Annotated in this window: 95 protein-coding genes, 1 tRNA gene and 2 pseudogenes (2 of these 98 cut by a window edge); 54 read left to right on the top strand and 44 right to left on the bottom strand. The window is 71.0% G+C overall.

Going from position 1 to position 115,343, the window contains the following annotated elements:
* Positions 1-1,174 carry the 3' portion of an MFS transporter gene (locus PV396_RS23455; protein ID WP_319207583.1) on the top strand. 47 nt of this gene lie to the left of the window's left edge, so the window shows 1,174 of its 1,221 coding nt (coding positions 48-1,221); its start codon lies beyond the left edge, outside the window; it ends in the stop codon at positions 1,172-1,174.
* Positions 1,175-1,402: 228 nt separating this feature from the next.
* Positions 1,403-1,927 (top strand): hypothetical protein, encoded by a 525-nt coding sequence (locus PV396_RS23460; RefSeq protein WP_319207584.1) that lies wholly within the window; start codon positions 1,403-1,405, stop codon positions 1,925-1,927.
* A 39-nt stretch (positions 1,928-1,966) separates the two neighbouring features.
* On the opposite strand, the gene PV396_RS23465 is transcribed toward PV396_RS23460, so the two are convergent.
* Positions 1,967-2,221: a hypothetical protein gene (locus tag PV396_RS23465; protein ID WP_319207586.1), complete on the bottom strand. Its 255-nt coding sequence runs from the start codon at positions 2,219-2,221 to the stop codon at positions 1,967-1,969.
* 225 nt (positions 2,222-2,446) lie between these two features.
* Between PV396_RS23465 and PV396_RS23470 the strand changes: the two are divergent.
* Positions 2,447-2,674: pseudogene (locus PV396_RS23470) on the top strand (sortase domain-bontaining protein); the annotation flags it as partial.
* Between the two features lie 201 nt (positions 2,675-2,875).
* Here PV396_RS23470 and PV396_RS23475 read toward each other — a convergent pair.
* The 3 genes from PV396_RS23475 to PV396_RS23485 all read right to left on the bottom strand — a co-directional run bounded on the left by PV396_RS23475 (position 2,876) and on the right by PV396_RS23485 (position 5,379).
* Complete coding sequence (locus tag PV396_RS23475) at positions 2,876-3,814, bottom strand: DMT family transporter (RefSeq protein ID WP_416071467.1); 939 nt, start codon at positions 3,812-3,814, stop codon at positions 2,876-2,878.
* Between the two features lie 101 nt (positions 3,815-3,915).
* Complete coding sequence (locus PV396_RS23480) at positions 3,916-4,647, bottom strand: winged helix-turn-helix domain-containing protein (RefSeq protein ID WP_319207588.1); 732 nt, start codon at positions 4,645-4,647, stop codon at positions 3,916-3,918.
* A gap of 72 nt (positions 4,648-4,719) precedes the next feature.
* Entirely contained in the window at positions 4,720-5,379 is a 660-nt protein-coding gene (locus PV396_RS23485; RefSeq protein ID WP_319207590.1) for a TetR/AcrR family transcriptional regulator, read from the bottom strand.
* 74 nt (positions 5,380-5,453) lie between these two features.
* On the opposite strand from PV396_RS23485, the gene PV396_RS23490 reads away from it, so the two are divergent.
* The 3 genes from PV396_RS23490 (at position 5,454) to PV396_RS23500 (ending at position 7,707) form a co-directional block, all read left to right on the top strand.
* Positions 5,454-6,605 carry an acyl-CoA dehydrogenase family protein gene (locus tag PV396_RS23490; RefSeq protein WP_319207592.1) on the top strand — a complete coding sequence of 384 codons (1,152 nt, stop codon included), beginning with the start codon at positions 5,454-5,456 and terminating at the stop codon, positions 6,603-6,605.
* Positions 6,606-6,665: 60 nt separating this feature from the next.
* Positions 6,666-6,953, top strand: a complete 288-nt coding sequence (locus tag PV396_RS23495) for a YiaA/YiaB family inner membrane protein (RefSeq protein ID WP_319207593.1) — start codon at positions 6,666-6,668, stop codon at positions 6,951-6,953.
* Between the two features lie 106 nt (positions 6,954-7,059).
* On the top strand, positions 7,060-7,707 hold the full coding sequence (locus PV396_RS23500; protein WP_319207595.1) for a TetR/AcrR family transcriptional regulator: 648 nt from the start codon (positions 7,060-7,062) through the stop codon (positions 7,705-7,707).
* On the opposite strand, the gene PV396_RS23505 is transcribed toward PV396_RS23500, so the two are convergent.
* Positions 7,698-8,159: a MaoC family dehydratase gene (locus tag PV396_RS23505; RefSeq protein WP_319207597.1), complete on the bottom strand. Its 462-nt coding sequence runs from the start codon at positions 8,157-8,159 to the stop codon at positions 7,698-7,700. The two genes, PV396_RS23500 and PV396_RS23505, sit on opposite strands and share 10 nt — an antisense overlap.
* 128 nt (positions 8,160-8,287) lie before the next feature.
* Between PV396_RS23505 and soxR the strand changes: the two genes are divergently transcribed.
* Positions 8,288-8,803 (top strand): redox-sensitive transcriptional activator SoxR, encoded by a 516-nt coding sequence (soxR, locus tag PV396_RS23510; protein ID WP_319207599.1) that lies wholly within the window; start codon positions 8,288-8,290, stop codon positions 8,801-8,803.
* Here the strand turns inward: soxR and PV396_RS23515 are convergent.
* Both PV396_RS23515 and PV396_RS23520 read right to left on the bottom strand, forming a co-directional pair.
* Entirely contained in the window at positions 8,757-9,824 is a 1,068-nt protein-coding gene (locus PV396_RS23515) for an RNA ligase (ATP) (protein WP_319207601.1), read from the bottom strand. The genes soxR and PV396_RS23515 overlap by 47 nt on opposite strands.
* Positions 9,825-10,172: 348 nt before the next feature.
* Complete coding sequence (locus PV396_RS23520) at positions 10,173-10,778, bottom strand: hypothetical protein (RefSeq protein ID WP_319207604.1); 606 nt, start codon at positions 10,776-10,778, stop codon at positions 10,173-10,175.
* A gap of 415 nt (positions 10,779-11,193) precedes the next feature.
* Here PV396_RS23520 and PV396_RS23525 point away from each other — a divergent pair, with 415 nt between their 5' ends.
* Positions 11,194-13,998: a penicillin acylase family protein gene (locus PV396_RS23525; RefSeq protein ID WP_319207606.1), complete on the top strand. Its 2,805-nt coding sequence runs from the start codon at positions 11,194-11,196 to the stop codon at positions 13,996-13,998.
* Between the two features lie 48 nt (positions 13,999-14,046).
* Here the strand turns inward: PV396_RS23525 and PV396_RS23530 are convergent, their stop codons facing one another.
* Positions 14,047-15,438, bottom strand: a complete 1,392-nt coding sequence (locus PV396_RS23530; protein WP_319207608.1) for a serine-threonine protein kinase — start codon at positions 15,436-15,438, stop codon at positions 14,047-14,049.
* Positions 15,439-15,518: 80 nt separating this feature from the next.
* Positions 15,519-16,757 carry a DUF1343 domain-containing protein gene (locus PV396_RS23535; RefSeq protein ID WP_319207609.1) on the bottom strand — a complete coding sequence of 413 codons (1,239 nt, stop codon included), beginning with the start codon at positions 16,755-16,757 and terminating at the stop codon, positions 15,519-15,521.
* A 198-nt stretch (positions 16,758-16,955) separates the two neighbouring features.
* Between PV396_RS23535 and PV396_RS23540 the strand changes: the two genes are divergently transcribed.
* Genes PV396_RS23540 through PV396_RS23550 form a run of 3 tightly spaced genes read left to right on the top strand, consistent with a single transcriptional unit; the run spans position 16,956 to position 20,058 of the window.
* Positions 16,956-17,720, top strand: a complete 765-nt coding sequence (locus PV396_RS23540; protein ID WP_319208407.1) for an SDR family oxidoreductase — start codon at positions 16,956-16,958, stop codon at positions 17,718-17,720.
* Entirely contained in the window at positions 17,717-19,414 is a 1,698-nt protein-coding gene (locus PV396_RS23545) for a class I adenylate-forming enzyme family protein (RefSeq protein ID WP_319207610.1), read from the top strand. Before PV396_RS23540 ends, PV396_RS23545 begins: the two co-directional genes overlap by 4 nt.
* A gap of 50 nt (positions 19,415-19,464) precedes the next feature.
* Positions 19,465-20,058, top strand: coding sequence for a TetR/AcrR family transcriptional regulator (locus PV396_RS23550; protein ID WP_319208409.1), 594 nt, complete (start codon positions 19,465-19,467; stop codon positions 20,056-20,058).
* A gap of 200 nt (positions 20,059-20,258) precedes the next feature.
* On the opposite strand, the gene PV396_RS23555 is transcribed toward PV396_RS23550, so the two are convergent.
* From PV396_RS23555 to PV396_RS23565, 3 genes are all read right to left on the bottom strand, one after another.
* The gene (locus tag PV396_RS23555; protein ID WP_319207612.1) at positions 20,259-21,509 is read right to left on the bottom strand and encodes an acyl-CoA dehydrogenase family protein; all 1,251 of its coding nucleotides are present in this window, start codon (positions 21,507-21,509) and stop codon (positions 20,259-20,261) included.
* Positions 21,510-21,515: 6 nt separating this feature from the next.
* Positions 21,516-22,559, bottom strand: a complete 1,044-nt coding sequence (locus PV396_RS23560) for a phosphotransferase family protein (protein ID WP_319208411.1) — start codon at positions 22,557-22,559, stop codon at positions 21,516-21,518.
* A 179-nt stretch (positions 22,560-22,738) separates the two neighbouring features.
* Positions 22,739-23,041 (bottom strand): hypothetical protein, encoded by a 303-nt coding sequence (locus PV396_RS23565; RefSeq protein WP_319207614.1) that lies wholly within the window; start codon positions 23,039-23,041, stop codon positions 22,739-22,741.
* A gap of 180 nt (positions 23,042-23,221) precedes the next feature.
* Here PV396_RS23565 and PV396_RS23570 point away from each other — a divergent pair, with 180 nt between their 5' ends.
* Entirely contained in the window at positions 23,222-24,163 is a 942-nt protein-coding gene (locus PV396_RS23570; RefSeq protein ID WP_319207616.1) for an NADP-dependent oxidoreductase, read from the top strand.
* A gap of 65 nt (positions 24,164-24,228) precedes the next feature.
* Here PV396_RS23570 and PV396_RS23575 read toward each other — a convergent pair whose 3' ends face one another.
* The 4 genes from PV396_RS23575 to PV396_RS23590 are packed head-to-tail and all read right to left on the bottom strand — an operon-like array spanning position 24,229 to position 26,415.
* Positions 24,229-24,552 carry a DUF202 domain-containing protein gene (locus PV396_RS23575; RefSeq protein ID WP_319207618.1) on the bottom strand — a complete coding sequence of 108 codons (324 nt, stop codon included), beginning with the start codon at positions 24,550-24,552 and terminating at the stop codon, positions 24,229-24,231.
* On the bottom strand, positions 24,549-24,941 hold the full coding sequence (locus PV396_RS23580) for a YidH family protein (RefSeq protein WP_319207619.1): 393 nt from the start codon (positions 24,939-24,941) through the stop codon (positions 24,549-24,551). The genes PV396_RS23575 and PV396_RS23580 overlap by 4 nt, the downstream gene beginning before the upstream one ends.
* Positions 24,942-24,952: 11 nt before the next feature.
* The gene (locus tag PV396_RS23585) at positions 24,953-25,477 is read right to left on the bottom strand and encodes an NUDIX hydrolase (protein ID WP_319207621.1); all 525 of its coding nucleotides are present in this window, start codon (positions 25,475-25,477) and stop codon (positions 24,953-24,955) included.
* Positions 25,478-25,521: 44 nt separating this feature from the next.
* The gene (locus tag PV396_RS23590) at positions 25,522-26,415 is read right to left on the bottom strand and encodes a DMT family transporter (protein ID WP_319207622.1); all 894 of its coding nucleotides are present in this window, start codon (positions 26,413-26,415) and stop codon (positions 25,522-25,524) included.
* A 412-nt stretch (positions 26,416-26,827) separates the two neighbouring features.
* On the opposite strand from PV396_RS23590, the gene PV396_RS23595 reads away from it, so the two are divergent.
* The 4 genes from PV396_RS23595 to PV396_RS23610 all read left to right on the top strand — a co-directional run bounded on the left by PV396_RS23595 (position 26,828) and on the right by PV396_RS23610 (position 31,729).
* Positions 26,828-27,778 (top strand): hypothetical protein, encoded by a 951-nt coding sequence (locus PV396_RS23595; protein ID WP_319207624.1) that lies wholly within the window; start codon positions 26,828-26,830, stop codon positions 27,776-27,778.
* A gap of 72 nt (positions 27,779-27,850) precedes the next feature.
* A complete protein-coding gene (locus PV396_RS23600) occupies positions 27,851-29,413 on the top strand; it encodes an APC family permease (RefSeq protein ID WP_319207626.1) in 1,563 nt (520 codons plus the stop codon).
* A 1,001-nt stretch (positions 29,414-30,414) separates the two neighbouring features.
* Positions 30,415-31,104: a molybdopterin-dependent oxidoreductase gene (locus PV396_RS23605; protein ID WP_319207628.1), complete on the top strand. Its 690-nt coding sequence runs from the start codon at positions 30,415-30,417 to the stop codon at positions 31,102-31,104.
* Entirely contained in the window at positions 31,088-31,729 is a 642-nt protein-coding gene (locus PV396_RS23610; protein WP_319207630.1) for a cytochrome b/b6 domain-containing protein, read from the top strand. Before PV396_RS23605 ends, PV396_RS23610 begins: the two co-directional genes overlap by 17 nt.
* A 583-nt stretch (positions 31,730-32,312) precedes the next feature.
* Here PV396_RS23610 and PV396_RS23615 read toward each other — a convergent pair.
* From PV396_RS23615 to PV396_RS23630, 4 genes are all read right to left on the bottom strand, one after another.
* A complete protein-coding gene (locus PV396_RS23615) occupies positions 32,313-33,350 on the bottom strand; it encodes an L-idonate 5-dehydrogenase (RefSeq protein ID WP_319207632.1) in 1,038 nt (345 codons plus the stop codon).
* A gap of 37 nt (positions 33,351-33,387) precedes the next feature.
* Positions 33,388-34,155 carry an SDR family oxidoreductase gene (locus PV396_RS23620; protein ID WP_319207634.1) on the bottom strand — a complete coding sequence of 256 codons (768 nt, stop codon included), beginning with the start codon at positions 34,153-34,155 and terminating at the stop codon, positions 33,388-33,390.
* Between the two features lie 10 nt (positions 34,156-34,165).
* Positions 34,166-35,563: a gluconate:H+ symporter gene (locus tag PV396_RS23625; RefSeq protein ID WP_319207636.1), complete on the bottom strand. Its 1,398-nt coding sequence runs from the start codon at positions 35,561-35,563 to the stop codon at positions 34,166-34,168.
* Between the two features lie 103 nt (positions 35,564-35,666).
* Entirely contained in the window at positions 35,667-36,209 is a 543-nt protein-coding gene (locus tag PV396_RS23630) for a gluconokinase (RefSeq protein ID WP_319207637.1), read from the bottom strand.
* Positions 36,210-36,305: 96 nt separating this feature from the next.
* On the opposite strand from PV396_RS23630, the gene PV396_RS23635 reads away from it, so the two are divergent.
* Positions 36,306-37,007, top strand: a complete 702-nt coding sequence (locus tag PV396_RS23635; protein WP_319207639.1) for a FadR/GntR family transcriptional regulator — start codon at positions 36,306-36,308, stop codon at positions 37,005-37,007.
* 23 nt (positions 37,008-37,030) lie between these two features.
* On the opposite strand, the gene PV396_RS23640 is transcribed toward PV396_RS23635, so the two are convergent.
* Positions 37,031-37,468, bottom strand: coding sequence for a YchJ family protein (locus PV396_RS23640; protein WP_319207641.1), 438 nt, complete (start codon positions 37,466-37,468; stop codon positions 37,031-37,033).
* A gap of 379 nt (positions 37,469-37,847) precedes the next feature.
* Between PV396_RS23640 and PV396_RS23645 the strand changes: the two genes are divergently transcribed.
* The 20 genes and pseudogenes from PV396_RS23645 (at position 37,848) to PV396_RS23740 (ending at position 68,106) form a co-directional block, all read left to right on the top strand.
* Positions 37,848-39,713, top strand: coding sequence for a phage tail sheath subtilisin-like domain-containing protein (locus PV396_RS23645; RefSeq protein WP_319207643.1), 1,866 nt, complete (start codon positions 37,848-37,850; stop codon positions 39,711-39,713).
* Positions 39,714-39,782: 69 nt separating this feature from the next.
* Entirely contained in the window at positions 39,783-40,307 is a 525-nt protein-coding gene (locus tag PV396_RS23650) for a phage tail protein (RefSeq protein ID WP_055614510.1), read from the top strand.
* 857 nt (positions 40,308-41,164) lie between these two features.
* Positions 41,165-41,617: pseudogene (locus PV396_RS23655) on the top strand (hypothetical protein); the annotation flags it as partial.
* Positions 41,610-42,377 (top strand): hypothetical protein, encoded by a 768-nt coding sequence (locus PV396_RS23660; protein ID WP_319207649.1) that lies wholly within the window; start codon positions 41,610-41,612, stop codon positions 42,375-42,377. The pseudogene PV396_RS23655 and the gene PV396_RS23660, both read left to right, overlap by 8 nt.
* 100 nt (positions 42,378-42,477) lie before the next feature.
* Positions 42,478-43,458, top strand: coding sequence for a DUF4255 domain-containing protein (locus PV396_RS23665; protein ID WP_319207652.1), 981 nt, complete (start codon positions 42,478-42,480; stop codon positions 43,456-43,458).
* 93 nt (positions 43,459-43,551) lie between these two features.
* Entirely contained in the window at positions 43,552-45,471 is a 1,920-nt protein-coding gene (locus PV396_RS23670) for an ATP-binding protein (protein WP_319208414.1), read from the top strand.
* On the top strand, positions 45,462-45,764 hold the full coding sequence (locus PV396_RS23675) for a hypothetical protein (protein WP_319207655.1): 303 nt from the start codon (positions 45,462-45,464) through the stop codon (positions 45,762-45,764). Before PV396_RS23670 ends, PV396_RS23675 begins: the two co-directional genes overlap by 10 nt.
* Positions 45,761-52,072 (top strand): eCIS core domain-containing protein, encoded by a 6,312-nt coding sequence (locus PV396_RS23680; protein WP_319207657.1) that lies wholly within the window; start codon positions 45,761-45,763, stop codon positions 52,070-52,072. The genes PV396_RS23675 and PV396_RS23680 overlap by 4 nt, the downstream gene beginning before the upstream one ends.
* Positions 52,073-52,074: 2 nt before the next feature.
* Positions 52,075-52,788 carry a hypothetical protein gene (locus tag PV396_RS23685; protein ID WP_319207659.1) on the top strand — a complete coding sequence of 238 codons (714 nt, stop codon included), beginning with the start codon at positions 52,075-52,077 and terminating at the stop codon, positions 52,786-52,788.
* 19 nt (positions 52,789-52,807) lie between these two features.
* The gene (locus tag PV396_RS23690; protein WP_319207661.1) at positions 52,808-53,527 is read left to right on the top strand and encodes a hypothetical protein; all 720 of its coding nucleotides are present in this window, start codon (positions 52,808-52,810) and stop codon (positions 53,525-53,527) included.
* A gap of 11 nt (positions 53,528-53,538) precedes the next feature.
* Positions 53,539-53,901, top strand: a complete 363-nt coding sequence (locus PV396_RS23695; protein ID WP_319207664.1) for a hypothetical protein — start codon at positions 53,539-53,541, stop codon at positions 53,899-53,901.
* The gene (locus PV396_RS23700) at positions 53,894-55,033 is read left to right on the top strand and encodes a hypothetical protein (RefSeq protein ID WP_319207666.1); all 1,140 of its coding nucleotides are present in this window, start codon (positions 53,894-53,896) and stop codon (positions 55,031-55,033) included. Before PV396_RS23695 ends, PV396_RS23700 begins: the two co-directional genes overlap by 8 nt.
* A 48-nt stretch (positions 55,034-55,081) precedes the next feature.
* The gene (locus PV396_RS23705) at positions 55,082-55,618 is read left to right on the top strand and encodes a phage baseplate assembly protein V (protein WP_319207669.1); all 537 of its coding nucleotides are present in this window, start codon (positions 55,082-55,084) and stop codon (positions 55,616-55,618) included.
* Positions 55,619-55,638: 20 nt separating this feature from the next.
* Positions 55,639-55,977: a hypothetical protein gene (locus PV396_RS23710; RefSeq protein ID WP_319207670.1), complete on the top strand. Its 339-nt coding sequence runs from the start codon at positions 55,639-55,641 to the stop codon at positions 55,975-55,977.
* On the top strand, positions 55,974-56,387 hold the full coding sequence (locus tag PV396_RS23715) for a GPW/gp25 family protein (protein WP_319207671.1): 414 nt from the start codon (positions 55,974-55,976) through the stop codon (positions 56,385-56,387). Before PV396_RS23710 ends, PV396_RS23715 begins: the two co-directional genes overlap by 4 nt.
* Positions 56,384-59,563 (top strand): putative baseplate assembly protein, encoded by a 3,180-nt coding sequence (locus PV396_RS23720; protein WP_319207672.1) that lies wholly within the window; start codon positions 56,384-56,386, stop codon positions 59,561-59,563. Before PV396_RS23715 ends, PV396_RS23720 begins: the two co-directional genes overlap by 4 nt.
* Positions 59,560-63,399 (top strand): putative baseplate assembly protein, encoded by a 3,840-nt coding sequence (locus PV396_RS23725; RefSeq protein ID WP_319207674.1) that lies wholly within the window; start codon positions 59,560-59,562, stop codon positions 63,397-63,399. Before PV396_RS23720 ends, PV396_RS23725 begins: the two co-directional genes overlap by 4 nt.
* Positions 63,399-65,576 (top strand): hypothetical protein, encoded by a 2,178-nt coding sequence (locus PV396_RS23730; RefSeq protein WP_319207677.1) that lies wholly within the window; start codon positions 63,399-63,401, stop codon positions 65,574-65,576. The genes PV396_RS23725 and PV396_RS23730 overlap by 1 nt, the downstream gene beginning before the upstream one ends.
* Before the next feature lie 83 nt (positions 65,577-65,659).
* Positions 65,660-67,225, top strand: coding sequence for a DUF6519 domain-containing protein (locus PV396_RS23735; protein ID WP_319207680.1), 1,566 nt, complete (start codon positions 65,660-65,662; stop codon positions 67,223-67,225).
* Complete coding sequence (locus PV396_RS23740) at positions 67,225-68,106, top strand: peptidoglycan-binding protein (RefSeq protein WP_319207682.1); 882 nt, start codon at positions 67,225-67,227, stop codon at positions 68,104-68,106. The genes PV396_RS23735 and PV396_RS23740 overlap by 1 nt, the downstream gene beginning before the upstream one ends.
* Before the next feature lie 107 nt (positions 68,107-68,213).
* Here PV396_RS23740 and PV396_RS23745 read toward each other — a convergent pair whose 3' ends face one another.
* The 4 genes from PV396_RS23745 to PV396_RS23760 form a co-directional block, all read right to left on the bottom strand.
* Positions 68,214-69,593: a M1 family metallopeptidase gene (locus tag PV396_RS23745; protein WP_319207684.1), complete on the bottom strand. Its 1,380-nt coding sequence runs from the start codon at positions 69,591-69,593 to the stop codon at positions 68,214-68,216.
* Positions 69,594-69,685: 92 nt separating this feature from the next.
* Positions 69,686-73,561, bottom strand: coding sequence for a Pls/PosA family non-ribosomal peptide synthetase (locus PV396_RS23750; protein WP_319207686.1), 3,876 nt, complete (start codon positions 73,559-73,561; stop codon positions 69,686-69,688).
* A 271-nt stretch (positions 73,562-73,832) separates the two neighbouring features.
* Positions 73,833-75,278: a ricin-type beta-trefoil lectin domain protein gene (locus PV396_RS23755; RefSeq protein WP_319207689.1), complete on the bottom strand. Its 1,446-nt coding sequence runs from the start codon at positions 75,276-75,278 to the stop codon at positions 73,833-73,835.
* A gap of 569 nt (positions 75,279-75,847) precedes the next feature.
* A tRNA-Leu gene (locus PV396_RS23760) sits at positions 75,848-75,932 on the bottom strand.
* 190 nt (positions 75,933-76,122) lie between these two features.
* On the opposite strand from PV396_RS23760, the gene PV396_RS23765 reads away from it, so the two are divergent.
* The 3 genes from PV396_RS23765 (at position 76,123) to PV396_RS23775 (ending at position 79,118) form a co-directional block, all read left to right on the top strand.
* The gene (locus tag PV396_RS23765) at positions 76,123-77,457 is read left to right on the top strand and encodes a M20/M25/M40 family metallo-hydrolase (protein WP_319207691.1); all 1,335 of its coding nucleotides are present in this window, start codon (positions 76,123-76,125) and stop codon (positions 77,455-77,457) included.
* Between the two features lie 221 nt (positions 77,458-77,678).
* Positions 77,679-77,912 carry a chaplin ChpH gene (chpH, locus tag PV396_RS23770; protein ID WP_319207693.1) on the top strand — a complete coding sequence of 78 codons (234 nt, stop codon included), beginning with the start codon at positions 77,679-77,681 and terminating at the stop codon, positions 77,910-77,912.
* Between the two features lie 135 nt (positions 77,913-78,047).
* Positions 78,048-79,118 carry a chaplin family protein gene (locus tag PV396_RS23775; RefSeq protein ID WP_319207695.1) on the top strand — a complete coding sequence of 357 codons (1,071 nt, stop codon included), beginning with the start codon at positions 78,048-78,050 and terminating at the stop codon, positions 79,116-79,118.
* A gap of 114 nt (positions 79,119-79,232) precedes the next feature.
* Here the strand turns inward: PV396_RS23775 and PV396_RS23780 are convergent, their stop codons facing one another.
* Entirely contained in the window at positions 79,233-79,421 is a 189-nt protein-coding gene (locus PV396_RS23780; RefSeq protein WP_014671721.1) for a DUF5703 family protein, read from the bottom strand.
* Positions 79,422-79,468: 47 nt separating this feature from the next.
* Between PV396_RS23780 and PV396_RS23785 the strand changes: the two genes are divergently transcribed.
* A complete protein-coding gene (locus PV396_RS23785) occupies positions 79,469-80,191 on the top strand; it encodes a hypothetical protein (RefSeq protein WP_319207698.1) in 723 nt (240 codons plus the stop codon).
* Positions 80,192-80,275: 84 nt separating this feature from the next.
* Here the strand turns inward: PV396_RS23785 and PV396_RS23790 are convergent, their stop codons facing one another.
* Together PV396_RS23790 and PV396_RS23795 are read right to left on the bottom strand one after the other, a co-directional pair.
* Complete coding sequence (locus PV396_RS23790) at positions 80,276-82,537, bottom strand: helix-hairpin-helix domain-containing protein (protein WP_319207700.1); 2,262 nt, start codon at positions 82,535-82,537, stop codon at positions 80,276-80,278.
* Complete coding sequence (locus PV396_RS23795) at positions 82,534-83,517, bottom strand: aldo/keto reductase (RefSeq protein ID WP_319207703.1); 984 nt, start codon at positions 83,515-83,517, stop codon at positions 82,534-82,536. The genes PV396_RS23790 and PV396_RS23795 overlap by 4 nt, the downstream gene beginning before the upstream one ends.
* Positions 83,518-83,672: 155 nt before the next feature.
* On the opposite strand from PV396_RS23795, the gene PV396_RS23800 reads away from it, so the two are divergent.
* On the top strand, positions 83,673-84,728 hold the full coding sequence (locus tag PV396_RS23800; protein ID WP_319207705.1) for an LLM class F420-dependent oxidoreductase: 1,056 nt from the start codon (positions 83,673-83,675) through the stop codon (positions 84,726-84,728).
* Between the two features lie 267 nt (positions 84,729-84,995).
* The gene (locus tag PV396_RS23805) at positions 84,996-85,784 is read left to right on the top strand and encodes a ferritin-like domain-containing protein (RefSeq protein WP_319207708.1); all 789 of its coding nucleotides are present in this window, start codon (positions 84,996-84,998) and stop codon (positions 85,782-85,784) included.
* Positions 85,785-85,807: 23 nt separating this feature from the next.
* Here PV396_RS23805 and corA read toward each other — a convergent pair whose 3' ends face one another.
* Positions 85,808-86,812: a magnesium/cobalt transporter CorA gene (corA, locus tag PV396_RS23810; protein WP_319208416.1), complete on the bottom strand. Its 1,005-nt coding sequence runs from the start codon at positions 86,810-86,812 to the stop codon at positions 85,808-85,810.
* 77 nt (positions 86,813-86,889) lie between these two features.
* Here corA and PV396_RS23815 point away from each other — a divergent pair, with 77 nt between their 5' ends.
* From PV396_RS23815 to PV396_RS23835, 5 genes are all read left to right on the top strand, one after another.
* The gene (locus PV396_RS23815; protein ID WP_319207710.1) at positions 86,890-87,576 is read left to right on the top strand and encodes a histidine phosphatase family protein; all 687 of its coding nucleotides are present in this window, start codon (positions 86,890-86,892) and stop codon (positions 87,574-87,576) included.
* A gap of 78 nt (positions 87,577-87,654) precedes the next feature.
* On the top strand, positions 87,655-88,245 hold the full coding sequence (locus PV396_RS23820; protein WP_319207711.1) for a DUF3090 domain-containing protein: 591 nt from the start codon (positions 87,655-87,657) through the stop codon (positions 88,243-88,245).
* The gene (locus PV396_RS23825) at positions 88,209-89,045 is read left to right on the top strand and encodes an SCO1664 family protein (RefSeq protein WP_319207714.1); all 837 of its coding nucleotides are present in this window, start codon (positions 88,209-88,211) and stop codon (positions 89,043-89,045) included. Before PV396_RS23820 ends, PV396_RS23825 begins: the two co-directional genes overlap by 37 nt.
* Before the next feature lie 149 nt (positions 89,046-89,194).
* A complete protein-coding gene (gene mshC / locus PV396_RS23830; RefSeq protein WP_319207715.1) occupies positions 89,195-90,424 on the top strand; it encodes a cysteine--1-D-myo-inosityl 2-amino-2-deoxy-alpha-D-glucopyranoside ligase in 1,230 nt (409 codons plus the stop codon).
* Between the two features lie 203 nt (positions 90,425-90,627).
* Positions 90,628-91,593: a superoxide dismutase gene (locus PV396_RS23835; protein WP_319207716.1), complete on the top strand. Its 966-nt coding sequence runs from the start codon at positions 90,628-90,630 to the stop codon at positions 91,591-91,593.
* Positions 91,594-91,664: 71 nt separating this feature from the next.
* Here the strand turns inward: PV396_RS23835 and PV396_RS23840 are convergent, their stop codons facing one another.
* From PV396_RS23840 to PV396_RS23875, 8 genes are all read right to left on the bottom strand, one after another.
* Positions 91,665-92,669 (bottom strand): PAC2 family protein, encoded by a 1,005-nt coding sequence (locus tag PV396_RS23840; RefSeq protein ID WP_319207717.1) that lies wholly within the window; start codon positions 92,667-92,669, stop codon positions 91,665-91,667.
* A 160-nt stretch (positions 92,670-92,829) separates the two neighbouring features.
* Positions 92,830-93,501, bottom strand: a complete 672-nt coding sequence (locus tag PV396_RS23845) for a FadR/GntR family transcriptional regulator (RefSeq protein ID WP_319207718.1) — start codon at positions 93,499-93,501, stop codon at positions 92,830-92,832.
* Positions 93,502-93,722: 221 nt separating this feature from the next.
* On the bottom strand, positions 93,723-95,024 hold the full coding sequence (locus PV396_RS23850) for an amidohydrolase (RefSeq protein ID WP_319207720.1): 1,302 nt from the start codon (positions 95,022-95,024) through the stop codon (positions 93,723-93,725).
* Positions 95,021-95,797: a nucleoside phosphorylase gene (locus PV396_RS23855; RefSeq protein ID WP_319207722.1), complete on the bottom strand. Its 777-nt coding sequence runs from the start codon at positions 95,795-95,797 to the stop codon at positions 95,021-95,023. The genes PV396_RS23850 and PV396_RS23855 overlap by 4 nt, the downstream gene beginning before the upstream one ends.
* The gene (locus PV396_RS23860) at positions 95,794-96,726 is read right to left on the bottom strand and encodes an ABC transporter permease (RefSeq protein ID WP_319207724.1); all 933 of its coding nucleotides are present in this window, start codon (positions 96,724-96,726) and stop codon (positions 95,794-95,796) included. The genes PV396_RS23855 and PV396_RS23860 overlap by 4 nt, the downstream gene beginning before the upstream one ends.
* On the bottom strand, positions 96,726-97,763 hold the full coding sequence (locus tag PV396_RS23865) for an ABC transporter permease (RefSeq protein WP_319207726.1): 1,038 nt from the start codon (positions 97,761-97,763) through the stop codon (positions 96,726-96,728). The genes PV396_RS23860 and PV396_RS23865 overlap by 1 nt, the downstream gene beginning before the upstream one ends.
* Before the next feature lies 1 nt (position 97,764).
* A complete protein-coding gene (locus tag PV396_RS23870) occupies positions 97,765-99,318 on the bottom strand; it encodes an ABC transporter ATP-binding protein (protein ID WP_319207729.1) in 1,554 nt (517 codons plus the stop codon).
* Positions 99,296-100,348: a BMP family ABC transporter substrate-binding protein gene (locus PV396_RS23875; protein ID WP_319207731.1), complete on the bottom strand. Its 1,053-nt coding sequence runs from the start codon at positions 100,346-100,348 to the stop codon at positions 99,296-99,298. The genes PV396_RS23870 and PV396_RS23875 overlap by 23 nt, the downstream gene beginning before the upstream one ends.
* A gap of 314 nt (positions 100,349-100,662) precedes the next feature.
* On the opposite strand from PV396_RS23875, the gene mtnA reads away from it, so the two are divergent.
* A complete protein-coding gene (gene mtnA / locus PV396_RS23880) occupies positions 100,663-101,703 on the top strand; it encodes an S-methyl-5-thioribose-1-phosphate isomerase (protein WP_319207733.1) in 1,041 nt (346 codons plus the stop codon).
* A 130-nt stretch (positions 101,704-101,833) separates the two neighbouring features.
* On the opposite strand, the gene mtnB is transcribed toward mtnA, so the two are convergent.
* From mtnB to PV396_RS23895, 3 genes are read right to left on the bottom strand one after another with little or no spacing between them, the layout of a single operon-like run.
* Positions 101,834-102,454 (bottom strand): methylthioribulose 1-phosphate dehydratase, encoded by a 621-nt coding sequence (mtnB, locus tag PV396_RS23885; protein WP_319207735.1) that lies wholly within the window; start codon positions 102,452-102,454, stop codon positions 101,834-101,836.
* Complete coding sequence (gene mtnC, locus PV396_RS23890) at positions 102,451-103,224, bottom strand: acireductone synthase (RefSeq protein ID WP_319207736.1); 774 nt, start codon at positions 103,222-103,224, stop codon at positions 102,451-102,453. The genes mtnB and mtnC overlap by 4 nt, the downstream gene beginning before the upstream one ends.
* Complete coding sequence (locus PV396_RS23895; protein ID WP_319207739.1) at positions 103,221-103,820, bottom strand: cupin; 600 nt, start codon at positions 103,818-103,820, stop codon at positions 103,221-103,223. Before PV396_RS23895 ends, mtnC begins: the two co-directional genes overlap by 4 nt.
* Positions 103,821-104,406: 586 nt before the next feature.
* Between PV396_RS23895 and PV396_RS23900 the strand changes: the two genes are divergently transcribed.
* The 4 genes from PV396_RS23900 (at position 104,407) to mtnK (ending at position 109,447) form a co-directional block, all read left to right on the top strand.
* On the top strand, positions 104,407-105,504 hold the full coding sequence (locus tag PV396_RS23900) for a substrate-binding domain-containing protein (protein ID WP_319207741.1): 1,098 nt from the start codon (positions 104,407-104,409) through the stop codon (positions 105,502-105,504).
* Positions 105,491-107,026 (top strand): sugar ABC transporter ATP-binding protein, encoded by a 1,536-nt coding sequence (locus PV396_RS23905; RefSeq protein WP_319207743.1) that lies wholly within the window; start codon positions 105,491-105,493, stop codon positions 107,024-107,026. The genes PV396_RS23900 and PV396_RS23905 overlap by 14 nt, the downstream gene beginning before the upstream one ends.
* A 199-nt stretch (positions 107,027-107,225) precedes the next feature.
* Positions 107,226-108,266, top strand: coding sequence for an ABC transporter permease (locus PV396_RS23910; RefSeq protein ID WP_319207745.1), 1,041 nt, complete (start codon positions 107,226-107,228; stop codon positions 108,264-108,266).
* A gap of 11 nt (positions 108,267-108,277) precedes the next feature.
* Entirely contained in the window at positions 108,278-109,447 is a 1,170-nt protein-coding gene (gene mtnK, locus PV396_RS23915) for an S-methyl-5-thioribose kinase (RefSeq protein WP_319207748.1), read from the top strand.
* A gap of 104 nt (positions 109,448-109,551) precedes the next feature.
* Here the strand turns inward: mtnK and PV396_RS23920 are convergent, their stop codons facing one another.
* From PV396_RS23920 to PV396_RS23935, 4 genes are all read right to left on the bottom strand, one after another.
* Positions 109,552-111,168 carry a glycerol-3-phosphate dehydrogenase/oxidase gene (locus PV396_RS23920; protein WP_319207750.1) on the bottom strand — a complete coding sequence of 539 codons (1,617 nt, stop codon included), beginning with the start codon at positions 111,166-111,168 and terminating at the stop codon, positions 109,552-109,554.
* Between the two features lie 7 nt (positions 111,169-111,175).
* The gene (gene glpK / locus PV396_RS23925; RefSeq protein WP_319207752.1) at positions 111,176-112,726 is read right to left on the bottom strand and encodes a glycerol kinase GlpK; all 1,551 of its coding nucleotides are present in this window, start codon (positions 112,724-112,726) and stop codon (positions 111,176-111,178) included.
* 90 nt (positions 112,727-112,816) lie between these two features.
* Positions 112,817-113,602, bottom strand: coding sequence for an MIP/aquaporin family protein (locus PV396_RS23930; RefSeq protein ID WP_319207754.1), 786 nt, complete (start codon positions 113,600-113,602; stop codon positions 112,817-112,819).
* Between the two features lie 317 nt (positions 113,603-113,919).
* Positions 113,920-114,684: an IclR family transcriptional regulator gene (locus PV396_RS23935; RefSeq protein WP_319207757.1), complete on the bottom strand. Its 765-nt coding sequence runs from the start codon at positions 114,682-114,684 to the stop codon at positions 113,920-113,922.
* 306 nt (positions 114,685-114,990) lie between these two features.
* Between PV396_RS23935 and metH the strand changes: the two genes are divergently transcribed.
* Positions 114,991-115,343: the beginning of a methionine synthase gene (metH, locus tag PV396_RS23940; protein ID WP_319207759.1), read on the top strand. The gene runs 3,166 nt beyond the window's last position; the window shows 353 of its 3,519 coding nt (coding positions 1-353); it begins with the start codon at positions 114,991-114,993; its stop codon lies off the right edge, out of view.

The raw sequence follows: 115,343 nt of genomic DNA on the forward strand, positions 1-115,343 counted from the left end.
CTTCAGCTTCACGCAGGGGGCGGTGTCGATGGCCCGGCCCGCCGTCTCCTACCGGGCCCTCGCGCTGGGCGCGGACGAGAGGGCGATCGGCGTCATCGCCGCCGCGTACGCACTGCTCCCGCTCTTCGCCGCCGTACCGCTGGGCCGCCGTACCGACCACGGCCGCTGTGCGCCCCTGCTGACCGTCGGCGCGATCCTCATCTCGGGCGGCTGCGCGCTGGGCGCCACCGCCGGCTCCCTGCCCGCCATGGCCGCGTGGAGCGGAGTGATGGGCCTCGGTCACCTCTGCTTCGTCATCGGCGGCCAGTCACTCGTCGCCCGCCGGTCCGCCCCGCACGAACAGGACCGCAACTTCGGCCACTTCACCATCGGCGTCTCCCTCGGCCAGTTCATCGGCCCGATGGCGGCCGGCGCGCTGATCGGCGGCCACGACATGGCCGGCACCAGCGCCCGCGCCCTGCTGGTCGCGGGCGCGGTCGCCGCGTTGTCGTTCACGTCGCTCTGGCGCGTCGAGGACCGTACGGCCGTCAAGTCCCGTACGGAACAAGGCGACCGCGTCCCCGTGCGCCGCATTCTGCGCACCCGGGGAGTCCCCGCGGGCATCTTCGTCAGCCTCGCCGTGCTGTCCGCGACGGACATCCTCACCGCCTACCTTCCGGTGGTCGGCGAACACCGGGGCATCGCACCGGCGGTGATCGGCGTACTCCTCGGACTGCGCGCGGCGGCCACCATCGCGTGCCGTCTCGTGCTGACGCCCTTGCTGCGGCTGCTCGGCCGCCGGCTGCTGCTCACCGTGACCTGTCTGCTGGCGGCGCTGCTCTGCGCGGGGATCGCGCTGCCGGTGCCGGTGTGGGGGCTGGCTCTCATGCTCGCGGCCCTGGGCTTCTGCCTGGGCGTCGGACAGCCGCTGTCGATGACGACGGTCGTCCAGGCCGCTCCGGCCGGCGCCCGCTCCACCGCCCTCGCGCTGCGCCTGACCGGCAACCGGCTCGGCCAGGTCGCCGCGCCCGCGACGGCGGGTCTGGTCGCCGGGGTCACGGGCGGGGCGGCACCTTTCGTGATGCTCGGCGCGCTGCTGTTGCTGTCGTCGGGCATCGCCGCGCGCTCGTCGGCTCCACCGGCGCCGACGGAGAAGCGGGAGAGGGCCAAGAGGGTGGTGTCCGACGGGGCGTAGGGCGTGCTTCCGCCGTTGTGGGCGCTTATGTGAAAGAGAGTCTGAAGAAGCTGGATTGGTATGAAAATCTTCTGACTCGGAGGAGCCGCGCATGACCACCTCGCTCCGTCCACGCCGATCCGGCGCTCGCGGCGCCGCACTCGCGGCCCTGACCCTCGCGGGCACCGCCCTGTCGCGACCCCCGCCGTCGCCGCCCCCGGCGACAACGGAGACGTCAAGATCCACAAGATGGGTACGCCCTTCACCGACCAGCGCAACGAGCCGAAGGTCGGCGACTTCTACCTCGCCGCGTTCAACTTCGACGACCTCCCGGACGGCCAGGACATCGAGTGGTCCATCGAGACCCAGCCCCTGGAGGCGAACGGCGCCACCCTCAACGACACCATCGACCTGGAGCCCGACGGCACCGGCCACACCATGCCCCTCTCGCTGCCGGACGGTCAGTACAAGCTGACGTGGAAGATCGTCGGCGGCAACGGCGCGGGCAAGCAGAAGGTGTTCCAGGTCGACTGCCCGCTCGGCAACCCGACCGCGACACCGACCCCGCCCGGCGGCCCGGGCGGCCCCGGCGGTGGCCCCGGCGGGCCTGGTGGAGGCCATGGCGGCCCGCACGGCGGGGTGCCCGCGGGCGGCGGCGGTGTGGCCCCGGCGGAGGCGTTCTCGCCGGTCGCCGGTGCGGCTGCCGTGGGCCTGATCGTGGTCGGCGGAGTCGTCTGTCTCCGCAGGCGCCGACGTGCCGATGGCGCGGCCTGACCCCGCCCGTCGGCGCCGGCCATGGCGCCGGACGCGCGCCTACCGCCTCACCCGCACGGTCGTCCTGACCGTCACCCTGGCGGTGGGCGGCGTCTGCTGGTCCCGGGCCGACGAGCCCGCCCCCGCACCCGTCACCGCCACGGACGGCACCCTGGTCGCGCCGTCCGCCGGGAACGGCGAGAGGGCCGGGGCGGGGACGGCGGCAGAGGAGCGGCGACCGGATCCGGCCGCGACGGCACCGGCGGGCGGGCCCGCGAAGGAGCTGTCAGGGGCCGCCGGGCCACCATCGTCCACCGGGCCGGCCCGGGCGCCCGGACCCGCTCAGGGGCGGCCGGAGCCAACCCCGCCAACCCCGCCCGCCGTGCCGAACCGGCCTGGCCGGACCCGCGAAGAGCCGGCCAGGGCCGGCCAGGCCGACCCCACCGACAGCCCGCCCGAAGGCGCCGGCCCCGCCACGCCCGCCCGCGCTCCCGCCCCACGACGTTCACCCTCCCGTACCTCGGCATCGAGGCGCCGGTCGTGGATCTGCGCCTCGACCGCCACAGGCAGCTCACCGCGCCCCCGGACGACAACTCCAACCTGGTCGGCTGGTACGCGGACGGTCCGTCGCCCGGGGAGAACGGCACGGTGATCGTCGTGGGGCATCGGGACACCCGTGCCGGTCCCGCCGTGTTCATCGGGCTCGACGCGGTCACGCCCGGGCGGCGGGTCGAACTCCGGCGCGTGGACGGGCGTACGGCCGTCTACACCGTCGACGCCGTGAAGACGTACGACAAGGCGAACTTCCCCAGCCGTGAGGTGTACGGCGCCCGCGCCCGCCCCGAGAGCTGCGGCTCATCACCTGCGGCGGCGGCTACGACCGACGGACCGGCTACACCGGCAACATCGTGGTGTACGCGCACCTCACCGCCACGCGATAAGCCGTCCGGCGTTCGAGGACAGGCGAGTTCAGCGCGCACCCGGGTCCGGGGGCACCGCCCCCACCGCCACCTTCGCCCGGGACCGCGACACCGCCACGCCCGCGAGACACAGCCCACCGCCCGCCAGGGTGAGCAGCCCCGGCACCTCGCCCAGCGCCAGCCAGGACATCAGCACCACCAGAGCCGGTACGGCGTACGTGGTCGCCCCCATGCGGCTGGCCGTCGTACGGGCCAGGGCGTAGGCCCAGGTCGTGAACGCCAGCGCGGTCGGGAAGACGCCCAGGTAGATCATGTTGAGGGTGGCGGAGAGCGGCGCGTCGGCCACCTCGCCGACCAGTTGCCCGGCGAACGGCAGACAGGTCAGGGCCCCGACCAGACAGCCGAACGTCGTGGCCTGGAGGGCGCTCGCCCGGGCCAGCGCCGGCTTCTGCGCGACAACGCCGGTGGCCCACGCCGCCGCCGCGAGCAGACACAGCGCCACCCCGAGCACCGAGGTGCCGGCCCCGCCCGACATCGAAAGGCCCACGGTCACCGCGCCCGCGAACGACACCGCCATGCCCGCGAGCAGCCGGGGCGGCATCGGGTCGCCGAGCAGCCGGGTGCCGAGCAGGGCTATGAGCAGGGGTCCCACGTTCACCACGAGGGCGGCCGTCCCCGCGTCCACCTGCTGTTCGCCCCAGTTCAGGACGACCATGTAGACGCCGAACCACAGCACTCCCGAGATCGCGATCCCGCGCCAGGCCGACCGGGGCGGCAGCCCCTCCCGCCGGACCAGGCAGATGGCCCCCAGGGTCACGAACCCGGCGAGCATCCGCCCGAGCGCCAGCGCGCCCGGCGAGTACGCGGCTCCCGCACTGCGGATCGACACGAACGCCGACGCCCACAGCACCACGGTCACACAGGCCGCGACGGCGGCGAGCACCTCCGCTCGGAAGACCGGACGGGAGGGCGAAAGGGAGGTCATCATGCTCCAGAGGCTAGGGAGGAAGGACGAAGAGGGCGCGCGATTTTCCGGGCGTGCGGTTGTATGCCTGTTCGGGCCTGCGGCTGTACGGTGCTCACCGCCGCTCAGCGCAACGCCGTTGCCTCGATTCCGAGAAGCTCGTTGAACGCGCGTTCCCCTTCTGGGGTCACCCTGACCGCCCGTTCCGAGCCGATGCGTTCGCACCAGCGCGCGTCCAGGGCGCGCCGGCACAGGGCCGCGCCCGCGGTGCCCGCGAGGTGGGGGCGGCGTTCGGTCCAGTCGAGGCAGGCTCGGGTCAGGGGTCGGCGACCGGCGCGGTCGAGGTCGATGCCCGCCGTGGCGAACCAGCGCAGCCCGGCGTCCGTGAGCGCGAAGCCCGTGTCCTGGCGCAGCAGCCCCCGCCCGGTCAGCGCGTCGGTGAGGGCGATGCCGAGCCGTCCGGCGAGATGGTCGTAGCAGGTCCGGCCGCGTGCCATCGCGGACCCGGCACCCGACTCGCGCAGCGTGCGCGGGCGTTGAGCCGCGGCCGGCCCGACCTGGGCGGCCAGGTCCTCGACGAGCTGGGCCACACCGGCGTCGGCCAGCCGCACGTAACGATGCCGGCCCTGACGCTCCTCGGTGAGCAGCCCGCCGGCCACGAGCTTGCCCAGGTGCTCGCTCGTCGTCGACGCGGCGACCCCGGCGTACCGTGCCAGCTCCCCGGCGGTCCACGCCCGCCCGTCCAGCAGCGCCAGCAGGAACCCGGCCCGGGTCTCGTCCGCCAGCAGCCCGGCCAGCGCCGCGAGACCGGACGCCAGGCCCGGTGCCCGCGCGCTCCTCGCATCCCTCGTGCTCATGGGCCCAGCATGCGGTACGCACATTTCGGCGCCCACCGAAGTGTGCGCGCGGCGGAAGGGCGGCCCGGCTCTCTACTGCGGTCGCCCGAGCTGCTCGTACTGCTGTGCCAGCCCGTCGAGCAGTGCCGTCAGGCCGGTCTCGAAGGCGCGCTCGTCGATCTTCTCCTGCTGATCGGAGAGGAGGTGGGCCTGGCCGAGATGGGGGTAGTCGGCCGGGTCGTACGCGCTCTCGTCGTCCACGAAGCCCCCGGCGAAGGAGCCGAGCGCGGAGCCCATGATGAAGTACCGCATCAGCGCGCCGATCGAGGTGGCCTGGGCGGGCGGCCAGCCGGCCTCGACCATCCCGCCGTAGACGGCGTCGGCGACCCGTAGGCCCGCTGGTCGACGGCCGGGACCGAGGGCCATCACCGGAACGATGTTCGGATGGTCGCGCAGCGCGGCCCGGTAGGAGACGGCCCAGTCGTGCAGCGCGGTACGCCAGTCGAGGGCGCCCTCGCCCCCGTCGCCACGCTCGAACATCGACAGGTCGACCAGCCCGCTCACCGAGTCGGCCACCGCCTCCAGGATCTGGTCCTTCGTGCGGAAGTGGTTGTAGAGGGACGGCCCACTGACGCCAAGTTCGGCGGCGAGCCGTCGGGTCGACAGGGCGGCCAGTCCTTCCGTGTCCACCAGCGCCCGTGCCGTCTCGACGATCAGGTCGGTGCTGAGGAGGGGCTTGCGCGGTCGGGCCATGGCGCACATAGTAGGGCTGCGGCTTTAAACTAGCAGTGCTAATTTAAATGCGATCCTATGAGGTGGGGCCCGTCATGAACCTGGAACTGAGCGAGGAACAGACCGCCGTCCAGCGGCTCGCCCGGGACTTCGTCGACCAGGAGATCACCCCGAACGTCGTCGCCTGGGACCGCGCCGAGAACGTCGACCGGTCGATCGTGAAGAAACTCGGCGAGGTCGGCTTCCTGGGGCTGACTGTCGACGAGGAGTACGGCGGCTCGGGCGGCGACCATCTTTCCTACTGCCTGGTGACCGAGGAACTCGGCCGCGGGGACTCCTCGGTGCGTGGAATCGTCTCCGTGTCCCTGGGGCTGGTGGCCAAGACCATCGCCCACTGGGGGAGTGAGGGGCAGAAGCGCCAGTGGCTGCCCGGGCTCACCTCCGGTACGTACGTCGGCTGCTTCGGGCTGACCGAGCCGGGCACCGGGTCCGACGCGGGCAACCTCACCACACGGGCGGTGCGTGAGGGCGAGGAGTACGTCGTCAACGGCACCAAGATGTTCATCACGAACGGCACCTGGGCCGACGTCGTCCTGCTCTTCGCCCGCTCCACCGACGCCCCGGGCCACAAGGGCGTCTCCGCCTTCCTCGTGCCGACCGACACCCCCGGACTGACCCGCCGCACTCTCCACGGCAAGCTCGGGCTGCGCGGTCAGGCCACCGCCGAACTGGTCTTCGAGGACGTCCGTGTGCCGGCCTCCGCGATGCTGGGCCCTGAGGGCAAGGGCTTCTCCGTGGCCATGTCGGCGCTCGCGAAGGGACGGATGTCGGTCGCCGCCGGGTGCGTCGGGATAGCCCAGGCCGCCCTCGACGCGGCCGTCCGGTACGCGGGGGAGCGTGAGCAGTTCGGCGGGCCGATCGCCCGGCATCAACTCGTGCAGGAGCTGATCAGTGACATCGCCGTGGACGTCGACGCGGCCCGGCTGCTGACCTGGCGGGTCGCCGACCTGATCGACCGGGGTCTGCCCTTCGCGACCGAGTCCTCCAAGGCCAAGCTCTTCGCCTCCGAGGCAGCCGTCCGCGCCGCGAACAACGCCCTCCAGGTGTTCGGCGGCTACGGCTACATCGACGAGTACCCGGCGGGCAAGCTCCTGCGCGACGCCCGCGTGATGACCCTCTACGAGGGCACGAGCCAGATCCAGAAACTGCTGATCGGCCGCGCGCTGACGGGCGTATCGGCCTTCTGAGTACGTTCCTGAGTATGTCGACGGATGTGGCGCGGGCCACGTCCGCCGATTCTTGTCCCCATGAGTGAGAGACCCGTCCAGCAGCAGAGCACGGCGGCCTTCTACGGTCAGGCCGTCGCGTCCTTCGGAATCGCCCTGGGGGCGACGGCCGTCGGTATCTTCCGGTTGCAGGCCGACGCCTGGGTGCGCGGCTTCCTCGGTATCGCCGTCCTGTATCTGGTGACCTCCGCCTTCACCCTGGCCAAGGTCATCCGGGACCGCCAGGAGGCGGGCCAGATCGTCAGCCGGGTCGACCAGGCCCGCCTGGACAAGCTGCTCGCCGAGCACGACCCCTTCGAGCACCGCTGATCACGAAGGCGCGGATCTCCCGGGCCCCTGACCGGGTGCGCTAAGCGCCCGCTCACCCGCGGCGGTAGAGTAAGGGCTCACTGTCGGCGAAAGGGGCGAACGGGCGATGAGTACGGCGGAGCAGACGGCCGGCGGCGAGGCGGCGCCCTGGGGTGAGGTGACCCCTGACGCGGCCCGGCGGCTGCTCATCGCCGCGGTGGAGGCCTTCGCGGAGCGCGGCTACCACGCGACGACGACCCGTGACATCGCGGGCCGCGCGGGCATGAGCCCGGCCGCGCTCTACATCCACTACAAGACCAAGGAAGAGCTGCTCCACCGGATCAGCAGGATCGGCCACGAGAAGGCCGTCGACATCCTGCGGACGGCGGCACAGACCGAGGGCACCGCTACCGAGCGGCTGGCCGAGGCCGTCAGCTCCTTCGTCCGCTGGCACGCCGGGGGCCGCACCACCGCCCGGGTCGTGCAGTACGAACTCGACTCCCTCGGCCCCGACGCCCGCGCCGAGATCCTCGCGCTGCGCCGCCAGTGCGACGCCGAGGTGCGCGGAATCATCGAGGACGGGGTGGAGGCGGGCGAGTTCGACGTGCCCGACGTGCCGGGTACGACGCTCGCCGTGCTGTCGCTGTGCGTCGACGTGGCCCGTTGGTTCAACGTCAACGGTTCGCGTACGCCGGACGAGGTCGGCGCGCTCTACGCCGACCTCGTGCTGCGCATGGTGGGGAAGGGCGGGCCGGTCTCACCGGCTCACAGGTAGTACCGCGACACCGACTCGGCGACACACACCGGCTTGTCGCCGCCGTCGCGCTCCACGGTGAAGCCGACGGTGACCTGGACGCCGCCGGGGACGTCGTCCACGCCGTTGATCGTGGCGGTGGCGCGCAGGCGGGAGCCCACCGGCACGGGCGCGGGGAAACGCACCTTGTTCGTCCCGTAGTTGACGCCCATCCTGACGCCCTCGACCGTGATCAGCTGCGGCCCGAACAGAGGCAGCAGCGAGAGGGTCAGATAGCCGTGCGCGATGGTGGTCCCGAAGGGGCCGGCCGCCGCCTTCTCCGGGTCGACGTGGATCCACTGGTGGTCGCCGGTGGCGTCCGCGAACAGGTCCACGCGCTTCTGGTCGATCTCCAGCCAGTCGGTGTACCCCAACTGCTCACCGACCGCCGCCTTCAGCTCGTCCGCGCCCCTGAAGATCCTCGGCTCTGCCATGTCCCGGCCTCCTCGCCACTGTGCCATCGCATTGTGTCGCACTATCTCTAAGCAACTGCTTAGCATGGTGGGCCGTGGACCCCCTGTCAACGGACTGCGGTCCGAGTGGGGTGGGTAGGGTTCGAGGGGTGCCCCAGATTCCCGAGAAGATCCATGAACTCACGGTCGGCCAGCTCGCCGCCCGCAGCGGCGCCGCCGTCTCCGCCCTGCACTTCTACGAGTCCAAGGGCCTCATCACCAGCCGCCGCACCTCGGGCAACCAGCGCCGCTACAGCCGTGACGCGCTGCGCCGGGTCGCCTTCGTCCGGGCCGCGCAGCGCGTCGGCATCCCGCTCGCCACGATCCGCGAGGCGCTCGCCGAGCTCCCCGAGGAACGCACCCCCACCCGGGAGGACTGGGCCCGTCTCTCCGAGCACTGGCGTTTCGAACTCGACGAGCGCATCAAGCAGTTGAACCGGCTCCGGGACCATCTCACCGACTGCATCGGCTGCGGCTGTCTGTCCCTGGAGGGCTGCGTCCTCTCCAACCCGGACGACGCCTTCGGCGAGAGCCGGGCGGGCTCCCGCCTCATGGTGGAGAGGAACGGCGCCGGTCCGGCTACTCGTACTCCGTCCCGCCCTTGCGCGTCAGATACGCCGGACTGACAGCCTTGGCGATCGCCCTGCCGCCGGTCACCGGGCTGTACCGCTCGACGGCCGGCCGGATCACCACACCCTCCCGCAGATGCAGCTCCCGCCCGGACACCGTCTCGCGCCCGCTCGCGATCTCCAGGACCCGCTCGACGTCGTACGGACCCTCGTAGAGCCTCGGTACGAGCGGCAGCCGGCCCTCCAGCAGCTCGGCCGCGTCCAGCCAGCGCACCTCCCCGTCGACCTCCACGGACACGTCGAACACGGCGTACCCCAGCGTCTCGCGCCGCCCGTCCGCGCCGTACGTCAGGTCCTGTACGCCCGCTCCGTACACCTCGCCGAAGATGCCGACCCGGCGCGCGCCGAGCCGCTCGGCGAGGCGGGCGGCGGTCTCGGCGACGCCGTGGGCGGTCACCGCACGCCAGTACAGATTGCGCGGGTCCTCCTTCAGGGCGAGGGACTTGGCGCCGAACCCCTTCGAGGAGACCTGGGTGCGTTTCCCGTCGGCGAGATAGGTGAGCAGGCAGGCCGAGCCGTGCAGCTTCTCGGTGAGGACGACCGGCTCGCCCGGCGTGAAGATGTCGGGGTAGCGCTGGATGTTCTCGATGTCGACCCAGCTCAGCAGGTCGGGCGCGGACTCGACTTCGCCGTTCATGGTGGGCGGGATCGGCGGCACCCACTTGACGACGCCCAGCCGCTCCGCGAAGTCGGTGCGTTCGGCGGCGGCCCGCGTCAGGTCGACGCCGTCGAGCGCGCGGGGGCGGCAGACGATGCCCTGCGAGAGCTCGCCGCGCAGCCGTACCGCCTTGACCCGGTCCGACTTGCTCCCCGCCAGCCGTCCGGTCAGGCCCAGCTCTTCGACCAGTTCGGCCGGCAGCACGGACTGCTCGGGGATGTACACGGCCGTGTCGCCGGTCCGGTACACGCCCTTGGCGACGACGGCGCGGTACAGGCCCACCTGGGCCAGTTCGAGTGCGTCGGCGTTGGGGTGCGGGTGGATGGTGAGGGTTTCGGCGGTGACGCGCAGCGTCGACATGGGTGGCTCCTCAGTGGGGTTTCATCGTCGCCAACTCTCCTTGGGGGAAAGGGGTGGAGCCATGGGTTTTGTCTGTGCTATGGGCTCCGCCGGGTGCGGGGTTTCGTCTGCGGGTTCGGTGGGGGCTGGTCGCGCAGTTCCCCGCGCCCCTAAAAGACGCGCAGTTCCCCGCGCCCCTGAAAGGCCGCGCGGTTCCTCGCGCCCCGAGAGGACCGCGCGGTTCCTCGCGCCCCGAGAGGACCGCGTGGTTTCTCGCGCCCCTAGAGGACCGCGTGGTTCCTCGCGCCCCTGGAAGATCGCGCGGTGTTCGATTGGGGGTGCGGCATCCCCGGCGCACCCCCGCCGTGTTCAGGCCGACGCCAGTAGCAGTCGTCCGCGCCTGGACTCCGCCAGGGCCTCGGGGGTCAGTACAGGGCGTGGCACCACGATGCCGCACTCCGTGCAGACCGGACCCGACGACGGCTCATGGGCCAGGTCGTACTTCCAGGTGAGGCGCTCCCCGTCGCACACCGGGCACACCGAGCCCGGGTCGCGCTCCAGGGCGGCGATCAGCCGTCGCAGCACCTCGGCCAGCGGTTCGTGGGGGTGGACCCCCGGGTCGTCGCACCAGGCCACCCCGAACCCACCCCAGGTCAGCCGATGCCAGTCGTCCACGCTTCCGGGCCGGCGCAGCCCGTCGAACTTCTCCTTCTTGCGGCGCTTCGCGAACTCCACCTCGTAGGCAAGCCAGACCGAGCGCGCTTCCTCGAGCTCCTCCAGTGCGGCCACGAGCCGCGCTGGATCGGGGGACCGGTCCTCCGGTCCGAACCCCGCCCGGGAGCACAGGTGGTCCCAGGTCGCCCGGTGCCCGTAAGGGGCGAACCGCTCAAGGCACTTACGGAGCGAATACCGCCGCAGTGCCAGATCGCACCGCGGGTCCCGCACCTGTCTCGCCAGACTCCGGAAACCGGCCATCGCCTTGCACCTCCGTCACATCTGCACCTGTACTTCGGTCACTTCGGCGTCGTCGAACGGACGTCGCCGAATAGACGTATCGACAAGCGATTCGGCTCCATCTGTTTTCCGATGACGGCCAAACGCCGCTCGCCGGGCCCCCTCGGGACCGACGTCAACGGCCTTAAGCCGTCCGCCGGACCACCCTTCACGGTTACCTCCCGCACCTGTCGGACCTCTGTGCAACACCTGTTGAGCACGGCGCCGGACCACGTTTGCTTCCAGCGCCTCGAAGTGCCCCCGCACTCCCCAACGCAATTCCTGTACCACGTTGTTCAAAAGTGACGCATGTTCATCTTCAATCGCGGGGATACCGGCGGTAACCTCTGGCCCACTCCGTTCGGAGTGGCCCACCCCCCGGTCCGGAGGAGCTGCCATGTCACGGCGCACCCCAGGCAACACCGTCGATAGAACCTTCGACAGACTGAGAACTCCCGGCGGACTCTTCGGGTTCCTGAAGACCGCAGCCGTATGCACGCTCATCGCAGGTCTTTTGTCGCCTCTTTCCCCCATGTCCCCGGCGACCGAGGCCCACGCCGCAGCGTCCAACGACTACTGCGGAGCCCAGTGTTCCGACATCCTGCCGCCCGGCCAGAACGGCAACGCGACCCTCGCGCAGATCCTGCTCAACCAGGCCTTCGGGTCCCAGCCGGACCACGCCGAGGACCAGCTCGCGCCCTATGCCAACCTGGCCACGGGCTACTCCGGACTCACCAACGCGACCATCAACAACTTCTTCAACGACGCCTCGTTCGGGGTCCCCGCCGACCAGGTCGCCTCCACCCTCGCGCCGGCCGGCCGCACCGACGTGACCATCGTCCGTGACAAGAAGACGGGTGTGCCGCACATCACAGGCACCACCCGCTACGGCACCGAGTTCGGCGCCGGGTACGCGGCGGCGCAGGACCGCCTCTGGCTGATGGACGTCTTCCGGCACGTCGGACGCGGCCAGCTCACCCCCTTCGCCGGCGGCGACCCCTCCAACCAGGGCCTCGAGCAGGAGTTCTGGCGCCACGCCCCCTACACCGAGGCCGACCTCCAGGCCCAGATAGACAACGCGGTCGCCACCAACGGCGCCCGCGGCCAGCAGGCCCTCGCCGACGTCAACGCCTACGTCGCCGGCATCAACGCCTACATCGACGCCTCCGACAGCGGCCGTTACTTCCCCGGCGAGTACGTCCTCACCGGCTGGAAGGACTCCGTCACCAACGCGGGCACCATCCAGAAGTTCAAGGCCACCGACCTGGTCGCGCTGGCCTCGGTGATCGGCGCGCTCTTCGGGTCCGGAGGCGGCGGCGAGGTCAACAACGCGATCTCACTGATGGCCGCCCAGTCCAAGTACGGCGTCACCGAGGGCACCAAGGTCTGGGAAGCCTTCCGCGAACGCAACGACCCCGAGGCCGTTCTCACCGTCCACAACGGCGAGAGCTTCCCGTACGCGACCCCGCCCGCCGACCCGCAGGGCGAGGCCCTGCCCGACGCGGGCACGGTCGCCGAGGAACCGATGGTGTACGACCGTACGGGCAGCGCCGCCACCGCGACCGCGACCAGCACCACCAGCACGGCGACGGCCACCGCCCTCACCTCCGCCAAGCGCGGTATGTCCAACGCCCTGGTGGTGAGCGGCGCCAAGACGGCCAGCGGCCACCCGATCGCCGTCTTCGGCCCGCAGACGGGCTACTTCGCCCCCCAGCTGCTCATGCTTCAGGAGATCCAGGGCCCGGGCATCAGCGCACGCGGCGCCTCCTTCGCGGGGCTGAGCATGTACGTCGAACTCGGCCGTGGCCAGGACTACGCCTGGAGCGCGACGACCTCCGGGCAGGACATCATCGACTCGTACGCGGTCGAGCTGTGCCAGGACGACGTCCACTACCTCTACCACGGCACCTGCACCGCGATGGAGAAGATCGAGCAGACCAACGCCTGGAAGCCGACCACGGCCGACGGCACGGCAGCCGGCTCCTACCGGATGCAGGTCTACCGCACCAAGTACGGCCCGGTGAGCCATCGGGCCACGGTCGGCGGCAAGAAGGTCGCCTATACCACCCTGCGTTCCTCCTACATGCACGAGGCCGACTCGATCATCGGCTTCCAGATGCTCAACGACCCGGACTACGTGAAGAGCCCGGCGACCTTCCAGTCCGCCGTGCAGCACATCAACTTCACCTTCAACTGGTTCTACGCCGACTCCACCCACACCGCGTACTACAACAGCGGTGACAACCCGGTGCGCGCGAGCGGAGTCGACGCCGAGTTCCCGGTCTGGGCGCAGTCCGCGTACGAATGGCGGAACTGGAACCCGACGACGAACACCGCCGACTACACGCCGGCCTCCGCCCACCCCAACTCGGTCGACCAGGACTACTACATCTCCTGGAACAACAAGCAGGCCAAGGACTACACCACCGCCTCCTGGGGCAACGGTTCCGTCCACCGCGGCAACCTCCTCGAGGACCGGGTCAAGAAGCTCGTCGCGGCGGGCGGAGTGACACGGGCGCAGCTGGTGAAGGCGATGGCCGACGCCGCGCTCGCCGATCTGCGGGCCGAGGACGTGCTGCCGAAGCTGCTGCGGGTCATCAACAGCTCGACGGTCACCGACACCACGGCCGCGGCGGCCGTCAGCAAGCTGTCCGCGTGGGTGACGGCGGGCGGCAAGCGCACGGAGACGTCGGCGGGTTCGAAGACGTACGCCAACGCCGACGCGATCCGCATCCTCGACGCCTGGTGGCCGCTGCTGGTGCAGGGCGAGTTCCAACCGGGCCTCGGCAACGACCTCTACACCGCCATCACCGCCAACCTCCCCGTCGACGAGGCACCCTCGGCCGCACACGGACCGACCGGGGCGCACGCGGGAAGTTCCTTCCAGTACGGCTGGTGGAGCTACGTCGACAAGGACATCCGGGCGATCCTCGGTGACCCGGTGCAGGGCGGGCTGACGCAGAAGTACTGCGGCGGCGGCACGCTCAGCGGCTGCCGGGACGTCCTGATCAGCACCCTGAAGACCGCGGCGGGCAAGACGGCCGCCCAGGTCTACCCCGGCGACACGCTGTGCGCGGCGGGCAACCAGTGGTGCGCCGACTCGATCGTCCAGCGCACCCTGGGAGGCATCAAGCACTACAACATCAGCTGGCAGAACCGGCCGACCTACCAGCAGGTCGTCGAGTTCACCTCACACCGGTGACAGCTGATGACTGACAGCCGGTAACGGCTGGGGTGTTGCGGCGGCGGGTCAGTGGATACGGCCCGCCGCCAGCACCAACCGGGCGAGTTCCGGGTGACATATGTCGCTGTGGGCTCCCGACGGGGGCCCACCGCGCTTCACCACGGCCGCCGCGTCCACGTTCACGCATCCGTCCGCCGGCAGCCTCGTCGGCTCGAGAGCGTCCGCGAGCGTCAACCTGACGGTACCCGGTACCGCCTGGACGCCGTCGTGGCCCATTGCGCCCCACTCCGGTCCCAGCGCCTCCGCCACATCGACGCCCGCGAAGGACCGGTCGGCGGCGAGCACCCCCTGACTGTCGTGCGCCATGCGCGAGGCCAGCGGATAGAACGTGCCGAGCGCCCCGTCGAACCTGGAGTAGCAGCACACCACGGGCCCGTCGACACGCTTCTGCCGGCCGTGCAGCGCCCCGCCCGTACGCGGTTCGTGCGGCAGCCGCTCCGCGAACGCGTAGTGCGAGAAGGCCCCTTGGAGCAGCGTCAGCGACTTCACCGTGCTCACCCCCGCAGGCAGCCCGCGCAGCGCGAAGGACACGAGCCGCGCGCCGAAACTGTGCCCCACGAGATGCACCCGCACCCCGGGCGCCGCCTCGGCGAGCTGCCCGATCAGTGGACCGAGCCCCCGCTCCCCGACGGTTCCTGCCCGCCGCTTCATCGCGTAGTACGTGGCCTGCCGCAACAGTTCCTTCCCGCCCTCCCAGGGATTGGGCAGCTTGGGCAGCTTGGGCAGCGCGAACTCCGCGACAGGGTTCGGGGGTTCGTTCCCGGTCAGGGCCAGGGCGAACTCCTCGCAGACCTCCGCCGTGCTCCTCGCGAACATCTCGGGGTCGCCGTCCGGCTCGCCGTCCGTGCGCAGGAGGTCCGCCGCGAAGCCTGTCTGCGGCGTCTCCGGCTCCACCTCGACCAGTAGCCGCACCAGCCCCCCGAACTCCTCCAAGGCCCTGTCACCCTCCGGCTGTTGCTCCAGCAGCCGGGCGATCTGCTCGACGACCGTGGCCCGCCCGGGGAAGGTCTCGAGCAGTGCCTGCCGGGTGTCCTTGTCGAGCCCGGACCCCTCGGTCGCCCCTGGCAGGGCGGCGGTGGCGGTGGTGATCGCGGTCGTCGACCGTGGGAAGTCGGGGATCGGCTCGTCCGTGAAGCGCATCGACGGCCACACCACACCGACATAGCCGATCCGCGCGGTCGCGGGCGCGAACGCCGGGACCTCCGAGAAGAACCTGCTGTAGAGCCCGGTCGCCGTCGACCGGTCGTTGTTCCAGCCGTGCGCGAAGACGATGAGATCACGGACCTGACGAGGCCCCACCTCCGTGAACAGCCGGTCGCGTCTGCGCGCGTCGGTGTCGCCGTCCGCGTCGAACGTCAGCTCCCAGTAGGGAGAAACACTCATTTCCTGTTCCGCCATGACATACCCCGTCCCCCGTGGTGTTGTCTGATGTGGGGCGTATCGTCCCGCTGCCGGGCGGAGTTGGCCATACGTCACGCTCACTTGTAGATGAGGTATTTCTTCCGTGTGCGCCTGAACTCCGCCAACTCCTCGTGCCAGGCCGCCACGACCTCGTCGGTGTCCGCGCCCGCGTCGATCATCGTGCGCACGAGAGTGGAGCCGGTCAGCTTGTCGATCCAGTTGTCGGAGCGCCAGGCGAAGCCGCTCCAGACCCGCTTGGCGGTCACCAGCAACCCGACTCCGGTACGCACCGGGTCGTAGGCCGCCCGGTCGTGCACATGGAGCTGTACGCCGCCGATGGTCTTCCCCTGGAACTTGGAGAAGGTCGGCGCGAAGTACGCCTCCCTGAAGTGCACACCGGGCAGCCCGAGCCGCTCCGCCGCGACGGCCCACCGCCGGTCGATGCCCTCGGCGCCGAGCAGCTCGAACGGCCGGGTCGTACCGCGCCCCTCCGACAGGTTCGTCCCCTCGAAGAGACACGTCCCCGAATACACCAGCGCGGTGTCGGGCGTCGGCATGTTCGGGCTCGGCGGCACCCAGGGCAGCCCCGACGCGTCGTAGAACTCCGACCGCCTCCACCCCGACATCAGTACGGCGTTCAGCTCCACCGGCGCGGCCAGGAACTCCCCGTTGAACAGCCGCGCCAGCTCCGCCACCGTCATCCCGTGCGCCTGGGCGATCGGCTGCCGCCCGACGAACGTCGCGAACTCCCGGTGGAGCACGGGCCCTTGGGCCGCCCGTCCGGTCACCGGGTTCGGCCGGTCCAGCACCAGGAAGGGTTTGCCGGCGAGCTGGGCCGCCTCCATGCAGTCGTACAGCGTCCAGATGTAGGTGTAGAAACGGGCGCCCACGTCCTGGATATCGAAGATGACGATGTCCACGCCGGAGGCGGTGAACACGTCGGCGAGCGGACGGCCGCTCTTGAGATACGTGTCGTAGACGGGGAGACCGGTCGCCGGGTCGTCGTAGCGGCCCTCGGAACCACCGGCCTGCGCGGTACCCCGGAAGCCGTGCTCGGGGCCGAAGACGGCGGTCAGGTTCACCCGGTCGTCCCCGTGCATGACGTCCACGATGTGGCGGACGTCCCGGGTGACGCCGGTGGGGTTGGTGACGAGGCCGACCTTTTTGCCGGTGAGAGGTGTGTAGTTCTTGGCGGTGAGGTTCTCGAAGCCGGTGCGGAGTTGTCTGGGGCGGTGTTGGGTGGGGGTTGCTCCGCAGGACGCGAGGGATGCGGCTGCTGCGGTGGTTGTCAGGAGGCCGCGTCTTGACAGGGGCATGGGGGTTCCCTTGGTGAGGCGGTTCGGGTGGTAGTGGCACCGTATGTGCTTCCGCCGGTGGTTCGTAGGGTGCGGACTGGTTGTGGCTTGTCGCGCAGTTCCCCGCGCCCCTCAGGGGGTGGCCGTACCCCTTTCTTGCTACATACCGACCGGTTAGTCTGGGCGGGCGTTGGAGCCGTGTCGTGTCGAAGGGGACCGATCGTGGGTGTCGTGCAAGGGGCCGGAGTCGTCGTCACCGGAGCCGGGGGTGGGATCGGGGCCGCCCTGGCCCGGCGGTTCGCCGCCGAAGGGGCGCGGGTTGTCGTGAACGACCTGGACGCCGCCAAGGCGGAGGCCGTCGCCGGGGAGATAGGTGGGATCGCGGTGCCCGGGGATGCCTCCGGGATCGTTGCCGAAGCGCGGGCCGCCCTTGGTGGGACCGTCGATGTCTACTGTGCGAACGCCGGGCTCGCCTCGGGTGGGTCCGAGGCGGCCGAGGAGAAGGTCTGGGAGCTCGCCTGGGACGTGAACGTGATGGCGCACGTCCGAGCGGCCCACGAGCTGCTGCCGGAGTGGCTGGAGCGGGGCAGCGGGCGTTTCGTGTCCACCGTGTCCGCCGCCGGGCTGCTCACCATGATCGGCGCGGCGCCCTACAGCGTGACCAAGCACGGTGCCTACGCCTTCGCGGAGTGGCTGTCGCTGACGTACCGCCACCGAGGGGTCAAGGTGCACGCCATCTGCCCGCAGGGCGTACGTACGGACATGCTGGCCGGCACCGGCAGCGCGGGTGATCTGGTGCTCACGCCGACCGCGATCGAGCCCGAGGCGGTCGCGGAGGCGCTGTTCGAGGGGATCGAGGGGGACCGGTTCCTGATCCTGCCGCACCCCGAGGTCGCCGAGTACTACCAGGCGCGGGCCGCCGACCCCGACCGCTGGCTGACCAACATGAACCACATCCAGCAGAAGTGGGAGGCCACCCGATGACCGACTCCGATACCGAGCTCAAGGCCGACGCCGGCTCCCGGTACGCGGATAAGCCCTGGCTGGGTCTTCTCGACGAGGTCCAGCGCGGGCCGGTCAGCCCGGACGCCTCGCTCGTCCACGCGCTGCGCCGGACCGCCGCCGAGGTCCCGGACCGTACCTTTCTCGCCTACTTCGACGGGCGGCTCAGTCACCGCGAGGTCGACGAGCTGAGCGACTCCGTCGCCGGATACCTCGTCACCCGGGGGCTGGAGCGTGGCGACCGGGTCGCCGTCCTGCTCCAGAACTCGCCGCTGTTCGTCCTCGCCGTGCTGGGAGCTGGGAAGGCGGGCGCGACCGTCGTCCCGGTCAACCCGATGTACAAGTCGGGGGAGGTCACGCACGTCCTGCGGGACGGTGAAGTGGCCGCGCTGATCTGCTCCGACCGGGCCTGGGAGTCGTACCTGAGGGAGACGGCCGCGGACTCTCCGGTGCGGATCGTGCTCACAGGCTGCGAGCTGGACTTCCAGAGTCGTGGCGACACGCGCGTGCTCGCGTTCGAGCGGCTGCCGCAGGCCCCGGACGCCGAGGACCTGACCGCGGTCGCCCGGTACGGGCACCAGGCCCCCGACGGGCGCGCTCCGCGCCCCGACGACCTCGCGCTGATCAGCTACACCTCCGGCACCAGCGGCGCCCCCAAGGGGGCCACCAACACCCACGCCAACATCATGTACAACGCGGAACGGCAGCGGACCGGCCTCCCGCTGCCCGAGGCGCCCGTGTACTTCGCGATGGCGCCCCTGTTCCACATCACCGGCATGGTGTGTCAGCTCGGTGCGAGCCTGAACAGCGCGGGCACGCTGGTGCTGGCCTACCGCTTCGAGCCGGGTGTCGTCCTGGACGCGTTCGCCGAGCACCGCCCCCACTACACGGTCGGGCCGTCGACGGCCTTCATGGCCCTGGGCGCCCATCCGGCCGTCACGCCCGACCACTTCTCGTCCTTCCGGCACATCTCCTCCGGCGGCGCCCCGCTGCCGCCCGCCCTCGTGGAGAAGTTCCGGGCCGGCTTCGGCCCGTACATCCGCAACGGCTACGGACTCACCGAGTGCACCGCCCCCTGTGCCTCCGTACCGCCGGCCCTGGAGGCCCCCGTGGACCCGGTCTCCGGCACCCTCGCGGTGGGCGTGCCGGGCCCCGACACCGTCGTGCGGATCGTCGACGAACAGGGAGCCGAGGTCCCGTTCGGGGAACAGGGCGAGATCCTCGTCCGGGGGCCGCAGGTCGTGCCCGGCTACTGGCGGCTCCCGGAGGCCACCGCGGAGACCTTCCCGGACGGGGAGCTGCGCACCGGTGACATCGGGTTCATGGACGCCGAGGGGTGGCTGTACGTCGTCGACCGGAAGAAGGACATGATCAACGCGTCCGGCTTCAAGGTGTGGCCGCGTGAGGTCGAGGACGTCCTGTACACCCATCCGGCGGTACGCGAGGCAGCCGTCGTGGGTGTGCCCGACGGGTACCGCGGGGAGACCGTGAAGGCGTACATCAGCCTGCGCCCGGGTGCCGAGGGGGACCCGGACGCGCTCGCCGCGTACTGCAAGGAGAGACTGGCCGCGTACAAATACCCGAGGCAGGTGGAGATCCTGCCCGACCTGCCGAAGACGGCGACTGGAAAGATCCTCCGTCGGGAACTGCGTTCCCGGTCGACGGACTCTCGGTAAGCGACCTCGGTGAGCAGCTCAGTGGAACGTGGGGAAGGCTGGTGGCGGTAGTGCCCAGGACGACGGACGGCGACGGTACGCCCGTCCCGCAGCGGCTGCTGGCCGCCGCCACCCGGCTCTTCGCTGAACAGGGGTACGACCGTACGTCCGTCCAGGAGATCGTCGAGGCGGCCGGGGTCACCAAGGGGGCGCTGTACCACTACTTCGGGTCCAAGGACGATCTGCTGCACGAGGTGTACGCGCGCGTGCTGCGCGTCCAGCAGGAGCGGCTGGACGCGTTCGCGAACGCCGACGCGCCGGTGGAGGAGCGGTTGCGGCGGGCCGCGGCGGATGTCGTGGTCACGACCATCGAGAACCTCGACGACGCGATGATCTTCTTCCGCTCCATGCATCATCTGAGTCCGGAGAAGAACAAGCAGGTGCGGGCGGAGAGACGGCGGTACCACGAGCGGTTCCGGGCGTTGATCGAGGAGGGGCAGGAGGCGGGGGTGTTCTCGCGGGCGACCTCGGCGGATCTGGTGGTCGACTACCACTTCGGCTCGATCCACCACCTGTCGACGTGGTACAGCCCGGAGGGCCCACTGAGCTCGACGGAGGTAGCCGACCAACTGGCGGACCTCTTGCTGCGAGCGCTGCGCCCGTAGGGGGTGATTTCCTCGCCCCCGCCGCCCCTACCCGTCCCATCCCTGGGGGCTGCGCCCCCAGACCCCCCTTTCGCGCTGAACGCGCTCGTCCTCAAACGCCGGACGGGCTAATGATTAGCCCCTGCGGCGTTTGAGGAGCGGGGGTTCGGGGGCAGCGCCCCCGAGGATGGGACGGGTAGGGGCGGCGGGGGCGAGAAAAACTACACGTACCGCTTCAGCTCGCGTCGCGCCAGCGACCGCTGGTGCACCTCGTCCGGACCGTCCGCCAGCTTCAGCGTCCTCGCACTCGCCCAAAGCTCCGCCAACGGGAAGTCCTGACTCACCCCACCCGCCCCGTGCAGCTGAATCGCCTTGTCGATGATGTCCACCACCGCCCGCGGCGTGGCGATCTTGATCGCCTGGATCTCCGCGTGCGCCCCCCTGTTGCCCACCGTGTCCATCATCCACGCCGTCTTCAGCACCAGCAGCCGCAACTGCTCCACCGTGACCCGCGCGTCCGCGATCCAGTTGTGGACGACCCCCTGCTGGGCCAGCGCCTTGCCGAACGCCGTGCGGGACACCGCCCGGCGGCACATCAGCTCGATCGCCCGCTCCGCCATGCCGATCAGCCGCATGCAGTGGTGGATACGGCCGGGACCGAGCCGCGCCTGCGCGATGGCGAAGCCGCCGCCCTCCTCGCCGATCAGGTTCGACGCCGGCACCCGCGCCTCGTCGAAGACGACCTCGGCGTGGCCGCCGTGCGAGTGGTCCTCGTAGCCGAACACCTGCATGGCCCGCTTGACCGTGACCCCGGGGGTGTCCCGGGGGACCAGGATCATCGACTGCTGGCGGCGGATGTCGGGGCCGCCCGGGTCGGTCTTGCCCATGACGATGAAGATCCGGCAGTGAGGGTTCATCGCCCCGGAGATGTACCACTTGCGGCCGGAGATGACGTAGTCTCCCCCACTCTCGGCTCCGCTCGAGCGGGAGGTGCCCCCATCGTCCCGCCGGATGTGCGTCTCGATGTTCGTCGCGTCGGACGAGGCCACCTCCGGCTCGGTCATCGCGAACGCCGAGCGGATCTCCCCCGCCAGCAGCGGCTCCAGCCACTGCTTCTTCTGCTGCTCGTCGCCGAACTGCGCCAGCACCTCCATGTTGCCGGTGTCCGGTGCCGCGCAGTTCAGCGCGGTCGGCGCCAAGTGCGGGGAGCGGCCGGTGATTTCGGCGAGGGGGGCGTACTGGAGGTTGGTGAGGCCCGCGCCGTGCCGGGCGTCGGGCAGGAAGAGGTTCCACAGGCCCTGGCTGCGGGCCTCGGCCTTCAACTCCTCGACCACGGCCGGGGTGTCCCACGGCGAGGCCAGCCGCGCACGCTGCTCGTGCTCGACCTGTTCGGCCGGATAGACGTACTCGTCCATGAAGGCGAGGAGTTTGGCGCGCAGTTCCTCGGTGCGCGCGTCGAACGCGAAGTCCATGACGGGTCAGCCTTCCTGGAGACCTGAGTGAATGGTGGTCAGGCCGTGCTCGATGAAGACGGGAACCAGGTCCCCGATGCGGTCGAAGCCCGCGCCGACCGTCTGGCCCAGCGTGTAGCGGTAGTGGATGCCCTCCAGGATCACGGCCAGCTTGAACCAGGCGAACGCCGTGTACCAGGAGATCGCCGAGACGTCCCGCCCCGAGCGCGTCGCGTACCGCTCGATCAGCTCGGCGGGGGAGGGGTGCCCGGGGGCCTCGGCGGTGGTCGAGACGACGGAGCCGGCCGCGCCCAGCGGCATGCTGTACATCACCAGCAGGCCCAGGTCGGTGAGCGGATCGCCGAGCGTCGACATCTCCCAGTCGAGGATCGCGTTGATCTTGTCGTCCGCGCCGATCAGAACGTTGTCGAGCCGGTAGTCGCCGTGCACGATCGCGGGGGCCGAGGACTGGGGGAGGGCTCGGCCGAGTGCTGCCCGCAGTTCGTCGATGCCGGCCAGCTCACGGTTGCGGGAGGCGTCCAACTGCTTGCCCCAGCGCCGCAGTTGCCGGTCGAGGAAACCCTCGGGGCGGCCGAAGTCCCCGAGGCCCACCGCTGCGGCGTCCACCGCGTGGAGTTCGACGAGCGTGTCCACCAGCGAGAGCACCACGTCCCGGGTGCGGGCCGGGCCGATGGGGGCGAGCTGGTCGGACGTACGGTACGGCGTGCCCGGCACGAACTCCATGACGTAGAAGGGCGCTCCGGGCGCCGCCTCGTTCTTCGGGTTCTCGCACAGCAGGACGGGGCGCGGGACCGGCACGGCGGTCGGATGCAGGGCGCTGATCACCCGGTGCTCGCGCCGCATGTCGTGCGCGGTGGCCAGGACATGGCCCAGCGGGGGCCGTCGTACGACCCACCGGGTGGTGCCGTCGGTGACCGCGTAGGTGAGGTTCGACCGGCCGCCCTCGATCAGCCGACCGGTCAGCGGGCCTTGCGCGAGTCCGGGGCGTTCGCCGTCGAACAGGCCGCGCAGCCCGTCGAGATCGAGACCTGGCAGGTCTTCCGGGGGCATCATCGCTCCTACGCGTACGGAAACAGGACCTGCCTCATGATGCCGACCGGTCGGTATGTCGTCCAGTGGGTGAGCGAAAAGTGACCGGCGTCTCGCTTCCGGTCTGCGGAAGGAGACGCCGGTCGGGCAGTGCGGGGGAGCGCGGGCGAGGGGGCGGCGTCAGTGGCCGGCAGCGGTGGTCAGTGGTCGTCCCAGTGGCCCTCGTGCTCGGCGTGCCGGTGGCCGTCGTGCAGATAGTCGACGTGGTTGCCGTGCGGGACGCTCGGGTGTCCGCAGTCGTCTCCGTGCGCATGGTCGTGGGTGTCGTGCGGCACGTGCCCGCCGGGTTCGCACTCGTCCCAGTGGTCGCTGTGCGCGCGGTGCAGATGTCCGTCGTGCGCGTAGTCCACGTGGTCACCGTGCGGCACCTCGGTGTGGCCGCAGTCCGGGCCGTGGGTGTGCTCGTGGGTCGGGTGTTCCTGGTGGAGGGTGGGGGTGCTCATGATGCTCGCCTCCGGGCATTCGGGGGTACGGGAGGGGGAGTGCGGGGCGTCGTCGGTGAACCGTGAGGGGCGACGCCGTCGGACAGGTTGCCACGCTGTCCGCCCATATCGGGCTATTCGACTTGCGTGGCGTGCGCGCACCCCGGAAGGTCGGGCGTGAGGAATCGGAGGACCAGACATATGAAGGCCATCACCTACAGCCGGTTCGGCGGCCCCGACGTCCTGGAGTACACCGAGGACGCCCCGGACCCCAAGGTCGGGCCCGACTCCGTGCTGATCAAGGTGCGGGCGGCGTCCGTCAACCCGGTGGACTGGAAGTGCCGCGAGGGCTACCTCGACGGTCTCCTGGACACCGTCTTTCCCGTGACGCCGGGCTGGGACGTCTCCGGGGTCGTGGTCCGTCCGGGTGTCGCCGTCTCCGAGTTCGCCGTGGGGGACGAGGTGATGGGCTACGTACGCGAGGACTTCCTCTCGCGCGGCACCTTCGCCGAGTACGTCGCCGCCCCGGTGCGAACCCTCGCCCGCAAGCCCCGCAACGTCTCCTTCGAGGAGGCGGCCGGACTGCCGCTGGTCGGGCTCACCGCCTATCAGGTGCTCGCCAGGTCGCTCGCCGTCCGTACGGGCGAGACCGTCCTCGTGCACGCGGCGGCGGGCGGGGTCGGCTCCGTCGCCGTCCAGCTGGCCCGCCGCCACCTGGGCGCGGCGCACGTCATCGGCACGGCGAGCACGCACAACCACGACTTCGTGCGCGAACTGGGCGGCGAACCGGTGACGTACGGCGAGGGCATGATCGAGCGGGTACGGAAACTGGCCCCTGGCGGGGTCGACGCGGTGTTCGACACCGTTGGCGGTGACACGCTGAGGGATTCCGTGGAGCTGCTGGCTCCCGGGGGCCGGCTCGTGTCGATCGCGGATCCGGACGTCGTCGGTCTCGGGGGTCGCTACTACTTCGTACGGCCCGACGCGGTGGATCTCGCGCACATCGCCGATCTGGTCGAGCAGCAGGTGTTCTCGTTGCACGTGTCGGAGACGTTCCCTCTGGAGCGTGCGGCGGAGGCGCATCGACTGAACGCGGAGGGCGGCACGAGGGGCAAGATTGTCGTGACGGTCGACTGGGCGTGAGGGTGCGGTGGGGCGGGGGCTGGTCGCGCAGTTCCCCGCGCCCCTTTCGGGCCGCTGCGGGACCCTTAGAGGAGCAGTGCTGCTCCGCATGCCGCCAGGGCCAGCGTGCACAGGGCCGCTGCTGTGGCCAGGTGGGGGGCGAGGGGTGGTGGGGGCTCGTCGGGTGGGGTCGCGAGTGTGCGGATGCGGCGGTGGGCCACCGCCAGGAAGCACAGCCACAGTGCGCAGCACATCGCGCAGACCGTGATGCCGGCCGCCGACGGGCCGCCGTGCAGCGCGGTCTTTCCGGCGAGCACGGCGGCGACGGTGCCCGACAGTGTCGTACGCCGCCACGCCAGCCTCGTCCGCTCCGGCTGCAGCCCGGGATCCCGTGCCCCCGCCTCGCTCATCCGTCCCCCCGGACCAGTACGACCACCACCATGGCGACCGCGACCACGGCCACCGCGAGGCTCAGCAGTGCCGGGAAGCGGGACACCGGCAGGTCCGCGCCCCGCCGCATCGCCCGTTCGCACCGCACCCAGTGGTTGACGGCCCGCAGCGAGCACAGCACACCGGCAGCCAGCAGCGCGAGCGCCAGCCCCACCCGCCAGGCCCAGCGCAGGTCGGGCAGGAACTGGTCCACGGCGAAACCGCCGCCGATCAGCGCCAGCGCGGTACGCAGCCAGGCCAGGAAGGTGCGTTCGTTGGCCAGGGAGAAGCGGTAGTCGGGGGTGCTGCCCTCCTCGGCGATTCCCTGGGGGGCGAACCACAGGCGGACGTTCCGTGCGAAATCGATCACGTGTAGGAACCTTACGGGTTGCCGGCCGAGCGGTACGCCTTGAGGCGCTCGTACGCGTCCAGGCCGTCCGGCACCCACTCCCACTCGCCCAGCCGCCGTTCCACCTCGTCCTCCGGCAGGAACTCGTGCCAGGCGACCTCCTCCACCTGCGGGTGGACGGGCAGGTCGCAGCGGACCTCGTACACCGCCGACCACCAGGTCCGGCCCGCTCCGTCGTCGTACAGGAACTTGAAGAGGGGCTCGGGGCGGGGCAGGCCCGTGACGCCGAGTTCCTCCTCGGCCTCCCTCAGGGCCGCGAGGTCGTACGACTCGCCCGCGCCCACGACGCCCCCGACGAACATGTCGTACAGGGAGGGAAAGACCAGCTTGGTGGGGGTGCGGCGGTGGACGAAGATGCGGCCCTCGGTGTCCCTGGCCTGGATGAAGACGCAGCGGTGGCGCAGCCCACGCGCGTACGCCTCGCCCCGCGGGGACTGGCCGATGATCTCGTCGTTCTCGTCGACGATGTCGAGGATCTCGTCAGCGGGAGTGTTCATGCCTCCCATCCAAGCCCATCCCGCGCTTCGGCCGGGTCCTGGGTTCAGCGGGGCTGGAGGTCGCGACTCGGTCTGCTCGGTGTGCTGCCGCTCGGCATCGCCGGGTGGAGGCCCAGCAGGACGATGCCCACGACCACCGCCGCGAGCCCCGCCGCCTCCCAGGCCAGGGCCCCGGTGTCGGTGCGTAGCCGGTCGCCGAGGAAGCCGACCCCGCAGACGATGCCGGCCAGGGGCTGGGCGGCCGTGAGCGCCGGGAGGGACATGCGCAGCGGCGCGGTCTCGAAGGCGCTCTGGACCAGGATCAGGCCGGTGAGACCGAGGAAGAGTACGGCGTACGGCTGCCAGCCGGTGAGGAGGTGGGACAGGCCGCCCTCCGAGAAGCGCTGGCCGCTGACCCGCGTGAGGGCGTCCTGGACGCCGTAGAGGAGGCCTGCGGCCAGGGCCAGCAGCACGGGGCCGGCGCTGAGGCGGGAGCGTTTCGCGTACGTCGTGAGGAGCAGGGCGAGTCCCACCATGGTGCCGATGATCAGCCAGTGGCGCACCGGGTCGGTGACGGCCGTGCCGCCGCGCGGTTCGCCCGCCACGATGAACGCCGTGACCCCGCCCGCGAGGAGCAGAAGGCCGGCCCAGCCCTGGCGGCCCAGGGGCTGCTTGGTCTGCCTGCGGGAGAGCGCGAGAGCGAAGAGCAGGTTCGTCGCGAGGAGCGGCTCCACCAGGGACACCTCGCCCTGGCTCAGCGCGACCGCGCCCAGCACCATGCCCGCCACCATCAGACCGATGCCGCCGAGCCAGCGGGGCACCCGCATCAGGTCGAGGAGCAGCCGCGGGGAGAGGAAGTCGCTCAGGGGTGCCTGCCGGGCCGCGTTCTGCTGGAGGACGAAACCCAGGCCCAGGCAGCACGCTGCGCTCACGGCGAGAGTCAGAACCAGAACGGACACGCGGATACCTCGATGGCAGGGCGGATTGTGGGGTGTGGTAAAGGCCGACTGTAGTCGTCCCCGGTCGGTCCCGCCCTGGGGATGTGACGGAATCGTGCGGTCGTCCGGGTCACGGTCGGATCCGGTCCGGGTTCCCTCCGGGGCGCGTACGAATCCCTGAGGGAGCCCGGTCCCCGCGCTCGGCGGTGGTGTCGGTGTCGCGACTTAACGTGATCTCTGTCGTGTTGGTGGGGCGTGCCAGGGTCTGTCGTTCGGCAGGTCAACTGTCCTAGACAGATGGGTAATTGACACGTGTCGTATCCCGGACCGGCCTTGACGTGAAGCTCTCGTGGAGGGTTTGCTGTCGGTGATCAACCGATGGCCGTCGTCGACCGCCGTCAGCTAACCGCGTCGTGTGAGGAAGTTCCCCGCGGTGTCTCCACCTCCACCACCCCTGGGCCGGGGCCGCAGGCGCGCCGCCCAGGCCTTCGATGCGGCGCTCGACGACACGGAACTCGTCGCCGCGCGCACCGCGCTGGCCCAGGGGCGCTGGCAGGCCGTCCGCGCGCTGCTCGCCACCACCGGCGACGACTGGGACCGCCGGGGGCACCGGGTCACCGTCCTCGCACTGGAGTCCGGTACCGCGGCCTGGGCCCGCGACTGGCTGCTGGCCGAACCCGAGTCCGCCGACGCCGCCGTCCTGCTCGCCGCGGCCACCGTCCAGCGGGCCCTCGCCGGCAAGGACAAGCCGGTCCGGGCCCGCGACGCCTGCCATGCCGCCGCCGAGCTCGCGCCCGCCGACCCCACGCCCTGGCTCGGGCTGCTCCAGCTGGAGCGGACCATGGGGCCCGAGGAGACCGTCGTCCAGCTCTTCGACGAGGTCCGGCACCGCTACCCGGACCACCACCAGGCCCACCATCTGATGGTCGCGCGCCTCGCCGAACGCCGTACCGACGCCGGACAGGACCCACTGCACGAGGTGTACGACTTCGCCCACTGGGCCGTCGAACAAGCCCCCGCCGACTCGCCGTTGGCGATTCTGCCGGTCGTCGCGCACGCCGAGCGCTACCGCGTCCTGGCCGCCGCCGGTCTGGAGTCGACCGATCCGGCGTCCTCCGGGCACTGGGTCGGCCGCCGGGCCCGCCAGGTGATGAAGGCCGCGTTCGACTGGTGGCTGGAGTGGGAGCGCGACGACCATCCGCGCCGCCTGATCGACCTCAACTTCCTTGCCCACGCCAAGTTCTGCGAGGGCCGGGGCGCGGAGGCCGCCGCCCTGTTCCACCGCATCGGCCCGCACCAGACGCCGGATCCGTGGTCCTACCCGGACCGTGATCCGCACACCGCCTTCCGTGCCGCCCGCGCCAGCGCGCTCGGCACGGTGTAAGTCCCCACGCAGTACAGGAAACACCTTCGCACCACCGACATCTCCGTACGCCCCCGAAAGGACAACCCCGCGATGACGACGGGCAGTTCGAGCACAAGCAGACCAGGCGCCGACAGCAGTAGTGGCAGCAGCAGTGGCATCAGCACGTTCAAGGGGCAGGAGCGGGCGCTGCGCGCCGACCGCCTCGGCACCGGAGGGCTGCTGCTCTCCGTGCTGGCCGCGACCGCCCCCCTCATGGTGGTCGCGGGTGTCATGCCCACCACATTCGCGGTGATGGGTATCGTCGGCCAGCCCCTCCTCTTCGTCCTCCTCGGCGTCGTCCTCGTCCTCTTCAGCGTCGGGTACGCCGAGATGAGCCGCCACGTTCACAACGCGGGCGCCTTCTACGCGTACATCTCGCGCGGCCTCGGCGGCACCGCGGGGGCGAGCTCCGCCATGCTCGCGCTCGTCGCCTACAACGCGCTCCAGGTCGGCATCTACGGCATCTTCGGGTTCGAGGTGTCCGGGCTGTTCTCCACCTACCTGGACACCGAGATCGCCTGGTGGATACCGGCGTTGCTCGCCGCGCTGGCCGTCGGCGCACTCGGCTGGCTGAAGATCGACGTCAACGCGCGCGTGCTCGGCGTGCTGATCGTCATCGAGGTCGCCCTCGTCGTCATCTTCGACATCGCCGCCGTCGCCGACCCGGCGAAGGAGGGGCTGTCGCTGCACGCCTTCAACCCGGACACCCTCACCGGCGCGGGCGTCGGCACCGCCCTGTGCTTCTGCATCGCCGCCTTCACCGGCTTTGAGCAGGCCCCCGTGTACGCCGAGGAGACCAGCAGGCCGCACGTCCTGGTCCCGCGCGTGATGTTCCTCGCCGTCAGCTTCGTCGCCGTCTTCTTCGCGATCAGCTCGTGGGCGTTCACCGTCGCCGCCGGTCCCTCGGCGATCATCGGCACCGCGCAGAAGGAGAGCGCCGGGCTGCTGTTCACCCTCACGGAGTCCCGCCTCGGTGGAACCTTCACGGACGTCCTGCACGTTCTGTTCGTGACGGGCATGTTCGCGGCGCTGCTCAGCTTCCACAACGTCGTCGCGCGGTACGCGTTCGCCATGGGCCGCGAAGGCCTGCTGCCCGCGACCTTCGGCCGCACCACCGGCGCGAGCGGCGCCCCCGGCACCGGTTCACTTCTCCAGACCGTGGTGGCGGTCGTGATCGTCGCCGCCTTCGCGGTCTCCGACGACGGACCGGTGGGCGACCCGACCACTCCCGTGCTGAAGCTGTTCACCTGGTTCGGCAACATCGGCGCCCTCGGCGTGATCCTGCTGATGGCGGCGGCCTCCCTCTCCGTCATCGTCTTCTTCGTCCGCCGCGGTGCCGCGACCGCCCAGGCCTGGCGACTGGCCACGGCCGCGCTCTCCGGTATCGCGCTGCTCGTCATCGCCTTCTACACGATCAAGGACTTCGACATCCTGGTCGGTACGGGCCCGGACTCCTCCCTCAACTGGCTGCTGCCCGGCATCATCGTCGCCGCCGTGGTCCTCGGCCTGGTCCAGGGCCTGGTCCTGCGAACCCGCAAGCCCGAGGTACACGGCCGGATCGGCCTCGGCAACGAGGCGTTCCAACTGGAGAAGGCAGCGGACTCGGCCTCCTGAACGCCGCCTCACCGCCACCGCGCCCCGACCGGAACGGGAGAAAGGGTGACGGAAGTCTGACGCGCACCCGCGATCCCTGGCTCGAGAGGGGTCGCGGGTGTTCGAATGGACAGGTGAACTCCGAACGACCCGAACGACCCGAACGACCCGAACGACCCGAACGGTCCGGCCGACTTGAGCGGTCCGCTGAACCCCGGCGGTCCGATGACCCCGGGGGGCCGGGTTTGCCTGAGGGGCCCGGTGGCCCCGGGCGGCGGGGTGCGGTCGGCGGGTCCGATGAACCCGGCCGACGGGATCCCAACGGCGGGCCCGATGACCTGGGGCGGACGGTTTCGGCCGGTGGGTCCGACGGCCCCGGGCGGCGGGATGTGGCCGGGCGGTCCGATGAACCCGGGCGGCGGGATGTGGGCGGGCGGTCCGATGAACCCGGGCGGCGGGACGTGGACGGGGGGTCCGATGGCCTGGGCCGGCGGGTTTCGGCCGGGCGGTTCGATGACACCGAGCGGGATTCGCGCGAGCGGGTCGATGACCCCGGGCGGCCGGATGCCAACGGGCGGTTCGATGGCCCGGGGCGGCGGGTTTCGGCCGTGGGGTCTGATGAGCCCCGGCGGACGGATTCGCTGGAGGGGCCCGACGACCCCGGGCGGCGGGTTGGCAACGGGGGGTTCGATGAGCCGGGGCGGCGAGGCGTCGACGGGGCGTCCGATGGCCCGGGACGGCGGCTTTCGGCCCGGGGGTCCGATGACCCCGAGCCTGATTCGCTCGGGGGGTTCGATGATCCTGGGCTGCCGGATGCCAACGGGGTGTCTGATGAACCTGGGCGGCCGGTTTCGGCTGAGGGGTCCGATGGCCCCGGGCTGACGGGTTCGCTCGAGCGGTCTGCTACCCCCGGGCGGCGCGATGCGGCGGGGCGGTCCGATGAACCCGGGCGGCGGGATGTGGGTGAGCGGTCCGATGGCCCGGAGTTGCGGGTCGGGCGTCCGCAGGAGCGGGGGGCTCCCATGGGGCGCCGGATATTCCTCGGCACGCTTGGGCTCGGTGCCCTCGGTGTGGTCGCGGCGCCCGGTCTCCAGCGTGGCATGGAGTCCTTTCTCGCCGGTGCGGCGGAGAAGGACCCCACCGGCCTGACCGGCCTCCTCCCGAACGGCGGCGGCTTCCGCTACTACTCGGTGACGTCCTCCGTACCCCGCAAGAACGCCGATAACTACCGGCTGACGATCGACGGCTTGGTCGACAGACCCGCCACCTACACCCTGGCCGACCTCCGCGCGATGCCCCAGACCAGGATGGTCAAGGACGTCCAGTGCGTCACCGGCTGGCGGGTGCCCGGCACCCCCTTCGAAGGGGTACGGCTGTCCCGGCTCCTGGACGCGGCCGGCGTGCGCTCCTCGGCCGGGGCGGTCCGCTTCACCTGCTTCGACGGCGCGTACTCCGAGAGCCTGACTCTCGAGCAGGCCCGCCGCGCCGACGTACTCGTAGCCCTGCGCATGCAGGACAAGAACCTGGGCCACAGCCACGGCGGCCCGGTCCGCCTCTACGTCGCCCCCATGTACTTCTACAAGTCCGCCAAATGGCTCTCCGGCATCACGGTCACCGAGGACGTACAACCCGGTTACTGGGAGAACCGCGGCTACGACATCGACGCATGGGTCGGCAAATCGAACGGACGCGACGATGAGCCTACGAGCTGACACCCAGGCGTACCCCACGTCCGACGTGCGCCGCTTCGGCCGCCCCCAGAAGTGGGTGCACCGTGCGACGGCCGCGCTGATGGGCGTGTGCGTGGCGACGGCGGCCTGTCTGTACATCCCCCAGTTCGCCGAACTGGTCGGCCGCCGTGCACTGGTGGTCCGGGTCCATGAGTGGGCGGGCCTCGCCCTGCCGGTACCCGTACTGGCCGGCCTCGCCTCCCGCGCCTTCCGCGCGGACCTGGGCTTCCTCAACCGCTTCGGCCCCCACGACCGGGTCTGGCTGCGCGCTGCCCTACGACGCGACAAGCGCCGTGCGTCACGTCCGGCCGGCAAGTTCAACGCGGGCCAGAAGATCTACGCGGCCTGGATCGCGGGCGCCACCCTGGTCATGCTGGGCACGGGTCTGCTGATGTGGTTCACCCACCTCACCCCGCTGATGTGGCGCACCAGCGCGACCTTCGTCCACGACTGGCTGGCGCTCACCATCGGCATAGTCCTGGCCGGCCACATAGGCATGGCCCTGGGCGACCCAGAGGCCCGCCGCGGCCTACGAACAGGCTGGGTGAGCAAAGCCTGGGCATCCCACGAACACCCCCTCTGGCACCCCCACAACAAAGACCACTAAACCCCTGTCCCTGCCAGTCCCGAAAACCCGCCGCTCTCGCCATCTCCACCGACCGCGGGAACCCCCTGCTTTCAGGGGCGCGGGGAACTGCGCGACCAGCCACAACGCACCCGCACTCAACAACGCACCGGCAACCGACCAGCTCGCCCTCTCCGCCGGCCCCCCGGAAACCCCCTGCTTCTAGGGGCGCGGGGAACTGCGCGACCAGCCACAACGCACCCGCACTCAACAACGCACCGGCAACCGGCCAGCTCGCCCTCTCCGCCGGCCGCGGAAACCCCCTGCTTCTAGGGGCGCGGGGAACTGCGCGACCAGCCACAATGCACCGGCACTCAACAACGCACCGGCAGCCGACCAGCTCGCCCTCTCCGCCGGCCGCGGAAACCCCCTGCTTCAGGGGCGCGGGGAACTGCGCGACCAGCCACAATGCACCGGCACTCAACAACGCACCGGCAACCGGCCAGCTCGCCATCTCCGCCGGCCCCCCCCGGAAACCCCCTGCTTCTAGGGGCGCGGGGAACTGCGCGACCAGCCACAACGCACCCGCACTCAACAACGCACCGCCCCCATACCCCCCGCGGAGCTACTCCCCGAAGTCCAACAACACCTTGCACGCCCTCTCCCGATCCCCCGCCAACCCAAACGCCGCCTCCGCCTCCCCCACCGGAACCACCGCACTGACCAACCCCTCAAGCGCCGGCTCAGCCCCCAGCAATCCCAACGCCTCGTCGAACTCCCCGTCGAACCGAAAAGCCCCCCGCAGTTCGATCTCCCGAGTGACGACCAGGTTCCCCGCGAACGGACTCGGCCCCGGCGGCAGCAGGCCGAGCTGTACTACGACCCCACCCCGCCGCACCAACCGCAGGCACGTGTCCAACCCCGCCGCCACCCCCGACGCCTCGACAGCCACATCCACCTCGGCCGGCCACCCCGCATCGCCAGGATCATCCGCCCGTACGACCGAGTCGGCGCCCGCGACAGTCGCGTACTCCAGCGCCTGCGGAAGCAGGTCCGTGACCGTCACCCGAGCCGCACCTGCCGCCTTCGCCGCCGCGACGACCAGGCACCCGATGGGCCCCGCGCCGGTCACGAGGACATGCCTGCCGGACACATCCCCGGCCCGGCGCACGGCGTGCAGCGCGACCGACATGGGCTCCGCCAAAGCCGCCCGCCGCAAGGGCAGTTCCGCCGGTACGGCCCTCAACTGATCGGCAGGGACGACCAGTCGCGCCGCGAAGCCGCCCTGGACGTGGGGCGTACGGGCGGCGCTGCCGAGGTAACGCGTATCCCGGCAGACATTGCGCCGCCCGGACGCACACTCCGGACACACCCCGCACGGCGTTGCCGGGTGCACGGCAACCGGCGTACCCACCACCGGACCTGACGAGACGTCACCATACCCGTCACCGTACGAGACGACCGTCCCCACCACCTCATGGCCCAGCACCATCGGCTCCGTGAGGCGGAAGTCACCCACCCCGCCGTGCCGCCAGTAGTGCAGGTCCGAGCCGCACACCCCGCCGTACCGGACGGCCACCAGCGCCTGACCGGGGCCGGGGGACGGCACAGGCAGTTCGTCGACCCGCAGGTCACCCGCACCGTGGATCACGCAACCGAGCATCGGGAAAACCCCTTCCGTGTGACTGACCCAGCCCGCGTCACAGGACGCTGGTCATGCCGCCGTCGACGTACAGCACCTGTCCGCCGACGAAGTCCGCCGCCGGGGACGCGAGGAACAGCACCCCGCCCACCAGATCCTCCGTACGCCCCCACCGGCCCGCCGGGGTGCGCCGCCGCACCCAGGCGCTGAACTCCGGGTCGTCGACCAGGGGTTGGGTCAGTTCCGTCTCGATGTAGCCGGGGCCGAGGCCGTTGACCTGGACCCCGTGCGGGCCCCAGTCCGCGCACATGCCCTTGGTGAGCATTTTCAGCGCGCCCTTGGTGGCCGTGTAGGGCGCGATGCCCGGCCGGGCCACCTCGCTCTGTACCGAGCAGATGTTGATGATCTTGCCGTGGCCGCGTTCCGTCATCCGCCGGGCCGCCTCCCGCCCCACCAGGAACGCGCTGGTGAGGTTGGTGTCGAGGATGCGGCGCCAGTCGGAGTCGGTGAACTCCAGGAGCGGGGCCCGCAGTTGCATGCCCGCGTTGTTGACCAGGATGTCGAGCGGGCCGACCCGCTCCTCGATGTCCGCGATCCCGGCGGCGACGGAGGGACCGTCGGTGACGTCGAAGGCGGCGGTGTGGATCTTCCCGGAGGTCGAGGCCAGTTCGGCGGCGGCCTCGGCGAGCCGGTCGGTGTCGCGTCCGTTGAGGACGACCGTGCAGCCCGCCTCGGCCAGTCCCCGGGCCAGGGCGAGGCCGATGCCCCGGCTGGACCCGGTGACCAGGGCCGTACGGCCGCCGATGTCGAAGAGAGGGTGACTCATTCCCGTACCCCTAGATCACGAGTGACAGCAGCAGGACCAGGCCGCCCGCGACCACGGAGATGATCGTCTCCATGACCGACCAGGTCTTGAGGGTCTGGCCGACGTTCAGGTCGAAGTACTCCTTGACCAGCCAGAATCCGGCGTCGTTGACATGGCTGAAGAAGAGCGAGCCGGCGCCTATGGCCAGGACGAGGAGGGCGGCGTGGGTCGTCGACATGTCGGCCGCGAGCGGGGCCACGAGGCCGGCCGCCGAGACGGTGGCCACCGTCGCCGAACCCGTCGCCAGCCGGATCGCCACCGCGATCAGCCAGGCCAGCAGCAGGGCCGGGATGGACCAGTCCTCGGAGATGTCCAGGACCATCTTGCCGACGCCGGAGTCGATCAGCGTCTGCTTGAAGCCGCCGCCCGCGCCGACGATCAGCAGGATGCCCGCGATGGGCGCGAGACCCGTCTCGACGATCCGGGAGATGCGCTCCCGGGAGAACTCGGCCGGGCGGCCCAGCGTGAAGATGCCCACGAGGACGGCGGCGAGCAGGGCGATCAGCGGGGAGCCGGCGACGTCGAAGACGCGCTGCACCATGTGCGTGGGGTCGTCGATGATGATGTCGACCAGTGCCTTGGACAGCATCAGGACGACGGGGAGAAGGATCGTGGCGAGGGTGGCGCCGAAGCCCGGCCGCTTCTCCAGATCCTCGGAGGGGCGCTGGGGGATCATCCGGTCGGGGGCGGGCACATCCACCCAGCGGGCCGCGACCTTCGAGAACAGCGGGCCGGCGATGATCACCGTCGGGATGGCGACCAGGACACCCAGCGCCAGGGTCACGCCGAGGTTGGCGCCGACCGCGTCGATCGCGATCAGCGGACCGGGGTGCGGCGGCACCAGGCCGTGCATCACGGACAGACCGGCGAGCGCCGGGATGCCGATGCGCATCAGGGAGTAGTTGCCGCGCTTGGCGACCATCAGGACGACCGGGATCAGCAGGACGACGCCGACCTCGAAGAACAGGGGCAGGCCGATCACCGAGGCGATCAGGACCATCGCCCACGGCATCGTCCGGCCCGACGCCTTCGCCAGGATCGTGTCGACGATCTGATCGGCGCCGCCGGAGTCGGCGAGCAGCTTGCCGAGGATCGCGCCCAGGGCGATCAGCACACCCACGCCCGCCACCGTCGAGCCGAGGCCGGTGGTGAAGCTGGCTATGGCCTTGTCGAGCGGCGCGCCCGCGAAGGCGCCCAGCGCCAGCGAGCCGATGGTCAGGGCCAGGAAGGCGTGCAGCTTGAACTTGGTGATCAGCAGGACGATGAGCGCGATGCCCGCCAGTACGGCGACGCCCAACTGGGCGTGGCCGGCCGAGGTGATCGGCTCGACGGTGTCCGCTGCCAGCATCTCGACGCTGAGTCTGGTCACGGTGGTTCCCTTGTCTTCTTGTCTTCCGGAGTACTTCTGGGGAGGGACTTTCGGAGCAGGTCCGAAGGTTCTTCGGGGACTACTGGGCTACGGGGAAACGGGGTTACCGAGGTCCTCGGGGGTCCTCGGGGCCGTCGAGGTCGTCGAGCGCCGCCGTCGCGCGGGCGGTGATCTCCTCGGGGCTGCCGGACACGTCCACCGCGACGCCCGCCTCGTCCGCCTCGAGCGGCTGGAGCGTGGCGAACTGGGAGTCGAGCAGCGCGGTCGGCATGAAGTGACCCTGCCGGTGCGCCATCCGGTCCTCGATCAGCGCCCGGTCACCGGTGAGGTGCACGAAGACCACGCCGGGCGCGGCGGCCCGCAGCCGGTCCCGGTACGACCGCTTCAGCGCCGAACTGCTCACCACCCCGCCGAGTCCTGCGCGGCCGTGCGCCCACTCGCCGATGGCGTCCAGCCAGGGCCAGCGGTCCTCGTCGGTCAGCGGGGTCCCGGCCGTCATCTTGTGGATGTTGGCCGGCGGGTGGAAGTCGTCGCCCTCGGCGTACGGGACGCCGAGCCGAGCCGCGAGCAGGGGACCGATCGTGGTCTTCCCGGTGCCCGCGACCCCCATGATCACGACGACGTGTGGGGTACGCGTCTGCTGCATGGACGCAATGAAACGCATTACGTACGACAAATTCAAGACCCGAGACTGAATAAGTCTGACTTTATGGAAGCGTGACGTGCCCCGTACTCTGAGTGCATGAGCACATCGGGCCGAGGGCTGCACGGCCATGTACTGGAAACCCTCGGACCTGCGATCGCCGCGGGCGAGTACCCGCCGGGCAGCGTTCTGCGCACGGACGAACTCGCGCAGCGGTTCGACGTGTCACGCTCGGTGATGCGGGAGGCGGTCCGTGTCCTGGAGTCGATGCACCTGGTCGAGTCCCGGCGCCGGGTCGGCGTCACGGTCCGGCCCAAGGCCGAGTGGAACGTGTACGACCCCCAGGTCATCCGCTGGCGGCTGGCAGGCGCCGACCGCCCGCAGCAGCTGCGTTCCCTCACCGTCCTGCGCTCCGCGATCGAACCGGTCGCCGCCGGCCTGGCCGCCAGGTTCGCCACCGCCGAGCAGTGCGCGCGGCTCACGGAGTGCGCGCTGGGCCTGGTGGCCAACTCGCGAGGGCACCAGCTCGAGGGCTATCTCGTCCACGACATCGCCTTCCACCGGGTGATCCTGGAGGCCTCGGGCAACGAGATGTTCGCCCGCCTCGGCGACGTCGTCGCGGAGGTCCTGGCGGGCCGGACCCATCACGAGGTCATGTTCGAGGACCCCGACCCGGCCGCCGTCACCCTGCACGTACAGGTCGCGGAGGCGGTCCGCGAGGGCGACGCGGAACGGGCGGAACGACTCACCCGGGAGATCGCGGTCGGCGCCCTTCAGGAACTGGACATACTCGCTCCATAGAAGTCCCGGGTGTCCCGGATTTCCTAGGCCTCCTCGTCGCCCTCGCCGATGTCCCCGTCGACGTACACCCACGCCCCGTCGACCCGCTCGAACCGGCTCCGCTCCCGCAGTGAGCCTCCCCGGTAGGAGGCCCGGAAGGTCACGGTCCCGGTGGTGTGGAACGCCGTACCCTCGCTCGTCCCGAGGATCTCCAGGCCGGTCCACCGCATGCCGGGATCGAATTCGATTCGCGCGGGGCGGGTACGCGTATGCCAGGTCCGCAACAGGTACGGCTCGTCACGCTTCACGAAAGCGCTGTAGCGGGAACGCATCAGCGCCTCGGCTGTCGGCGCGGCGGCCGCACCCCGGTGGAATCGGCCACAGCACGTGTCGTACGTCTCCGCAAGACCGCACGGACATGTGGAGCTCTGAACAGGGGTGGAGGGCCGTTGCCGCCTGAGATGCGCAGTACGTCGGGACATGCCCGCCATTCTGCTGTACCACGTGCATCGTGTGCTGTGCGCATTCTGTGAAGTCGCTGACCCGACACGCGCACATCGCGTGCGGGTCGTGCGCGGCGATCTTCATCGAACCTTCCCCAGGGGTGGCGTGAACGCGTCTTGCTGGCCCAACTGCCCACCCCCAAAGGTGGATTACGCACTTGAGCATCAGGAGTCGCAAGCGTGTCGCTTGCCCCGGACGGCCGTCCGGCCGGGGTACTGACGGGGGAAAGCTGATGAGGTGTCATGGGCCGGCGCGTCCCGCGCGCCGGACAGTTCCGTGCGCACCGGACCGGACGACTCTCCCTCCGCCACCTCCTTGGTGCCTTGACCCGGTGCCCGGATAGGGATTGGAGGGGGAATGCCGACGACAGCAGTGGGTGCGGCCAGGCCGACATATCCCGGCGTCTACGTCGAAGAGCTTCCCAGCAGCACTCGTACCATCTCCGCCGTGACCACGTCGGTGACCGCGTTCGTGGGGCACACCCGGCGCGGTCCGCTGAACGAGCCCGTTCGTGTCACCGGCTTCACCGAGTTCGAGCGGCGGTTCGGCGGGCTCGCCTCGCAGAGCGCCGTCGCCTACGCCGTGCACCAGTTCTTCGGCAACGGCGGCTCCGTCGCCGTGATCGTCCGGGTCGCGAAGGCGGGCAGCGGCAAGGCCGCGTGCGTCGCCCTGGAGTCCACCGAGGGCCACAGCGAGGCCCGCGTCCTCGAAGTGCACGCCAAGGAACCCGGCGGGTGGGGCAACGGTCTGCGGGTCGCCGTCGACTACGACACCCCGAACTGCGACGAGACGTTCAACCTGCGCGTGTACGACGCGAAGGGCGAGGCCCGCGAGTCCTACACCGGGCTGTCGATGGACCAGGGACACGGGCGGTACGCGCCGACCGTGATCAACGCCGGCTCGCGGCTCATCCGGGTCGAGGCGGTGGGCGAGGGGCGGCCCGATCCGTCCGGGACCGTGTCCAAGCCCTTCGGCAACGAACTGCCCGATCCGGCCGTCGACGTGACCGTCAAAATCGGTGACGTGGAACGGGAGTTCACGCTCTACGACCCCGAGTGCGACGGAGAAGCACCCTGCTCCGTCGCCGAGTTGGCGCTGCTGCTCGAACGCAAGCTGCGGGCGCTGCCCGACGCGCCGGGCAAGCACGCCTACGCGGGCGTCGAAGTCACCGCGTTCGGGCGGCGGTTGCAGGTCGTGGCCGGCTCCACCGACCCCGAGGACGTCGTCCGTTTCCTCGGCCAGTGCGCCAACGACCTCGGCCTCGAAGCCTCCGTGAACCCGCCCGTCTTCCCCCTGGAGGGCGGCGAGGACGGCGAGGCCCCCGGCCCGCGCGACCTCATCGGCTCCGAGGCCGACAAGACCGGCATCCAGGCGCTGCGCGGTGTCGCCGACGTCAACCTGCTGGCCCTGCCCGAGCTGGCGGCGTACGAGAAGACCGAGGACATGCTCACCGTCGTCTCGGCGGCCCAGCGGCTGTGCGAGGAGCGGCGGATCTTCCTGCTCGTCGACGCGCCCAGCACCTGGGTGAGCGTCGACACGGCGCGTGCCGGGCTCGCCGCCTTCGACGCGGTCCGGGGCAACCACGCGGCCCTGTACTTCCCGCACCTCCAGCTCACCGACCCGCTCACCGGACGGCTGCGCGCCTTCCCGCCGTCCGGCGCCGTCGCCGGCGTCGTCGCGCGGACCGATTCGGAGCGCGGTGTGTGGAAGGCGCCGGCCGGGACGGAGGCCCGTCTCGCGGGCGTCCACTCCCTCACCGTCGAGCTGACCGACCGCGAGACCGGGCTGCTCAACCCGCTCGGCGTCAACTGTCTGCGGACGTTCCCGATGGCGGGTCCGCTGGTGTGGGGGGCGCGCACCCTGGAGGGCGCCGACGCGCTCGACAGCGAGTGGAAGTACGTACCCGTGCGACGGCTCGCGCTGCATGTCGAGGAAAGCCTCCAACGGGGCCTGCAGTGGGTCGTGTTCGAGCCCAACGACGAGAGTCTCTGGCAGCAGATCCGGCTGGGTGCCTCCTCGTATCTGCACACCCTCTTCCGTCAGGGCGCCTTCAAGGGCAGCACGCCGCGCGAGGCCTACTTCGTCAAGTGCGACCACGAGACCACGACCGACGAGGACGTGGCGAACGGGGTGGTGAACGTCCTGGTGGGCATCGCGCCGGTGCGGCCGGCGGAGTTCGTGATCGTGAGGATCCAACAGACGTCGGGACAGTCCGCCCTCTAGGGCCTACCTCTGAGGCCTACCTCTAGCGCCTCGAAGTCCCCGAGCAACGTGGAGAGTTGAAGGAATCCGATGGCTGAGTTCACGGTCAACGCCCAGCGCTTCGACCCGTACAAGAACTTCAAGTTCCTGGTCCTGTGGGACGGTCGTACGGTCGCCGGCATCAGCAAGATCAGTCCGCTCAAGCGGACCACGGAGGTCGTCAAGCACCGCCACGGCGGCGACCCCTCCTCCCCGCGCAAGTCGCCGGGACGCTCCGAGTTCGAGGGCATCACCCTCGAGCGCGGGGTCACCCACGACCCCGAGTTCGACCGCTGGGCCAACAAGGTCTGGCAGGTCGGGGCGGGCCTCGGCTCCGAGGTGTCCCTCGCGGACTTCCGCAAGGACATCGTGATCCAGGTTCTCAACGAGGCCGGCCAGGTCGCCGTCTCGCACAAGCTGTACCGGACCTGGCCGAGTGAGTACCAGGTCCTCGGTGAACTCGACGCCAACGCCAACGCGGTGGCCATCCAGTCGCTCAAGTTGGAGTGCGAGGGCTGGGAGCGGGACTACGAGGTGCCCGAGCCCGAGGAACCGTCGTTCCTCAACCCGGCCTGAGGCGGCGGTAGTCGAGCGAATCCGAAGCGGGGGAGGGTATGGCGATCACCTCGGCGGCCGGACTGCTGGCCGCGTGGGAGGCGGGACTTGCCGAGGCACCGGCCGGCCGTGCGCTGCTGCTGCACCGCACGGCCCGCCCGGACGTCGACACGGGCCTGCTGCCGCGGCTTCCGGTGGGCGAGCGGGAGGCGGACCTGTTCGCCCTGCGCCGGGCACTGTTCGGCGAGCGCATGCAGGTACGGCTCGAGTGCACGGCGTGCGGCGAGGACATGGAGTTCGAACTGAACGCCGAGGAGTTGGCGCGGTCGCTGGGTGGGGGTGAGGGCGGAGGTTCGGAGGCGGGGTCGCGTCGGTCGTCGCTCGGGGCGGACGGATCACCGGCCGAGGGGGATGGGCCGGAGGCGGGCGGGGGCGCGGGCACGCCGGTCGGGCGTGGTGGGTCGGGTGCGGGCAGGGGTGCTGGTTCGCCGGTCGGGCGCGATGAGGTGCCGGTGCCCGGGCCGGTTGCGGGCTCGGTGGGTGGATCGGCCGGGTTGTCGGTCTCGCCGGACGAGTTGGCTGCGGGTGGGGGCGGTGTTTCGTCGGTCCGGCGCGATGAGTTGGTTGGGATCGGGCCGGTTGCGGGGTCGGATGTGTTGGGTGGTTCGCCGGTCGGGCGCGATGAGGTGCCGGTGGCCGGGCAGGTTGCGGGCTCGGTGGGTGGGTCCGTCGGGCTTGGCGGGTTGGCTGCGGACGAGGCTGGTGGCTTGCCTGGCGGGCGCGATGCGCTGGTTGGGGCCGGGCAGGTTGCGGGGATGGTCGACGCGCCGGGCGGGGGCGTTGGCGCGCCGGTCAGGCAGGACGACGTGTCCGGGGCAGGGCACGGGGATTCGCTTGTCCGGGTTCAACAGGGCGGCTGGGACGTCGAGTTCAGGCTGCCCGGGGTCGCCGACCTGGCGGCGGCAGCCCGGGACGCGGATCCGCGCGGGGCGTTGCTCGCGCGGTGCCTCGTGTCGGCGGCCCACGACGGGGCCCCCGTCACCGCGAAGGACCTGCCCGCCGCTGTGCAGCGCCGGATCGCCGAGGCGGCCGAGGCCGCCGACCCCGGCGCCGATCTGGCGCTCAACGTGGCCTGCCCCGAGTGCGGCCGGGCCACGCGCGCGGAGCTCGACATCGCCTCGTACCTGTGGACCGAACTGGACGCCTGGGCCCGGGACCTCCTCCTTGACGTCCATCTGCTCGCCACCGCGTACGGCTGGAGCGAGCCGGAGATTCTGGCGCTCAGCCCGCTGCGGCGCCGCTACTACCTGGAGCTGTGTGCGGATGTCTGACCACCCGGCTGACCCCTTTACGGGAAGCGGGCCGTCGGGCCCGCCCGAGCCCGACTTCCTCGACCGGCTGATCGCCCGGCACACCGCCGGAGCCGTCACGGGCGCGGCCCGCGTGCGGCCCCGGCTGCCCGGGCCGTTCGAACGGGTCGAGGCGGTACGGGCCCCGGTGCCCGACCCGGACGGACAGTCCCCGCTCTGGCCCGGCCCCGCGTCACCGGCTGCCGTCGCAGCGCCCCCGGACCGGCCGCGCCCGGCGGTGTCCGGGGCCCGCCCCGGCCCGGAACGGGAGCGGACCGTCGTACGCACAGAACAGGTGTACGCCGAGCAGCCCACCCTGCCCGCACCGCCCATTGCCGACCCCGAGGGGCCCCTGCTCCGGCCGGTCACGCCCCTGCTGCCCGGCCCGCGACCGGCCGGGCGCCCCGCGCTCCGCACGGCGGGCGGGCAGCGCCCCGCGAGCGACTCGCCCCGGACCACGGCGGCCGTGACCAGCCTGCCGGGCCCCGACACCGCCTCCCGCGCCGGGTCCGCAGCCCCGCGTCCCAGCGCCGCGGACACGGCGGCGGCTCGAGAGGCCGTACGACAGGCCGCCGCCCGGCGACCCGGACGGGCGCCCGAGCAGGTGGTCGAGGTGCGGATCGGACGGCTCGAGGTCACCGCGGCGGCGCCCGCCGGAGCCACACGGCGCCGCCCGGCATCCGCCGAGCGCCCAGCGGCGACCGTGAGCCTCGCCGACTACCTGGCCCGGGGGCGCGAGTGAACCACGTGACAGGGCCGACCGAGACGACAGGGCCGACAGGGGCGACAGGGCCGATGGGGAAAGCCGCTGGACGACGAGTAGGGACCGAGGAACCGACGTCATGAGCAACGCACTTGCCATCGCCCACGTCACCCAGGCCCTCGCCGCCCTGATCGAGAACAACCTCGGGCCGGAGTTCGACGCGGCCGTCACGGTCGAGACGCGCAAGCCGCCGACCGAGCCCTCCGGCGAACCGACCATCAACGTGTTCCTCTACCAGGTCACGCCCAACACCTCGCAGCGCAACAACGACCTGCCGACCCGCGCCGCCGACGGCACCCTGGTCAAGCGGCCCGCCGCCGCGCTGGACCTGCACTACCTGATCAGCGCGTACGGCGAGGAGAACGAACTGGTCGGACAGCGGCTGATCGGGTCCGTCGTCCGCACCCTGCACGAGATCCCCGTCCTGCCCAAGGACGTCATCGAACAGGCCGGTGAGAAGCCGTACCTGACGGGCAGTGACCTCCTGGAATCGGCCCAGCGCGTCCGGTTCACCCCGACGGTGATGGACGTCGACGAGACGTCGAAGCTCTGGGGAATGCTCTACCAGACGCCCTACTCGCTGTCGGTCGTCTACCAGGCCGCCCTCGTCTTCATCGAGGGCCGCGAGACACCCGTCCCGGCGAAGCCGGTCCAGCGGTCCGATGTACGCGTGCTGCCGTTCGGGGCGCCGGGGGCGCCGGTACCGGGTGGACGGGCGCTGCCCGTCAACCAGGCCGCGCGGAGCGGGAGTTCGGGGCAGGGAGCAGCCCCGGGCCCGGACCGGATCTCGCAGCCGACCCCTGAGCCCTCTTCCGAGCCGTCGTCCCGGCCCGCCGGGAAGGCGCTCGTGTCGAAGGCCGCCGCCAAGAAGACCGTGTCGAAGGCGCCGGCCCGTGCCCGCAAGGCCGCGCAGCCGGCCAAGGCGACGGAGGCGGATACGGGTGCGGGTACCGGCGCGGGCGCGAGCGCGGGTGGCAGGGCCGCGCGGGGCGCGACCAAGCGCACGCCGGCCACGCCCGACGGACCCGGGAACGGTGACACCACGAGCGGGGGCAGCTAGCACATGGGAAAGCGCGAGGGGACCAGTACGACGGGCACGCCCACGACAGGCCCGCATGCCGCCGGCACGCACACCAAGGGCCCGGTGACGCTCATGGCGGAGATCCGTCGCGTCCTGACCCGTGTCGACGCCCACGCGGCGCACGCCGGGCAGGGAACCGAGCCCGCCGGGCAGCCGGGGCCCGGCGACACGCCGCTGTCCGCCGGTCCCGCCACCGCGCCCCTCGACGCCCTGCTCGCCTGCTTCGGACTCACCCCCTTCGAACGGGACCTCGTACTCCTCACCGCCGCCCAGGAGTTGGAGGCGACCACCGCCGCCCGGTGCGCGGCGGCCAGCGGTGACCCGGAGCGGACGTACCCGACCTTCTCGCTCGCCCTGGCCGCGCTCGCCGAGCCGCACTGGAGCGCGCTCACCCCGGTCGCGCCGCTGCGCCGCTGGCGGATCGTCGAACTGGACGACGAGACACGGCTGACGACCTCCCGGCTCCGCCTCGATGAACGCATCCTGCACTTCCTCCTCGGCTCGCCCTACCTCGACGCCCGTCTGCACGGCCAGTTGCGCCGCGCGCCCGTGCCGGACCGGCTGCCCCACTCGTACGACCTGGCCGCGAGCCGCGTCGCCGCCGGCTGGACGAGCGGGCCGAGCCCGGACGCACCGCTGCTCGTCGAGGTGACCGGCGGCGATCTGCGCAGCCGGGCCGACATCGCCGCCGCCGCGGCGGCCCGCGCCGGGCTCGGGCTCTACTCGGTGAGCGCCGAGGACATCCCCGGCGAACCCGCCGAACGGGACCGCTTCGCCAGGCTCTGGCAGCGCGAGGCGATCCTGCTGCCCGCCGCGCTCCTCGTCGACGTGGGCGAACCGGACCGCGACCAGCGGGCGGCGACGGAGGCGTTCCTCGCCGGGGCCGCCGTACCCGTCGTCGTGTCCAGCGAGGACCCGTTGCGCACGGACCGCCCGCACGGCACCCGGGTGACCGTCCCCCGGCTGGACGACGAGGAGCAACTCGCCCTCTGGGCCGAAGCGTTCGACGACGTCACCGACCTCGGCGAGGGTGAACTGCGGTCCCTGGTCGCCCAGTTCCAGCTGCCCCCGCACGTGGTGCGTTCGGCGGCGGCAGTCGTACGGCGTGATCTGCCCGGCGAGGACGAGCTGGACGGCGCCCAACTCGCCTGGCGGGCCGGGCTCGACGAGGCGCGGATCGGCATGGACGAGCTGGGGCGGCGCATCGAACCGGAGGCCGGCTGGGACGACCTCGTGCTCCATGAGCGGCAGACGAGCGTGCTGCGCGAGATCGTCGCCCATGTGCGGCAACGCCCGACCGTCCACCAGGAGTGGGGATTCGCGGGCACGCTGCGGCGCGGCCTCGGCGTCACCGCGCTCTTCGCGGGCGGCTCCGGCACCGGCAAGACACTGGCCGCCGAGGTCATGGCGAAGGAACTCGGCCTCGACCTGTTCATCGTCGACCTCTCCCAGGTGGTCAGCAAGTACATCGGTGAGACCGAGAAGAACCTGCGCCGGGTCTTCGACGCCGCCGAACGCGGCGGCGCACTCCTCCTGTTCGATGAGGCCGACGCCCTCTTCGGCAAGCGCAGCGAGGTCAAGGACAGCCACGACCGGTACGCCAACCTGGAGGTCAGCTATCTGCTGATGCGCATGGAGGCCTACCGCGGCCTCGCCGTCCTCACCACCAACATGAAGAAGGCCCTGGACACCGCCTTCCTGCGGCGCATCCGCTTCGTCGTCGACTTCCCCTTCCCGGCGGAACACGAACGCGCCGAGATCTGGCGGCGGGTACTGCCCCCGCAGGCCCCGGTCAAGGACATCGACTCCGCGCTCCTCGCCCAACTCACCGTCGCGGGCGGCTCGATCCGCAACATCGCCCTGTCCGGCGCGTTCCTCGCCGCGGAGGAGGGAGACCGGCTCCAGATGCGGCACATGCTCGCGGCAGCCCGCACCGAGTACCTCAAGCTGGAACGCTCCCTGACGCCGACGGAGGTCCGCGGATGGGTGTGAACAGGGAGTGGCCGGGGACGGCGACGCCTTCGGCGATACGCGTCGACATCGGGGAACTGGTCCTTGACGGCTTCCGGGCCGACCCCGAGCGGGTGTCGGCCGCCTTCGAGAACGAACTCGCCCGCCTGGTACGGGAATCGGGCGTACCCCTCGCGGCGGACGGCACGGTGGGCCTCGACACGCTGACCGGGCTGCCGCCCCTGCCCGCAGGCCTGTCCGCCCGCCGCCTCGGCCAGGAACTGGCACGCGCCGTGCACCAGGGGCTGAGTGGGCAGGGGGAGGTGACCCGATGAGCGGCAACGCGCAGTCCCAGGACGCCCGTTCGGAGCAGTCGGCCGCAGAACAGCGCCGGCGCAAGCGCAAGGAACGGGGCGCCAAGTCCCGTACCCCGTCCGCGAAGGACATCGTCAGTGGCGCCGGACAGCCGCTCGACCCGGGCGTACGAAGGGAGTTGGAGGAACGCCTCGGTCACGACCTGAGCCGCGTACGCCTGCACACCGGCCGCGACGCCGACCGGCTGACCGAACTCCTCGGCGCGGACGCGGTCGCCGTCGGCCAGGACATCCTCTTCCGCGAGGGCGCCTACCGCCCGGGCACGGCGGACGGACAGCGCCTGCTCGCCCACGAGTTGCTGCACACCGTCCAGAACCCGCACGGACTGGGCGCGCTGCGGGCCGGGCGGGAACTGGGCGCGGTGAGTGTGCCGCAGCAGGCGATCGAGCGGGAGGCGGAGTCGGCGGCGCGGGAGCTCGTCCGGGGCGGCGAGAGCACGGTCGGGGCCGCGCCGGACACGGCGGGGGCGGTCGAGGAAGGGCAGGCGACGCCGGGGTGGCTGCGCTACGCCACCGTCGACGCCGACCGGATGCGGGCCGAGGCCGTCGACCCGGCGACCCTCGTGGACCGGCTCGCGGGCGGTGTACTGCGCTCACTGCGCGGCGACCCCACCGACGCCTCCGGCCGGGTCCGCCTGCAACTGGCCCGCATGTCGCAGGAGTTGGAGGACTCCGTCATCGAGCGGCTCGAGGACCGGCTGCTCACCCCGGAGTACGAACGACTCCTGGACCTCGCGGACCGGGCCGGCCCCGGCCCGGTCGAGCTGCAGCCCGCCGACGTACCGCTGCCCGAGATCGACCTCTTCGAGGAACTCGGGGTCGAACGCATCCACTGGCAGAAGAAGCAGACCTCCGACCGGGGATCCCGGGACCAGCGGGCCGCCGACGCCCGCGAGGAGCAGCGGGACGCCAGCGCCCGTGACGACAGGAGCGGCGACCGCAGCCGGGCACGCGCGGACGCGGCCACCGAGGACCAGGAGGCGGCCCGGCGCACCGAGCAGGAGGACGAGCGCAACGCCTCCCGGCAGCGGGCCGAGCAGGAGCAGCAGCAGGAGGACGAGAAGGCCGCCACCGACCGTGAGCGCACCGACGAGGCCGCTGACGAACGGGTCCAGGGGCAGCAGCAGGGGGTCGAGCAGGCCAAGGAGGAGCGCAAGGAACAGCGCGAACGCGAGGAGGCCGACCCCGAGCAGGCCAATGCCCCCGGAGCCGACAAGCGCGGGCGCAGGGACCAGCAGACCCAGCCGGCCGCCGGGTCCAGGCGGGAGCAGCTGGACCCGAGGCAGAAGGCCCAGCCCGGCCCCGTACGGCCGGAGAGGGTCGACGAGCGGGCCGAACAGCGGGACTCGGCGCTGTCCGAGCACGGGCTGAACGAGAACGACGAGGACGGGGGAGCGGACGGCGATCCGCGCGAGGAGGAACAGCCGCTCGGCCTCGAAGCGGGCGCCGACGGCGAGATCGCGGGCGGCGAGGCCGAGGCCGAACGGGCGCCGGACGCCGGACGCGAGCCCGTCATCAAACCCGAGGACCATCTGCCCGAGGCCGACCTCGACCTCTCCGCCGTACCGACCGCGGACCAGCTTCAGCCGGGCGCCGCCGAGCCCTCTCCGCCCACCTTCCCCACCCCGCCGCCGACCAGGGCGGAGAAAATCGAGCAGGAGCGGGAGAAGAACGAACAGGAGGCGGACGAGGAGGCCGTCGGTCCCGAGCCGAAGGCGCCCGGACAGGACGAGGGGCCCGTCGAGGGGGAGGCGCCGCAGCCCGAGGACGGACCCGCCGCACAGGCTCAGGACCGGGGAACCAAGGACCTGCAGGAGACGGGGAAGCCGCTCGAACAGGAGGTCGGTCCGGACCCCGCGACCGAGGACAGGGAACGGCCCGAACCCGAGGCCGAGAAGCCCGACCCGGAGCAGCAGCAGGAGCAGGAACAGGCAAAGGACGCCGAGGACGCCGATGACTCCGGGGAGGCCGGGGCCGGTGGTTCGGACGAACAACCCGACGCCAAGGACGCGCAGGACGAGAAGACCGAACGGCAGGAGCGTACGAGGACGGAGAGCCGGTCCGGTGCGGGCGCGGCGCCGGCCACGGCGAGCCCGGCCGCGGCCACCACAAGCATGCTGGCGTCCGCCGTGTCCCGGCCCGCCGGTGCGCAGACTCCGAGGACGTCCGTCGAGGACCGCGACCCCTCCCCGGCCGCCCGGCGCGAGGCCGAACCGCCCAAGCCCGAACGTGAGGCGCCCCGGGCCAAGAGCCGTATCCCCAAGGAGAGCGGTCCCGGAGCGGCGCCGCGTGGAGCGGTCGGCGGCGCGGAGCGGAGCGGGCCGACGACCGCCGCGGGGCCGGGTGCCGCGCCGTCCGCCGCGCAGGCCGCGGTCAGCCCGGCCGCCGAGCAGACCGATGCCCCCGGCCAGAGCGCGGACAGCGGCGGTCCGAGGCCCGAGGCCTCCCTGGAGAAGGACGGCGGAGGCTGCGCGCCCCCCGAGCCCGCCGCCGAGAAGGACGACGGCGGCGCGGGCAGTTGCGGGGGCGGCGGCGGGGCCGCGCCCGAGGAGAAGCAGGAGGAGCCGCCGGACGTCTCCGGGCAGGACCCCAAGTCCGCCGTACGGACCGTGGGCAAGCTGGCGCCCGACCAGGCGGCGGCCACCATGCCCGGGGTCGACGCGGCGGCGGACAAGAAGATCGGCGAGGAGCAGCAGCGGCTCGACGCCAACGCGCCCACCCGCGAACGCCCTTCGGGCGCGCCCGAGACGCGTTCGGCGCCGCCCGAGGCGGCCCCGGCCGCCGCTCAGGTCACCGGCAAGGTGGAGCGGCTCGGGCCGGCGGACCAGGGCGAGAAGCAGAAGGCCAAGGGCAGTGAGAAGGCCGCGGGAGCCAAGCCGACCGCTCCGCCGCCGCCCGCTCCCGCGGTGCCCGCAGAGGGGCTCAGCGATGCCGAGGCGCAGAGTGTGGAGGCGGCGGCCGACGCCGTGCCGACGCACGACCCCGCCCTGGACAACAAGACGGTCGGGCCCGCGCCGAAGATCCGTCTCGAGGGCGCCAGCGACCCGACCCGTACGGACGACCAGCAAAAAGCCCTGAAGGACAAGCAGTCCGACATCCAGCAGACCGGCCGCGACGACGCGGCGAAGTCCCTGGGCGAGGACCAGATCTTCCCCGACGCACCGCGGGAGCAGCTCACCGGCAAGGCCGCCGGTGGCAGTGGAGGTCGCGGCAAGGGCGGCGCCCTCAAGGCGCTGTCCAAGCCGAAGGCCGGGGTCGGAGCCGTCGCCAAGCAGGAGAAGGGCTCCGAGATCCAGGGCGCGGCCGGCCAGGCAGAAGGGGATCTGGCGGCCAAGGAGCAGGAGCGGAACCAGGGCGAACAGCAGGCCAAGCAGGAGAAGCAGGCCGAGATCGACCGCGAGGTCGCGCAGAACACCGAGAAGCAGACCGGCGAACGGGGCAGGGTCGCCCGGGAGACGCAGGCCCAGCGGGAGGACTGGCGGGCCGAGCAGGACAAGAAGATCGAGGACGCGGACCAGCAGTCCGAGGAAGAGCACGGCGCCAAGAACAAGGAGATCGTCAAGGCGCGCGACGACAAGGACAAGGAAGTCGCGGCGCGCAAGGACAAGGACAACGCGCAGATCGACACCGAGCGCGAGAACGCCGAGAAGGAGGCCGAGAAGAAGAAGGAGGAGGAGAAGCCGTCCGGCGGCTTCCTCGGCTGGGTCGCCGACAAGGTGGGCGACTTCTTCAAGGGCCTGCTCGAAGCGGTGACCAAGGTCTTCGAAGCCGCTCGTGCCCTGGTCAACGGCATCATCGACAAGTTCAAGGAGTGGGCCAACGCGGCGATCGACTTCGTCCGCGATCTGGCTGTCGCGGCGATCAACGCGCTCGCCGACGCGCTGATCGCGATCGGCGATGTGCTGCTGGCGGCCTTCCCGGAACTGCGCGACAGGTTCCGCAAGGCGATCGAAGGCCTGCGGGACGCGGCCATCGCCACGGTCAACCAGCTGGCGGACGGACTGAAGAAGGCCGTCAACTCGCTGCTGGACGCGTTGGCGGCGGGTCTGAACGCGCTGCTCGACGTCCTGGAAGCCGGGGTCAAGGCGGCCATCAAGGCCTTCCAGGCCATCATCGAGGGCGCGATCAAGTTCGCTCAGGCGGCGATCGAGGCGCTGGGCAAGTTCGCGGCCCTGGTGGCGGACATCGCCCCCGACCCGGGCGGCTGGATCTCGAAGGCGGGCAGCGCGGCCAAGACCGGCATCACGGACCATCTGTGGGGCGCCATCAAGGTGGGCGTGAAGCGGTGGTTCGACACCAAGGTCGAGGGCATCCTCGGCCTCGGCAAGGCGGTCATCAACGTCCTGGTCAAGGGCTGTGTCTCGCTCAAGCAGATCGGCAAGATGGCCTGGGACGCGATCATCGCGTCCCTGCCGATGATGATCGCGTCACTCGTCATCGAGAAGGTCGTCTCGATGATCGTGCCGGCGGCGGGCGCGATCCTCACGATCGTGCAGGGCCTGATGGCGGCCTGGCAGTCCATCAGCTCGATCCTGGCGGCCTTCTCGAAGTTCTGGGCGTACCTGAAGGCGGTGAAGGCGGGCCCGGCGGCGTGCCTGTTCGCGGAGGCGGTCGCGGCGGGGGTGGTGGCGCTTCTCGACTTCATCGCGAACTTCCTGATGATCAGGCTTGCTTCGGCGACGAAGGGGGTGGGCAAGCGGCTGAAGGCCATGTCCCAGAAGATCATGGACGGCCTGAAACGAACAGGCAAGGGCGCTAGGTCTGCGGCGGGCACGGCGGTCAACAAGGCACGTGGCGCACTGCGGAACGCGACCCAGAAGGTGCGTGAACCGGCGGCGGCACCGAGGCCGAAGGGGGCGCCTTCCCCGGGGCCGAAGACACCGGTCAAGCCGAAGGACCACGCGACTCCGAAGTCACCGGCGAAGCCGGACGCGACGCCGGTGAAGCCGAAGGACGGGGCGGCGGGGCCGGGCAAGGACAAGACCCCGGACCAGGGCCCGTTGAAGGACAGGACGCCTGACAGGGATCAGGGCCCGGCCAAGGAGAAGGACCAGTCTCCGTCGAAGGAAAGGACTCCCGAGCCTGCCGCCAAGAAGAAGAAAGAGATCGAGGGCCCGAAGCCGACCAAGCCCAAGAAGCCCAAGTCGCCGGCAGGCAAGGCCCTCGCGAAGGCCAAGGGCGCGGTCAAGTCCGCCTTGAAGAAGGTCGGCAACGCAGCGAAGACCCTCGGCAAGAAGCTGAAGAAGACCAAGGTCGGCAAGGCGCTGAAGAACGGCGCGTCGAAGCTGAGGGACGCCTTCAAGAAGAAGAGGGATCGGCTTCGGGATCACAAGAGGCAGCAGCAGGAGCAGAAGAGGCGCGATCAGGACCGGCGGAGGAAGGACGAGAAGTCCAAGGAGTCGAAGGAATCGCGGTTGCAGAAGATTCTTCACCGTATCCGCCCGGCGATCAGGCGAAAACTCGAAAACGGGATGTGGGATCCCGCTTTCCGGGCAATGCTCCAGGCAATGCGCAGGTGGTATCGGCTGACGGGTCTGGAATCGTTCGGCGATCCCGATATCGATATCCGGGCCACCCTCAACCCGCAGGGCAGCGCTGGGCAGGCCAGCCGTGACAAGCCGGACCCCGACGTCGGCCAACGCAAGGTACGTCTGAAGGGGAAGAAGAAACCGCCGCCACTGAACAAGGGTGACAAGGTCAAGCTTGCCCAGCACGGAATGGCCTGGCTGATCGGTGAAGTGACCGAGGTGGACCGGGAGGCGGAAAAGTTCGACTTTTACGGGCACGGCGCCAAGGGAGACAGTCGCTTCACCAACATTCCCTTCGAGAACGGACATCGTTGGAAGAGGTACAACGAGGGGGAGTCGTACAAGACAGGCGAGGCGTTCGAAAAGATTCGACATCTCAACGAGTGGCCAAATTTCAACGATGCCCGGCAGGTGCTGAACTATCGCAAGCATATCGAGTTCAAGAACCCCGCAGGCATGCAGTGGCATCACATACACGAGCAGAATGCGGGCGGCAGGCATTTCGTGAAGAACCTGGCACTCACGACCGTGGAGCTGAATCGGGACACCTTTAATCGATGGTTCACCAAGCCGCGTCGGGACCTCAATGGAATGAACGTGCGCGCATACTTGAAGGGGGTAAACGCATCAGAGGAACTGTACCGGGAGTGGGGACTGAAATGCATCAAGGAAAACGGACTCAAGATCGATTCCAGGAATCATAATAATCGTGGTATCTACCAGGAACTCGTCGGGAGGTGACGATGGTGAGGACGATCTATATTGCTGTCCTTGAAGAGGATGCTGGCGTCGATCTGCACTCCTTCTTGACCGGTTGCGGTGCCGAGCCGAGAAGTGATTTCGGTGAATGGCTTGTTCCTGTTGAATCAAAAGGCTCGGTCAAGGAAGAGCTTCGCCGCCGCGGTATTAAATTCCACCCTCGCTATGAATTCCTGGTGGAGTCGACCGATGAGGTCGGTGATCTGGCCGCCTATTTGGGGATCGAGGATCTGGCGACCGGCCGGGTCGAGTCGCCGGAGTCGACCTTGTTGAACGACACCGAAACGGGACAGTTGGTGGTCGGTCGAGGGCTGCTCGAACAATTGCTGAGTGTCACTTCCGGATTGCGGTGGAGTCGATATGAAGGCAGTGAAGAATTGTGGACTTTGGGGGAGGTGGGAACGCTCCCGGAGCCGATCTGTACGCCCCATGTATTCTCTGCTGTGCAAGGGGGGAATGGTCTTTGGATGGTCATGGATGACGGGCGGTCCATCCTCATGGGGGAGAGTCTGGAATATCTGCGAATTCATGGCATAGCGTTGGCGGCCGCGAAGATGGTGCGCGGAACTATTCTTCCGCACCCGCCGATTCCAGTATTCAGTGGCCGTGTTCTTGAGGTGCTCGACAGGGCTCGGGTGAAATTGGCCTTTCCGCCTCTCTACCTGGTTTCCGAACACTATGAAATTTCCCCATGGTAAACCTCGTGATTGGCTGCTCATGACCCGCTACCCCGACATCCCCAAACCCATCCGCTCCGGAATAGTCGTAGTCAACCCCGACACCGGCACCCCCCAACGCATCATCGTCCTCCAGTTCAACCCCGACACCCTGGAGCGCAGCGTCGCCCCCCAGACCGCCGGCGACAGCGCCGACTCCGGAGGTGGCGGTGGAACCGGTGGCGGGGACAAGAACGAAGCCCTTCGCCTCAAGGGGCCCGCCCAGGAGACCTGGAAGTTCACCGCCGAGATCGATGCCACCGACCAACTCGAGATCGCCGCCCCCGACGGCATCCACCCCCAACTCGCCACCCTCGAAATGCTCGTGCAGCCCACCACCGCCCAACTCCGCGCCGCCAGCCGTCTCGCACAGAGCGGGACCATCGAGATCAGCCCGATCGAGATGCCCTTGACCCTGTTCACCTGGGGGAGCAAACGCGTCATGCCCGTGCGGCTGACCGAACTCTCCGTCAACGAGTCCGCCTTCGACGTCAACCTCAATCCGATCCGGGCCTCCCTCGGCATCGGCATGAAGATCCTCACCGTCAGCGACCTGCCCGCCGGGCATCGCGGCGCCGACCTCTACATGGCCCACCTCGCGCAGAAGGAACAGCTCGCGGCCGCCGCCCGGGGCGGAAGCCTCGGGGCGCTCGGGCTCAGCGGCATCGGCGGAAGCGGCTTCGGCGGAAGCGGCGTCGGCGCGTTCAGCGGAAGGGGCTGAGGGAAACCACCATGGCCGACATCGAACCGTACGAGAACGCCCTGGACGCGATACCGGGAGCTCACCCCTACCCCCGCACCAGCCGCTACCACGACGCCGAGATCGGAATCCACCGGCAGGCCGACGGCACCGAAGTCCGTTACGTCAAACGCCGGTTGCTGCCCCCTCTCCACGACGACACGCACCCCCACACCGTCGGCGCCGGCGAGCGCCCCGACCTCCTCGCCCAGCGCTACTTCGGCGACCCCGCCCAGTGGTGGCAGATCGCGGACGCCAACCCTGTAATCGACCCCAGGGAGTTGACCGCCGAGGCCGGCCGGGTCATCGACGTACCGACCCTCGGCGGGCTGCCGCGAGGTGACCGGCGTGTTTGATCTGCCTGTGGGGCAGGGCCCCGTTCACATCACGCTCCTCATGGGGCCCAAGCTGGTCCAGCCCGTCCCCGCCGAGGTCACCCAGGCCCTGCTGTCCGCCCAGATCACCGCCACCGCGGGCGAACGCAGCGGATTCCAGCTGGCCTTCGACCTCACCAAGAACGGCATCATCAGCCGACGGCTCCTGCCCGAGGGCTACTTCGACCCCAAGACCCGCATCATCGTGACCGTCGCCGTCAAAGGCACCCCCGACGTACTGTTCGACGGCCTGATCGTCCGGCACGAGGTCGGTGCCAGCAACCAGCCCGGCCACTCCACCCTCACCCTCACCGGCGAGGACCTCACCCTCCTCCTCGACCTCGAGGAACGCACCGCCCGCTACCCCAACCTCCCGCCCTCCGAACGCGTCCTCGCCATCCTGCGCCGCTACTCCGACTACGGCATCCGGCCCGACGTCTACACGGAGAAGATCGCCCAGCCACCGCACCAGGACCTCCGCGTCCACTACCAGACCGGCACCGACCTCCAGTACGTCACCGAGCTCGCCCGCCTCAACGGCTACACCTTCTATCTGGAGCCCGGCCCCAACCCCGGCCAGTCCTCCGCCCGTTGGGGCCCCGAGGTGCGCCTCGGCATCCGCCAGCACGCCCTCAACGTCAACATGGACGCCAACTCCACCGTGGACCAGCTGACGTTCGCGTACGACGGGACGGCGCGCGAGGAGCCGCAGGCCCGCTGGCAGGACCCGGAGACCCGGGTCTCCACGCTGCTGCCCCAGCCGCCGATCAGCCCCCTGCGCCCACCGCTGGGCAAGCGGCCCACCCCGGCCCTCAAGCGCCGCGCCCTGTCCGGCACCGCCAAGCAGCAACGGGCGGAGGCCGAGGCGGAGTTGCTGGCCCGCGCCGCCGTCTCCGCCGACGTCGTCTCCGGCTCGGGCTCGCTCGACGTCAACCGGCACGGCTACATCCTCCAGCCCCGCCAGCTCGTCGGCGTACGCGGCTCGGGACGGGCGTACGACGGCGACTACTACGTCAAGTCCGTCACCCACAACCTGCGCCCGGGCTCGTACCAGCAGAACTTCACCCTCTCCCGGGAGGGACTGGAGGCGCTGAGCGACTACGTCCGGCCGTGACCCCAGACATCTCAACGGCAACAGTCCACACCCCAGGAGCAGTTCAGCATGGCGGCACCCAGCAATCGCTACCTCGGCAAGTTCCGCGGCCGGGTCGTCGACAACAACGACCCCCTGCGCATCGGCCGTCTCATCGTCGAGGTCCCGGACGTCCTCGGCGACGAGCCGTCGACGTGGGCGCTGCCCTGTCTGCCGTTCACCGGGCCCGAGTCCGGCCAGTTCGTGGTGCCGCAGAAGGACACCGGGGTGTGGGTCGAGTTCGAGCAGGGCGATCCCAGTTTCCCCATCTGGACCGGGTGTTGGTGGGGCACCGCCGACGAACTGCCGCCCGACGCGCGCCGCGAACTGGCCGCCGACGCGGCCAACAAGCCCGTTGTCGTGCAGACACCGCTCGCGCACAAGCTCGTCATGAACGACACGCCCGGCACCGAGCAGGGGATCCTCCTCCAGGCCCAGGGCGGCGCCTATATCCGCATCACCCAGGGAGTCATCGTCATCGCGAACGGCGCGGGTGCCGAGGTTCTGCTCAGTGGTGACCAAGTGACCATCAACGAGGGCCAGTTGACCGTGCTCTCAAAGCGATAGAAGACGGGGGACGAGGAACAGTGTCCGGGAGTCTGCTCGATGCGAGCGCCGTGATCGGCTGCCCGCACGGCGGTCGTGTCAGCGCCGCCACCACATCCACCGGCGGGGTACGGATCGCGGGTGCCGCCGTCGTCACGGCCGCGCACGCCCCGGTCGTCGTCACCGGCTGCCCGCACACCGTCGACGGGGTGCCCACGCCCTGCGTCTCGGTCCGCTGGGCCGGCGACAGTACGGGCGTCCTGGTCGACGGCGCGCCCGCGCTGCTCGACACCTCCGCGGCCCAGTGCTTCACGTCGGCCTCGGTCCCCCAGGGACCGCCCGTCGTCCAGGTCGCGCAGCGAAAGGTCATCGTCCGATGAGCCGCCCCACCAGTACCGGCGCGACAAGCCGGGCCACCCGCCCGCGCAGCGACATCGCCTTCCCCTTCCACGCCGACCGGCGTGGCCGCACCGCGCACGCGGGTCACGCCGAGCACGTCCACGACCTCATCGAGCAGCTCCTGTTCACCAGCCCCGGCGAGCGGGTGATACGCCCCGACTTCGGCTGCGGACTCCTCGACCTGGTCTTCGCGCCCAGCAGCCCGGAGCTGATCAGCACCCTCGAACTCTCCGTGCAGGCCTCGCTGCAGCGCTGGCTCGGCGACCTCATCGACGTACTGGCCCTCGATGTGATCGGCGAGGACAACGTCGTCCGCGTCCATCTCTCGTACGCCGTACGCGCCACCGGCGCCCGCCGAGACGACGTCTTCGAAGGGCGGGCCGCCGTATGAGCACCAACGACACCAGCGGCACCGGCAGCATCGCCGCTCCCCGCCGCGCCAAGGTAAGGGCCGCCCAACTCAACGGAGTTGACGCCGTCGAGGTCAGTGACGACGGGCTGCTGCTCACCGTCACCTTCCTCGGCAAGGCCCCGCACGGCCTCTGTCCCGAGAACATCCGGATCGACGGCGGCCGACGCACAACCGGCATCACCGCCGTCGATGTGAGCGTCGAGCGCGAGGACGACCCGGAGCTCGACGACCGGCTGTACGTCACCCTCGACAAGGCGGGCGACACCTCCCGCTACCGGCTCTCCCTCGTCGAGACCGACCCCTACGACCGCCCGGGCACCCAGCCCTACAGGGGCTTCGACCAGCGCTACCACAGCGCCTTCTTCTCCTTCCGGCCCGATCGCCCAACTCCCTTCGACTTCAAGGAAGATGAGAGCCAGGGCGGCTCACAGGCCGCCTTTCCGGACGCGCCCGTCGTCGACTACACCGCCCGCGACTACGACACGATCCGCAAGCTCCTCCTCGACCGGCTCGCGCTCACCACCCCCGACTGGGTGGAACGCAACCCCGCCGACCTGGGCATGGCCCTCGTCGAACTCCTCGCGTACACCGGCGACCAGATCAGCTACCAGCAGGACGCCGTCGCCACCGAGGCCTACCTCGACACCGCCCGCCGCCGCGTCTCCGTACGCCGGCACGTCCGGCTCATCGACTACGCGATGCACGACGGCTGCACGGCCCGCGCGTACGTCACCGTCGAGACCGCCGGTGACCACACGCTCGCCCCCGGCACGTTCCGCTTCGCCTCGGTCGACGTGCGCACCCTCGACCCGCACGACCGGCCCGAGCCGGGCACCGTCGTCGACGACCACGAACTCGCCGACCTCGACGAGCGGGGCTCGGTGGAGGTCTTCGAACCGGTCCTGGCCACCGACGCGTTGGAGCTGCGGGTCGCCCACAACGCGATCCGGCTGTGGACCTGGGGCGGCGAGGTGAACGCCCTGCCGAAGGGCGCCACCGCCGCGACCCTGCGGGACGAGTGGCAGGACCCCGAGACCTGCGGGGACCGGCAACTCGGCCTCAGGGCAGGGGATTTGCTGGTCCTGGAGGAGGTGAAGGGCCCGCGCACCGGCACCCCCGGCGACGCGGACCCCGCCCATCGCCAGGCCGTCCGCCTCACCTCCGTCACCCCCGCCCTCGACCGCATCGAGGACCAGCCGGTCCTGGAGGTCACCTGGGCGGCCGAGGACGCCCTGCGCTTCCCGCTGTGCCTCAGCACCCGCGGCGGACGTGACTGCCTGCCCGTCCACGACGTCACCCTGGCCCGCGGCAACGTCGTCCTCGTCGACCACGGCCGCTCCCTGCCGGGCGAGGGACTTCCCGAGACGTTCACCGTGCCGCCCGTTCCCGCCGTCGTCGCCGCGTGCGGCCCTCCCGCCTTCGGCTGCGCCGACCGCACCGAGGGCAACACGCCCGCCCGCCTCGTCAACTCCCTCGCGGACCAGGCGGAGAACGGAGAGGCGCTGACGCCCGACGACGTCCGCGAACTGTTCGACGTACTCGGCGAAGCCGCCACCAACCGTGCCGGACTCGGTCTGGAACGCGCCGGGCAGCGTCACGAACGTGTGGTGCCCGGCACCGCGTATGCCCAGGCCGCCGCCCTGCGCACCCTGCTCGCACAGTCCGTCCACCCCGGCATCGCACCCCGCTTCCGGCCGGTCCTGGGGCGGGCCCCCATCGTCCAGGCGGTACCGTTCCCCGACCCGGTGACCGTCTCCGCCGGCCAGGCCGAGCGGATCGCCGCCATCCCCGAACGCGTACGGCAGCGGCTCGTCGAACTGTGGCGCAGCGCCCGCGACCGCGACGGCCTCGACGAGCACGAGATCGCCGAACTCGCCGTCGTGTACGGCCTGAAGCTGCTGGAGCGGTTCGAGCTGCGCCGCCATCCGGTACGCGCACTGCGCGAACTCCTGTTCCGCAACGACGAGTTGCTCGACGGCAAGCTGCGCCGCATCGAGATCCTCACGGCCCGGGCCCGCGCCGGAACCGTCCTCGACGGGCACATCGCCTGGGAGATCGCGCACAGTTGGGGCCCGGCATACGCGGCCGGACTGCACCCGGACGAGCCCGCACTGCGCGGCTCCGCGACCGCCGCCCTCACCCAGGACCCACGCCGCGCCCTGCCCTCCGTACACCTGCGGGAACAGACCGACGACCACACCTGGCAACCGCGCCGCGACCTGCTCTCCAGCGGTTCCAGGGACCGGCACTTCGTCGGTGAACTGGAGGACGACGGACGGCTCGCACTCCGCTTCGGCGACGGGACGCACGGCGCCCGTCCCGTCCCGGGGACCCGCCTGGCCGCCCGCTACCGCCTCGGCGGCGGCAGCGCCGGCAATGTGGGCGCCGAGGCCATCAACCACCTGATCGTCAACTACCAGGAAACGCACGGGAACGGCGAGTCACCGCCCGTCGCCGTCGTCCGCAACCCGCTGCCCGCCACCGGCGGCACCGAACCCGAACCCATCGACCAGGTACGCCAGTTGGCCCCCCTCGACCTGCGCCGCACCCGCCTGCGCGCGGTCACCGCCGACGACTACGCGGCCCTCGCCACCGCCCTCCCCGGCGTCCAGCGCGCCGCCGCCGAGATCCGCTGGACCGGCAGCACCCAGGAGGCCCACCTCGCGATCGACGCGTACGGGACCGGCGCACCCCCGCCCGAGTTGCTCACCTCGGTCGCCCAGGCCCTGGAGGTGTACCGGCGCATCGGCCACGACCTCGTCGTAGGCGCCGCCCGGCACGTACCGCTGGATCTCGCGCTGACCGTGTGCGCAGCCCCCGGCCACCAACACGGGCAGATCCTCGCCGAGTTGTACCGCGTACTCGGCACCGGCCGACTGCCCGACGGGCGGCTCGGCTTCTTCCACCCGGACGCCCTGACCTTCGGCGAACCGGTACGGCTCAGCCGCCTGGTGGCCGTCGCCGCCGCCGTACCCGGGGTGGAGAGCGTCCAAGTCACCAGACTGCGACGGCTGTTCGAACAGGACCGAGGAGAGAGGGAGGACGGCGTGCTGCGGCTCGGCCCGCTGGAGATCGCGACCTGCGACAACGACCCGGACCGGCCGGAGAACGGCCTCCTGGCGATTTCCCTGACGCCTGTTGGAGGTGCCCGATGACCACCGGCATACCCGTCCAGGGCGGCGACTTCGGCGACGACTGCGGCTGCGGCTGCGGCGGTGCCTGCCGAACCGGCCATGACGAGCGCCTCGCCCCGGCCCCGCTCCACAACCCGCCCGGCCGCACCGCCCTCGACTACCGCGTCGGCGAGTACGGCGACTTCCGGGCGGCCCTCCTCGACCGGCTCGCCTCACCCGCGTACCCGGCCCTCGAGGGCCTCACCGTCCGCACCCCGGACGACCCGGCGATCGGCCTGCTCGACGCCACCGCCGTCCTCGGCGACCTGCTCACCTTCCACTCCGAGCGGATCGCCGACGAGGCCTACGTCCGTACGGCCAACGAGCACCGCTCACTCGTCCTGCTCGGACGGCTCGTCGGCCACCGGCCGCGCCCCGGGGTCGCCGCAGCCACCCATCTCGCGTACACCCTCGAACGCGACCCGCGCGCCGAGACGCTGCCCGTGCTGATCCCGCGCGGGGCGCGCAGCAACAGCGTGCCGGCGTCCGCCGACGAACAGTCGCAGACCTTCGAGACGAGCCGTGATCTGACGGCCCGCTGGGACTGGAACGAGCTGCAGGTCCGTCGTCGGCGTCCTTCGTTGCTCACCCCGCAGGATCTACAGAGCCGCTCCCAGATCTTCGTCGAAGGCACCGCGAACTCGCTGCGCGTCGGCGACCAGCTGCTCTTCGTCTTCGGTGAACAGGGGGGCGGTGACCGCAAGTTGCTGCCCGTCGCCCGGGCGCGCATCGACCGGGACGACGACGTCACGGCGATCTCGCTGCCCAGGTCGGCGCCGCCCACCCTCAGGGAACTCGTCGACGAGGTCCGGCTCTGGACGGCGGAACCCGAGACCCCGGGGGAGCCCGGTGACGAGCCGCCGACTCCGGAGGTCCCCAATCCGCGTCCGGTGAGTCGGCTGATCGAGGACTTCGACGATCAGGTGCTTGCGCCGCTCCGGGCGGATCTGGATGGCGTGTGGACGCCGGAGCGGTTCGCTGCGCGGCTTGCCGAGCCTGTCGCGCGGCTTGGGGAGGCGCAGGTTCTGGCTACGCCGTACGAGGATGTTTCGGCCTGGTTCGCGCAGTTGGAGGCCGTGCTTGGTGAACTCGGTGCGCGGGCACTTGAGTTGGCGCCGGTGCAGAGCGCCGAGGAGGGTGCCGCGGTAGGTGATGTTGCGAGTGCTGCGCCTCGGGGGCTTGTCGCGCAGTTCCCCGCGCCCCTGGAGGGCGATTCTCGTACCGCTGCTTTTCAGGCACTGGCCGCTGTTCTGCCCGCTTTGCGGACCCAGACGCCGGCCGTTCCCGGCCGAACAGGTGCCCGACGGCCCGGGGGTGATGCCGCTCGGCTGCTGTCCGCCCTCAATCCCGGGCTCGGGAGCCTCTATCCGGCCTGGCGGACCGCCGCTCCCGGTACGACACCCCAGTTGCTGCGTGAGCTGCTCGCGATGCGCGTCACCACGGCGCCCTTCGGTGCGGCCGCACCGCTCAAGCCGGTCCAGGACGAGCGGGGGCGGGTCATCCGTACCGCCGACTGGCCGCTCACCGGCGCCGCCCTCACCAGCATGCGCGTCGTCTACGACACGGCGGGCAAGGTCCCGGTCAGGGCCGAGTTCCAGTACGTCGAGGGCAGCAGCTCCGACCAGCGGGCCGAGAACGTGCCCGTCCCGCAGTTCGTCACGTTCCCGCTGGGCGCCGGGCAGGTCGACCTGTCCGTACGGGCGGGCCAGGACCGCGACCTGAACTGGCTCACCCGGCGCCCCGCCGACTCCCAGGAACCCGGGGTCACTGCCCGGCTGCACTCGGGGCTGCCCGAGCGCACGCTGTTCGTGTCGCGGCCCGACGACGAGGGACTCGTGCACGTCGGCATCCACAACGGGACCACCCACGAGATCTCCCTGCGGCCGGGCGTCACCGAGCAGTTCACGCACGGGGACTACGAGGTGAGCCTGCGCTACACGCTGGGCTCCGCCGAGCCCAACGTCGAAGTGGTCATCGCGAGCAAACCGCAGGCAGTCAACCGCCGTCTCCTCCAGCTCGAAGCCGTCCACACCGGCATCACGGTCGGCAGCTGGGTCGCGATCCTGCGCCCCGCCAAGGGAGTTCAGGGAAAGATCCCCGGCGACCCGAAACTCGCCTTCGTCACCACCCAGGTGGTCGCCGCCCGTACGGCCGCCTACACCAACTACGGGATCACCGGCCGGGGCACCGAACTCACCCTCGCCGACCCATGGTTGGACGAGTTCGACGTCCTGCTTTCGCACATCCGCGACACCACCGTGCACGCGGCCGGCGAACCCCTGCGCCTCGCCGACGAACCCCTCGGCGAGGACGTGCACGGCAACGAGATCCAACTCGCCCTGCTGTACGACGGGTTGCGGCCAGGCCGCACCCTGATCGTCACCGGCGAACGCACCGACATCCCCGGCACGGCAGGCGTCCAGGCCACCGAGGTCGTCACCCTCGCCGCCGCCGACCCGGCCGTCGATCCCCGGCTGCCCGGCGACCACGTCCACACCAGGCTCACCCTGACCGCCGACCTCGCCCACCGCTACCGCCGGGACACGGTCCGCGTCCTCGGCAACGTCGTCGAGGCGACACACGGCGAAAGCCGTGACGAGGCCATCGGCAGCGGCGACTCCGACCGCGTCAACCAGACCTTCGCGCTCTGGCAGTCCCCGCTCACCTGGCTCTCCGACGACAACCCCCTCGGCGCCACACCAGTGCTGGAGCTCCGCGTCGACGGCCTGCGCTGGCACGAGGTCGACAGCCTCGCCGGGCGCGGCCCCCGCGACCGGGTCTACATCACCGGCACCACCTCCGACGGCCGTACGACGGTGACCTTCGGCGACGGCGTCAACGGCGCCCGGCTGCCCACCGGCCACGAGAACGTTCGCGCCCGCTACCGCTTCGGCACCGGCAGGGCCGCCAACACCGCCGCGAGCCGGATCACCCAGCCCCTCACCCGGCCGCTCGGCGTCAGCCAGGTCACCAACCCCCGCCCCGCCACCGGCGGTTCGGACGCGGACGGACCCGGACTGACCCGCAGTACCGTCCCGCTCGCCGTATCGGCCCTGGACCGACTGGTGTCCGACACCGACTACGAGGACTTCACCCGCTCCCGAGCCGGCATCGGCCGCGCGGTCGCCCGCGAACTCTTCGACGGGCGAAGGCGGTTGCTGCACGTCACCATCGCGGGAACGGACGACGTACCGATCGCCGAGGACTCCGAGACCCTGCGCGCCCTGCGCGGTGCCCTCACCGAGTACGGCGACCCGAACCTCCCCGTCCGCGTCGACGTCCGTGAACTCGTCCTCCTGCTCGTCGCCGCCAGGGTCAAGGTCGCCCCCGACCACGCCTGGGAACTCGTCGAACCTCGCCTGCGTCAGGCACTTCTTCGGCGACTCGGCTTCGAGGGACGGGAGTTGGGCCGCCCGGCCCGCCTCTCCGAGGTCCTCGCCACGGCCCACACCGTGCCCGGCGTCGACTACATCGACGTCGACGTCTTCACCGGCGTCCCCGCCTCCGCCACCCCCGGCCGGCTCACCGAGCTGCTCGCCCACCCGGGCACGCCGAGGCCCTCGGTACCGGCGCACCCGGCGACGTACGAGGAGCGGACGCACACGGTACGGAACGCGGACGGCGAGACGCTGTCCTCGGTCTGCGCCCGCCACGGTGTCCCGCTCGCCGAACTCCTGCGCCTCAACCCCGACATCACCGACACCCGGCGCCTCGCCAAGGGCCGCACGGTGTACGTCTTCCGCGGCATCCGCCCCGCCCAGCTCGCCCTGCTGTCCCCGCGCGCCGCGGACACCCTGATACTCACGGAGGTCAAGTGATGGCCGCGCACCCGCCGGATGTCCGGTTCGAGAGCACCACCCAGGGCAGTGCCCGGCAGCCCGACGGCCTCGCCGCCCTCCTGCCCCGCTGGCATCTGCTGCGCGACGCCGAGGAGGGCGAACCGCTGCGCGCGCTCCTCGCGGTGATCGCCGAGCAGCTCGACCGCGTACGCGACGGCGTCGAGCAGGGCTACGAGGACCTGTTCGTCGAGACGGCGGCCCCCTGGGTGCTCCCGTACCTCGGTGACCTGGTCGGCTACCGCACGCTCCCCGGCTACGAGCGCGTCCTCACCACCGGCCTGCACGACGGGGGCCGGGCCGCGCTCGCCGAGGCGATCGCCCCGCGCGCCGACGTGGCCGCCACCGTCGCGAACCGCCGCCGCAAGGGCACCCTGCACCTCCTCGAGGAGATCTCCGAACAGGTCGCCGACTGGCCCGCGCGCGCCGTCGAACTGTCGCGCCTGGTCGCCCACAACCAGTCGGTGAAGCTCCACCGGGACACCGGAAGGGGCCGGCTCCTCGACCTGCGCGACAGCTCCGGGCTCGCCCTGGCCGGCGGCCCCTTCGAGACGGCGGCCCGCACGGTCGACGTCCGCAACGCCAACTCCCGCCGCAGGCAGGGCGGTCGGACCCCCGCCGGAGTCGGTCTCTTCGTCTGGCGGCTCAAGGCGTACTCGCTGACCCGTTCCCCGGCGTACTGCGTGGACCGCGCCCGCAACCTCTACACCTTCTCGATCCTCGGCAACGACAGCCCCCTGGTCACCAAGCCGGTCCCGGAATCGTCCCCCGCCCACCTGGCCGCCGTCGACAACCTGCCGGCGTTCATCACCCGCCGCCTCCTCCACGACCGCCTCGCCGACTACTACGGCCCCGGCAAGAGCTTCGTGATCCGGCGCGACGGCGAGGACAAGCCCGTACCCCCGTCGGACATCGTGGTCACCGACCTGTCCGACTGGCGCTACCGTCCGAAGCGCGGCCAGGTCGCCGTCGACCCCGAGCTGGGCCGGATCGCGTTCGGCGCCCGCTCCGCACCCAGGCAGGGTGTCTGGGTCGACCACCACTACGCGTTCGGCGCCGACATGGGCGGCGGCGAGTACGAGCGGGCCGACCGCGAGGACCGCCCCGACGCCACCTTCTACCGGGTCGGCCCCGGACAGCCGTACCGCCAGATCATGGACGCCTACCGCGCCTGGCAGCACGACCGCAGGGCGGACCGCACCGGCCCCGAGGGCATCATCGAGATCACCCACAGCGGCGCCTACCAGGAGCAGCTGGACTTCGACCTCGACCCCGGCGACCGCCTCGAACTCCGCGCCGCCGAAGGCACCCGCCCGGTGATCCGCCTCCTCGACTGGTACAGCAACCGCCCCGACGCCCTCAACATCCGTGCCGTGGGGGACGACTGCGCCCCGCACGAGCGGCCCCGGATCACCCTCGACGGACTCCTCGTCGCCGGCCGGGGCATCAATGTCACCGGCCCGATGGGCGCGGTCGTCCTGCGGCACTCCACGCTCGTCCCCGGCTGGTCGCTGCAGCCGGAGTGCGACCCGCACTCGCCCGACGAACCGAGCATCGTCCTCGAACGCACCACCGCCTGCCTGCAGATCGAGCACAGCGTCCTCGGCACCATCGAGGTCATCGGCGACGAGGTGAGCGAGGACCCCCTCGACATCCACCTCCGCGACAGCGTCCTCGACGCCACCGACGACACCCGAGAGGCCCTCTCCGCCCCCGACTGCCGTCACGCGCACGCCGTACTGCACCTCCACCGCACCACCGTCATCGGCGAGATCCACACCCACGCGGTACGCATCGCCGAGAACTCCGTCTTCACCGGCCGGCTGCACGTGGCCCGCCGCGGCATCGGCTGCCTGCGCCACTCGTACGTCGCCACCGGGTCGCGTACCCCGCGCAGGTACCGCTGCCAGCCGGACCTGGCCGGTCCCGAACAGGCCTCCCGCGTAAGGCCGTTGTTCGCCTCCCAGCGCTACGGGACGCCCTGGTACGGGCAGTTGGCCGACCGGACGGCCGAGGAGATCCGGCGCGGGGCGGACGACGGAGCCGAACTCGGCGCCTTCCACGACCTGTACCGCCCACAGCGCGAGGACGGCCTGCGCGCCCGGCTCGCCGAGTACACACCAGCCGGAACGGACGCGGGGATCTTCTTCGTGACCTGACCCGCCGACCTGGGCCACCAGCCACCGAGGCACCCGCCAGACCCCGCGAACCCGCACACTCACGACCCTGGGGGACCCCCTTCATGCACGCCGATCTCTCCCGACTCACCTTCCGCCCGGACCGCCACTACTCCGCGGTCATCGCCCAGCAGGGCCGCGTCCAGCTCGACGCCGACGCCAACGAACAGGCAGCCATCCAGCTCCACCAGGCCCGCACCCTCGCCGCCGACCTGATCGGACCCCACGGCGGGCCGATCGGCTCGGCCGGCTTCCGGGTCGAGTACGTGGGCGGCCGGCACGACATCGACACCCTCTTCATCCACGGCGGCCGGTACTACGTCGACGGCATCCTCCTCGACGCGGACCGCCCGGCCCCCGGGACGCCCGTACCGGCGGACGACGAGGAGACCCAGGAGCCGGACCCGGACAGCGGCTCCCAGCCGCCCGCGTACTGGACCTACTGGGACCAGCCCGACGGCTTCCGCGACCCCGAGAAGCCCGGCGACCGGCTGCCCTCGCCCGCCCAGTCGCCGTTTCTCGTCTACCTGAAGGTGTGGGAGCGCTCGGTGACGGCCGCCGAGGACCCGGCGCTGCGTGAGATCGCCCTCGGCGCGGCCCTGCCCGACACCGCGGCCCGCGTGAAGGTCGTCTGGCAGGTGCTGCCGCTGTCGCTGGCCGCGCTGGACATCGAGGAGAGCGAGCCGTCCAAGGCCGTCGTCGGCGACGCCTTCGACCGGTGGGCCCTGAAACAGTCCACGCCCACGGCCCGGCTCGCCGCCCGCAGCGAACGCCCCGACCACGCCGACGAGGACCCCTGCCTGGTCAGGCCGGACGCCCGCTACCGGGGCCTCGAGAACCAGCTCTACCGCGTCGAGATCCACGACGGAGGAGAGGCCAAGGACGCCTCCTTCAAGTGGTCCCGGGAGAACGGCTCCGTCGTCTTTCCGGTCGACGAACTCGACGGTACGTGGGTCCAGTTGGCGTCCCTCGGCCACGACGACAAGCTCGACCTGGACGTCGGCGACCGCGTCGAGTTCACGGACACCGCGTACTCATCGCGCCTCGAGCCCCTGCCCCTGCTCCGGGTCGAGGAACTGGACCTGCCCGGCCGCAGGGTCCGCCTGTCCGCCGAACCGGAGCCGGGCGTGGGCCGCCTGCCCGGCCTCAACCCGTTCCTGCGCCGCTGGGACCATCACGAGGGCCCCCGGCGCAAGGGCCGTACGACAGCACTCCGCAACGGCGCCGTACCGGTGACGGAGGGGGAGTGGCTGCCCCTGGAGGACGGCATCGAGGTCTACTTCGCCAAGGGCGCCGCCTACACGACCGGCGACCACTGGCTCGTCCCCGCCCGCACCGCCACCGGCAGCGTCGAATGGCCCCTCGACCAGGCCCGCCGCCCCCTCCTCCAGGCGCCCGCCGGTATCGCCCGCTCGTTCGCCCCGCTGGCCCTCGTCCAGGGCGAGGGCAGCACCGTGGACCTGCGCCGCGCCTTCGGGTGGGCGGCGAGCAGCATCCCGGCGGCCGACGACGCGGCCCTCGCGACGGAGGCCCAGGCCCGCCGGGAGGAACAGACGGCGGACACCGACCCCTCCCACGGGAGGTCCCAGACGACCGCGGAAGCGGAGGCAGCAGTGGAGGGAGAGAAGTAATGGCGAAGCCGCTGAGCGCGTCCAAGCTGCTGGAGATCCTGCGCGCGGAGGGCCTGACGGTCCACGAGGTCCGCAACTGGCGCAACCACAACCGCAACGCGAAAGGGCCCTGGGGTCCGGTCAACGGCGTGATGATCCACCACACCGTCACCTCCGGCACCAGCGGTTCCGTCGCCCTCTGCTACGACGGCCACGCCAACCTGCCTGGCCCCCTCTGCCACGGTGTCATCGACAAACAGGGCCACATCCACCTCGTCGGCAACGGCAGAGCCAATCACGCGGGCCTCGGGGACAACGACGTCCTGCGCGCAGTGATCAACGAGTCGAAACTGCCCGTCGACAACGAGGCCGACACCGACGGCAACCGCCACTTCTACGGCTTCGAGTGCGTCAACCTCGGCAACGGCACGGACCCCTGGCCCGAGGTCCAGAAGGAGGCGATCGAGAAGGTGTCCGCCGCGATCTGCCGCTACCACGGCTGGAGCGAGCGCTCGGTCATCGGCCACAAGGAATGGCAGCCGGGCAAGGTGGACCCGCGCGGCTTCACCATGGACAGCATGCGAGCCCGCATCCGCCAACGCCTCGCAGGCGGCGGCAAGGACACCGAACCCGCCCCGGCACCGCCCAAACCGTCCTACGTCCCGTTCCCCGGAGCCGGCTTCTTCCACGTGGGCCAGAAGTCCCCGCTGATCACCCGCATGGGCCGCCGCCTGGTAGCCGAGGGCTGCGGCCGTTACGAAACAGGCCCCGGCCCCGAATGGACCGAGGCCGACCGCAAGTCCTACGCGGCCTGGCAACAAAAACTCAACTACAAGGGCAAGGCCGCAGACGGAATCCCAGGCAAAACAAGCTGGGACAAACTAAAAGTACCGGCCAACTGATTTTTTGCCGCCGGCCAAGGGCGCGTCGCTGACAGACGGCGAGCTGACGCGCCCTATAGGGGCGCGGGGAACTGCGCGACAAGCCACGACGCACCCGCAGGCACCAACTAAGCGGTGGACGGTGGATAAGAGGGCCGCGCAGGCACCCGCGGCCCTCCCCCCGCCGGCGTCGGCAACGCCGGCAACGCCCCCTCATAAAGCCACGCACTGAACAACTCGTCCAACGGCTCCACAGCGAACCGACCCACATACGCCGTGAACGTCCCCGTACTCACCGACCCACCCCGATGCAACCCGGCCCACCCCCGCAACATGCGGAAGAACACCTCGTCCCCCAAAGCGCACCGCACCGCGTGCACAGCAAGCCCACCCCGCTGATACAACCGGTCGTCGAACATCAACTTGCGCCCAGGATCGGCCAGTCGCAGATCCTGTGGCTGCGAGGCCAGCAACCGATGCGCAGCCGCGGCGAGTTGCTGCGCACTGCGCCCGCCCGACCGCTCCGACCACAACCACTCCGCGTACTTGGCGAACCCCTCGTTCAGCCAGATGTGCCGCCAGTCCGCGATGGACACACTGTTGCCGAACCACTGGTGGGCCAGCTCGTGCGCGACGAGCCGTTCCGAACTCCGGGCGCCGTCCACGTGGTTGGCGCCGAACAGCGACAACCCCTGTGCCTCGACGGGCACATCGAGTTCCTCCTCGGTCACCACGACCGCGTACTCGCCGAACGGATACGGTCCGAACAGTTCCTGGAAGAGCTCCATCATGGCGGGCTGGCGCGCGAAGTCGCGGGAGAACTCGGGCAGCAACTCGGCCGGAATGTGCCCGTGTTGGGGCACACCGCCGAGCCCGGGGTCACCGAGCAGCACGGTCTGGTACTTCCCGATCGACAGCCCCACGAGGTAACTCGACGTCGGCGCGGACTGCTCGTACACCCACGTCGTCGTGGAGGCCTTGGCCGTCCGGGTCAGCAGCCGCCCGCCCGCCACCACCGCGTACGCCGATGGCGTGGTGATCGAGATCTGGTAGGACGCCTTGTCGGCGGGCCGGTCGTTGCACGGATACCAGGACGGCGCCCCGATCGGCTGGCTCGCCACCAGCGCCCCGTCCTCCAGCTCCTCCCAGCCGAGCCCGCCCCAGGGGCTGGCGACCGGCTTGGGATTGCCCGCCCAGTGCACCTCGACGGTGAACGCGGCCCCGGTCCGCAGCGGCTTCGCGGGACGGATGCGCAGCCGGCCGCCCCGGTGCGTGTAGTGGGCGGCCTTGCCGTCCACCCGGACCCGGCCGATCTTGAAATCGCCCAGGTTCAGCTGGAACTCGGCAAGCGGGGCCCGGCCCGCAATGGCGTTGATACGGGCCGTGCCCGCCAGCCGGTTCGGACCGGGACGGTAGTCCAGCGCGAGTTCGTACCGGTGCACCCGGTAACGGGCGTCACCGTTGGCCGGGAAGTACGGGTCCGAACCCACTGTCTGCTGAACGCTCACTGCTGAGTCTGCTCCCTGCGCTGTGCTCGAACGTGGTGCCGGAGATGAACCCATCCCCGCTCCGGTACCCGAACGAGCCGCGCTCACCGCTTTCAGGAACGCCATGACTCGATCGGGTTGCCCAGCCAGCGGGTGTCGTCGGGAACGGACTCCGCCGCCATGACCAGCGACGCGGGACCCAGAGTGGACCGGGCCCCGACCGTTGAACCGGGCAGGACGATTCCGCCAGGACCCAGCGTCGCGCCCTCTCGGAGGACCACAGTATCCGTCCGCAAGATCCGGTCGTGGAAGAGGTGCGTCTGGAGCACGCATCCCCGGTTCACGGTGGCGGCGTCCTCCAGGGTCACCAGGTCGGTCTCGGGCAGCCAGTAGCTCTCCACCCAGACCCCCTTGCCGATGTGCGCGCCGAGCCCCCGCAGCCACGCCGACAGCACGGGCGTACCCGGCACGGAACCCGCCAGCCACGGTACGGCGACGACCTCGACGAAGGTGTCCGCCAGCTCGTTGCGCCACACGAACCCGCTCCACAGTGGATGCTCACCGGCCCGGTGACGCCCCACGAGCACCCACTTGGCGACGATGGACAGAAGGCATGCGACGGCCCCCACGCCCAGCAGCACCAGCCCGCCCGCCAGCCAGAACCAGCCGCCCAGCACGCTGAACGCGGCGACCGTCAGCACGACGAGACCCGCCGAGCAGAACACCGGCACGATCCGGAACAGCTCGACCAGCGCCCGCGCCCACAGCAGATGCGCGGGCGGATCGTACGTACGGCTCTGATCGCCGCCGGTCGCGGCCCGGGGCAGCTTCATCGGCGGCAGCCCGAGGTACGAGCTGCCCTTCTTGGCCTTCTTCGGGGTGGCCGAGAGGACCCCGACCAGGCCCCCGTCGGGCACCGACCGGCCCGGCGCGGTCATCCCTGAGTTGCCCAGGAAGGCCCGCCGCCCGATCTCGGCCCGCCCGATCCGCAGCCAGCCACCACCGAGCTCGTACGGCGCGGTCAGCGTGTCGTCGGCCAGGAACGCGCCCTCGCCGACAGTCGTCAGGCTCGGCAGCGCCAGCACGGTCGACACCTCGGCGCCCCGCCCGATCCGCATCCCGAGCAGCCGCAGCCACACCGGAGTGATCAGCCCGGCGTACAGCGGGAACAGCGTCTCGCGGGAGCGGTCCATGAGCTGCGTGACCGTCCAGGCCTGCCAGCCGATCCGGCTGTGCGTGGGATGTGTACCCTCGCGCAGTCCCAGACTCAGCAGCCGTACGGCGATCAGCAGCACCAGCGCGTACGCGAGACCGAACGCCAGGGTGGCCGGCACCAGCGCGAGCGCGATGCCCCGCAGAGCGGTCCCGAGCCCGGCGTCCGGGTCGACGAACAGACCCGCGACCAGCAGCGCGACCGCGCCCGCCAGCACCGGCAGAGCGGTGAGCGCGAACCCCGTGACGCCGTACATCGCCCGCCAGGCGCGCCCGCGCTGCGGACGCTCCTTGGGCCAGTTCCGCTTGGCCTTGCCGAGCTTCACCGCCGGAGCCCCGGCCCAGCGCTGCCCGGTCGGCACCGTCCCGACGACCGCCGAACCCGGCGCCACCTCGGCCCGCTTGCCGACCCGCGCCCCCGGGAAGAGCAGGCTGCGCGTCCCGACGACAGCGCCGGCACCCACCTTGACCTGCCCGATCTCCAGCCGGTCACCGTCCAGCCAGTGACCCGACAGATCCACCTCGGACTCGACGGCGGCCCCACGCCCCAGCTTGAGCATCCCGGTGACCGGGGGCAGCGAGTGCAGATCGACGTCCGCGCCGACCTTGCCGCCCAGCGCCCGGGCGTACCGCTCCAGCCACGCCCCGGTCAGCGAGGTCGCCCCGCTGAACTCGGCGAGCCGCTCGGCCGTCCACAGCCGCAGATGCACACTGCCACCGCGCGGATACCGCCCCGGCTTCACACCCCGCAGCAGCAGTCGCGCCCCACCGGCGGCGAGAGCGAGCCGCCCGGGCGGGGAGAAGAGCACGGCGGCCCCGGCGGCCACCGCCCACCACGACGTCACCGGCGCCCACGGATAGGCCCCGAACCAGTGCAGTACGTTCCCGGCGGCGGCCAGCGCGACCGCCCACCGCAGGCCCATCAGCGTGAACAGCGGGACCAGCAGCAGCAGCTGAACGGCCTTGGCCCGCAACGGAACCGGCGCGATGACCCGCCCACTGCTGTCGTCCTGCGCGGACTTCTCCAGATGCCGGGCGAGCTTGCGCAGCACGGGCTGCTGGTAGATGTCGAGGACGGCCGCGCTCGGGTAGCGCGTCCGCAGCCGGGTGGTCAGCTGGGCGGCGCCGAGACTGCTGCCGCCGATCGCGAAGAAGTCGTCGTTCGCGCTGCCCACGGGGATACCGAGGACCTCGCTCCACTGCTCGGCGAGCCACGCCTCGGTGCCGTACAGCTCGGCGGCGGGACCGGTCTCCAGGCCATCGAGCGGCCACGGCAGGGCGCCCCGGTCGACCTTGCCGGACGTCCGCGTCGGCAGTTCGGCGACGGGCGCGAGCAGCGGCACCAGGGCGGCGGGCAGCTCGGCGCGCAGCCGCTCCACGGCGGCGGCCTGGTCCCAGCCGTCCTGCGTCACCACATAGCCGACGAGCAGCTGGTTGCCACTGCGGGCCGTCCGTACGGCCGCCGCCGCACCGGCGACCCCGGGCAGCGCCTGGAGCGCCGAGTCGACCTCGCCCAGCTCGATACGGCGTCCGCCGAGCTTGATCTGCTCGTCGGCCCGCCCGAGGAAGATCAGTCCCTCCGGCTCGGCCTTGACGAGGTCACCGCTGCGATAGGCCCGCTCCCACCCGAGGGACTCGAGCGGCGCGTACTTCTCGGCGTCCTTCACCGCGTCGAGATACCGCGCGAGTCCGACACCGCCGATCACCAGCTGGCCACTGGCCCCCATGGCGACGGGCTCCCCGGCCTCGTCGACGACGGCGAGCTCCCAGCCGTTCAGCGGCAGCCCGATCCGCACGGGCTCCTCCCCGGTCATCAGGGAGGCACAGGCGACGACGGTGGCCTCGGTGGGCCCGTAGGTGTTCCACACCTCGCGCCCCTCCGTCACCAGCCGCTGCACCAGCTCGGGCGGACAGGCCTCCCCGCCGAAGATCAGCAGCCGTACGTCGTTGAGGGTCTCCGGCTCCCACAGCGCGGCCAGCGTGGGCACGGTGGAGACCACGGAGATCTCCTGCTCGACCAGCCAGGGCCCCAGATCGGCGCCGCTGCGCACCTGGGAGCGCGGTACGGGCACCAGACAGGCCCCGTAGCGCCAGGCCAGCCACATCTCCTCGCAGGACGCGTCGAAGGCCACGGAGAGGCCCGCCATGACCCGGTCGCCGGGTCCCACGGGATCGTCGGTGAGGAACAGCGCGGCCTCGGCGTCCACGAACGCGGCGGCGCTGCGGTGGCTGACGGCGACGCCCTTGGGCTTGCCGGTGGAGCCGGAGGTGAAGATGATCCAGGCGTCGTGCTCGACCCCGGGCCGCCGCGCGGGCAGCTCACTGCGGGCACCGGGAAGGGTGATCTCGTAACCGGCCCCGACGACGGCCCGTACATCGGCCTCGCCGAACACCAGCTCCGCCCGCTCGTCCGGGTCCTCGGCGTCCACCGGAACATAGGCGGCACCGGCGGCGAGCACGGCCAGGATCGTGACGTACAGCTCGTTGGTGCCGGACGGCACCCGGACCCCGACACGGTCCCCGAGCCCCACACCGGCGGCGCTCAGCCGACGCCGTACGACCTCGACCTCGGTGGCCAGCGCCCGGTAGGTGAGCGCGGTGGTGCCGTCGTCGAGGGCGGGCTCGGTCGGGTACGAACGCACGGCGGCGTCGAAGACGTCGACGAGTGTGCGGGGCGAGGCGGAGGGCCCCGCGGAGAAACGTGCCGTGTCGCCGAACCGCTCGCGGATCTCTTCTTCGAGCAGACCGAGAGCGCTGCTCTCGTGTATGGCTGCCATCAGTCCTCGCGTCTCGTTCCCGGAAACCTCCGGGTCGCTGGCGGGGCCCGCAGGTGTGCCTGGGGTTGTCCGGCTCCAGCTCCGTTCCGTAACAAGCCGGAAATTTTAGTACGAGACTAGGGTCGCCCGTGTGCTTCTGCCAGGTGAGAGCGCTGCAAGAGGGTTCCCCCGGGCGCGCCGGGGGGAGGGCCGACGCCCTGACCTGGTGATCTTCATCGCCGTTCGGGCGGACGAGATATCGCCCACACCCAGCGAAAAACGGCCAACAGGGTCAGCGTGCCGTCCACTTCTGGTTGTCCTGCCCGTTGCACGTCCACAGCTGGAGCCGGGTGCCGTTGCCCGTCTTCTGGTCCTTGACGTCGACGCACTTGTTGGCCTGCGGATTCACCAGGTCGCCCGGCCCGGCGAGGATGAACTGCTGAGCAGGGTTGCCGCTGCACGTGGCCAGTTGGATGACCGCGCCGTCCGCGCCGGACCCCCAGGCGACGTCCATGCACAGGCCCATGGCCCGCACGGTGCCGTCCGACTCGAAGATCCACTTCTGCTGGGCCTTGCCGTTGCACGACCAGATCTCCAGCGGGGCGCCGTCCTTGCCCTTGTCGCCGACGACGTCGATGCACTTGTTGGACGCGTGACTGAAGATGATCGCGCCGGGTACGACGGCTGGGGCTGGGGCTGGGGCTGGGGCTGGGGCTGGGGCCGGGGCGGGCTTGGTGCCGCCGCCGCTGTTCGTGGTCTTGGGCCCCGATCCCGAGCTGCTGCTCTTCGAACCGGAGGGCTTCTTGGCCGTGCCGGAACCGCTGCCGGAGCCCGTGGACCGGTTCTTGCCCCCGCTGCTCCCGCTCTCGGCGCCCCCCTTGCCGCCCGTGCTCCTGGCCGCTCCGGCACCCGAGGCCGCGTCGGCCGCCGCGCCCTTGCCGTCCCGGCTCGCCGGGCTCTGCGACGCCTTTTTCGAGGGCGTCGACCGGACCGTGTCCGGCTTGGGTTCGGCCGTCCCGAAGGTGTCCGGTGTAGCCCCGTCGAGCGAGTCGCTCAGCACGGTGTCCGCCGTGCTGCTGCCGGAGTTGGCGCGTACCGCGGTGTCGTCGTTGTCACGGCTGCTGATCAGGAAGGGCACCGACACGAGAAGCGCGCCCGCGATGGCAGCGGCGGCCAGCATCGGCCGGGACGGCCGACCGGGATGAGCACCCCGCGCGGCGGCGTCGGTACCCCCGTCGGAGCCGTCCCCGACGGTGACGACACCCGACACGGCGGCAACACCGGCCGCACCGCCGGCGCCTCGCGCACCGGCGCCGATCGGAGCCTTGCCCTCCGCTTCGGCGGCGCCCTCGGCCTGGGTGACGCTTGGCGCCTGGGCGGTGCCTCGCGTGCCGACACCGACGGGAATCTCGCCTTCAACCTCGGCGATCCCCTCGGCGTGGGCGGTGCCTCGCGCGCCGACACCGACGGGAATCTCGCCTTCAACCTCGGCGATCCCCTCGGCGTGGGCGGTGCCTCGCGCGCCGACACCGACGGGAACCTCGCCCTCAACCTCGGCGATCCCCTCGGCGTGGGCGGTGCCTCGCGTGCCGACACCGACGGGAACCTCGCCTTCAACCTCGGCGATCCCCTCGGCGTGGGCGGTGCCTCGCGCGCTGGCGCTGACCGGAGTTTCGCTTTCCGCCTCGGCGACCCTCCCCGCTTGGGTGGCGCTTGCAGCCCGGGCTGTGCCTCTCACGACGGCGCCTACCGGAGTTTGTCCCTCCGCTTCGGCAGCCCTCTCCGCCTCGGTAGTCCCCTCCGCCTTGGCGGTGCCGCTCGCACCGGCGGTGCCTGTCGCACCGGCGCCGGTCGGGGCCGGGCCCTCCGAATCGGCGTCGGTCGCCGCCCCCGGCGCCCGACAGGACTCGCGGGCGGGGGCGGACTCGGAGTCCGGCTTCGGGTTCGGGGAGGACACCGGTCCGGCTGTCGGTGTGGTCGCTGGCGGCGCGGCAACAACCTTGGGTGTGGGCGTCGTTGAGGTCTCGCTCGGCGCCTGCGCGCCGGCACCGGCGTCCGGCTCGGCGGCTGCGGCGTCCTGTTCGGCGGTGATGGCGTCCTCCTGGCGGAGCGGCAGTGGGGGGCCCGCTGGATACCGGGGCGCTGGGTCCGTCGGCGATCACGATAACCCGGCCGAGAGGCACTGCCACCGGCGAGGCCAGGGGTGATGCGAGCCCCAATTGGCCCGCTTGCAGGCGGAGTCGGATACGTACGTGAACGCAAAAGACCCCACCACCGGTGGGGTCCAGAACGACTGACGAGAGTAAGTGTCCGAGGGGGGACTTGAACCCCCACGCCCGATAAAGGGCACTAGCACCTCAAGCTAGCGCGTCTGCCATTCCGCCACCCGGACAAGGTGTCTGCCGCGTGGGGTTCCCCCCGTGGCGACGAAGGAAACATTACCAGGCTTTCCGGGGTGGCCGGTCACCCCCTGTCGCGGCGTGAACGGTGTGTAACGGGGGCCGGTCCCGGCCTTGGGACGCGGTGGGCCGGGGAGGGAGGATGAGGGATGACCACCAGCAGGAACAGTGGGAGGTAGCACCGTGAGCGGGACGGGCAGCACGGATACGGTCAAGTACGTCACCGGCGAGGACGAGGTCGTGGACCTCTGCCGCGAACTCATCCGGATCGACACCAGCAACTTCGGCGACCACTCGGGACCTGGCGAGCGCAAGGCCGCCGAGTACGTTGCCGAGAAGCTCGCCGAGGTGGGTCTGGAACCGCAGATCTTCGAGTCGCACAAGGGACGCGCGTCCACCGTGGCGCGTATCGAGGGGGAGGACCGGTCCCGGCCGGCGCTGCTCATCCACGGCCACACCGACGTCGTACCGGCCAACGCGGCGGACTGGACCCATAACCCGTTCTCGGGCGAGATCGCCGACGGGTGTGTGTGGGGCCGGGGCGCGGTCGACATGAAGGACATGGACGCGATGACCCTCGCGGTCGTCCGTGACCGGCTGCGCACCGGCCGCAAGCCTCCGCGCGACATCGTGCTCGCCTTCCTCGCGGACGAGGAGGCGGGCGGTACCTGGGGCGCGCGGCATCTCGTCGACCGGCACCCCGACCTGTTCGAGGGCGTGACGGAGGCGATCGGCGAGGTCGGCGGGTTCTCCTTCACCGTCAACGAGAAGCTGCGGCTGTATCTCGTCGAGACGGCCCAGAAGGGCATGCACTGGATGAAGCTGACCGTCGACGGCACCGCCGGTCACGGTTCGATGATCCACAAGGACAACGCGATCACCGAACTGTCGGAGGCCGTCGGCCGCCTCGGCCGGCACAAGTTCCCGGTCCGGGTCACCAAGACGCTCCGGCACTTCCTCGACGAGCTGGGTGACGCGCTGGGCACCGAGCTGGACCCCGAGAACATGGACGAGACACTCGCGAAGCTCGGCGGTATCGCCAAGCTGATCGGCGCCTCGCTGCAGAACACGGCCAACCCGACCCAGCTGGGCGCCGGCTACAAGGTCAACGTCATTCCGGGCCAGGCCACCGCGCATGTCGACGCCCGGTACCTGCCGGGCTACGAGGAGGAGTTCCTCGCCGACCTGGACCGCATCCTCGGCCCGAACGTGAAGCGGGAGGACGTGCACGCGGACAAGGCGCTGGAGACCTCCTTCGACGGGGCGCTCGTGGAGGCCATGCAGACCGCGCTGGTCGCCGAGGACCCGATCGCCCGGGCCGTGCCCTACATGCTCTCGGCCGGCACCGACGCCAAGTCCTTCGCGGACCTCGGCATCCGCTGCTTCGGCTTCGCGCCGCTCAAGCTGCCGCCGGAGCTGGATTTCGCGGGCATGTTCCACGGTGTCGACGAACGGGTACCGGTCGACGCGCTGAAGTTCGGGGTGCGTGTGCTCGACCGCTTCATCGAGGCATCGTGAATTCCGGGTCAGGCCTGTATTCCGAGGGGCTCGACCCGGGTCCCAAGACCCGTGGAGATACCCGGAACTACCCGACTGAATGACATTCCAATAATCGTCCACATGTGCGTAGTCGACTGAGAAGAGTGAACGCGCTCATAGGGTCGTAGCTCTATTACTCCGTCCTCGTTACTGATGATGTGATCCGCTACTCCGGATCACATTGTCAACAAGGAGGAATAATGATCAAGAAGGTCGTCGCCGCTGCGGCTGCCACTGGTGGTCTGGTTCTCGCGGGTGCGGGCCTCGCCGTCGCCGACGCTGGTGCTCAGGGTGCTGCCGTCCACTCCCCGGGTGTCCTGTCCGGCAACGTTGTTCAGGCTCCCGTGCACGTTCCGGTGAACGTCTGCGGCAACACGATCTCCGTGATCGGTCTGCTGAACCCCGCCTTCGGCAACACCTGCATCAACAACTGATGCTGCGTCTCACTGCGTGAGCTCTGATTCCCAGTGAGTCTGAGCCTGTCGGCCCCGGAACGCTTCGTGCGTTGCGGGGCCGACAGGTCGTTTCGGAAGTTCCGCGACACATCATTTGAAGGCAGGGATGCAGAAATGCGAGAGGTCACCCGCAAGGGTCTGATGACCGTGGCGGCCGCGACAGGCGTGATGGCCGCGGCCGGGGGCGCCCAGGCGCATGCCGACTCGGGTGCGAACGCCGCCGCCTCGAACTCAGCCGGTGTGCTGTCCGGCAACTCGGTGAGCGTGCCGGTGAGTGTGCCGGTCAACGTCTGCGGCAACACGGTGAGCGTCGTCGGTCTGCTCAACCCGGCGATGGGCAACAAGTGCGCCAACGGCGGAGGCGGCCACGGGTCACCGGGAGGACACGGTAACTCGGGCAACCAGGGCAACCACGGCGGTCATGGAAACCAGGGCAACCACGGCGGTCAGGGGAGCTACGGCTCGTCCGATGGGTACGGCGACGAGGGCGGTCACGGCGGCCATGGCGGTCAGGGCGGGTACGGAGACTCGGGCGCCGCTGGTGGCTTCGGGGACCGGGCGGACCGGAACGGTTGGGAGGGCTCGTACGCCGGCGGATACGCCTCCGACTCCCCGGGCATCGGATCCGGCAACCATGTGGAGGCGCCGGTAGACGCACCGGTGAACCTCTGCGGCAACACCGTCGACGTGATCGGCATCGGCAACACGGTGGCGGGCAACGACTGCGCGAACACCGGGGACCACGCGGGCGGCGGCCACCCGGCGCCGCCTCCGGAGACCGACGAGCCGGGCACGACCCCCGGCGGCGATCACGAGACCCCGGCCCCGCCCGGACCGAGCGGCCCCGCACAGCCGGGAGGCCCGCAGCAGCCCGGCAACCCCGAGCAGCCGAGCACTCCGCAAGTCCCGGGAAACCCCCAGGCGCCCGGGAAGCCGGGACAGCCGGCCACTCCCGCCAAGCCGGCTTCCCCGCTCGCGCCGCCCAGCATCGCGCACGGCGTGACGCCTCCGGCCGGCCCCACGTACGTCGACCAGGGCGGCGCGCGGACCGTTCCGCAGCCCCGGAGTGGCGCTCAGCTCGCGCACACCGGCGGTGACCTGCCGCTGGGCCTCGCCCTGCCGGTGGGCGCGGGCATGCTGCTCGCGGGCACGGTCCTCTACCGCAAGGCACGCCCCTCGGCGTAGACCCGTACGGAGATTCCGTACGAACGGGAGAAATGCGCCGTACGGTCACCCGGCGGCGTGCGATACGGAGCGGGCCCCGCGTCCGCGGAGCCCGCTCCGTATCGCGGTGTCAGCTCACCACGTCGCCCGTACCTGGCGGATGATCCGCCGCCGCAACCGCACTCGGCGGCTGCCGTCGCGCAGCAGGCTCAGTCGGTCCAACTCCCAGTGTCCGTACTCGGCATGGTCCGTGAGCAGACGTGTGGCCTCCTTGCGGCTGACCCCGCGCGGTACGTACACGTCGACAAATTCGTATTCCGGCATCGCATCTATTGTGCGGGCAGAGGCCCGGTACGGATAGCGTCTGCACTATGTCTGATGCTGCGCAGCCCACCGCTGCCGAGGTACGCGCCGCCGCCGAGGCGGTGAAGACCGCCCTCGACCGCCACTTGGCGGCGGTCGAACGCCGGTCGGGGGAGGACGACCCCGATGTCTATGAGGCGTTCAACCAGCTGGCCGCTGCCGCCGAGGTGTACGACGAGCTGCTCTACGACCGCTATGACGAGGTCACCCCCTTCGAGATCCCTGGTTCGGACGACGCTCTGCCGCCGTACGCGGGCCCCGAGGAGCCGAACGCGCTGAGTGTGCTCATCCGCCGCGACTACGCCGTGGTGGAGCCGCAGCGGCTGCTGGCGCAGGCGCAGCGGGTGGAGGCCGCGGACGACGACGGCGGGGGCGTCGACGTCTCCGCCACGGTGCACGGGGCGCTGGGCATCCTGTTCGGCGAGTTCGAGCCGGACGAGATCGCCTCCCGGCACAAGGAGTTCGGCCTCGAGGAGGGCGACTCCACGCTGTGGGTGACGGCCGCGGACGAGGCGGCCGACCCCGGCGAATGGCTGGAGGCGCCCTTCGACCAGGTCGACGCGGAGCGGGTGGTCTGTCGCTTCGACGTCAGCGCGGTCTTCGACGACGACGCGGACGACGGCGTCGAGGACGACGACCTGCTGGAGGACGAGCTCGATCCCGACCTGGTGGTCGTGGGCCTGGACGAGGACGAGGACCTGGAACCGCTCGACGCCGATCACCGGCGATAGCCGAGCGGTCACCGGTCGCCCTGTGAGCGGCGGTCATGGGAGGGAGACCTTCCGTGACCGCCGCTGTCGTTCGTGCCCGGCGGCTCAGGCGGTCGGCGGCACCTGGGCTCTGAACAGGCCGGGCAGCCGCGTCGTACGGGCCTTCGCCGGGACCTCCGCGACCGCGCGGGCCAGGGCCTGGTCCACGCCGTGCACCACGGAGAGATGGCGCTCCGCGCGGCCGAAGGCCGTGTACACCCAGGGTCGGGTCAGCGACGAAGCCGTGTCCCCGGGGAGCACCACGACGGTGGCCGGCCAGTGCAGCCCGACCGCCTGGTGCGCGGTGAGCGCCCACCCGTGCCGCACGGTCGGCTCGACCCGCTCCTTGGGTACGACGACGGGGACGCCGTCGCACTCCAGGTGCAGTCCCTCCGCGTCGGCCTTGACGACCTGCCCCGGCACCGTCCGCCCGGGCGCGGGGGAGTACGCGATCCGGTCGCCCGGGTCGAAGCCGCCGAAGCGGCCCGGGCCGGGGTTCAGCCGCTCCTTGAGCGCGGAGTTGAGCGCGCGGGTGCCGGCCGCGCCCCCGTGCCCCGGGGTGATCACCTGGGTCTGCTCGGCCGGTACCCCCAGCGCTCTGGGCACCGAGTCCGCGACGAGCTGCACCGTGCGGTGCACCGCCTCGCCCGCGTCCCGCACGGGGACGATCACGACCTCCTTGCCGGGAGCCTCCACCTGCGTGAGCTCGCCGACGGAGACACCCGAGACGAGTTCGCCGATCGGGCCGAGGTCGGGCGTGCGCGACACGACGTGCGGGCACGCGCGCGTGCCGACCAGATCCGCGAAGACCCGCCCCGGGCCGGCCGACCACAGCACCGCCGGATCACCGCTCAGCACCAGTCTGGACCCGTCGGGCATCGACTCCACGAGCATCGCCGCGCTCTCCACGTCGAGCTGCGGCGCGTCCAGCACGACCAGCAGATCGAGCTCGAACGCCCCGTCGGCGTCCCGCCCGGGCCCCTCGACCCCGGCCAGCAGCCCGGCGACGGTGACGACGGACTCCGAGCCCGAGCCCGAGCCCGAGACCGATTCCGTAGCGGACTGGTCCTCGGACGTCAGAAGGGCCGCGAAGCGGCGGCGGCCGGCGGGTGTGTGGACCGCCGCGCAGACCCGCAGGCCCAGCGAACGGGCCGCGGCCACCAGGGCGGCCGGTTCGGCGCGTGCCGCGTCACCGCCGGTGTGCAGCACGAGCCCGTGGCCCGCGACGGCACGGATCAACTGTGCGGCGGAACCGGACCCCGACGACCCGGGTGACGACTCCCAGTCCTCGGACGCCTCCTTGGGCAGCGCGTTGACGATCCGGGCCAGCCCGTCGGCGAGGCTCTCCTCTGCCAGCGCGTACCGCTCGAGCCCGATCAGCACACGTACGGGACGTTCCTCAACCTCTTCGCCCTCTTCGGCCTCGCTGTTTTCGCTGTCGGGCGCGGGCTGCCCCGCCGCTTCCTCGATCGCGTCCTGGAACTCCAGGGCCTCTCCCTCCGCGACCGTGCTCTGTACGGCGGTGTCCGGGTCGGGCACCCCGCGCTGGGTGAGCGCGGCGGTGAGCGCGGCGGCGTCCAGGACGGTGTGTCCGGCCAGGGCCGCCTGTTCCAGCAGCCACACCGTGACCGCCCGGCCCCGCCGCTCGTCGTCCGGACCGCACTCGGCGCCGAGCAGCGCCCGCGCGAACCCGTCGGCCTGCTCGGGCCGCACACCGGCGACCCGGAGCAACTGCCATGGATCGGCGCGCAGTTGTCCGTCCGCCCCTTCGCCCAACGCCGAGACGACCTGCGGCGCGAGCGAGTCCGGCGCGCCTCCTTCGGTCAGAACGCCCCGCACGGCCTCGACGGCTTCCGGTGAGGTGGGAACGGCCGCGGTGTCGCGCTGGACGGGCGCGGCGGGCTGGGGCTGCGGTACCGGAGCGGGGGAGGCCGCGGGGCGTGCGGCGGGGGCGCCGGTCGTGGCCCTGGGGTTCGGCTCGCGCGTGGGGAAGGCGATGGCCGACGCGGGCTTCTCCCCGCTCTCCACGGCCCGGACCGCCGCCATCAGATCGGCGGCAGTACCGCTGAGCTTGGTGCCGCTCGCGATCGGACCCTGCTTCTCGGCCTTGCGCCGCTCGATCCGCTCCCGGAGCTCCCTCTGCGCGGCGAGTTCGGCCTCGGCCTCGGACAACTGCTCGGGGTCACCGGCGCCGGTGTCGGCGCTCTCGCCGGTCCCGCTCCCGTTCTCGTCGGCCGGTGAATCGTCGGCCGCTTCCCGGGCGGCCTCCTCGGCGGCGCCCGGGGTGCCCGGCTCGGCTTCCTCCGTGGTGTCGGGCTCCGTGCTCACAGCGTGCTCCAGTCGTGATCGGGATAGCGGTGCACAGGCGCTGACACGTCGTCGAGCGCCCGGCAGATCTCGTCAGGAAGACTAAGGGTCTCCACTGACAACGCGGCCGTGAGCTGCTGCGCGTTGCGCGCGCCGACGACGGGGGCGGCCACACCGGGCCGGTCGCGGATCCAGGCGAGCGCCACCTGCAGCGGCGTCACCGCCAGTCCGTCCGCCGCGGTCTGCACCGCGTCCACGATGCGGCTCGCCGTGTCGTCGAGGTAGGGCGCGACGAAGGGCGCGAGGTGTTCCGAGGCGCCCCGGGAGTCCACCGGGGTCGAGTTGCGGTACTTGCCCGTCAGGACGCCGCGTCCGAGCGGCGAGGAGGGGAGGAGCCCGATGCCCAGGTCGAGGGCGGCGGGCAGCACCTCGCGTTCGACGCCTCGCTGGAGCAGTGAGTACTCGAGTTGCGTGCTGGACAGGCGCGTACGTATGCCCGGTGCCGCGAGCTGCCAGGTCGCGGCCTTGGCGAGCTGCCAGCCGCAGAAGTTGGAGACCCCGGCGTATCGCGCGCGGCCGCTGCTGACGGCGAGGTCGAGGGCCTGGAGCGTCTCCTCCAGCGGGGTGTCGGGGTCGTAGGCGTGGATGTGCCAGACGTCGACGTAGTCCGTGCCGAGGCGGGCGAGGGAGGCGTCAAGGGCGGCGAGGAGGTGGCCGCGGGAGCCGTCGACGCGTCGGTCGGGGTCGGGCACGCTGCCCGCCTTGGTCGAGACGACCAGGTCGCGGCGCGGAACGAGCCCTTCCATGAGCCGCCCGAGGAGATACTCGGCCTCGCCGTCGCCGTACACGTCCGCGGTGTCGACGAGGGTTCCGCCCGCTTCCCAGAACGCCTTCAGCTGGGCCGCGGCGTCATGTTCGTCGGTGTCCCGACCCCAGGTCAGGGTGCCGAGTCCGATCCGGGACACACGCAGGCCGGTACGGCCGAGATGCCTCTGCTCCATGGACGCCGAGATTACTGGCCAGAACTGAGCAAGTGGGTTGCCTGTGGACAACGGTTTCCCCGGCCGGCGAGACCTACGCCCCACCGCCGGCGCCCCACCCACGCGCTAGGGTCGGTCGTACAAGGGACGTTACTGATCGGTAAGGGGAATCGGCCATGCAGCTCGGGATCAACCTCGGCTACTGGGGTGCCGGAATGGACGGCGACAATCTGGCCGTCGCGCAGGAGGCCGACCGGCTCGGATACGCCGTCTGCTGGGCCGCCGAGGCCTACGGCTCGGACGCGGCCACCGTGCTCACCTGGGTCGCCGCCCAGACCGAGCGGATCGACGTCGGCTCGGCCATCTTCCAGATTCCGGCCCGGCAGCCCGCGATGACCGCGATGACGGCCGCCACTCTCGACTCGCTCTCCGGCGGCCGCTTCCGCCTGGGTCTCGGCGTCTCCGGGCCGCAGGTCTCCGAGGGCTGGTACGGCGTCAAGTTCGACAAGCCGCTCTCCCGCACCCGCGAGTACGTGGAGATCGTCCGCAAGGCGATGAGCCGTGAGCGGCTGTCCCACGACGGTGAGCACTGGACGCTGCCGCTGCCCGGCGGCCCCGGCAAGCCCATCAAGCTGACCGTGCACCCCGAGCGCGAGCACATCCCGCTGTACATCGCCGCCATCGGCCCCAAGAACCTCGAACAGACGGGCGAGATCGCCGACGGGGCACTGCTCATCTTCCCGTCCGCCGCGCACATCGAGGACACCGCCATCCAGTACCTGCGGGCGGGGCGCGAGAAGGCCGGCAAGACCCTGGACGGGTTCGACATCTGTCCCACGCTGCCGCTCGCCCTCGGCGACGACAAGGACGTATCCAAGCTCGCCGACACCTTCCGGCCGTACACCGCCCTGTATGTGGGCGGCATGGGCAGCCGTAAGCAGAACTTCTACAACCAGCTCGCCCAGCGCATGGGGTACGAGAAGGAAGCCGCCGAGATCCAGGACAAGTACCTGTCCGGCGACAAGCAGGGCGCCGCGGCGGCCGTTCCACACGACCTGATCGACCAGACGACGCTGCTCGGCTCGGTGGACCGGATCGCCGACCGGATGCGGGCCTACGCGGCGGTTGGGGTCACCACGCTCACCCTCGCCCCGGCCGGCTTCACGCTCGACGAGCGGATCGCCGCGCTGCGGGCGGGCACCGACGCCCTGGAGAGTGCCGGACTCGCGTAGGCGGCAGCGAGAAAGTTCCGCGGCCGTGGTGGGGGCTCGGGGGTCTTCCCCGCCACGGCCGTCACGGAGCACAACGCGCCACGGGCCCGGGCGGTTACGCACCCACGCACCCTCCGAGCCCTCGCACTCACGTCCCAAGGCGCCCCCGTCGCTGCTCCCTTCGGCGGAGTCGCCCGGCTCACGTGTTGCGGCACCTCCGGCCCCGCATTTGACTCGTTGTCCGACGTGTTCTTCGCGGAGCCCGGCAGATCTGCGAGAGGTGCCCCGATGCTTTCGGCCAGGAGTCTGTTCCAGGAGATCCTCGACAACGACGACTCCTTCCGTCTCTTCTGCTCCATCGCGGCGAGCGGGGAGTCCCAGGGCGGCTGGGAGAACGCGCGGATCGCCGCGCTCGTGCCGGCGGGCGAACGCGCACTCGCCCCCAGGATCACCCGGCACGGTGCGGACGAGGACAAGCACGGGCGGATCTTCCGGGCCCTCATGAAGAAGCGCGGCCTGCAGCCCGTCGACGTCCCGGCCGAGACCGACTACACGATGCTCCTGGAACGCCGGGGCATCGGTCTCGCGCACGAGAAACTCAAGGGCGACGAACCCCTGACCGTCCCCGACCTCGTCACCTACCTGGCCCACAGCCGCGTCACCGAACAGCGCGCCTCGGAGGAGATGGACCTGCTGCGCAGGTACTTCGGCGACCACCCCGACCTCGGCCGCGCGGTACGGATGATCTCCCACGACGAGGACAACCACCTCGCCTACTGCCACGAGGAACTCCTGCGCTTCGCCGCCGCGGGCCACGGCCGCGCCATCCAGCGGACGCTGCGCGAGTGCGCGCTCGCCGAGATCCGCGTCTACCGGGACGTCAGCCTCGCGGTCATGTCCCACATGGGGCGCGTCCTCGGCTGGCCGCGCCCCAAGGCGGCCGTCCTCGCCGCGGGCATCCGCGCGCGGTACGCCTACGAGCGGGCCGTCGGCTGGCGCCGCATGGTCTCCCTGAGGATGCCCGAGCGGCGCGACGCCCTGGGCGGCCCGGCGACCACGTCACCCGAGTACGCCTGAGTACGTTTGAGGGCACCCCCGCGCTACAGCCAGCCCCGGCGCTTGAACATCCGGTACAGCAGGACCTCCACCGCGACCATCGCCACGAGCAGCACCGGGTACGACCACACCCAGCGCAGTTCCGGCATGTGCTCGAAGTTCATGCCGTAGATCCCGGCGACCATGGTGGGGAACGCGGCCATCGCGGCGAACGCGGAGATCTTGCGCATGTCGTCGTTCTGCCGGACGCTCATCTGCGCGAGGTGGGCCGACAACACGTCGGAGACCAGACGGTCCAGGCCCTCCACGGACTCGTTCACGCGCGTGAGGTGGTCGCTGACGTCCCGGAAGAAGGGCTCCGCCTTCTCGTGGACGAACGGCACGCGCGTGCCGAACAGGCCCGTGCCCGCGAGCCTGCCGAGCGGTGCCGCCAGCGGGCCCGTGGCGCGGCGGAACTCCAGGATCTGCCGCTTGAAGGTGTAGATGCGGGACGCCGTGTGTCGCGAGCCGCCGGCGGACGGCGAGAACACCTCCGTCTCCAGCTCCTCCAGGTCGGTGCCCAGCTCGCCCGCCACCTCCACGTAGTGGTCGACGACGGCGTCGGCGATCGCGTAGAGCACCGCCGTGGGGCCGTGCCGCAGCATCTCGGGCTCCGCCTCCAGCCGGTGCCGTACGGCGGCGAGAGGAGCCTCCTGGCCGTGCCGCACGGTCACCACGAAGGAGTCGCCGATGAAGACCATGACCTCGCCGGAGGAGACGATGTCGGCCTTCGGCTCGTACCCGACCGGCTTGAGCACCATGAACAGCGAGTCGTCGTACACCTCCAGCTTCGGCCGCTGATGCGCGTTGAGGGCGTCCTCGACGGCCAGGGGGTGCAGCCCGAACTCCTCCGTGACGTGCTCGAACTCGTTCTCCGTGGGCTCGTGCAGGCCGATCCACACGAACGCGTCCCCGACCCGGTCCGCACGGCATTCGTCGAGGGCGTCGGAGAAGTCCGCGGGGCCGTCCGAGCGGCGCCCGTCGCGGTAGATGGCACAGTCGACGATCACGGTGCGCATTCTCCCGCCACCCGGCCGAAAACGCAGCAGGGCCTGTCACCGGCGGCCGTACGCCTACCCTGGGCCGCATGCCCACGCTGATCCTCGTCCGGCACGGACGTTCCACCGCCAACACCTCTGGCGTGCTCGCCGGCCGTACGCCCGGCGTCGCCCTCGACGAGCGGGGCGCCGCGCAGGCCGCCGCGCTGCCGGGGCGGCTCGCCGAGCTGCCGATCTCCGAGATCGTCACCAGCCCCCTCCAGCGCTGCCAGGAGACGATCCGGCCACTTCTCGAAGCCCGGCCGGAACTGCGCGCGCACACCGAGGAGCGGATCTCGGAGTGCGACTACGGGGACTGGTCCGGACGCAAGCTCGCCGAACTGATGGACGAGCCCCTCATGCAGGTCGTCCAGGCCCACCCGTCCGCCGCGGCCTTCCCCGGCGGTGAGTCCATGCGGACCATGCAGACGCGCGCGGCCGAAGCCGTACGCGAGTGGAACGCGCGCGTGGAGGCCGATCACGGCGCCGACGCCGTCTACCTCATGTGCTCGCACGGCGACATCATCAAGTCCCTTGTCGCGGACGCGCTCGGGCTTCATCTCGACCTCTTTCAAAGGGTGTCCGTCGAACCGTGTTCCATCACGGCGATCCGTTACACCCGTCTCAGGCCGTTTCTCGTGCGCCTCGGGGACACCGGCGACTTCGCCTCCCTTGCGCCGCGCGAGGAACCGCCGAGCGAGGACGCCGCGGTCGGAGGCGGTGCGGGCGCACCGTGATCGTCGTCAGCAGTAGGGTGAAGCGGTCGCGGTAGCGCCGCGGATGCCCAAAACCATTCGATTCAATGGAGACAGGACGTGTCCCGTCAGGTGTTCCTCTACGATCCCCCGGACCGCTTCGTGGCCGGCACGGTCGGACTGCCCGGGCGCCGTACGTTCTTCCTCCAGGCCACGGCCGGCCCCCGGGTGACCAGCGTGGCCCTGGAGAAGACCCAGGTCGCCGCGCTCGCCGAACGCATGGACGAACTGCTCGACGAAGTCGTACGCCGTAGCGGGGGCAACGCCTCCGTCCCGGCCGTGGCCCCCAGCGAGGTGTCCGACACCCGCCCCCTCGACAGCCCCGTCGAGGAGGAGTTCCGGGTCGGCACCATGGCCCTCGCCTGGGACGGCGACGAGCAGCGCATGATCGTCGAGGCCCAGGCCCTGGTGGAGCTCGACGCCGACTCCGAGGAGGACCTCGCCGAGGCCGAGGAGCGGCTCCTCCAGGACGAGGAGAACGGCCCCCCGATGCTGCGCGTCCGGCTCACCGGCGCACAGGCCCGCGCCTTCGCCAAGCGCGCCCTCGACGTCGTCAACGCCGGCCGGCCGCCCTGCCCGCTGTGCAGCCTCCCGCTCGACCCGGAAGGACACGTATGTCCGCGCCAGAACGGATACCGCCGCGGAGCGTGACGACCCCCCGCACGCCCGCCGAACTGCTCGCCAAGGGCGAACTGACGGTACGCGGGCGCATTCAGGAGGCGTCGAACGCCGCGCTGTACTGCACGGTCTCCTACGAGGGGCAGGAGGCCGCCTGCATCTACAAGCCCGTCGCCGGTGAGCGGCCCCTGTGGGACTTCCCCGACGGCACCCTCGCCGAACGCGAGGTGGCGGCGTACGAGGTCTCCGAGGCGACCGGCTGGGGGCTCGTACCGCCCACCGTGCTGCGCGAGGGGCCGTACGGCGAGGGAATGTGCCAGCTGTGGATCGACGTGGCGGCGGACGGCGGCGCCGGGCTGCTCGCCCTGGTCGAGAGCGAGGAGCCCGCGCCCGGGTGGAAGGCCATTGCCTTCGCCGAGGTGGGCGAGGGGAAGACGGCACTGCTCGTGCACGCCGACGACGAGCGACTGCGGCGGCTCGCCGTGCTCGACGCCGTCATCAACAACGCGGACCGCAAGGGCGGGCATCTGCTGCCCGGTGACGAGGGACGGCTGTACGGCATCGACCACGGCGTCACCTTCAACGCCGAGAACAAGTTGCGGACACTTCTGTGGGGGTGGGCGGGAGAGCCGCTGACACCGGAGGCGGTCGAGATGCTGACCGGCCTGCGGAGCGCGCTGGCGGAGGGCGCGGCGCTGGCCGAGCGGCTGGCGGAGCTGGTCACCGGCGACGAGATCGAGGCCACGCGCGTGCGTGTGGACGAGCTGCTGTCGTCCGGAAGGCATCCGGAGCCCAGCGGGGAGTGGCCGTCCATCCCGTGGCCGCCTGTGTGAGGCGCGTGGGGCTGTGGCGCCGGACGGTGCGACAAGCCCCGCCGGATCGGTGGCTAGGACACTGAGACGAATCTCGCAAGACCGCCTTCCCGGCCATCTGGACCCCGTCCGGCTCGTATACGGAACATCCGTCCGGTTACGCTCATGACATGCATGCCTGGCCCGCTTCCGAGGTCCCCGCCCTGACTGGTCAGGGCCGCGACCTGAGGATCCACGACACCGCGACCGGTGCTCTGGTCACCCTCGACCCCGGTCCCGTCGCCCGTATCTACGTCTGCGGCATCACTCCGTACGACGCGACCCACATGGGTCACGCGGCGACCTACAACGCGTTCGACCTCGTCCAACGCGTGTGGCTCGACACCAAGCGGCAGGTTCACTACGTCCAGAACGTCACCGACGTCGACGACCCGCTGCTCGAGCGGGCCGTGCGCGACGGAGTCGACTGGGCGGGACTCGCCGAGCAGGAGACCGCGCTCTTCCGGGAGGACATGACCGCCCTGCGGATGCTGCCCCCGAAGCACTACATCGGCGCCGTCGAGGCGATACCCGGCATCGTCCCGCTCGTCGAGCGGCTGCGGGACGCGGGCGCCGCCTACGAGCTCGAGGGGGACGTCTACTTCTCCGTCGAGGCCGACCCCGACTTCGGCAAGGTGTCCAACCTGGACTCCGCCGCGATGCGGCTGCTGTCCGCCGAACGCGGGGGAGACCCCGACCGGCCCGGCAAGAAGAACCCCCTCGACCCGATGCTCTGGATGGCGGCCCGGGAGGGCGAGCCGAGCTGGGACGGCGGTTCGCTGGGCCGCGGTCGCCCCGGCTGGCACATCGAGTGTGTCGCCATCGCCCTCGACCATCTCGGTATGGGCTTCGACGTGCAGGGCGGCGGCTCCGACCTCGTCTTCCCGCACCACGAGATGGGCGCCTCGCACGCCCAGGTGCTGACCGGCGAGTTCCCCATGGCCAAGGCGTACGTCCACGCCGGCATGGTCGCGCTCGACGGCGAGAAGATGTCCAAGTCCAAGGGCAACCTCGTCTTCGTGTCCGCGCTGCGCCGCGACGGGGTCGACCCGGCCGCCATCCGGCTCGCTCTGCTGGCCCACCACTACCGCTCCGACTGGGAGTGGACCGACCAGGTTCTCGAGGACGCCGTGGCGCGGCTCGGGCGCTGGCGGGCGGCGGTGTCCCGGCCAGACGGTCCGTCCGGCGACGCGCTCGTCGAGGAGCTGCGCGAGGCTCTCGCCCACGACCTGGACGCCCCGGCCGCACTGGCCGCCGTGGACCGCTGGGCGGCCCTCCAGACGGAGCACGGCGGTACGGACGAGGGCGCCCCGGGCGTCGTCTCCCGCGCCGTGGACGCCCTGCTGGGCGTGGCACTGTAAGGAGCGCGCGTACAGACGTGTGCGGAGGGGCGTTGGGCGGGTTCAGCCGCCCAACGCCCCTTGCGTTGCCGGGGGTCATTGCTGTCGAGGTGCTGTCGACTCTCCCGGGTCTGGTGTGGCAGCAGTCGTCATGTGATGTGGTGGCAGGGTCAGTTGACCCGTAGGACCGGCCAACTGCCGGTCCCTTCCCGGAAGGAAGCCCCGTGGCACCCACACACGGTTCCTTCGCACGCCACGTCAGCCGCCGCGGACTCCTCGCGGCGGGCGCCGCCACCGTCTCCGCGGCCCTGGTCGCCTCACCGGCCGCCGCTTCCCCGAAGACCCTGCCGACCCTGATATCCCTGCCCGACGGCTTCCGTCCGGAGGGCATCGCCACCGGCGCCGGCCCCTACGCCTACCTGGGTTCGCTCGGCGACGGCTCGATCTACCGGGCCGACCTGCGCACCGGCGCCGGCGAGATCATCTCCACCGGCCCCGGCACCCCGTCCGTCGGGCTCAAACTGGACGGCCGAGGGCGCCTGTTCGTCGCCGCCCGCAGCGAGGGCGCCCGCGTCGTGGACACCCGTACCGGCGCGGTCCTCGCCTCCTACGCCCTCACCACCGCGACGCCCACCTTCGCCAACGACGTCTTCCTGACGCCGCGCGCGGCGATCTTCACCGACTCCTTCCAGCCCACCCTGTACGCCCTCCCGCTCGGCCGGGGCGGCGCGCTGCCGGGCGCCGGCGACGTCGTACGGATCCCCCTGAGCGGCGACTGGAGCCAGGTGCCCGGCGAGGTCGTCAACGCCAACGGCATCACGGGTACGCCCGACGGGAAGGCGCTCCTCGTCGTCCAGTCCGGGGTCGGCGGACTGCACCGGGTGGACCCGCGCACCGGCGTCACCAAGCTCGTCGCCCTGGGCGACGCGGCCCCGCTCACCAACGGCGACGGACTGCTGCTCGTCGGGCGCACGCTGTACGTCGTGCAGAACCGGCAGAACGCGGTCGACGTGTTCACACTGTCGGGGGACGGGAGCCGCGGGGTCTTCCAACGCCGTATCACCGACCCGGACTTCGACGTGCCGACCACCGTCGCCGCGTACCGCAACCGGCTGTATCTGCCCAACGCCCGGTTCACGACGACGCCGACGCCGCAGACGACGTACGCCGTGGTCTCCGTGGAGCGCTGACAGGCGCCGGGAGGCACAGAGGGGGAAGGGCCGGTGCGCACCACTCGCACCGGCCCTTCCCTACCTGGCGCCTACTCCTCCGGAGGGTCCTCGTCGTCCGTGCTCGGCAGCTGGGGCGGCTTCGGCGGCTGCGGTTTCGGGCGGCCGGCCGGGTTGTCCCTGAGGTACGACGCGCTGTCCGTGCCGTCCGCCGTGGCGTGGCCGCCCGGGGCCGCGCCGGGGCCCGCAGGGCCGGTGCCGTCACGGCGACGCAGATAGCGTTCGAACTCGCGGGCGATGGCCTCACCCGTCGCCTCGGGCAGCTCGGCGGTGTCCCGGGCCTCCTCCAGCGTCTGCACGTACTCCGCGACCTCGCTGTCCTCGGCGGCCAGCTGGTCCACGCCCACCTGCCAGGCGCGCGCGTCCTCGGGCAGCTCGCCCAGCGGGATGCGGATGTCGATCAGGTCCTCCAGCCGGTTCAGGAGGGCCAGCGTCGCCTTCGGGTTGGGCGGCTGCGACACATAGTGCGGGACCGCCGCCCACAGCGACACCGCCGGGACGCCCGCGTGCGTGCACGCCTCCTGGAGGATGCCGACGATGCCCGTGGGGCCCTCGTACTTGGTCTCCTCCAGATCCATCCGCTGGGCCAGATCCGCGTCGGACGTGACCCCGCTGACCGGAACCGGACGCGTGTGCGGGGTGTCGCCGAGCAGGGCGCCCAGGATGACCACCAGCTCCACACCCAGCTCGTGCGCGAAGCCCAGCAGCTCGTTGCAGAAGGAACGCCAGCGCATCGACGGCTCGATGCCCCGGACCAGCACGAGGTCACGGGGCTTGTCGCCGCCGACCCTGACCACGGACAGCCTGGTCGTCGGCCAGGTGATCTTGCGTACGCCGTTGTCCAGCCACACGGTGGGGCGGTTGACCTGGAAGTCGTAGTAGTCCTCGGCGTCCAGCGCCGCGAACACCTCGCCCTTCCACTCCCGGTCCAGATGTGCGACCGCGCTGGAAGCTGCGTCGCCGGCGTCGTTCCAACCCTCGAACGCGGCCACCATGACTGGGTCGATCAGCTCGGGAACCCCCTCCAGCTCGATCACCCAGCGCCTCCTTCCGACGTGCCCTCGCTTGACCACCCAACCTTACGGCGTGCGGCGAGAGCGCCCGCAGCCCCCTTGCACGGGGGAGTGAACGGATCACTGCCCCGATAGACACCCCGGAACACCACCCGTGAGTGATCACCCCGCACCACCCCGGCCCCTAGAGGGTCGACCGCAGCCACTGCTCCACGCTGGCGATGTGCACCGTCGCCCACGAGCGCGCCGCCTCGGCGTCCCGGTCGCGCAGGGCGCCCAGGATCGCCCGGTGCTCGTGCAGGGTGCGGCTGACCGCGTCCTCCTGGGTCAGGCCGCGCCAGATCCTCGCCCGGGTGGTCGGGCCGGACAGACCGTCGAGAAGGGAACAGAGCACCGAGTTGCCGGAACTCTGCACGATGCCCCGGTGGAACTCCAGGTCGGCGGCGACCAGTTCCTCCACCGACGGCTGTCCGCCCAGCCGCTCCAGCTGCGCGGACAGCGCGTCCAGCTGCTGCTCGCTGACACGTGCGGCCGCCATCGCGGTGGCGGCCGGCTCCAGGATGCGGCGTACGGCCAGGAACTCCAGGACGGTGTCGTCGCGGTGGAAGTCGACGACGAAACTCAGCGCCTCGAGCAGGAGCTGGGGATCCAGGCTGGTGACGTAGGTGCCGTCGCCCTGCCGTACGTCGAGGATCCGGATGAGCGACAGGGCGCGCACCGCCTCGCGCAGGGAGTTGCGGGACAGTCCGAGTTCGGCGGCCAGCTCGCTCTCCTTGGGCAGCCGGTCGCCGGGGCGAAGAGACCCGGAGACGATCATCCCCTTGATTTTTTCGATCGCCTCATCGGTGACTGCCATGGCGGGGCCTCCCTGTCGTTCAGACATCCGATGTCTCGGCCATTATGAGGGTTCAGTGGGCTGAACGGGACACAAAATACGATGTCAGCCCGTACGAGAGTCCCCCAAGGGTGGCCGGAACGGTACCCGCGTGCTGTTGGTTCGTCAGCACGTTCGAGTGGCGGCCCGACAGCACGTGCGGATGTCGGGCCGGCCTCCTCGTGGGAACCAGGTGCGCGGAGTCAGAGCAGTGCTTCCAGGTCGGCGAGCGCCGCGGCCTCGTCGAGGGTGGTCAGGGTCCGGTCGCGCATCAGTACCCTGCCGTCCACGACGGTGTCCCGGACGTCCGCCGAGTGCGCCGCGTACGCGAGCGTCGACCAGGGGTCGTGCAGGGGCCGCAGATGCGGGCCGCCCAGGTCGAGCACGATCAGGTCGGCCCGCTTGCCCGGCTCCAGGGAGCCCAGCCGATCGCCCAGGCCCAGTGCCTTCGCGCCCTCGACGGTCGCCATGCGTACGGCCTGTTCGGCGCCGACCGCCGTGGGGTCGCCGCCCGCCTTGTGCACGAGGGCCGCCTGCCGTACCGCCCCCAGCACGTCCAGCGTGTTGGAGCTGACGGCGCCGTCCGTGCCGAGCCCGACGGTCACACCGGCGCTGAGCAGCCGAGGCACGGGCGCGATGCCGCAGCCGAGCTTCAGGTTCGAGACGGGACAGTGGGCGACGGACGTGCCGGTGCGGGCCAGCGCCGCGATCTCCGGGCCGGTGAGGTCCACGGCGTGGGCCAGCAGCAGGTCGGGGCCGAGCAGACCGAGCGAGTCGAGCAGTTCGACCGGGCGCTTGCCGTACCGCACCTCGACGGTGGCGACCTCGGTCGCGTTCTCGGCGGCGTGGATGTGCAGCAGGGCGCCGAACTCCCTTGCCAGGGCGGCGATCTCGACGAGCTGCTCGGGGGAGAGGGTGTAGGTGGAGTGGGCGAAGAGGATCGGACGGTGGCCGGGGCGGGGGGTGCCCCGGGCGGCCAGGTCCTGGCGGGCCCACGCCAGCCGGTCCTCGTAGGCGATGCCGTCGGGCGGTTCCGGCACGTCCATGAAGGTGGGGCCGCTGTGCAGCCGCCAGCCCGCCTCGCGCGCCGCCTGTTCGGCCGCCTCGTGGAACCAGTACATGTCGAGCGCGGAGGTCACCCCGGCCCGTACGCTCTCGGCGACCGCGACCCGGACCGCCGCCGCCACATTGCGCGGCGACAGCAGCTGGGCCTCCCACTTCAGCACGCGCTCCAGGAAGCCCTGGAGGGTGACGTCGTCGGCCCGGCCGCGCAGGAACGTCATCGCGAGATGGGTGTGGGTGTTGACCAGGCCGGGAAGGACGAGGCAGTTCGCCGCGTCAAGGGACTCCCCGGCTGTGAACCGGGTTGTCAGCTCCTCGGCCGGACCCACGGCGACGATCTCACCGTCCCGGACGGCAACCGCGCCGTCGTGAACGACGGTTCCGGCCTCGTCCACGGTGAGCACGTCACCGCCGTGCACCAGCAGATCGATCGGCTCGCTCATACGCCGTACTCCCCGGACTCGGTCTCGGCCTCGAACTCCGCCAGCAGACGCAGCGCCTCCAGCGACACCACCGCGCCGCGTTCGACGCCCTCCGCCACGACCTCCCGGTGCGGGTTGTAGCCGCCGGTCGCGGTCTCGTCGACGAGCTCGTCGGCGTTCGCGCCGTCGATGACGACCACTCCGCCCGCGACCAGTCCGCGCAGCGAGGCCGTCACCAGCAGTGCGCTCAACTCCATCTCGATGGCGGCGAGTCCGGCGCCGTCGTAGGAGAAGAGGGGGAGCAGACCGGGCTGGAACGCGGCCCGCGTCCACACGATGCCCCGGTGGTGCGGGGCGCCCGCCTCACGCGCCGCCCGCTGGAGCGCGAGCACCGCCTCGGGGGACGACACCGCCGGATACTCCGGGGGCAGCAACTGGTGGGTGACACCGTCGTCCCGGACGGCCGCCTCCGCGATCACGAGGTCGCCGTCGCCGATCCCCGGCTTCATCGCACCCGCAGTACCGAACCGCAGGAAGGTCCGCACACCGGCGTCCGCCAGCTCCTGGAACAGCAGGATCGCCCCCGGCGCGCCCACCCCGTGCGAGGCGACCAGCACCGGAACGCCCTTCCAACTCCCGCTGAACACACGGTATTCGCGGTGGTACGACACCTCCCGCGCGTCCTCCAGCCTGGCGCCGACGAGAGCGGCGCGCTGGGGGTCGCCGACGACCAGCGCGCGCGGCGGCAGCCCCGTGCGGGGTATTCGGGTGACGGGCGACAGGTCCTGCGTCATGAAGCGGCTCCAGCGGAAGTGGACGTGGAAGGAGAAGCGGGAGGAGACGGGGGAGGGGCGGCGGGAGAGGAGGGTGACGGGGACGGGGTGCGGCGACGGCGGCGGGCCGTCGTCAGGAAGAGGGCGCCGAGCGTGACGACGTACGGCGCGGCGTCGGTCGCCTGCTGCGGCAGACCGAGGCCCTGCAGACGGAACCCGGCCGCCTCCGCGAGCCCGAACAACAGCGCCGCCAGCAGCACGCCGAGCGGCAGCGCCCGGCCCAGCATCACCGCGACCACGGCGATCCAGCCGCGCCCCGCCGTCATGTTCTCGGAGAACAACGTGACGTTCCCGAGGGCGAGTTGAGCCCCAGCGAGCCCGCACAGCACACCGGAGACGAGCACCGCCCCGTACTGGTACCTGACCGGGCTCACGCCGAGCGTGGCCGCCGCGTCCGGCGCCTCGCCGACCCCGCGCAGCCTGAGCCCCCACACATGCCGGGACAGCATCAGCGCGGCCACACCGACCGCCGCCCACGCCAGATACGCGAGCGGCGAGAAGCCACCGACCAACGGCAGCCCGGCCAGTGACGGATCGTCAAAAGTGCCCTGCACGCCGAAGACGGTACGGAGGAGGAAGCTGGTCAGGCCAACTGCCAGGAGATTCAGGGCGATTCCCAGCACAACCGCGTCCCCGCGCAGGGTCACCGCACCCACGGCCAGGATCAGCGAGTACGCGGCGGAGGCGAGCGCCGCCGCCAGCACACCGAGCCAGGGACTGCCGGTGAACCAGCTGGTGGCCACCGCCGTGAAGCAGCCCATCAGCATCATGCCCTCGAGGCCGATGTTGAAGACGCCCGCCCGTTCGCAGATCGCCCCGCCGAGCGCCGCCAGCAGGATGGGCGTCAGCGCGCGCAGCGCCGACATGAGGAGATCGGAGTCGAAGAACATCACACCGCCTCCTGGCGACGGTTGAACCACCCTTGGGGGAAGCGCAGTCGCGCCGCCAGGAACACGATCACGATCGCCTGGAGCACCTGGGTCAGCTCGCGCGGCACCTCGGTCGTCCGCTCCATCGACAGCCCGCCGACCTGGAGCACGGCGAAGAAGAAGGACGCGAGGACCGTGCCGACGGGCACGGCGGCGGCCAGCAGGGCCGCCGTCAAACCCGTCCAGGTGTATCCGGAAGCGGTGAGCGAGCCGTCGAGGAAGCGGTACGGAAAGCTCAACACGCCTATGGCGCCCACGAGTCCGGCCAGCGCGCCCGACACCGCCATCAGCCGCAGCGTCAGGCCCTTGCGCTCGACGCCCGCATAGGCGGAGAAGCGGGGGTTGAGGCCGGTCATCCGCATCTCGTAGCCGAACGCGGTACGCCGGTCGGTGAACCAGTACGCGGCGGCGGCCACGACGACCAGCAGCAGCCCGACCGTCACGGTCGACGAGCCGAACGTGGGCAGCGCGACCCCGTCCGGCAGCTGCCGGGTCTGGGGGAGGCTGGAGCCGGGCTCCTTGAGCGGGTAGCGGGCCAGGTAGGAGGCGAAGGACGCCGCCGGATAGCTGAGCAGCAGGCTGCTGACCAGCAGCGGCACGCCGAACCGGTTCTCGCACAGGGCGGCCAGGGCCGCGTACCCGGCGCCGGCCGCCATGCCCGCGAGCAGCGCGAGGACGACGGTGAGCGGCGCGGGCAGGGGCGAGTACAGCCCCGTCACGGCCGCCGCCATCCCGCCGAGCACCAACTGGCCGTCCCCACCCAGGTTGATGAGGCCGGCGCGCAACGGCACGGCCAGCGCGAGGGCCAGGCCCAGCACGCTCGTCAGGGTGGTCAGCGTCGACCCGATGCCGTCGGCGCCGAGCGAACCGCTGAGCACCGCGCCGTACGCGGCGAGGGGATCGGCGCCGGTCCCGACGAGGAACAGGGCGCCGATGACCACTCCGGCGAGCACCGAGAAGGCGACGTGGGAGCGGAGGGCTCTCGTGATGTGGTTCATGTCAGTCCCCGACCTCCACCGGGGCCACCGGGGCCGAGCTGCCCGCACCGCCGCCCGCCATGGCGAGCCCGAGCGTCCGCTCGTCCGCCTCGGCCTTCGCGTACGACGCCGTCACGCGGCCCTCGTACATGACCAGGACCCGGTCCGCGAGCCCCCGGATCTCGCTCAGCTCGGCCGAGACGAGCAGGACGGCGTGGCCGGCGTCGCGGTAGGCGATCAGCTGGTCGTGGATGTTCTGGACGGCGCCGATGTCGACCCCGCGCGTGGGCTGCTCCACGAGCAACAGCGGGGCCTCGTGGGCGAGTTCACGCCCGATGAGCAGCTTCTGCACGTTGCCGCCGGACAGCGCGGACGCGGGCACCTCCGGGGACGCCGCCTTGATGCCGAAGCGCTCGATCAGGCGTCCCGCGTGGCCGCGTACGGTGGCGGGCGGAAGCAGCCCGCGTGCGGACAGCGACGTACGGTGGTGGCCCATCGCGAGGTTGTCGGCGACCGACGCGGCGGGTGCCGTACCGACGGCGTGCCGGTCCTCGGGGACGTAGGCGAGGCCCTTGGCGCGGCGCTCGGTGGCCGAGGCGTGCGTGATGTCGTCGCCGAGCAGCGCGACGCGGCCGGCGGTCACCGGACGCAGTCCGGCCAGCGCCTCCACCAGCTCGCTCTGTCCGTTGCCCGCGACGCCCGCGATCCCGACGATCTCCCCGGCCCGTACGGTGAGTCGCACGTCCCGTACGCCGTCCGTCGCGAGGTCGGTGACGTCCAGGACCGCGTCGCCGGGGGTGCCGGGGGCGTGGACGCGGTCGAGTTCCACCGCGCGGCCGGTCATCGCGGCGGCGATCTCGTCGGCGGACGTCTCGGCGGTGACCAGCCGGGCGACGACCCGGCCGTCCCGCAACACCGTGACGTGGTCGCTGCCTTCGAGGACCTCACGCAGTTTGTGCGTGACCAGGATGACCGAACGACCCTGTGCGGCAAGGGACTTGAGGACCGCGAAGAGGGCGTCCGCCTCGGCGGGCGTCAGGACGGCGGTCGGCTCGTCGAGGATGAGCGTCCGGGCACCGCGGTGCAGCAGCTTCAGGATCTCGACGCGCTGGCGCAGCCCCACGGGCAGGTCGCCGACCCGGGCGTCCGGATCGACCGCGAGCCCGTGTTCCTCGGCCAGCTCACGCACCCGGCGGCGGGCCGCTCCCCGGTCCACCAGGCCAAAACGGCGCGGCTCGGCGGCGTACACCACGTTCTCCGCGACCGTCAGCGAGTCGAACAGCTTGAAGCTCTGATGGACCATGCCGAGACCTGCGGCCATCGCGTCGCCGGGATCGGCGAAGACGACCTCACGCCCGTCCACCCGGACCGAACCGGCGTCCGGGCGTTCCATCCCGTACAGGACGGACATGAGCGTCGACTTGCCGGCGCCGTTCTCGCCCATCAGGGCGTGGATCTCGCCGTGCCGGACGGTCAGGTCGACGGCGTCGTTGGCGAGCGTGCCGGGGAACCGCTTGGTGATTCCCCGGAGCTCGACCGCGGCCGCCGCTGTCTCAGCCCGCGGCGGCGGGGTCATCGACCGTCAGCTTTCCGGACACGATCTCGTCGCGCAGCGCCTCGACCTTCTTCAGGACGTCGGGGTGCTTGGCGATCACGCACTGGGACGAGTCGACGTCCTTCTCCAGCCCCGTGAGGCTGATGCCGCCCTCCTTCAGGCCGTACGAGGTGGTCGTGCCCGTCTGACCGGCGAGGACCTGCTCGACGCCCTTCTCCACAGCGATGTCCGTGCGCTTGATCACATTGTCGACGACCGTGCCGGGCGCCGAGGGGCACTGGTTGACGTCGACGCCGTACGCGAACGCGCCCTTCGCCTTGGCCGCCTCGAACACGCCGTAGTTGCCCGCCGCCGCAGCGGCCATCAGCTGGTCGTAGCCCTTGGACAGCAGGTCGTTCGCCTGCTCCTTGGCGCGCGCCGAGTCGTCGAACGGCGACTGGCCGCCGACGAAGCGCGTACCGGTCTCCGTCTTCGCCGCGACATGCTGGGCACCGGCCGCGAACGGGTCGCTGAAGCGGCGGAACACGGGCGTGTCCAGCACGTCGACCGCGCCGACCTTGCCGCTCCTGCTCAGCAGCCCGGCCTCGGCGCCCGCGAGGAAGACGCCCTCGTGCTCACGGAAGACCCCGCAGCTGACGTTGGCGAACGCCTTCGTCGTGCACGCGTCGATCATCAGGAACTGCTGCTCGGGGTGTGCCTCGGCCTGCTGCGCGACCAGATCCGCGAACTCGAAGCCGACCAGCACGACGACATCGGGCTTCGCGTCGATGGCGGCCTGCACGTTCTGCTGCTGGGAGGCGGTGTCGGTGGACTCGAACACCTTCTCGGACCCGTTGTGCGCCTTCGCGGCGGCCTTGACGCCGGTCACCGCCAGCTTGAGAAACTCGTTCTGCCCGACGGCGTCCGGCGTGACGAGGGTGAACGACGCGGCGCCCGCACTGCTGTCGGAGGACGCGTCGTCCTTCGAGGCGGCGTTGCAGGCGGTGGCACCGGCGACGAGCAGCGCGGTCATGGCGGCGAGCGGGATCGTACGACGGGATCTGCGAGGCATCGGGGACCTTCCAAAGGCACGTACGGCACAGCCCGCGCTCTGCGCTGAGCACGGGGAGGAGCGGGGAGGGGGAGAAGAGGAGACGGGGACGCCGAGGGGGACGGGTCAGCGTCGACAGCCGTCGCTCGCACACCGGCCGTGGTCGAGGAAGCGGCGCATGGTGAGCGGCACGTGTCCTCCTTCACAGCGGATCCAAGGTGCGGATGTTGGACTGTAACACCGCGATTCAGCCACCGGACAAGCTGTCTCGAACTGTGGTTCTCCGAGGTCATGTACGGTGTCGCGCACCGCCGGAACTTCAGGAGCGTCCCGTTATGCCCCAGGAACTGCGCGCCGTCGGCTGGACCGGAAACAGCCTCGCGCTCATCGACCAGACCTTGCTGCCGCACCGCAACGAGACCAGGGACGTCCGCGATGTGGACACCCTGGTGGACGCGATCCAGCGGCTCGTCGTGCGCGGCGCGCCCGCGATCGGCGCGGCGGGCGCCTACGGGGTCGCGCTCGCGCTGCTCCAGGGCGAGCGCGAAGGCTGGACCGAGGAGCGGATACGGGCGGCCGTGGCGCGCATCCGCGAGGCCCGGCCGACCGCTGTCAACCTCATGGTGTGCGTGGACCGGGTCATGACCCGCTTCGAGGAGGGACTGGAGGCGGTCCTCGAAGAGGCCGCCGCCGTCCAGCGCGAGGACGTCGAGGGCAACAGGGCGATGGGCGCGCACGGCGCCGACTGGCTGCTCGAGCGCCTCGCCGCGAGCGCCGGCGACCGCCCCCTGCGCATCCTGACCCACTGCAACACCGGCGCCCTCGCAACGGCCGGATGGGGCACGGCACTTGGCGTCATCCGTGAACTGCACGCACGCGGCCGGCTCGAGGTCGTGTACGCCGACGAGACGCGTCCGCTGCTCCAGGGCTCGCGCCTGACCGCCTGGGAGCTGGTCCAGGAAGGCATCCCGCACTACGTCCAGGCCGACGGAGCTGCCGCAGGAACGATCCTGCGCGGCGAGGTCGACGCGGCGATCGTCGGCGCCGACCGCATCGCCGCCAACGGCGACACCGCCAACAAGGTCGGCACGGTCGGGGTCGCGCTGGCCTGCGCGGACGCCGGAATCCCGTTCCTGGTGGCGGCGCCCACGACCACGGTCGACCTCGCGACGGCCACCGGCGACGACATCCACATCGAACTCCGGGGCGAGAACGAGGTGTTGGAGTGGTCGGGCGTACGCACGGCGCCCGCCGAGTCGCGCGGTCACAACCCGGCGTTCGACGTCACGCCGGGCAGGCTGGTGACCGGGCTGGTGACGGAGCGGGGTGTGCTGGAGGTCTCCGCCGGTGAACTCCCCGGCGACCGCTTGAAGTAGCGAGTTCCCCGCGCCCCTGTCGGGGGCGCTGGGCGGTGTCGCATTGCGGCTCCGCCGCGATGGGGGTCCCCCCACTCGAGCGAAGCCGAAAGTGGGGGAGCGACCGGCCCCCCATCGGCCCGCGGTTCGACTACCGTCCGTCCCGCGGAGCGCTGAGCTCCAACTCCAGCAGCCACTCCACGACTTCGGTGTGGTGCCGGGCCTGACGGGGGTTGTCCCCCCACACGTACAGCCCGTGCCCCGCGACCACCACGGCCGGCATCAGGGGCTCGCGTGCCGCCTCCAGACGGTCGCCGAGCACCTTCATGTCCTGGCTGTTGTCGATGACCGGCAGGGTCACCTCGACGTCGTGGGCGGGCCGGCCGACGCCCTTGAGCATCTCGATGTCCTTGAACACGATCCCGCCGGGCTCGCGCCGGCCCATCGCCACGGACGCCACGGTGTGCACATGCACCACCGCACCGGCCCCGGTCAGCGCGGCGACCCGGGCGTGCAGCTCGGCCTCGGCGGACGGCTTGCCGCCGTTCACCGCAGCGCCCCGCGCGTCCACCAACACCACGTCGGAGGGCGTGAGTTCACCCTTGTCGTGGCCGCTCGCGGTGACCGCGAGCAGCAGCGGATCGCGGGACAGCACCACGGACAGGTTCCCGGAGGTGCCCCGCATCCAGCCGAAGGAGGCGAACCGGGCGGACTCGGCGGCGAGTACCGCCCCCGCCTCCTCGAGGTCGAGCGTGCTGATGTCGGCGGTCACGTGGTGCTCCCTGAACTGGTGGAACTGTTGGAACTGTTGGAACTGGTGATGCTGATCTCGTCGAACGTCCCCGCCTGCGCGTGGTCCCCGACACCCTGCTCGTAGTACGGCTCCCCGGGCCGCCGGATCCCGACGGTCCGCCATCCGGCGGCGCGTGCCGCGTCCAGCTCGCCCGGCCGGTCGGAGAGGAAGAGGAGACGGGCCGGGTCGGCGGTGGCGGTGGCCCGCGCGATACGGCGGTACGACTCCGGCTCCTGCTTGGGTCCCGCGTTCTCGGTGTCGTACAGACCCGAGACGAGCGGCAGCAGGTCGCCCTCCGGGGTGGACGCGAACCACGCGCGCTGCGCGGCGACCGACCCGGAGGAGTAGACGTACAGCCGGAGCCCCGCCGCGTGCCAGGCGCGCAGCGCGGGCAGGACGTCGTCGTAGAAGTGCGAGACGAGGTCGCCGCGCGCGAAGCCCTCGGACCAGATGATGCCCTGGAGGGTCTTGAGGGGCGTCGCCTTGCGGTCCTCGTCGAGCCAGGCGTTGAGGGTCTTCTCGACGAGTACGGCGTCGGCACCGGGCTCGTCGATCAGCTCGCGCACCTGTGCGACCGCCCGCGCCACCTCCGGATCACCGCTCCGCTCCGAGAGCAGTGCTCCGAAACGAGAGCGCGAGTACGGATACAGCACGTCGACGACGAACCCCGTGGCGCTCGTGGTGCCCTCGATGTCGAGCACCACGGCGTCCACGGCGTCCACGTCGAACACCGCGCCCGGCAGGGTCACGCGGCGGCCCTGTCCTGCTGGAACCCGGCGTCGATCGTGTCGTAGTCCGGGAAGCGGGAGGCGATGGTCGAGCCGGTGAAGTTGCCGATCCAGCCGTCCTCCTCGTGGAAGAAGCGGATCGCGGTGAAGGCGGGGCTGGTGCCCATGTCGAACCAGTGCGTGGTGCCGCGCGGCACGCCCAGCAGGTCGCCCTTCTCGCAGTACACGGCGTGTACCTCGCCGCCCGTGTGCAGATAGAAGATGCCGGAGCCGGAGACGAAGAAGCGGACCTCGTCATCGTCGTCGTGCGTGTGCTCCTGGAGGAACTTCGCGCGGGCCGCCTTCGCCTTCGCGGGGTACTCCGGGTCGTCGCTGGGGTGCAGACCGAGGACGTCGACCGTGGTGAAACCCTCCTCGGCGTTCAGCCTGTCGATCTCCGGGCCGTACGCGGCGAACACGGTGTCGCTGTCGGCGTCCGCAGGGACGTCCTCACGGATCGGCCACTGCTCGTAGCGCACCCCGATCGGGGCCAGCGCGGCGGCGATCTCGGCCGGGTCGGAGGTACGGCGCACGACGGTCTCCGGGCCGGACTCGGGCCAGGTCGTCAGCAGGGTCATGGGAGCAACTCCAGTTGGCTGCGAGAGGGGTGGGGGAATACGGGCGAAACGAATGCGAGGGGGCAGGGACAGGAGAAGGCGACGGGCCGGTCGTCAGTCGCGACAGCAGCGACACGGCGCGTCGGTACAGCGTCGTGCCGCTGTCGCGCAGGGTGTCGTCATCATCGGAAGCCTCACTGTCCCGGGTCGGATGCCGGTTCCGTGATGGTAACTCCCGTCGGCGGGTCGGCAGAGTGTGACGAATCCGGCGTTCCATATGCTGAGATCCAGTGTCCAAGTCTTTGACGAATGGCTGGAAACGTTCTCATGATCTGTTCATGAAGACGCTGCTGCTCGTGCGGCGGCTGTACGTGGACTTGCTCCGGTCGACCACAGCCCGCTGTCGCTGACCTGACCCGGAGTACCCGAGACGCCCCCGGCCGTGGCGTGTTTCCCGCCCCACGCCGCCACCCCACACCGCCACCTCGCGCTCGGGACCGGACACTCCCGCGCCGGTGCCTTTCGGCCACCGCGCCCCTTCACCTCACCCGTTTCCCCCTCCCCCCGCCTCCCTTCTTCCCGTACTGCCCTGCACCAGGAGTTCCGCATGTCCCGCACCCGTCTGCCCCTCGCCGCGCTCTCGCTGGCCTCCGTCTCGGCGCTCTTCCTCGCGGGCTGCTCACAGTCGACGAACGCCTCCAAGGACACCGGCGACACCGGCGCCTCGGCGTCGGCGGCCACCGGCACCAAGCCCGCGCCCTTCGACAAGGGCACGGTCAAGGTCGCGCTGGTCCGCCAGAGCGGCGCCGGCGACTACTTCGAGCAGTGGGGCAACGGCGCCAAGGCGCAGGCCAAGGCCCTCGGCATCGACCTGACGGTGTACGACGCCCAGGCCGACAACGCCAAGCAGGCCACCGACCTGTCCTCGGCGATCAACTCCGGCGCGCAGGCGATCATCGTGGACCATGGTTTCCCGTCGACGATCCAGCCCGAGATCGACAAGGCCGTGAAGAAGGGCATCAAGGTCGTCGTCTACGACGTGGAGACCGCGACGAAGGGCGTCGTCAGCACCGAGCAGGACGACGCGAGCATGGCCCAGGCCGTCCTCGACGTCATGGCGAAGGACCTCGGCAAGAACGCCAAGGTCGGCTACGTCAACGTCGCCGGCTACGCGGCCCTCGACAAGCGCGACAGCGTCTGGAAGTCGACCGTCGACGCCAACGGCTGGAAGCAGGCATTCAAGGTCGGCAAGGTCACCGACTCCACCGCCACGGACAACGTGCCGCTGGTCTCCGCCGCGCTCACCCAGCACTCCGACGTGACGGGCGTCTTCGCCCCCTACGACGAGCTGGCCAAGGGCACCGTCCTCGCCGTGCAGAACAAGAAGCTGCAGGACAAGGTGAAGGTGTTCGGCGCGGACGTCTCCAACGCCGACATCCAGAACATGACCGCCGCGGGCAGCCCGTGGGTCGCCACGGCCGGCACCGACCCCTCCGCCGTCGGCGCCGCGGTCGTCCGTACCGCAGCCCTGGAACTGGCCGGACAGCTGAACAAGACCTCCGTCGAGTTCCCGGCCGTCGCCATCACCCAGGAGTTCCTGAAGAGCAAGAACATCCAGAACATGGACCAGCTGCGCGCCGCGCTGCCCGCGCTGAACCTCTCCCAGGTGAGCACGGCCGACTGGATCGCCAATGTCGCCCACTGAGTCGCCCACCGAGGCGTCACCCGCGGTCGTCCTGCGGGAAGTGAGCATGGCCTTCGGGGGCAGGACGGTCCTCGAGTCCGTGTCGCTGGACATCGCACCGGGCAGCGTGGTCGCGCTGCTCGGTGCGAACGGGGCCGGCAAGTCCACGCTCATCAAGATCCTGTCCGGCGTCCACACGGACCACGGCGGCGAAGTGACGGTGAACGGGGCCCGCGCCGCCCTCCAATCGCCGCTCGCCGCCCGCCAGTTGGGCATCCAGACGGTCCATCAGCGGATCAGTGAGGGCATCGTGCCCGGCCTCACGGTCGCCGAGAACCTGGTCTTCGAGGAGCTGGCCCAGGCACGCGGCAACCCGTTCCTGAACGGACGCCGCGTGCTGGCCCGTGCCCGCGAGATCCAGTCGGCCCTGGATCTCGGCTGGAGCGACGCCCTGCTCAGACGGGACGTCACCGAACTCGGCATCTCCGACCGCCAGTTGCTGATCCTGGCCCGCGCACTGGCCACCCGCCCCAGGCTCCTGATCCTCGACGAACCGACGTCCGCGCTCTCCGCCGCCGAGGCCGAGCGCCTGTTCGCCCTCGTCCAGCGGATGCGCGACGACGGCATCGCGGTCCTGTACGTCTCCCACCGCCTCGGCGAGATCGACGCACTCGCGGACCGACTGGTCGTCCTGCGAGACGGCCGTCTCACCGAGGACCAGGCCAAGCCCTTCGACTGGGACAGCGCCCTGCGCGCCATGCTCGCCCAGGCCCAGGAGGCGACCACCGCCCGCCCCCGCGCCGAATCCGCGCCCGGCGAGACCCTCCTGTCCCTGCGCGGCGTACGCCTCCTGGACGGCCGTACACCCCAGGACCTGGACCTGCGGGCCGGTGAAGTCACCGGCGTCGTCGGCCTGTTGGGCGCCGGCAAGACGGAACTGGCCCGAGGCCTCTTCGGCGCCGAACCCTTCGCCACCGGAGCCGTGGAGCTGGACGGCAAGCCGTACACGCCCCGCCGCCCCGCCGACGCGATCCGGGCCGGCGTCCACCTCGTCCCCGAGGACCGCCACGCGGACGCCCTCGTCCCCGGCTGGTCGCTCGCCCAGAACATCTCCCTGCCGTTCCTCAAGTCCCTCTCGATGCTCGGCCTGGTCAACCGCTCCAGGGAGGACACCCTCGGCCGGGACACCATCGAGGCGCTCGGTGTTGTCGCCCGCGACGAGCACAGCACCGTCGAGGAACTGTCCGGCGGCAACCAGCAGAAGGTCGTCGTCGGCCGCTGGCTCGCCGAACGCCCCCGCATCCTCATCCTGGACGAGCCGTTCCGAGGCGTGGACATCGGCGCCCGACGCGACATCGGCCGCCGCGCCCGCGCGCTGGCGGCGGAGGGCGCTGCGGTCCTGGTCCTGTCGGCCGACGTCGACGAGGTCCTGGAGGTCGCCGACCGGGTCGTGGTCCTCGCGGGCGGCGAGATCCACCTCGACGCGTACGGCGAGGACGCGGAACGCGACCGCGTCATCCAGACCATCTCGGCGTCGGTCTGATGAGGGGCACTCCCCGGGATGGGCGGAGTGGCGTTGTCCGGCGGTCCGGCTCTGTCAGGCGGCTGCGAAGTCGCGCCTCTTCAGGGGCGCGGGGAACTGCGCGACCAGCCCCCACCGGCCCGCAGGCAAAGAACCGCCACCCCCCGCCTGCCCCCCATCTCGCATCGGCCCAACCGCACGCCACCCCAGGAAGCACGCCATGACCACCACCCAGAGCGCCCCCGCGAAGACGGCGACCCCGTCCACGCTCGCCGCCGGTCCGCGCGTCCAGAACGCGGTCATCAAGTACGGCTTCATCTTCGTCACCGTCACCCTCTTCGCGTACTTCGCGCTGAGCGAGCCGTCCTTCCGCGACTCCGCGACCCTCCTCGACACCCTGCGGTACGTCTCCGTCGCAGCGATCCTCGGCCTCGGTGTCACGCTCACCATGGCCGTCGGCGGGATGGACATGTCGGTCGGCGCGGTCGCCGGGCTCGGCGTGACCGTCGCCGCGAAGACGATGGTCACGTACAACCAGGTCGGCGTCGTCGCGATCGTCGCGGTGATCGTCGCGGGCGCGCTCGCGGGCCTGCTCAACGCCCTGCTCATCGTGGTCCTCAAGATCCCCGACATGCTGGCCACGCTGGGCACCATGTTCGTCATCCAGGGCACCAAACTCATCCTCGTCGACGGCCAGTCGATCACCCCGGGCATGACCCAGTCCGACGGTACGACGGCCCCCGGCAAGTTCACCGAGGGCTTCCTGCGCATCGACCGGGGCACGATCCTCGGCATCCCCGTCTCCGTGGTCATCTTCGGCGCCCTGACCGTCATCGCCTGGGTCTTCCTGGCCCGCACCCGCTGGGGCCGCGTGCTGTACGCGATCGGCGCCAACCCCGAGGCCTCGCGCCTGGCCGGCATCCGCGTGGGCGCGTACCGGGCGCTGGCGTACGTCCTCTCCGGCGTCCTCGCCTCGATCGGCGGGCTGATCCTGGCGGCGCGCATCGGCCAGGGAGACGTCTCCGCGGGCACCTCGCAACTCCTCGAGGCCGTCGCCGTCGCCCTGGTCGGCACGTCCGTCCTGGGCCGGGGGCGCCCGAACGTGTGGGGCACCGCCCTGGGCGCGGTCCTCATCGGCATCATCACCACCGGCCTGACCATCAAGGGCCTGCCCTACTACACGCAGGACGTGGTCGAGGGCGCGGTCCTGATCCTCGCCCTCGTCTTCAGCTTCACCCTGTCCAAGCGCCGCACCGCATAAGGAAGTTCACGATGGGCTACCGCATCCTGGAGCCGGCCGACGTCCCCGCGTACCTGAACGAGCGCGGCCACTGGCCCGACCCGTCGGACATCGAGGTCCGTGAGGTCTCCGACGGCAACATGAACCGCGTGTTCCTCGCCAGGTCCACCGACGGCACCCGCAGCCTCGCCGTCAAGCAGGCCCTGCCCTGGGTCCGGGTGGCGGGCCCGTCCTGGCCGATGAGCCCCGAGCGCGCCGACGCCGAGGCGAGGGCGTACGAGCAGGTCGCGAAGGTGGCCCCGGACAAGATCCCGGCGATCCTCGGGTACGACCCCGAGAACTACGCCCTCGTCATGGAGGACATGTCCGACCTGGAGGTCCTGCGCACCCTCCTCAACGAGGGCGCGTCGTACGGCCCGAACACCTCCGCCCGCATCGGCGAGTTCGTCGCCCAACTGACGTTCGCCACCAGCGACTTCGGCATGGCGTCGGCGGACCGAAAGGCGCTGCTTGCGGCCTCGGTGAGCCCGGAACTGTGCAAGATCACTGAAGACGTGGTCCTGTCCGAGCCATACATCGAGCACGAACACAACCACTGGCACGAGGACTTGGACGACCTGGCGGCGGAGTTCCGCGCCGACGCCCGCCTCCGCACCGAGGTCGCCGACCTCCGCCACACCTTCATGACCAGCGCCCAGGCCCTCCTCCACGGCGACCTGCACACCGGCAGCGTCATGGTCGGCGAACGCGAAGGCGCCCCGGTGGTACGGGTCTTCGACCCCGAGTTCTCCTTCGTCGGCCCCATCGGCTACGACCTCGGCCTCTACTGGGCCAACACCCTGGTCTCGGAGGAACGAGCCCGCGCCCTGAACTCCCTGACCGACCACGCCGACCAACTGGCCCTGTCCTGGACGGCGTTCGAGTCCGAGTTCCGCCGCCTCTGGCCGACGCGGGTCGACACCTTCTTCGACGACGCGTACCTGGACCGCTTCCTACGCAGAATCTGGACGGAGTCCGTGGGCTACGCGGGCGCGGAGATCATCCGCAGAATAATAGGCTTCGCCCACCTGACAGACCTGACAACCCTCCCCAACCCGGCAGAGGCATCTCGCCGATCACTACACATCGGCCGCGAACTGATCGTGCACCGCGCGAAGTTGACCAACCCGCACGATGTACGAACGGTAGTGGAAGGCTTTTAGGGGCGCGGGGAACTGCGCGACAAGCCCCCACTCGCCCGCAGACAACACACAACGCAAAGGGGCGGCACCCATAACCAGGAGCCGCCCCAAAACACGCCCTACCCCTACTTCTTGTCCAACAAATCCTGCACCTTGGACCGAACCTCGTCCGAATCCAGCCCCCGAATGGTCAACGTAGTCCGACGCCGCAGCACATCGTCCGCAGTCTCAGCCCACTCGTTGTCCCGCGCATAAACCACCTGCGCCCAGATCTCCGGCGCATCCGCATGCACCCGCTCACCCAACTCGGGGTTCTCATTGGCGAGCCGCGCGATGTCGAACGCCAGCGACCCGTAGTGCGTCGCCAGGTGCTTCGCCGTATCGGCGGCCATCCGCGGCCCCGGCGCCGGGTTGTCCACCAACAGCCGGTGCGCGACAGCGCGCGGGTTGGCGACACCAGGAAGCGGCAGGTGCTTCGGCAGGGACGACACGGACTCGAAGTCATCACCCAGGGGACGCCCCGGCAACGTCTCCAGCTTCTCCATGACCGTACGGCCGATGTGCCGGAAGGTCGTCCATTTGCCGCCCGAGACGGACAGCATCCCGCCCCTGCCCTCGGTCACGACCGTCTCCCGCTTGGCCTTGGCCGTGTCACCGGGGCCACCCGGCAGCACGCGCAGACCCGCGAAGGAGTACGTGATCAGGTCACGGGAGAGCTGCTGGTCGCGCACGGAGAACGCGGCCTCGTCGAGGATCTGGGCCGTGTCCTTCTCGGTGACCGAGACGTCCGCCGGGTCGCCCTCGAACTGCTCGTCGGTCGTACCGAGAAGCAGCATGTCCTCCCACGGCAGGGCGAACGTGATGCGGTACTTGTCGATCGGCGTGGCCAGCGCGGCCTTCCACGGAGACGTCCGCTTCAGGACCAGGTGCGCGCCCTTCGACAGGCGGATCGAGGGCGCCGCGCCGGCGTCCTCCATCCTGCGCAGGTGGTCGACCCAGGGACCGGTCGCGTTGAGCACGAGCCGGGCGTTGACGCCGAAGTCGTCACCGGAGAGCCGGTCGCGCAGGTCGGCGCCGGTGACCCGGCCCCGGGTGAAGCGCAGACCGGACACCTCGGCGTGGTTGAGCACGACCGCGCCCGCCTCGACGGCCGCACGGACCGTCATCAGCGCCATGCGCGCGTCGTTCATCTGACCGTCGCCGTACACGGCCACGGCCTTGAGGTTCTCGGTACGCAGCTCGGGCACGTCCTGCGCGGCCTTGGCCGGAGACAGCAGGTGCCCGACACCGTCACCGAACGCCGACAGCATGGAGTAGGCGAAGACGCCCGCCCCGAGCTTCGCCGCGCCGTGCGGCCCGCCCTTGTACACGGGGAGGTAGAACGTGAGCGGATTGGCCAGATGGGGAGCCACCTGACGGGACACCGCACGGCGCTCGAAGTGGTTCTCCGCCACCAGCTTCACCGCGCCGGTCTGCAGATAGCGCAGACCGCCGTGGAGAAGCTTCGAAGAGGCGGAGGAGGTGGCGCCGGCGAAGTCGCCGGCGTCGACCAGAGCCACCCGCAGACCGGACTGCGCGGCATGCCAGGCAGTCGAGATGCCGAGGATGCCACCGCCGATCACGAGAAGGTCGTACGTCGCCTTGGAGAGCTGCTCCCGGGTCTCGGCGCGGCTCGGGTTGACGCCGAAGGCCGGGTGCGTACCGAGGGCAGGCACGGACTGCAGGGTGGACTGGCTGGTCATGTGTTTCTTACTCCTCGACAGAGCTGTCTTCGAGCCAGCCCATGGACCGCTCGACGGCCTTGAGCCAGCTCTTGTACTCACGGTCGCGCTTTGCCGCGTCCATGTTGGGGGTCCACTCGGCGGCCCGGCGCCAGTTGGCGCGCAGGTCGTCGGTGCTGGTCCAGAAGCCGACGGCGAGACCGGCGGCGTAGGCGGCACCGAGGCAGGTCGTCTCGGCGACCATCGGGCGCACGACGGGTGCGTCCAGGAAGTCCGAGAGGGTCTGCATCAGCAGGTTGTTGGAGGTCATGCCGCCGTCGACCTTGAGGGCAGCGAGCTCGACGCCCGAGTCCTTGGTCATGGCGTCGGTGATCTCACGGGTCTGCCAGGCGGTCGCCTCGAGGACGGCACGCGCGAGGTGCGCCTTGGTGACGTACCGGGTCAGACCGGCGATCACACCGCGGGCGTCGGAACGCCAGTACGGGGCGAACAGACCGGAGAAGGCCGGCACGAAGTAGGCGCCGCCGTTGTCCTCGACCGAGGACGCGAGCGTCTCGATCTCGGCGGCGGTGGAGATCAGGCCCATCTGGTCGCGCATCCACTGCACCAGCGAACCGGTGACCGCGATCGAGCCCTCCAGGGCGTAGACCGGGGCCTGGTCGCCGATGCGGTAGCCGACGGTGGTCAGCAGACCGGAGTACGAGTTGATGATCTTGTCGCCGGTGTTCATCAGCATGAACGTGCCGGTGCCGTACGTCGACTTGGCCTCGCCCTCGGCGAAACAGGTCTGGCCGAACAGCGCCGCCTGCTGGTCGCCGAGCGCGGAGGCGACCGGGATGCCGCCGAGCAGTTCGCCGAGCGAGCCGCCCGTGACCTCGCCGTAGACCTCGGCGGAGGAACGGATCTCCGGGAGCATCGACAGCGGGACGCCGATCGACTCGGCGATCTTCGGGTCCCACTCCAGGGTGTGCAGGTTCATCAGGAGGGTGCGGGAGGCGTTGGTGACGTCGGTGACGTGGTGACCGCCGTTGACACCGCCCGTCAGGTTCCAGATGACCCAGCTGTCCATGGTGCCGAAGAGGATGTCCCCGGCCTCGGCGCGCTCGCGCAGGCCCTCGACGTTGTCGAGCAGCCAGCGGGCCTTGGGGCCGGCGAAGTAGGAGGCCAGCGGCAGGCCGGTCTCACGGCGGAAACGATCCTGCCCGACATTGCGGCCGAGCTCCTTGCAGAGCGTGTCCGTACGGGTGTCCTGCCAGACGATGGCGTTGTGGACGGGCTCACCGGTGTTCTTGTCCCACAGCAGCGTCGTCTCACGCTGGTTGGTGATGCCGATGGCCTTGATGTCGTCGCGGGTGATGCCGGCCTTCTGGATGGCTCCGGCAACGACTTCCTGGACGTTGGTCCAGATCTCGTTGGCGTTGTGCTCGACCCAGCCCGGCTTCGGGAAGATCTGCTCGTGCTCCTTCTGGTCGACGGAGACGATCCGGCCGTCCCGGTCGAAGACGATGCAGCGGCTGGAGGTGGTGCCCTGGTCGATGGCCGCGATGAACGGGCCGGCGGTGTGCGCGTCGTCGGTCACTGTGTGCTCCTGAGAGGTCCGTGGGTGAGGGGCTGGCTTACGGCGATGTTGCTCGAGGCTGCGGCCGCCGCGCTGACTGTGCTGGCTGCTCTAAGCAAAAGCGACGTTGTAGATGCCTGCAGCGATCGCGCCGCCGATCAGCGGACCGACCACCGGGACCCACGCGTAGGACCAGTCGGAGCCGCCCTTGTTGGGCAGAGGCAGAAGGGCGTGCACGATGCGCGGACCGAGGTCACGGGCCGGGTTGATCGCGTATCCGGTCGGGCCACCGAGGGACAGACCGATGGAGACCACGACGAGCGAGGTGATCAGGGCGCCCAGGACACCGAGACCCTTGCCGCTGTCGTTGAGGCCCTGGGTGAGGATGGCGAGCACCAGCACGATCGTGCCGATGACCTCCGTGGCGACGTTCTGCCAGGCGACGCGGACCTCGGGGCCGGTGGAGAAGATGCCGAGGACCGGACCGGCCCCCTTCTCCTGTGCCTCGACGGACTTCGCCGTCGGGGTGCCGACGATCTCCTTGTCGGTCAGGTGGGCGAGGAACTGGCCGTAGTAGGCGATCCAGACCAGGGTCGCACCGATCATGGCGCCGAGCAGCTGCCCGCCCCAGTAGATCGGGACGTCGCTCCAGTCGATGCCGTCCTTCTTGAGCGCGAGCGCGAGAGTCACGGCCGGGTTGAGGTGGGCGCCGGAGAGCGGCGCCGAGGTGTAGACGGCCGTCAGAACGGCGAAACCCCACCCGAAGGTGATGGCGAGCCAGCCGGCGTTGCGGGCCTTGGAGGCCTTCAGCGTGACGGCGGCGCACACGCCGCCGCCGAGCAGGATGAGTATGGCGGTACCGATGGTCTCGCCGATGAAGATGTCGGAGCTGGACACCCGCGACTCCTTTGTCCTTCGTCCAGGGGGAGAGCTGCCGGCCCTTGGCGTTGTCACACTCTAACGCCTATTGCCGGTCGGTGTTCGACAATGTCGACCGATGGACGGGAGTCTTGCTCCGGAGTTACGGGCACGTCAAGAGCTCTGTAATCGAAAGCGCGATCGTTATTGATTGCTGTGAGCTATCGATCTTGAGTGCGATCCCCCGGCCGGTCGCGAACCGCGTCCGCCCGCACACGCCGCGCACACGAAAAGACCGGAACATCCAGGATGTCCCGGTCCGCTTCCGTAGGAAGTGCCAGATTTTGTACGAAGGTTCAGAACCGCCCGGCGCCCAGGTCCCGCGACACCGCGCGGGCGCAGTCCCGCACCGCCGCGATCAGCTCCGGACGCAGCTCGCCCTCCCGGCAGAGCCGTTCCACGGCGCCGGTCACGGCCACCGCGCCGACCGGCATCCGCCGACGGTCGTGGATGGGGGCGGCGATCGACGCGACGCCCTCCCAGGTCTCCTCGACGTCGGCCGCGTACCCGCGCGCGCGGGTGAGGTCCAGGACGCCCTCGAAGCCCTCCAGGTCGCTGATCGTCCGGTCGGTGAACGACTGGCGCTCGGCCTCCAGGACCTCGCTGTGCGCGACCGGGTCGTAGGCCGACAGGACCTTGCCGAGGGCCGTGGAATGCAGGGGCTGCATGGCCCCGACCTCCAGCACCTGCCGGCTGTCGTCGGGGCGGAAGACGTGGTGCACGATCAGCACGCCCCGCTGGTGCAGGACGCCCAGATGGACGCTCTCGCCGCTGGAGCGGGCCAGGTCGTCGGTCCACACCAGGGCACGCGCGCGCAGCTCGTGGACGTCCAGATAGGTGGTGCCCAGGCGCAGCAGTTCGGCGCCCAGCTGATAGCGCCCGGAGGCGGCCTCCTGCTCGACGAAGCCCTCCTGCTGGAGGGTGCGCAGGATGCCGTGGGCGGTGCCCTTGGCGAGGCCGAGGGACGAGGCGATGTCCGAGAGGCCGAGCCGACGCTCGCCGCCCGCGAGGAGCCGCAGCATCGCCGCCGCCCGTTCGAGCGACTGGATGTTCCGTGCCATCGCCGTCCTGCCTCCGTCCCTCGACCGCCCGCATCCGGCGTTCGCTGCCGCCGTTCGGCAATGTCGAACACTACCGGTCCATGTCGACCGCCCGCCAATGGCTGGTCGTCACCTGTTACATCCCGCGTACATCCGGGTGGATGCCGGGCATACACCCGGTGGCTTTCGGCCACGACACGCGCGACACGTACGTCCGTCCCGTGGACGCCCTGACCATACGGCCCCGCACCGGGCTACCCTGGCCGGGTGCGCCTTCCCTCAAGAAGCCGCAAAGCCGACAGCCGTCGCACTCCAGGGAGCCCATACATGGCCGCCTCGTCGTCCGCCCCTTCCTCCGACAGCAGGACCCGTGCGTCCGCCCTCCGGGACGCACTCGCCACCCGGGTGGTGGTGGCCGACGGTGCGATGGGCACCATGCTCCAGGCGCAGGACCCGACGCTGGAGGACTTCCAGCAGCTGGAAGGCTGCAACGAGGTCCTCAACATCACCCGCCCCGACATCGTCCGCTCCGTCCACGAGGCGTACTTCTCCGTGGGCGTCGACTGCGTCGAGACCAACACCTTCGGCGCGAACTTCGCCGCGCTCGCCGAGTACGACATCGCCGACCGCAACTTCGAGCTGTCGGAGGCCGGCGCCCGCATCGCTCGCGAGGTCGCCGA

Source organism: Streptomyces sp. ME02-8801-2C (assembly GCF_033793965.1).
Taxonomy (GTDB): Bacteria; Actinomycetota; Actinomycetes; order Streptomycetales; family Streptomycetaceae; genus Streptomyces.

Bases quoted from the DNA above. Each gene is read 5' to 3' on its own strand.
- PV396_RS23490 (WP_319207592.1), top strand. From the start codon at position 5,454: ATGAACCTGGAACTGAGCGAGGAACAGACCGCCGTCCAGCGGCTCGCC.
- PV396_RS23690 (WP_319207661.1), top strand. From the start codon at position 52,808: ATGACCCGCTACCCCGACATCCCCAAACCCATCCGCTCCGGAATAGTC.
- PV396_RS23785 (WP_319207698.1), top strand. From the start codon at position 79,469: ATGTCTGATGCTGCGCAGCCCACCGCTGCCGAGGTACGCGCCGCCGCC.
- PV396_RS23505 (WP_319207597.1), bottom strand. From the start codon at position 8,159: ATGGCAGAGCCGAGGATCTTCAGGGGCGCGGACGAGCTGAAGGCGGCG.
- PV396_RS23720 (WP_319207672.1), top strand. From the start codon at position 56,384: ATGAGCACCAACGACACCAGCGGCACCGGCAGCATCGCCGCTCCCCGC.
- PV396_RS23600 (WP_319207626.1), top strand. From the start codon at position 27,851: ATGACGACGGGCAGTTCGAGCACAAGCAGACCAGGCGCCGACAGCAGT.
- PV396_RS23850 (WP_319207720.1), bottom strand. From the start codon at position 95,024: ATGAGCGAGCCGATCGATCTGCTGGTGCACGGCGGTGACGTGCTCACC.
- PV396_RS23535 (WP_319207609.1), bottom strand. From the start codon at position 16,757: ATGCCCCTGTCAAGACGCGGCCTCCTGACAACCACCGCAGCAGCCGCA.
- PV396_RS23475 (WP_416071467.1), bottom strand. From the start codon at position 3,814: ATGATGACCTCCCTTTCGCCCTCCCGTCCGGTCTTCCGAGCGGAGGTG.
- PV396_RS23605 (WP_319207628.1), top strand. From the start codon at position 30,415: ATGGGGCGCCGGATATTCCTCGGCACGCTTGGGCTCGGTGCCCTCGGT.
- PV396_RS23660 (WP_319207649.1), top strand. From the start codon at position 41,610: ATGTCTGACCACCCGGCTGACCCCTTTACGGGAAGCGGGCCGTCGGGC.
- PV396_RS23935 (WP_319207757.1), bottom strand. From the start codon at position 114,684: ATGGCACGGAACATCCAGTCGCTCGAACGGGCGGCGGCGATGCTGCGG.
- PV396_RS23610 (WP_319207630.1), top strand. From the start codon at position 31,088: ATGAGCCTACGAGCTGACACCCAGGCGTACCCCACGTCCGACGTGCGC.
- PV396_RS23485 (WP_319207590.1), bottom strand. From the start codon at position 5,379: ATGGCCCGACCGCGCAAGCCCCTCCTCAGCACCGACCTGATCGTCGAG.
- PV396_RS23825 (WP_319207714.1), top strand. From the start codon at position 88,209: ATGTCCGCGCCAGAACGGATACCGCCGCGGAGCGTGACGACCCCCCGC.
- PV396_RS23680 (WP_319207657.1), top strand. From the start codon at position 45,761: ATGAGCGGCAACGCGCAGTCCCAGGACGCCCGTTCGGAGCAGTCGGCC.
- PV396_RS23750 (WP_319207686.1), bottom strand. From the start codon at position 73,561: ATGGCAGCCATACACGAGAGCAGCGCTCTCGGTCTGCTCGAAGAAGAG.
- PV396_RS23865 (WP_319207726.1), bottom strand. From the start codon at position 97,763: ATGAACCACATCACGAGAGCCCTCCGCTCCCACGTCGCCTTCTCGGTG.
- PV396_RS23705 (WP_319207669.1), top strand. From the start codon at position 55,082: ATGGCGGCACCCAGCAATCGCTACCTCGGCAAGTTCCGCGGCCGGGTC.
- PV396_RS23715 (WP_319207671.1), top strand. From the start codon at position 55,974: ATGAGCCGCCCCACCAGTACCGGCGCGACAAGCCGGGCCACCCGCCCG.
- PV396_RS23725 (WP_319207674.1), top strand. From the start codon at position 59,560: ATGACCACCGGCATACCCGTCCAGGGCGGCGACTTCGGCGACGACTGC.
- PV396_RS23855 (WP_319207722.1), bottom strand. From the start codon at position 95,797: ATGACGCAGGACCTGTCGCCCGTCACCCGAATACCCCGCACGGGGCTG.
- PV396_RS23895 (WP_319207739.1), bottom strand. From the start codon at position 103,820: ATGACCCTGCTGACGACCTGGCCCGAGTCCGGCCCGGAGACCGTCGTG.
- PV396_RS23735 (WP_319207680.1), top strand. From the start codon at position 65,660: ATGCACGCCGATCTCTCCCGACTCACCTTCCGCCCGGACCGCCACTAC.
- PV396_RS23570 (WP_319207616.1), top strand. From the start codon at position 23,222: ATGAAGGCCATCACCTACAGCCGGTTCGGCGGCCCCGACGTCCTGGAG.
- PV396_RS23775 (WP_319207695.1), top strand. From the start codon at position 78,048: ATGCGAGAGGTCACCCGCAAGGGTCTGATGACCGTGGCGGCCGCGACA.
- PV396_RS23560 (WP_319208411.1), bottom strand. From the start codon at position 22,559: ATGCCCCCGGAAGACCTGCCAGGTCTCGATCTCGACGGGCTGCGCGGC.
- PV396_RS23670 (WP_319208414.1), top strand. From the start codon at position 43,552: ATGGCGGAGATCCGTCGCGTCCTGACCCGTGTCGACGCCCACGCGGCG.
- PV396_RS23795 (WP_319207703.1), bottom strand. From the start codon at position 83,517: ATGGAGCAGAGGCATCTCGGCCGTACCGGCCTGCGTGTGTCCCGGATC.
- PV396_RS23860 (WP_319207724.1), bottom strand. From the start codon at position 96,726: ATGTTCTTCGACTCCGATCTCCTCATGTCGGCGCTGCGCGCGCTGACG.
- PV396_RS23905 (WP_319207743.1), top strand. From the start codon at position 105,491: ATGTCGCCCACTGAGTCGCCCACCGAGGCGTCACCCGCGGTCGTCCTG.
- PV396_RS23650 (WP_055614510.1), top strand. From the start codon at position 39,783: ATGGCTGAGTTCACGGTCAACGCCCAGCGCTTCGACCCGTACAAGAAC.
- PV396_RS23870 (WP_319207729.1), bottom strand. From the start codon at position 99,318: ATGACCCCGCCGCCGCGGGCTGAGACAGCGGCGGCCGCGGTCGAGCTC.
- mtnA (WP_319207733.1), top strand. From the start codon at position 100,663: ATGCCCCAGGAACTGCGCGCCGTCGGCTGGACCGGAAACAGCCTCGCG.
- PV396_RS23635 (WP_319207639.1), top strand. From the start codon at position 36,306: ATGAGCACATCGGGCCGAGGGCTGCACGGCCATGTACTGGAAACCCTC.
- PV396_RS23900 (WP_319207741.1), top strand. From the start codon at position 104,407: ATGTCCCGCACCCGTCTGCCCCTCGCCGCGCTCTCGCTGGCCTCCGTC.
- PV396_RS23565 (WP_319207614.1), bottom strand. From the start codon at position 23,041: ATGAGCACCCCCACCCTCCACCAGGAACACCCGACCCACGAGCACACC.
- PV396_RS23645 (WP_319207643.1), top strand. From the start codon at position 37,848: ATGCCGACGACAGCAGTGGGTGCGGCCAGGCCGACATATCCCGGCGTC.
- PV396_RS23685 (WP_319207659.1), top strand. From the start codon at position 52,075: ATGGTGAGGACGATCTATATTGCTGTCCTTGAAGAGGATGCTGGCGTC.
- PV396_RS23525 (WP_319207606.1), top strand. From the start codon at position 11,194: ATGTCACGGCGCACCCCAGGCAACACCGTCGATAGAACCTTCGACAGA.
- PV396_RS23530 (WP_319207608.1), bottom strand. From the start codon at position 15,438: ATGGCGGAACAGGAAATGAGTGTTTCTCCCTACTGGGAGCTGACGTTC.
- PV396_RS23640 (WP_319207641.1), bottom strand. From the start codon at position 37,468: ATGTCCCGACGTACTGCGCATCTCAGGCGGCAACGGCCCTCCACCCCT.
- PV396_RS23615 (WP_319207632.1), bottom strand. From the start codon at position 33,350: ATGCTCGGTTGCGTGATCCACGGTGCGGGTGACCTGCGGGTCGACGAA.
- PV396_RS23780 (WP_014671721.1), bottom strand. From the start codon at position 79,421: ATGCCGGAATACGAATTTGTCGACGTGTACGTACCGCGCGGGGTCAGC.
- PV396_RS23480 (WP_319207588.1), bottom strand. From the start codon at position 4,647: ATGAGCACGAGGGATGCGAGGAGCGCGCGGGCACCGGGCCTGGCGTCC.
- PV396_RS23520 (WP_319207604.1), bottom strand. From the start codon at position 10,778: ATGGCCGGTTTCCGGAGTCTGGCGAGACAGGTGCGGGACCCGCGGTGC.
- PV396_RS23585 (WP_319207621.1), bottom strand. From the start codon at position 25,477: ATGAACACTCCCGCTGACGAGATCCTCGACATCGTCGACGAGAACGAC.
- PV396_RS23555 (WP_319207612.1), bottom strand. From the start codon at position 21,509: ATGGACTTCGCGTTCGACGCGCGCACCGAGGAACTGCGCGCCAAACTC.
- PV396_RS23575 (WP_319207618.1), bottom strand. From the start codon at position 24,552: ATGAGCGAGGCGGGGGCACGGGATCCCGGGCTGCAGCCGGAGCGGACG.
- PV396_RS23920 (WP_319207750.1), bottom strand. From the start codon at position 111,168: ATGACCAGCCAGTCCACCCTGCAGTCCGTGCCTGCCCTCGGTACGCAC.
- PV396_RS23845 (WP_319207718.1), bottom strand. From the start codon at position 93,501: ATGGCAGTCACCGATGAGGCGATCGAAAAAATCAAGGGGATGATCGTC.
- PV396_RS23620 (WP_319207634.1), bottom strand. From the start codon at position 34,155: ATGAGTCACCCTCTCTTCGACATCGGCGGCCGTACGGCCCTGGTCACC.
- PV396_RS23500 (WP_319207595.1), top strand. From the start codon at position 7,060: ATGAGTACGGCGGAGCAGACGGCCGGCGGCGAGGCGGCGCCCTGGGGT.
- PV396_RS23695 (WP_319207664.1), top strand. From the start codon at position 53,539: ATGGCCGACATCGAACCGTACGAGAACGCCCTGGACGCGATACCGGGA.
- PV396_RS23545 (WP_319207610.1), top strand. From the start codon at position 17,717: ATGACCGACTCCGATACCGAGCTCAAGGCCGACGCCGGCTCCCGGTAC.
- PV396_RS23630 (WP_319207637.1), bottom strand. From the start codon at position 36,209: ATGCAGCAGACGCGTACCCCACACGTCGTCGTGATCATGGGGGTCGCG.
- PV396_RS23665 (WP_319207652.1), top strand. From the start codon at position 42,478: ATGAGCAACGCACTTGCCATCGCCCACGTCACCCAGGCCCTCGCCGCC.
- PV396_RS23910 (WP_319207745.1), top strand. From the start codon at position 107,226: ATGACCACCACCCAGAGCGCCCCCGCGAAGACGGCGACCCCGTCCACG.
- PV396_RS23495 (WP_319207593.1), top strand. From the start codon at position 6,666: ATGAGTGAGAGACCCGTCCAGCAGCAGAGCACGGCGGCCTTCTACGGT.
- PV396_RS23730 (WP_319207677.1), top strand. From the start codon at position 63,399: ATGGCCGCGCACCCGCCGGATGTCCGGTTCGAGAGCACCACCCAGGGC.
- PV396_RS23800 (WP_319207705.1), top strand. From the start codon at position 83,673: ATGCAGCTCGGGATCAACCTCGGCTACTGGGGTGCCGGAATGGACGGC.
- PV396_RS23875 (WP_319207731.1), bottom strand. From the start codon at position 100,348: ATGCCTCGCAGATCCCGTCGTACGATCCCGCTCGCCGCCATGACCGCG.
- PV396_RS23815 (WP_319207710.1), top strand. From the start codon at position 86,890: ATGCCCACGCTGATCCTCGTCCGGCACGGACGTTCCACCGCCAACACC.
- chpH (WP_319207693.1), top strand. From the start codon at position 77,679: ATGATCAAGAAGGTCGTCGCCGCTGCGGCTGCCACTGGTGGTCTGGTT.
- PV396_RS23740 (WP_319207682.1), top strand. From the start codon at position 67,225: ATGGCGAAGCCGCTGAGCGCGTCCAAGCTGCTGGAGATCCTGCGCGCG.
- mshC (WP_319207715.1), top strand. From the start codon at position 89,195: ATGCATGCCTGGCCCGCTTCCGAGGTCCCCGCCCTGACTGGTCAGGGC.
- PV396_RS23675 (WP_319207655.1), top strand. From the start codon at position 45,462: ATGGGTGTGAACAGGGAGTGGCCGGGGACGGCGACGCCTTCGGCGATA.
- PV396_RS23805 (WP_319207708.1), top strand. From the start codon at position 84,996: ATGCTTTCGGCCAGGAGTCTGTTCCAGGAGATCCTCGACAACGACGAC.
- mtnK (WP_319207748.1), top strand. From the start codon at position 108,278: ATGGGCTACCGCATCCTGGAGCCGGCCGACGTCCCCGCGTACCTGAAC.
- PV396_RS23515 (WP_319207601.1), bottom strand. From the start codon at position 9,824: ATGTCGACGCTGCGCGTCACCGCCGAAACCCTCACCATCCACCCGCAC.
- PV396_RS23460 (WP_319207584.1), top strand. From the start codon at position 1,403: ATGGGTACGCCCTTCACCGACCAGCGCAACGAGCCGAAGGTCGGCGAC.